Below are 114,218 nucleotides of genomic sequence, written 5' to 3'. Positions count from 1 at the left end.
GGCCGCTTCATCCGGCAAACCGTCGGCAGGACGGTGCGCTCGGGCGGCAGTTCGAGCACCGTCCGGAAACCGTAGCCCGAGCCTTCGTTGTCGTAGCGCACGCCGGGCGTGCCCGCCTTGTCCATCTGCATGACATAAAGGGGCTGGATCACCTGATGGTCGTCGGCGCGCATCCACATCGGATGGAAGCCATTGTCGAAGCGCAGCCCCTCCAGCGCCTTCGCCACCGCCGTAGGGTCGGCCGAACCGGCGTTCGTCATGGCCTGCGCGAGCATCTCGACGAGCATTTCCATGCGCAGCACCGGGTAGTCGTCCTGCGGCGCCGGATAGCGCGCGCGGAAGGCGGCGTACCAGGCATCGGAGGCCGCGCCGCCCGCGTTCGGATGCCAGTCCGCCACGGCAATCACGCGCTTCACGCCCGCATCGCCCAGCGCCGCCGGAGCGCCGAGGCTATTGCCGTAGAACGTGTAGAACTTCGTGTCGAGCCCCTGCTCGCGCGCGGCCTTCACGAGCAGCGTGAGATCGTTGCCCCAGTTGCCGGTGATGACGGCGTCGGCGCCCGAGGCGCGGATTTTCGCGATATACGGCGCGAAGTCCTTCACGCGGCCGATCGGGTGGAACTCGTCGCCCACCACCGCGATGTCCGGCCGCCGCTGCGCCAGCGCCGCGCGCGCGAGGGTGCTGACGTCGTGGCCGAAGCTGTAGTCCTGATTCAGCAGGTAGACCTTCTTCACCGACTTGTCCGCCGCGATCACGTCGGCGAGCGCGTCCATGCGCATGCCCGCGTGGGCGTCGAAGCGAAAATGCCAGAAACTGCAGTTCGCGTTCGTGAGCGCGGGATCGTCGGCGGAGTAGTTGAGGAACACCTCGCGGTTCTCCGGCTCGCGCGCATTCTGGCGCTCGATCGCCGTCACGAGCGCCGCCGCCACCGCCGAGCTGTTGCCCTGGAGAATGAAGCCGATATGCCGGTCGGCGGCTGCGCGCAGCTGCATCAGCGCCGATTCGGTGCTGCCCTTGCTGTCGAGCACGACGAGTTCCAGCGGATGCCGCCCGTCGCGCAGCAGCACGCCACCGCGCGCATTGACGCGCTCCACGCCAAAGCGCAGATTGCGCTCGACGGCCGCGCCCGCGTCGGCAAACGGCCCGGACATGCCTTCGATCAGCGCAAGCTGGATGGGCGCGCCCGCTGGCTTGCCGCCTGACGCCTCCGCGGCCTGCGTCGATGCGGCCCGGACGCCGGATATGCCGGCTATGCCCGTTACGGCCTGTGCGACGATCAACACCGCCGCCAGCGCGCCGAGCCTTGCCGCCACACGGCCCATTCGTGCCTTCATGTTCTCTCCCCTCTTTTTTCCCCAGCCCTGGCACGCGACCCGCCCGCGTGCGCCCGAAGCGCGGATCATAGGGCGCACCGCCCCCTCGCCGCAAGAGCGCCACCCCGCTCTCGCCCGCGCGGGATTGCGTGTCAAAATAGGACATCGACAACACAGGCGGCCATCGGCGCATCGCCCGGGGGACTTCATGCTCATTCGCTTTACCACTGCGATCACCAGCGCGCTCGCGCGCATGCCGCGCCGCGCGCTGGCCGCCGGCCTCGGGGCGCTCGCGCTCGCCGGGTGCGTGCAGCCATGGCAGCAGTTCCACGCGGGCGACGACGCGCAGGCCGTGATCGCCCGCTTCGGGCCGCCGCGCGAAAGCTACGACCTGCCCAACGGCGGCAAGCGCCTGATGTGGCCGACCCAGCCGATGGGCGAAACCACCGTGGCCGCCGACATCGACGCGAGCGGCAAGGTCGTGAACGTGCGCCAGGTGCTTCAGGTGAGCGAGTTCTACCGCGCCGAGATCGGCAAGTGGACGCGCGCCGACGTGCTCGTGAACTTCGGCCGCCCCGAGGAGACCGCCTACTTCCCGCTGATGAAGCGCGAGGTGTGGACCTATCGCTACTACGAGGACAACGTCTGGTACATGCTCTACAGCTTCTACTTCGACGACGACGGCATCCTGCGTCTCACGCAAAAAACGCCCGATCCGATGCACGATCCGGACCGCCGCGGCTGGTTCTAGCGCGCCCGCCCGAGCACCTCAAAACGAAAACCCCCGCGTTTGCGAGAACGCGGGGGTTTTGCTTTGCGTCGCTGAAGCGGGCGGGGCGCACGCCCCGCCTCGGCCCGGCGGCTTACGAGCGCTGCGGATTGAGCTTGTCGCTGTCCGACGAATAGAGCTTGTTGAGCGCCGAGATATACGCCTTGGCCGAGGCCGCGACGATATCCGGATCGGTGCCCACGCCGTTCACGATGCGGCCCGCCTTCGACAGACGCACCGTCACCTCGCCCTGCGCCTGGGTGCCGGTCGTGATCGCGTTCACCGAGTACAGCAGCAGTTCCGAACCGCTGCCCACTTCGGTTTCGATCGCATTGAGCGTCGCATCGACGGGGCCGTTGCCGGCCGCTTCGCCGGTCACTTCCTTGCCGTCGGCCGAGAACACGATGCGCGCGTGCGGACGCTCGCCGGTTTCCGAGTGCTGCGCGAGCGAGATGAACTTGTAGTGCTCGCGCTCCTGCGCTTCGGCCGACTCTTCGGTGACGATCGCGATGATGTCTTCGTCGAAGATTTCGGCCTTGCGGTCGGCCAGTTCCTTGAAGCGAGCGAACGCCTGGTTCAGTTCGGCTTCGCTGTCGAGCGCGATGCCCAGCTCCTGCAAACGCTGCTTGAACGCGTTGCGGCCCGACAGCTTGCCCAGCACGATCTTGTTGGCGGTCCAGCCCACGTCTTCGGCGCGCATGATTTCATACGTGTCGCGTGCCTTGAGCACGCCGTCCTGGTGGATGCCCGACGCGTGCGCGAAGGCATTCGCGCCCACCACGGCCTTGTTCGGCTGCACGACGAAACCCGTGATCTGCGAGACGAGCTTCGAAGCCGGCACGATCTGCGTGGTGTCGATGCCGAGGTCGAGACCGAAGTAGTCCTTGCGGGTCTTCACGGCCATGACGATTTCTTCGAGCGAGGTGTTGCCCGCGCGCTCGCCCAGACCGTTGATCGTGCATTCCACCTGGCGCGCGCCGCCGATCTGCACGCCCGCCAGCGAGTTGGCCACGGCCATGCCGAGGTCGTTGTGGCAGTGCACCGAGAACACGGCCTTGTCCGAGTTCGGAATGCGCTCGCGCAACGTCTTCACGAGGTTGCCGTACAGTTCCGGAATGCCGTAGCCCACCGTGTCGGCGATATTGATCGTGGTCGCGCCCTCGTTGATGACGGCTTCGAGCACGCGGCACAGGAAGTCCATGTCCGAGCGGCTGCCGTCTTCGGGCGAGAACTCCACGTCATTGGTGAACTTGCGGGCAAAGCGCACCGCCAGCTTCGCCTGTTCGAGCACCTGCTCCGGCGACATGCGCAGCTTCTTCTCCATGTGCAGCGCCGAAGTAGCGATGAACGTGTGGATGCGGAAGTGGTCGGCGGGCTTGAGCGCGTCGGCGGCGCGCTGGATGTCCTTGTCGTTGGCGCGGGCCAGCGAGCAGATCGTGCTGTCCTTGACCATGCCGGCGATCGTCTGGATCGCGTCGAAGTCGCCGTTCGAGCTGGCCGCGAAGCCCGCTTCGATGATGTCGACCTTCATCCGCTCGAGGTGCTTCGCGATGCGGATCTTCTCTTCCTTCGTCATCGACGCACCGGGCGACTGCTCGCCGTCACGCAACGTCGTATCGAAGATGATGAGCTTGTCTGCTGCCATTTCGGGTCTCCAGGGGGGACTTGTTCAGTGTCTAAAAACGGAATTCGGGTGTTCGCGCCACCGTTGGCGACGCTGACAATGAACGAAGCAGACGGAGGGCGAGCGAGATCAGCGCGGCAGGCGCGCTAGAGCTAGCGTGCTTAGGGGCGCGCCGGCTTGAAGAGAAAGGAGGGGGAACGAGATCGTTGCCATGCCGCCGACTATAGCGGGATTCCGCCGATAGCGCAATTGGCCGCATCCCGGGGTCTCCCACGGGCGCCAGGCCGCCTCGCGCAGGCCCCGAAAACAGGCGCCACAAGCGGCCACAAGCAACCACAAGCAATCAGGGCCGCACGAAGCGGCCCTGCGAGACTGCGCGCCAGCGTGCCCTTAGCGGTCGCGCGGCGAGGAGCGCGCCGGGTTGCTCCGGCCGCGGGCCGCCTGCCAGGCCCAGAACACATAGCCCGAAAGGCCGTACAGCACGAACAGGCCGAACAGCATGAGCGGCGGATCGGACGACACCAGCACGAACGCCACCACCACCAGCAGGATCGCGGCGAACGGCACCCGGTGCCGCACGTCCAGCGCCTTGCCGCTGTAGAACGGCGCGTTCGACACCATGGTCACACCCGCGTAGATCGTCAGCACGAACGCCACCCACGGCAGCCAGGCGAGCTTGACGGGCACGCGGTTATCCGTGGCGAGCCAGACGAAGCCCGCGATCAGCGCCGCGGCCGCCGGGCTCGGCAGGCCCTGGAAGAACCGTTTGTCCACCACGCCGATGTTCGTGTTGAAGCGCGCAAGCCGCAGCGCCGCCCCCGAGCAATAGACGAAGGCCGCGAGCCACCCCCAGCGGCCGAGATCCTTGAGCACCCACTCGTACATCACGAGCGCCGGCGCGACGCCGAACGAGACCATGTCGGAGAGGCTGTCGAACTGCTCGCCGAACGCGCTCTGCGAATGCGTCATGCGCGCGACGCGCCCGTCCATGCCGTCGAGCACCATTGCCACGAAGATCGCGATGGCCGCGACCTCGAAGCGCACGTTCATGGCCTGCACGACGGCGAAAAAGCCGCAGAAGAGCGCCGCCGTGGTGAACGCGTTGGGCAGCAGGTAGATGCCGCGCTTTTTCAGGAACTGCTGGCGCGCGGCGCGGCGGGTCGCGGCGACGCCCACGGGCGGGTCCTGCAAAGGCTTGTTGCGGCGGAACGGCCGCGGCAGCGGTCCGCCCGCTGCATTGCGGGGACGACGCGGTTTGAATCCGGCCATCGCAACCCTCCTTATGCCGATTGCGTTTGCAGTTCGGCGAGGATCGTCGAGGACGCGGACACCTTCTCGCCGATCGACACGCGCGGGCGGCTGCCCACGGGCAGGTACACATCCACGCGCGAGCCGAAGCGGATGAAGCCGTAGCGCTGGCCGCGCGAGAGCGGCTCGCCCGAGCGCACGTAGCACAGAATGCGGCGCGCGATGAGGCCCGCGATCTGCACCGAGGTCACCACGGTGCCATCGGCCATCGTGAGGACGACGGCGTTGCGCTCGTTCTCGGTCGAAGCCTTGTCGATGGCGGCGTTCAGGTAGGCGCCGGGGAAGTATTCGACCTTCGAGACCGCGCCATCCACCGGCGAACGCTGCGAGTGCACGTTGAACACGTTCATGAACACGCTGATCTTGAGCGCTTCGCGGTTCGCGTACGGGTCGTGCGCCGTTTCGACGGCGACGATGCGGCCGTCGGCCGGACACAGCACCGCGTTCGCCTGGGTCGGGATGGGCCGCGGCGGGTCGCGGAAGAACTGCACGACGAAGGCGAGGATGAGCCAGAACGGCCACGCGAGGCCGAACCCTGCGATTGCATGGATCACGAGCGCCACGACGGCAGCAAGGGCGATGAACGGCCAGCCTTCGCGGGCGATGATCGGATGAGGGTAATTCATGGTGGCTTCGGTGTTTTTTTAAAAACCGTAGGATAGCAAAAGCCGCCCAGGGTTCATCCCCCTGGGCGGCTTTTGTGTGAAGTACCGGCGATCCGGCGGCTTCCCGGCGCCGGTCCGGCGCAAAAACAAGCCGGCCGCCGCCGTTCGCGCAGCGTCAGATCAGTTCTTCGACTGGTCGACGAGCTTGTTCTTCGCGATCCACGGCATCATCGCGCGCAGCTTCGCACCGACCTGCTCGATCTGGTGCTCGGCCGTCAGGCGGCGGCGCGACTGCAGCGTCGGCGCGCCGGCCTTGTTCTCGAGAATGAAGCTCTTCGCGTACTCGCCGGTCTGGATGTCCTTCAGGACTTCCTTCATGACCTTCTTCGTTTCGGCCGTGATCACGCGCGGACCCGTCACGTACTCGCCGTACTCGGCGTTGTTCGAGATCGAGTAGTTCATGTTCGCGATGCCGCCTTCGTAGATCAGGTCCACGATCAGCTTCAGTTCGTGCAGGCACTCGAAGTACGCCATTTCCGGCGCGTAGCCCGCTTCCACGAGCGTTTCGAAGCCGGCCTTGATCAGGTCGACCGTACCGCCGCACAGCACGGCTTGTTCGCCGAACAGGTCGGTTTCGGTTTCTTCGCGGAAGTTCGTTTCGATGATGCCGGCACGGCCGCCGCCGTTCGCCGCGGCGTACGAAAGGGCGATGTCACGCGCCGCGCCCGACTTGTCCTGGGCCACCGCGATCAGGTGCGGCACGCCGCCGCCTTGCGAGTACGTGCCGCGCACGGTGTGGCCCGGGGCCTTCGGGGCGATCATGATGACGTCCAGATCGGCGCGCGGGATCACCTGGCCGTAGTGGACGTTGAAGCCGTGTGCGAACGCGAGCGCCGCGCCGTTCTTGATGTTCGCGTGCACTTCCTTCGCGTACACGTCGGCGATCTGCTCGTCGGGCAGCAGCATCATCACGACGTCGGCGTTCTTGACGGCTTCGCCCACTTCCTTGACGGCGAGACCGGCGTTCTCGGCCTTGCTCCACGAAGCGCCGCCCTTGCGCAGGCCGACGGTCACGTTCACGCCGCTGTCCTTCAGGTTCAGCGCGTGGGCGTGGCCCTGCGAGCCGTAACCGATGATGGTGACCTGCTTGCCTTTGATGAGGGAGAGGTCGGCGTCCTTGTCGTAGAAAACTTTCATGTCTGTTCCCTGGCGAGAAATACAAAAAATTGAGGAATTCGGTACTGCTGTCCGTGTGAATCTGACGAATGGCGAGGTGTCGTCACACCTTCAGAATGCGTTCTCCGCGCCCGATGCCCGAACCGCCCGTACGGACGGTTTCCAGAATCGCGGCGGCGTCGATCGCCTCGATGAACGCGTCGAGCTTGTCGCTCGCACCCGTCAGCTCGATCGTGTAGGTTTTCTCGGTGACGTCGATGATGCGGCCGCGGAAAATGTCCGCCATCCGCTTCATCTCCTCACGCTCCTTGCCGACCGCCCTTACCTTGATCAGCATCAGCTCGCGCTCGATGTGGGCGCCCTCGGTAAGGTCGACCACTTTCACCACCTCGATCAGGCGGTTCAGATGCTTCGTGATCTGTTCGATCACGTCGTCCGAGCCAATGGAAACGATGGTCATGCGCGACAGCGAACGGTCTTCGGTCGGCGCCACCGTCAAGGTTTCAATGTTGTAGCCGCGTGCGGAGAAGAGGCCGACCACGCGCGACAGTGCGCCCGGCTCGTTTTCCAGCAAAACGGAAATGATGTGTCTCATGATGGGTTCCGCGATTTATCCAGTTTGACGTATTGGGCCCATGCGGCCGCTGCCCTTCCCCGCGAACCCGCGCGCCCCTTGTGTGGACGCGTGCCGCGCGAGGTCGGAGCGGCGCCGTTCAGATGCCGTTACAGGTCTTCCGAACCGAGCAGCATCTCGGTAATCCCCTTGCCGGCCTGAACCATCGGCCAGACGTTTTCGGAAGGGTCGGTCTGGAAATCGAGGAACACGGTGCGGTCCTTCAGTCGCAGCGCTTCCTTCAGCGCGGGTTCCACGTCCGCGGTCTTCTCGACGCGGATGCCCACGTGGCCATAGGCCTCGGCCAGCTTCACGAAGTCCGGCAGCGCATCCATGTACGAATGCGAATAGCGCTTGCTGTATTCGATCTGCTGCCACTGGCGGACCATGCCGAGGTAGCGGTTGTTCAGCGAAATGATCTTCACGGGCGTGTCGTACTGCTTGCAGGTCGACAGCTCCTGAATGCACATCTGGATCGAGCCTTCGCCCGTGATGCACAGCACGTCGTCGTCGGGGTGGGCCATCTTCACGCCCATCGCCGCCGGCAGGCCGAAGCCCATCGTGCCGAGGCCGCCCGAGTTGATCCAGCGGCGCGGCTGGTTGAAGCGGTAGAACTGCGCGGCCCACATCTGGTGCTGGCCCACGTCCGAACAGACGAACGCGTTGCCGCCCGTGAGTTCCCACGCCTTCTCCACCACGAACTGCGGCTTGATGATGTCGCTCGAACGGTCGAACTTCAGGCAGTTCTTCTCGCGCCAGCCTTCGATGTCCTTCCACCAGGCGGCGAGCGCCTCGGTGTCGGGGCCGTGCTCGGCGTGCTGAAGCTGCTCGATGAGCTCCTTCAGCACTTCCTTCACGTCGCCCACGATGGGGATATCGACCTTCACGCGCTTGCTGATCGACGACGGGTCGATGTCGATGTGAATGATCTTGCGCGGACGCGAGGCAAAGTGCGCCGGGTCGCCGATCACGCGGTCGTCGAAGCGCGCGCCGATGGCGATCAGCACGTCGCAGTGCTGCATGGCCATGTTGGCTTCGTAGGTGCCGTGCATGCCGAGCATGCCGAGGAACTTGCGGTCGCTCGCGCGATAGCCGCCCAGCCCCATCAGCGTGTTCGTGACCGGGTAGCCGAGCAGGTCGGCGAACTGGTTCAGTTCGCGCGCCGCATCGGCGAGGATGATGCCGCCGCCGGTGTAGATGTACGGGCGCTTCGCCGTGAGCAGCAGCGAAACCGCCTTGCGGATCTGCCCCGAGTGGCCTTTCGTCACCGGGTTGTACGAGCGCAGCGCGACGTTCTTCACCGGTTCGTACGCGCACGGCGTCTTCGATACGTCCTTCGGAATGTCGATCAGCACGGGGCCGGGACGGCCGGTGCGCGCAATGTAGAACGCTTTCTTGACGGTGGCCGCGAGCTCGCGCACGTCCTTCACGAGGAAGTTGTGCTTCACGCACGGGCGCGTGATGCCCACGGTGTCGCATTCCTGGAAGGCGTCCTGGCCGATGGCGGCAGTCGGCACCTGGCCGCTGATGATCACCATCGGGATCGAGTCCATATAGGCCGTCGCGATGCCGGTCACCGCGTTGGTGACGCCCGGGCCCGAGGTCACGAGACACACGCCCACCCTGCCGGTGGAGCGGGAATAGGCATCGGCCGCGTGCACGGCTGCCTGTTCGTGGCGCACGAGCACGTGCTGAATCTTGTCCTGCTTGTACAGCTCGTCGTAGATGTAGAGCACCGAGCCGCCGGGATAACCCCAGACGAATTCGACCTGCTCGTCGGCGAGCGCCTTCATCAGCACGGTTGCGCCGATGGACTGGCCTTGATGGCCGTGAGGGTCAGATTCGTGTGAAGAAGGGGAAACCGACGTGGAGAATTCCGCGCTGGGCATATTCATCATTCACCTTTCGAATTTTCGGCAAAAAATTGATCGGGTGCTCTCTGCCGGGCTTGTGGCTCGGGTTCAAGCGGCGCGTCCAGTTGACAGGTGAGCTTCTTGGGCCACACCCGAATTGAGACAGGTCACTTATGTTGCGAACCGTCGAAGATAGCGGGTCATGCCCTGACGGTCAAGCGATTCTTGCCGCCGCGGGCACGCGCGTTGCGGATGACCCCACTTTTGTGCGCATCGCGTACGTGTCCGATGGATTTTTGGGGCGTTTCGTGAAGCGCGCCCGCAAGGCGCCGGCGCTCGATGCACACCCGCCGCTTTGCCCGCTCCGCCCGGCCCCGGCAGGCCCCAGCAGGCCCCGGCGGGTTCGGCCGGACGGGCGGGGACGATACAAACAGGGCATCCCGGATACGGCGCCTTACAGGTTGTCCCGGGGATATCCGGCCGCGCCATTACCCCGTCGGCACGAAAATTTGCTAGCATCCGCGAGTTTTACGACATTTTTCGAACGATTACGCGTACGCTCTGGTGGCGGCGCCCTGCACCGGATGGCATCAGACAAGGAACTCGCCGATTTTCTGGCGGGCGTCGAAAGACGCGCGTTCAAGCAGACGGTCTACGCCGTGAGGGACGACGACGCCTCGCTCGACATCGTGCAGGACGCGATGATCAAGCTCGCCGAAAAATACGGAGACCGCCCCGCCGCCGAACTGCCCCTCCTCTTCCAGCGCATCCTGCAAAACACGACGCATGATTATTTTCGTCGGCAAAAAGTACGCAATACTTGGGTGAGCCTGTTTTCGTCGCTCGGCAACGCCGACGACGACGATTTCGACCCCCTCGAGACCTTCGAGGCGCAGGAGGGCACGGTCGGCGCGGAGAGCAGCGAACAACGACTCGAACGAGAACAGGTCCTCAATCTGATCGACCAGGAAATCCAGAAATTACCGGCACGTCAACGGGAGGCGTTTCTGATGCGTTACTGGGAGGATATGGATGTCGCCGAGACTGCCGCCGCAATGGGCTGCTCCGAAGGCAGCGTGAAAACGCACTGCTCGCGGGCCACCCACACGCTGGCACAAGCACTCAAGGCAAAAGGAATCACGCTATGAGTTCCGCTCTCGAAAACAAAGAACTAGAGTTCGTGCGGGAACTGCGCCGTGCCCTCGACGAGAGTGCCGCCAGTCTGCCCGCCTCTGCTACTGACCGCCTCGCCACCGCCCGCCGGAGCGCACTTGCGCGCAAGAAAGCCGAGCCGGTGCTGGTGCGCGTGCCGTCGCTCGCCGCGGCGGGCCTGCCCGGAACGCTGGCTGCGCCGGCGGCACCGCGCCGCCGCTCGCCGCTCAAGCGCCTCGCGCTGGCCTGGCCGCTCGCCGCGCTGGTGGCGGGCCTCTTCGCCATCGCGTACTTCGAGGATCAGCAACACACGGCCGAGCTTGCCGATATCGACGCCGCCATGCTGAGCGACGATCTGCCGCTCACCGCGTATCTCGATCACGGTTTCAACGCGTACCTGTCGCGTTCGCACTAACCGGAGACTCGCGGGGTGAGTTACAAGCGCGGCCTGGCCGTAGTGATGGGATCGGTGGTCGCGGCAGTCGTGTCGTATGTGGCGACATATCCGCGCTTTCACCCCGAAGAGACGCCGGGCGCCGCGGCCGGCGCTCCGGCCAGCGGCACCTCCGTCGCCACCTCGATCGCCACGGCGTTCGCGCCGCTGCCCGGGCACCAGGATCCGCTCGCCTGGGCGCGCCTCACCGACGACCAACGCGCGGCGCTCGCGCCGTTCGCCACCGAATGGGACAAATTCAGCGACGAACGCAAGCGAAAATGGCTGAAGATCGCCGCACGTTATCCGAAAATGTCGCCGGATGCGCAAAAACGCCTGCACGACCGCATGATTGAATGGGTCCGCATGACGCCCGAGCAGCGCCGCGTTGCGCGCGAAAACTACCAGGCGTCCAAGGAGCTGCCGGCACAGGCCCGCCAGCGCGCGTGGAAGGACTACCAGGAGCTCTCCCCCGAGCAGAAGGCGAAGCTCGCCGCGACCGAGCGCAAGCGCCGCACGGTCGTCAGCGCGCCGCCGTCGGGCAGCAAGAGCGAGATCCGCGACATCGAGCGTCTCGTCGACGAGCGCGAGCGCCGCGGCCAGCCGCACAGCCCGGCTTCGGCGCCGGCCGCTTCGGGCACCGCTCCGGCTAGCGTCTCCACGCCCGGTGCGATGACCGAGCCCGCGCCGGCTATGGCGGGCATCCCCTCGGCGGCGAGCTTCGTGCCGGCCACGCCGATTCCGGTTTCGCCCGCCGAAGCGCCGGCACTGTTCAAGGGCTCGTAAGGCCGGCCGGTTTTCGTCCTGGTTTTCGTCCTGGTTTTCGTCCCTGCCGCAGCTTCCCGCGGGTATTCCCGCGCATTGGCCGTCTGCCGCTGCCCGGGCGTTCGCGGTTATGCTTGAGGCGTCCCGTCCCCTTTCCGACGCCGCCGTGACCGAGCCCGCCAGCGCCGTAGCTCAGCAAGCCCCTCAAGCTGCTCATGAAGCCACTCCGGAAGCCGCCGCCCAGGCCGGCACCGCCCCGCAGCGCGAAAACCCGCCGCCCGCCCCTCCCACGCCGGCGATCCGCCGTCGCCTCGCCGCGCTCCTCTACGAAGGCGTACTGCTGTTCGGCGTGATCTTCCTCGCGGGACTCGCATTCAGCCTCGTGCTCCAGCAGCGCAACGGCCTGACCTACCATCACCTGATGTCGGCATGGATCGCCGTGGTCGCCGGCGCGTACTTTGTCGGCTTCTGGCACCGCGGCGGACAAACGCTGCCCATGAAAACCTGGCGCATGCGCGTGGTCGGCCCCGACGGCGCGCCGCCCACGATCGCGCGCGCAGCGCTGCGCTACTTCGCCGCCTGGCTCTGGTTCCTGCCGCCCCTCGCGCTGCATCCGCTCTTCGGCCTCTCGATCCCGCGCACGCTGCTGCTCGAAGCCGTCTGGTTCGCGCTGTGGACCGCCGGCGCCCGCTTCGACGCACAGCGCCAGTTCCTGCACGACCGCATCGCCGGCACGCGCATCGTCGCTGTGCCGCGCGCGCCACAGTAGCGCGCCCTGCGGCTACCTCACCTGCCTCGCGTTCGCGCGGCCAAAGCCCGGCCATTTCCCCCTCGCAGCAAACGCCCGCGGGGCCTTGCGCCGCCCGCGCGCGAGCGCGCAGGACTGCGTAACAAGAACATCTTGTGACTGTCACGGCATCGTCACGCCCACATGGCGCAATGCGCCTATTGCAAACCCGCCGCGCGAGCCATGGCCCAGAACCCGACCGCGACACCACTCTTCCGGCAGACCACCGGACCGGCCACCGACCCTGGGGCATTCAGCCCGGGCCCCGGCGGCGCCACCTTTTCCTCTCCGCCGCTGCCGCTCTCCGATTCGACGGCCACCGGCCCCCACGACGACGATCACCCCGCCCCGCATCGCTACCGCACCATCTGGCTCTCCGACATCCACCTCGGCTCGAGCGGCTGCCAGGCCAACTACCTGCTCGATTTTCTGCGTCATAACGAGTCGGAGTACCTGTACCTCGTCGGCGACATCATCGACGGCTGGCAGCTGAAGAAGGGCTGGTACTGGCCGCAGGCCCACAACGACGTCGTGCAGAAGGTGCTGCGCAAGGCGCGCAAGGGCACCCAGGTCGTGTACATCCCGGGCAACCACGACGAAGCGGCGCGCCAGTTCTGCAACCTCGCGTTCGGCGACATCCACGTGCGCGAGGAAGCGTTCCACACGACGCTTGCCGGCAAGCGCCTGTGGATCGTGCACGGCGACCTGTTCGACGGCGTGATCCAGCATGCCAGGTGGCTCGCGTACCTCGGCGATTCGGCGTACACGGCGATCCTCGTGCTCAACCGCTGGTTCAACCGCGTCCGCGCGAAGCTCGGTTTCCAGTACTGGTCGCTCTCGCAGTACCTCAAGCACCAGGTGAAGAACGCCGTGAACTTCATCTCGTCGTTCGAGCGCGTGATGACCGACGAAGCGCGCCGCCGCGGCTGTGACGGCGTGGTCTGCGGCCACATCCACAAGGCCGAAATCCGCGACATCGACGGCGTGCTGTACTGCAACGACGGCGACTGGGTGGAAAGCCTCTCGGCGCTCGTCGAAACCTTCGAGGGCGAACTGCGCATCGTCTACTGGACGGTGATGCAGGCCCCGCAGGCGCAGGTTTCGACGCGCAAGGCACGCGTGAGCGCCTGAGCGCCCGGGCAAGTGACGCACCCGCGAGCCTCGCACTGTACGCGGCTCGCCCCACGCCCCTCGCGGGGCTCGAATAACCGCAGGATCAGAGGGCCGACGACCGATGAAAGTAATGATCGTGACCGATGCATGGGAGCCGCAGGTCAACGGCGTGGTACGTACGCTGAAGAACACCACGCGCGAACTGATTGCGCTCGGGCACCAGGTGGAGCTGCTCACCCCGCTCGAATTCCGCACGATCCCGTGCCCGACCTACCCGGAAATCCGGCTCTCGCTGCTCCCCAGGCGCCATCTGCGCCAGCGCATCGAAGCCTTCGGCCCCGATGCGCTGCACATCGCCACCGAAGGCCCGCTCGGCCTCGCCGCGCGCGCGTACGCGATCAAGCACGATCTGCCCTTCACGACCGCCTACCACACGCGCTTTCCCGAGTACGTGCAGGCGCGCTTCGGCATTCCGCTCCCGGCCACCTACCGGTTCCTGCGCTGGTTCCACAAGCCCTCGCTCGCGGTGATGGCGCCCACGCCCGTCGTGAAGGCCGACCTCGAAAAGTTCGGCTTCACGAACGTCGTGCTGTGGACGCGCGGCGTGGACCTCGACATCTTCCAGCCGATGGATTCGAAGGTGCTCAACACCGCGCGCCCGATCTTCCTCTACGTGGGCCGCGTGGCCGTGGAGAAGAACGTCGAGGCGTTCCTCAAGCTCGACCTGCCGGGCTCGAAATGGGTGTGCGGCGAAGGCCCCGCGCTCGCCGAACTGAAGTCGCGCTATCCCCAGGCGAACTACCTGGGTGTCCTGAGCCAGCCCGAACTGGCGAAGGTTTACGCGGCCGCCGATGTTTTCGTTTTCCCGAGCCGCACCGACACCTTCGGCCTCGTGCTGCTCGAAGCCCTCGCCTGCGGCACGCCGGTCGCCGCCTACCCGGTGACGGGCCCGATCGACGTGCTCGGCACAGGCCACGCGGGCGCGATGAACGAAGACCTGCGCGAGGCCTGCCTCGAAGCGCTCAAGATCGACCGCGCGACGGCGCGCGCCTGGGCCGAACGCTTCTCGTGGCGCGCGGCTTCCGAGCAGTTCGCCTCGCACCTGAAGCCGCGGGCGCGCGCGACGATGCAGGAATCGAGCGCCGCTGCCTGAGGCCGGGAGGCGTCCCATGACCCGGCCATCGATTGCGCGCGTACCCGCCGGCGACGACGCGCGGGACCCGCCCGTGCACGCGGCGAACCAAGCGGCGCACCATGCCGCCGCGCCCGGCCCGTCGCCGGACGCGGCGTGCGATACTGGCAGCTCTACCCGCACCGCCATGCCGTCACGCTCTACTTCCCCATCGAGTTCCGCTCAAGGCGCAGCCGCTGCCATGGTCCGCGCCGTGCCCCTGCGTGCCGGCGAGGCGCCGCAGCCGCCGCTCTCACACCACGACGCCGCGGAAAGCGCCGACGCGCACGAGCCCCACGAACCGCTCGGCCCCGACGATCCACTCGCGCCGCCGCCGTTCAATCCGTACAAGGGCAACCGCGGCCTCACGCGCGCCTGGCACGCGCTCAAGAATTCGATCGCGGGCTTTCGCGTGGCGATCCGCGAGGAAAGCGCCTTTCGCCAGGAACTCACGCTCGCAGCCATCCTCGTGCCGATCGCGCTTTTTGTGCCGGTCGAGCCTGTCGCGCGCGTGCTGCTGCTTGGCTCGGTCATGCTGGTGCTGATCGTCGAGCTCATCAATTCGAGCATCGAAAACGCCATCGACCGCATCGGCCTCGAGCGCAACGAGCTTTCGCGGCGCGCCAAGGACCTCGGCAGCGCGGCCGTGACGGTGGCGCTCGCGTTCTGCGTGATGACCTGGGGGCTGATCCTCGTCCCCCTCTTCGGGCCGCCGCTGCTCGCCTGGCTCGCCTCGCTGTAAACCCTGCCCTCGCCGCGCAGCACGCCTGCGCGGCGCACACCACGCCCGCCGCCCTCCCTCGCGGGCCATTCGCAGTCTCTTACCTGCCCTTACGGGTCGAATCGTCGGTTTATAATCGAACGATAGTCTTAGGGCCCGTCCACGCCGATTTCGCATAAACCGGCCCTAAAAAAAGACCAACCGCGTCCGGGCAATCCACGCAGCAGCGACCGTGCAGCAGCGCGCAAGCCCGGCACTTTCAGGGCCGGACGACATGGAAGCCAAAACTCCCCGCCGTACACGCGAACGGATTCTCGAACTCTCGTTGAAACTGTTCAACGAGATCGGCGAGCCGAACGTCACCACGACGACCATCGCCGAGGAAATGGAGATCAGTCCAGGCAACCTGTACTACCACTTCCGCAACAAAGACGACATCATCAACAGCATCTTCAGCCAGTTCGAGCAGGAGATCGAAAAGCGTCTGCGCTTCCCGGACGACCACCGCGCCACCATCGACGAAATGTGGGCCTATCTGCAGTACATGGTCGATTTCACGTGGCGCTACCGCTTTCTCTATCGCGACCTGAACGACCTGCTCGCGCGCAACCGCACGCTGGAGATGCACTTCAAGCAGATCATCAGCCACAAGGTTCACTTCGCGAAGCAGTTCTGCGAGCAACTCCAGGCCGACGGCGAAATGGTGGCCACCCCCGCCGAAATCGCCGTGATCGCGACCAACATCGGCGTGATCGCCACCTACTGGCTCTCGTACCAGTTCGTGATGAACCCGCGCAAGTACAACGACCAGGAAGCGATCCGCGACGAACTCCACCAGGTGAGCGTGCAGATCGTTTCGCTGATGGCGCCGTATCTGCGCGGGCGGGCCCGCCAGCTCTTCGACGACCTCGTCTCGGGCAAGCTCGCCAAGCGCGAGTTCTACGACTACCTCCCGCCGCGCGACGGCGCGGCCGGGGCCGCCGGAGCAGCCGGAGCAGCGCCGGGCGCGGCGCGCGGCGCCGGGCGCGAGAGCAAGGACGTGCGCGAATGAAGGCCGTCTGCGTTTATTGCGGTTCCTCGCATGGAGCCAGCCCCATCTATACGCAAGCGGCGCAGACCTTCGGCCGGGCGCTGGTCGCGGCCGATCTCGGCCTCGTCTACGGCGGCGGCAAGGTGGGCCTGATGGGCGTGATCGCCGACACCGTGATGGCCGGGGGCGGCCGTGCGATCGGCGTGATCCCCGAACTGCTCGTGAACAAGGAAGTGGGCCACGAGGGTCTCTCGGAACTGCATGTCGTGCCCGACATGCACCACCGCAAGAAGATGATGGCCGACCTCTCGGACGCGTTCGTCGCGCTGCCGGGCGGTGCGGGCACGCTCGAAGAGCTGTTCGAAGTCTATACGTGGGCGCAGCTCGGCTATCACCACAAGCCGGTCGCGGTGCTCAATATCGACGGCTTCTACGACCCGCTGATCGCGCTGCTGCGGCACACCGTGAGCGAAGGCTTCATGCGTCAGACCTACTTCGATCTGCTGCAGATCGAAAGCGATCCGGCCGCGCTGATCGACAAGCTCCAGCGCTACCGCGCGCCCGCACAGGACAAGTGGTCCAGCGCGCGCGACAATGTCTGAGCGCGCGAGCCGTTGATCGTCCGGCTGCGCGCGGCGCTTGAGCCTGCTTGAGCCTGCTTGAGCCTGCTTGAGCCTGCTTGGGCCTGCTTGGGCCTGCTTGGGCCTGCTTGAGCCTGCTTGAGCCCGCCCAGGCCCGCCTGGGTCGGAATGTAACCGGATTGAACCGTCAAACAACGGGGATGGACCGATGAGCAAGGTGGTTCTGATTACCGGCGCGAGCCGCGGCATCGGCCGTGCGACCGCGCGGCTTCTCGGCGCGCGCGGCTGGACCGTGGGCGTCAACTATCAGCATAACGAACCGGCTGCCGCGGAAACCGCGGCGCAAGTGGGCCGCGCAGGCGGCCACGCGCGCGTGCTGCACGGCGACGTCGCCAGCGAAGCCGACGTGATCGCGATGTTCGACGCGCTGGAGCACGCCTATGGCCGCGTCGACGCGCTCGTCAACAACGCGGGCATCGTCGCGCCGTCTTCCACGCTGGCCGAGATGAGCGCCGAGCGCCTCAAACGCATGTTCGACGTGAACGTCTACGGCGCGTTCCTGTGCGCGCGCGAAGCGGCGCGGCGCATGTCGAAGGACCGCGGCGGCGAAGGCGGCGCGATCGTCAATGTCTCGTCCGCGGCGTCGCGGCTCGGTTCGCCCGGCGAATACGTCGACTATGCGGCATCGAAGGGCGCCATCGACACGCTGACGATCGGCCTCGCCAAGGAGCTCGGTCCGCAGGGCGTGCGGGTGAATGCGGTGCGCCCGGGCCTCATCGACACGGAAATTCATGCGAGCGGCGGCCGCCCCGACCGCGCCGCCGTGCTCGGCGCGCAAACGCCGCTCGGGCGGCCGGGCAGCGCCGACGAAGTGGCCGAGGCCATCGTCTGGCTCCTGAGCGATGCCGCGTCGTACGTGACCGGCGCGCTCATCGACGTGAGCGGCGGCCGCTAGAACCCGGAGCCGGGCTCGCGCAGGAAGGCGAGTTCGGCTTCGCTCGACGGGCGCCCCAGTTGCGCGTTGCGATGCGGGAAGCGTCCGAAACGCTCGATCACCTTCGCGTGCCGCACGGCGAAATCGTAGTAGTCCTCGCCGTCCGGCTCGTGCCGCAGCGCGCCGAAAAGCCTCAACGATTCGCGTTGCGCGTCCATCGATTCGGCGTGCTCGAACGGCAAATACACGAACACACGGTGATAGAGCGTAGGGAGCCCGCGGTCCGCGCCGCTCGCCACCAGCCGCTGCGAGAACGCCAGCGCGCGAGCGTCGGCGGCGAACGCCCGCGGCGTGCCGCGATGGCAGTTGCGCGAGAACTGGTCGAGCACGATCACGAGCGCGAGCGTGCCTTCGGGCGTTGCGGCCCACGCGTCCCGTTCGCCCGCACAAGCCGCCTCCAGCAGGGCGCCAAAACGCTCGCGCAATCGCGCATCGAACGCGTCGTCCTTGCTGAACCACATCTTGCGCGGCCGACCGTACTCCGCCGAACCCGGCGTGCCGAACCAGAAGTCGAGCACCTCGCGCGCCCGCGGATCGAGAACCGCCGTCATGCGAGCTCCAGCACGAGGCGCCGCGTGCGGGCGCTTTTCTTCTCCAGCTTCGCCACGCGCAGCGCGCCGATCTCGCTCGTATTGCGCACGTGCGTGCCGCCGCAGGGCTGCAAATCGACGCTCTCGATACGCAACAGACGCACGCGCCCGAGGCCCATCGGCGGCTTCACGCTCATCGTGCGGACGAGTTCGGGGCGCGCGGCCATTTCCTCGTCGGTAATCCACTCGGTGGCTACCGGATGCGCCCCCGCCACCAGTTCCGCGAGCCGCGCCTCGACGCCTTCGCGCTCGATCGGCTCGACGGTCGCGAAGTCGAGCCGCGCGTAGTCGGTCGTGATGCTGCAGCCATCCACGGCATACGGCAGCACCGCGCACATCAGGTGGCTCGCCGTGTGCAGCCGCATGTGCCGATGGCGCCGCGCCCAGTCGATCTCCGCGCGCACCGGCTCGCCGGCCCGCAGGCTGGCAAGCAGCGCCTCCTGGCCCGGCGCGGGCACGTGCAGGGCGTCGTCGGGCGTGGCGCCTTCGAACTTCGCCTTGCGCGTGTCGGCAATCGCGATGCGCGTGCCGTCGGCGAGGATCAGCGCGCCGGTGTCGCCGGCCTGACCGCCGCCGAGCGGATAGAACACCGTTCGGTCCAGCAGCACGCCGTCCTCGCGCACCGCGACGAGCGTCGCGTCGCAGTGGGTGAGATAGGCATCTTCGCGAAACAACGCCCTGGTCGTCATACGTCGAGTCTCCTTCCTGTCCATGCCAGGCTGGCAATCGGCCTCTATTCGGCCCATTATGGGCGGCACTGGGCGTGTTCCCAAATGCACATGCCGGATGCCACGGCCGGACTGTACCGGCCCACTCGCCGGGCCAGTCGCATAGGCCCGGCCAAACTCAGATCAGCGCAGATCAACCTGGATCAAGCCCGATCAACCCGGGCGATTGCGCATCCAGTCGGCCGTATCGAAAAACGAGTGCAGCAGGCGCTCGCGAAGCGGCTCGGCCAGACCCACGTCCTCCATGGCCCACGCCATGCAGCGCAGCCACTGGTCGCGCTCGGACGACGCAATCGCAAACGGCAGATGGCGCGCACGCAGGCGCGGATGGCCAAACCGTTCGATGTAGTGATCGGGGCCGCCCAGCCAGCCGCTCAGGAACCAGAACAGCTTGTCGCGCGAGCCGTCGAGCGTGGGCGGATGCAGGGCGCGGATGCCCGCGAAATCGGCCTCGAGATCCATCAGGTCGTAGAAGCGGTCGACGAGTTCGCGCACGCGGGCCTCGCCGCCGACGAGTTCGAAGGCCGTGGGTTGCTGCGGCGCTTCGTCGGCTGAATCGGTCATACGGAAAGTTACGGAAAGTCGATGCAAAAAACGTTGGGGGCTGACCTCGCGCGCAAAACGCGCAGGGGGAAGGCCACGATTTTCGCATAGCGGCGCGCGACGGGCCGCGCGCCTCGCGAGGATCGCGCCCCGCGCCCCTCAGGCGTCGCGCAACGACTGCAGCGCGGGCCGCGCCAGCACGTGCCGCAGGCTGATCCAGCCGCCCACGCCCGCGCATGCCACGCCCGCCGCAATACCCGCGGGCACGAGCCACGGGTCGAACGGCAGATAGAACTGGAACACGCGCGTGGCGAGCACGTTGCCCACCACCTGCGCGCCGATGGCCGCCATGAGTCCGGAGAGCGCGCCGACGGCAACGAACTCCGCTACCTGCACCGCGCGCACCTGCCCATGCGACGCCCCGAGCGCCCGCAGCAGCGCGGACTCGCGCATGCGCTCGTCGCGCGTGCCCGCGAGCGCCGCGTAGAGCACGAGCACGCCCGCCGCGAGCGTGAACAGGAAGAGGAACTGCACCGCGCCGATGACCTGCTCCAGCATGCGCTGGATCTGCGCGAGAATCGGCGCGATATCGATGGCCGTGACGTTCGGATATTGCGCGACGAGACCGTCCACGACGCTGCGCTGCGCATCGGGCAAATGGAAACTCGTGATGTAGGTGGCCGGGAAGTCGCGCAGCAAGGGCGGCGGCATCAGCACGAAGAAGTTGACCTTGAACGAGCCCCAGTCGAGCTTGCGCACGCTCGTCACGGGCGCGCTCACTTCGAGGCCGGTCACGTCGAACTTGAGCACGTCGCCGGTCTTCACGCCGATCAGCTTCGCGAGCCCCTCTTCGATCGACAGTTGCGGCGCGCTGGAGTCGCCGTACCACGTGCCGGCGGCGATGCGATTGTCGTCGGGCAGTTGCGTCGTGTACGAGAGGTTGAACTCGCGGTCCACGAGGCGCCGCGCGTCCTCGCTCGGGTAATGCACGGGGTCCACCGGCTTGTCGTTGATCGCAATGAGGCGGCCGCGCACCATCGGCTCGAGCGCGACGTCCGCGAACCCGTGCGTGCGCAACCATCCCGCCACGGCGTCGCGCTGGTCGGGCTGGATGTCGATGAGGAATTCGTTGGGCGCGTCGGGCGGGGTCGATTTGCGCCAGCCGTCGATGAGGTCGTTGCGCGTCATCGCGATCAGCAGGAGGCACATGAGGCCGATGGAGAGCGCCGTGATCTGCAACGCGCTCGCGCCCGGGCGCCGCTCCAGCGACGCCAGCGCGTAGCGCCAGCCCACGCCCGCGCGCACCCCGCCGCCCAGCCGCTCGCTGCGCGCGAGGCGCGCCGCGCCCCAGAGCGCGAGTCGCGCCACACAGGCGAACACGAGCATGCCGATCGCAAAGCCGCCGGCCACGATGCCGCCGAGCTTCAACTCGCCCGCCGCAATCACGAGAAGTCCGGCGAAGAGCACGATGCCCACGCCATAGGCGGCCCAGGCGGTGCGCCCCGCTTCGCCCCATTCGCGGCGCAGCACGCGCACCGGCGGCACGCGCGTGAGCGGCAGGAGCGGCGGCAGCGCGAAACCGAGCAACAGCACGAGGCCGGCCGCGAGACCTTCGAGCGCGGCAAGCGGCCCCGGATACGGCAACTGCACCGAGATCAGGCTGCCGAGCCAGGCGAGCAGCGCGAAATGCCCCGCATAGCCGAGCGCCACGCCCACCGCGCCGCCCACAAGCCCCAGTCCGAGGAATTCGAGCACGAAGAGCGTGCGCAGCGTGCGCTGGCTCGCGCCGACGCAGCGCATGGTGGCGCAGCTATCGAGATGCCGCCGCGTGTAGCGATGCGCGGCCATGGCGATCGCCACCGCGGCGAGCAGCGCCGTGAGGAGCGAAACGAGCGTGAGGAAATGGCGCGCGCGGTCGAGCGTCTGCCGTACCTGCGGCTGGCCGTCGTGCAGCGATTCGAGACCGACGCCGCGCATCTGGCCGCCGTCCACGCGTGCATGCGCCCACTTCGCGAATTGCGCGACAGCGGGGTCGGCACCCGCGACGAGCAGCCGGTACGTCACGCGGCTGCCGTAGGTGACGAGCCCCGTGGACGCGAGCTCGTCGTCGCGCATCATGAGGCGCGGCGAGAAGTTCACGAACGAGAAGCCGCGGTCGAGCTCGCGCGTAATGACGGCGCCCACCGTGAAGCTGCGGTTGCCCACCTTCACGGCGCTGCCCACGTGCAGCTTGAGCGCGTCGAGCAACTCGTCGTCCACCCAGACCGTGCCGGGGGGCGGGATGCCCTGCGCCTCGCGATCGGGCGCGCCTGCGGCCGGCGCGATACGCAGCGCGCCGCGCAACGGATAGTCCGCCGACACCGCCTTGATGGCCGCCAGCCGCGAGAGCGGCTGGCCGTTGGCGGCATCGGCCGTCACCATGCTCGGAAAGATTGCCGTATTCGCGGTGCGCAGCGCGAGCGACTGCGCCTCGCGCAGGAACATCGGATCGACGGGGTGATCGGCGCGGACGATGAAATCGGCGGCGATCATGCGTCGGGCGTCGCGCTCGAGCCCCCGGTCGAGCCGGTCGGCGAGAAAACCCACGCTCGAAAGCGCCGCGACGGCGAGCACCAGCGCGAGCAGCAGCATCGTCAATTCGCCGGCGCGCCAGTCGCGCGCCGTCATGCGAACGGCAAGGCGCACGACGTCGAAAAAACCGGGAGAACGATGCACCGCCCCGGCGCCCGGCTGCGGGCGCGGCACACCGGGGCCGCCCTCGCTACGCGCGGGCTCTTGCGGGGACGAAGCGTGCGTAGAACGGGGAGGAACGCTCAATCGTGACGGCTCCGCAGCGAAAAGCGCGAGACCATGTGCGCGGCCATGCCGCGAAAACCGCCCTGCACGCCGCGCCACAAGCGCGGAAGCGCCCAGGCGGCAAGCACCAGAAAGGCCACGAGCATCAGCAGGAACAGCAGCGGCAAGAAGAACGCGAGCAGCAGGCCGACGAAGGTCAGGCCGTCTTCGGCGCTCGACGTGACGACGTTCGAGACAGGTTCGGGCGAGAGGTTGATCAGCGCGCGCGTGCCGGCCTTCGCGAGGTGCGCGGTGCCGGCGAGCGTGCCGCCCACCAGCGCCGCGACGGTCAGCACGGCCGGATCGGCGTGGCCCATCGCCCCGGCTGCGAGCACGGCGCCGGCCGGAATGCGGATGAAGGTGTGGAGCGCGTCCCAGAGCGAATCGAACGCGGGGACTTTGTCGGCGAGGAATTCGAGCACGGTGAGCGCCGCGGCGACGCCGATCACCCACGGCGAGGCCAGCACGGCCAGCGTGTCGGGCAGATGGATCAGGCCGAGGCGCTGCATCACGCCGGCCATGAACACCGTGAGGTAGAGGCGCAGGCCGCTGCCCCACGACAGGCCCGCTGCTAGCGAAAATGGTTCCAGCATGGCTGTCTCCTCGCGCGGTGCGGCCGGGCGCCGTGGCACCGCCAGGCGAGGACCGCGCATCGAGGGACCGGGGCCCTCCCGGTACCCTGCGGCGCCGACGCTCGCCGCGCCGGCGGCGCGGAGTGTGATCGGGTTATGACTGTTCCATTATAGCTACGCCTTTCGCAGCGCCGCAGTGCGCATTGCTGCGGATGCAACAGCAAAATGCGGCATCGGGCTCGAAAACGGGAAGGCGGAGCGCCCGATCAGGCCGCCGAGGTCAGCTTGAGGCCCACGAGCCCGAGCACGATGAGCGCCGCGCTCGCCACGCGGGCGACGGAAAGCGTCTCGCCCATGGCGACAATGCCGAAGATGAACGCGCCTACCGCGCCGATACCGGTCCACACGGCGTAAGCCGTGCCGAGCGGCAGTTGCCGCATGGCCATCGCCAGCAGACCGAAGCTGCCGAGCGCGGTGACGAGAGTGAAGACCGACGGCCACAGCCGCGTGAATCCGTCGGACATCTTGAGGCCGGCGGCCCACGCCACTTCGAGCAGACCGGCAATGAGGAGAAGAAACCAGGACATGAGACGCTCCCTGAAAATGGGGTCGTCCCCGGACTAAAAAACTGCAAGGCCGTCCTTACAGTTTTGTAATTATATCGCCGGATGCCTTTTCCTGCTCACTGCACGCCCACCAGCCGGTAGCCCACGCCCGTCTCGGTCACGATGTGCTCGGGCTGCGCGGGGTCGCGTTCGAGCTTCTGGCGCAGGTGCGCCATGTAGATCCGCAGGTAGTGGCTGCTCTCCACGTGCGACGGCCCCCACACCTCGCGCAGCAATTGCCGGTGCGTGAGCACGCGGCCCGCGTCGCGCACGAGCGTGGCGAGCAGCCGGTACTCGATGGGGGTCAGATGAACCGGCGCGCCCGCGCGCGTGACCTGGCGCAGCCCCAGATCGACCGTCACCTCGCCGAAACTCACCTGCGGCTCTTCGTTCGCGCCGCCGCGGTTGCGCCGGCGCAAGTGGGCACGGATGCGCGCGAGCAGTTCGGATACGCCGAACGGCTTGGTCAGGTAGTCGTCGGCGCCGGCGTCGAGCGCGGCCACCTTCTCGCTTTCCTGGGTGCGCGCCGAAAGCACGATCACCGGCAGATCGCTCCAGCCGCGCAGTTCGCGGATCACGTCGAGCCCGTCGGTGTCGGGCAGGCCGAGATCGACGATCACGAGATCGGGCTTGCGCGTGGCCGCCTCGACGAGGCCCTGCTTGCCCGTTTCGGCGTCGTGCACGACGATCCCTTCGCCTTCCAGCGACGCCCGCACGAAGCGGCGAATCTGCTTTTCGTCTTCGATCAGGACAACGGCAACGTTCGGATCACTCATGGGAAGGCTTCGAATCGGCAGGTTTCAGGTGGGGGGCGGCGGCGCCGTCGGCCACGGCGCCTTCGTCGACGAGCCGGGCGGCGGCGGCAAGACCGGCCACATCGGGGACGACATGGGGAACGTCTTCGGCGGCTTCGTCTTCGGCGGCGTCGGCGGGCAGCGGCGGCGGCGCCTCCACCGGCAGCGCGAACCAGAACGACGCGCCCAGCACGCGCCCCTCGTTATCGACGCGATTGCCCGCGCCGATTGTACCGCCGTGCGCCTCGACGATCGCGCGGCAGATGGCGAGCCCGAGGCCGATGCCGGGCTTGGCCGATTCCTTCTCGCCGCGCGTGAACTTCTCGAACACGCGCTCGCCCATGCCGGGCGGCAGGCCTGGCCCGCTGTCGTCGATCGTCACGCGCACGAACGGGTTGCCGCCCATCTCCACGCGCCGCGCGCCGATGACGAGCGGCGTATCGGAAGGCGTGTATTTCGCGGCGTTCTCCAGCAGGTTCGAGAAGAGCCGCTCCATCAGCACCGCGTCCAGATGCAGCAGCGGCAGTCCCGCTTCGAGCGCGACGCGCACCGGGTGCCGCGCGAGCACGCGCCGGCAGGCGGCCAGCGCCGCGCCCACGGTTTCTTCGAGCAGCGTCCACTGGCGGTTCAGCTTGAGGCTGCCGGCCTGCAGCCGCGCCATGTCGAGCAGGTTCGTGACGATGCCGGTCATGCGCAGCGCCTCGTCGTGGATCGATTCGATCAGTTCACCTGAACGCGGATCCTCGGGCGCGCCCGTCGCCTCCCACGTCTGCGCGAGCATCGACGAGAAGCCGACGATGGCCGTGAGCGGCGTGCGCAGGTCGTGCGAGATCGCCGAGAGCAGCGAGTTGCGCAGGCGCTCCGACTCCATGTTGACGAGCGCATCGCGCGCGATTTCCACGTAGTGCACGCGCTCCAGCGCGAGCGCGATCTGCGCCGCGAAGGCGTCGAACATGCGCTGCTGCTCGGGCACCTGCAGCTCGTGCGCATCGCGCGTGACCACTGCGAGCACGCCGCGCGTGCGCATGGGCGCCTTGAGCGGCAGATAGCGCGCGGTGGCCGCGGGCAGCGTGTCGGTGCCCTGCCCCGCGGGCTTTTGCTGGTCGTACACCCACTGGGCCACGTCGATGTCGAGGCTTGCGGCGTCGAGCATGATCTGCGGGTCGGGCTCCTCGACCTTCTGCTGGATCTTGTCGACGCTGTCCGGCAGCAGGATGGCCACGTGCGCGCCGAACACCTCGCTCACGTGGCGGCTGCCGATCGCGACGATCTGCTCGGTGGTGAGCGCCGCGGCGAGCTCGCGCGCCATCGCATACATCGCGCCCGTGCGCTGCTCGCGCCGCTGCGCGACGCTCGCCTCGCGGCGCAGGCTCGACGTGAGATGGCTGATGACGAGCGAGGTGAGCAGCATGCCCACGAAGGTCAGCAGATACTGCGTATCGCTCACCGAAAACGACATGCGCGGCGGCACGAAGAAAAAGTCGTAGGCGGCCACGCTCGCGAACGAGAGCAGGACGCCCGGGCCGCGCCCGAGTTTCGTCGCCGTGAAGATCACGCCGAGCAGGTACAGCATCACGAGGTTGGCGAGATCGATGCGGTCGATCAGCTGGCTCGCGATCAGCGTAATGCAGGCGCAGATCACGAGCGCGGCGGCATACGCGCGCGGCGGCGAGCGCTGGCCGCCGCCGGCGGCGAGCGCGTCGCGCCACGCATTCGCTGCGCGCGCGGCGGCGCCTGCGCCGGTGGGTTCGTGCGAAGCGGCGGGGTCGCCGGCCATGGCGCGCACGAGCGTGAGATCGACGTCGCCGGCCTGTTCCGCGAGACGCTCGCCGAACGGCCGGGGCCACCAGCGCGCGAAGCCCGTGCGCAGCGAGCCGCCCGCGACGAGCTTCGAGACGTTGCGCAGCCGCGCGTAGCCGACGAGCGTGGCGGCCGCGTCCTCGCCCGCGAGCGTGGCGGTCTCCGCGCCCATCTCCGAGGCGAGCTTGAGCGCGCCGAGCGTGCGCTCGCGGGTCGCATCGGGCAGGCGCTGGAGCTTCGGCGTTTCGACATAGACCGCGATCCAGTCGGCCTTCAGACTCGCCGCGAGGCGCGCCGCGGCGCGCACGAGCGCGTTCGCCTCGGGGCCGGGCCCCACGCACACCAGCAGCCGCTCGCGCGCCTGCCAGACGTGCTGGATCGAGCGGTCGGCGCGGTACTCGCGCATCTGCGCATCCACGCGGTCGGCCGTGCGGCGCAGCGCCAGTTCGCGCAGCGCGATCAGGTTGCCCTTGCGGAAGAAGTTGCGCACCGCGCGCTCCGCCTGCGCCGGCATGTACACCTTGCCGTCGCGCATGCGGTCGAGCAGTTCCTCGGCGGGCAGATCGACGAGCGTGACTTCGTCGGCGCGGTCGAACACGCGGTCGGGCACGGTCTCCCAGACGCGGATGCCCGTAATCTGGCCCACCACGTCGTTCAGGCTTTCGAGGTGCTGGACGTTGACGGTCGTATAGACGTCGATGCCGGCATCGAGCAGTTCGTACACGTCCTGCCAGCGCTTCATGTGGCGCGCGCCGGCCACGTTCGAATGCGCGAGCTCGTCGACGAGCACGAGCTGCGGCTTTCGCGCGAGCGCGGCGTCGAGATCGAACTCTTCGAGCGTGCGGCCGCGATAGGCGATCTGCGCGCGCGGCAGCACTTCGAGCCCCGCCGTGAGCGCGGCGGTCTCGCTGCGGCCGTGGGTTTCGACGATGCCCACCACCACGTCGGCGCCCTCCTCCGCGTGCCGGCGCGCGGCCTGCAGCATCGCGTAGGTCTTGCCGACGCCCGCCGATGCGCCGAAGAAAATCTTCAGCTTGCCGCGGCGGGCTTTTTCCTCGTCGCGCTGGAGGCGGTCTAGCAGTTCGTCGGGATCGGGACGGTTCATGCGGATCGGATTTCAGGTTGGGCGCTGCGTGGCTCGCGCGCCGGGACAACACGATGAGTCATGCTGATCGTCTCACCGCGGCACCGAAATGGCAAACCGCACGCCGCGCTGGCCGCGGCGTGCGGTTGGGGGTGCCGCAGCCAACGCCGCGGCCCGTTCAGCGGCCGCAGCAGTGACCTTCTGGCATCGATCAGCCGACCTGCTTGCCGTCGAGGGCAAGGTTCAGTTCGAGCACGTTCACGCGCGGCTCGCCGAGCACGCCGAACTGGCGGCCCTTCGTGTAGCGGTCTACGAGCGCCTGCACGTCGGAGGGGCTCAGGTGGCGCGCCTTCGCGACGCGCTCGACCTGGTAGGCCGCGGCGGCGGGCGAGATCTCCGGGTCGAGGCCGCTGCCCGAGGACGTCACGAGATCGACCGGGATCGGCTGCGAGACGTCGGTGCCCGCGGCCTTGAGCGCGGCGATCCGGCCTTTGGCCTCGTCGGCGAGCGCCGGGTTGGTCGGGCCGAGGTTCGAGCCGCCCGAGCTCGTCGCGTTGTACGGATTCGGCGAGGTGGCCGAGAGACGGCCCCAGAAGTACTGGGGCGCGTCGAACTGCTGGCCGATCAGCTCGGAGCCCACCACCTTGCCGTCGACTTCGACGAGACTGCCGTTGGCCTGGCGATGGAACACCGCCTGGCCGAACGCGGTCATCACGGCCGGATAGGCGAGACCCGTGAGCGCCGCGAGCACGGCGAAGATCACGATGAGAGGACGAAACAGCGATTTCATGTTCTTTCCCGAATGTGCGTGAGTGCAGTGAGACCCGGCATCAGGCCCAGCCGAGGGCGGCAATGACCATGTCGATCAGCTTGATGCACGGGAACGGCAGGATGATGCCGCCGAGGCCGTACACCAGCAGGTTGCGACGCAGCAGCGAGGCTGCGCCGAGCGGCCGGTACTTCACGCCCTTGAGCGCCAGCGGAATCAGCATCACGATGATGAGCGCGTTGAAGATCACCGCCGAGAGAATCGCCGACGAAGGCGAGCTCAGGTGCATGACGTCGAGCACGCGCAGTTGCGGATACGTGGTCGCGAACGCCGCCGGAATGATCGCGAAGTACTTCGCGACGTCGTTGGCGATCGAGAACGTGGTGAGCGAGCCGCGCGTCATGAGCATCTGCTTGCCGATCTCGACGATCTCGATGAGCTTGGTCGGGTTCGAATCCAGATCGACCATGTTGCCCGCTTCCTTCGCGGCCTGCGTGCCGGTGTTCATCGCCACCGCAACGTCGGCCTGCGCGAGCGCCGGGGCGTCGTTGGTGCCGTCGCCCGTCATCGCCACGAGCTTGCCCTGCGCCTGGTGTTCGCGGATGGTCGCGAGCTTGGTTTCCGGCGTGGCCTGGGCGAGGAAGTCGTCCACGCCCGCTTCGGCGGCGATCGCGGCGGCGGTCAGGCGGTTGTCGCCCGTCACCATCACGGTCTTGATGCCCATCTTGCGCAGTTCGGCAAAGCGCTCCTTGATGCCGCCCTTCACCACGTCCTTCAGTTCGATCACGCCGAGCACCTGCGCCGAACCGTCCTGGGTGCGCTGCGCCACCACGAGCGGCGTGCTGCCGCGGCGCGCCACGTCGTCCACCGCCGTTTCCACCTCGGCCGGGAAGCGGCCGCCGTACGATTCGACGTAGTTCTTCACGGCATCGGCCGCGCCCTTGCGAATCTCGCGGTCGGCGAGGTCCACGCCGCTCATGCGCGTCTGCGCGCTGAAGGCGAGGAACACCGGGTGCAGCGCGGCCATGTCGCGCTGGCGAATGTTGAAGCGCTGCTTGGCGAGCACGACGATGCTGCGGCCTTCCGGCGTTTCGTCCGAAAGCGAGGCCAGCTGCGCGGCATCCGCGAGCGCTTCTTCCTGAACGCCCGGCGCCGGGACAAACGCCGAAGCCTGGCGATTGCCGAGCGTGATCGTGCCGGTCTTGTCGAGCAGCAGCACGTCCACGTCGCCGGCGGCCTCCACGGCGCGGCCCGAGGTCGCGATCACGTTGGCCTGCATCATGCGGCTCATGCCCGCCACGCCGATGGCCGAAAGCAGCCCGCCAATCGTCGTCGGAATCAGGCACACGAGCAGCGCGACGAGCGCCGTGATCGTGACCACGTGGCCCATCTTCGCGGCCTCGACCGAGAACATCGAGAACGGCAGCAGCGTGGCGGTGGCGAGCAGCAGCACGATGGTGAGCGCGACCAGCAGGATCGTGAGCGCGATCTCGTTGGGCGTCTTCTGGCGCTTCGCGCCTTCCACCATCGCGATCATGCGGTCGAGGAAGGCTTCGCCCGGATTCGCCGTGACGCGCACGACGATCCAGTCGGAAAGCACGCGCGTGCCGCCCGTCACCGAGGAAAAGTCGCCGCCCGACTCGCGGATCACCGGCGCGGATTCCCCCGTGATCGCCGATTCGTCCACCGAGGCGACGCCTTCGATCACTTCGCCGTCGGCCGGAATCGTGTCGCCGGTCTCGACCAGCACCACGTCGCCGCGGCGCAGGTCCGAAGCGGTCATGATGCGGATCGGCGCCTTCGGATGCGGCTCGTTGAGCTTCTTCGCCATCACGTCGCGCTTGGCCTGGCGCAGCGACGCGGCCTGCGCCTTCGAGCGGCCTTCGGCCAGCGCTTCGGCGAAGTTCGCGAAGAGCACCGTGAACCACAACCACAGGGCGATGGCGAGGATGAAGCCCGAAGGCGCCTCGGCCTGGCCCATGAGCGCGGCGACCCAGAGGATCGTCGTGAGCACGCTGCCCACGTAGACGCAGAACATCACGGGGTTGCGCAACTGGGTGCGCGGCTTGAGCTTGCGGAACGAGTCCACGATGGCCGGACGCACGAGCGCCGGATCGAACATGGACCGTGTTGCACTATGCTGATTCATTTTTAAGTAGTCCTGTTCAGTGCACGCCCATCATGATCAGATGCTCGACGCCGGGGCCGAGGGCGAGCGCGGGCACGTAGGTCAGCGCGCCGACGAGCAGCACCGTGCCGAGCAGCAGCACGACGAAGAGCGGGCCGTGCGTGGGCAGCGTGCCGCCCGTCTCGGCGAGGCGCTTCTTGCCGGCGAGCGAGCCGGCAATGGCGAGCACCGGAACGATGGTGCCGAAGCGGCCGAACCACATGGCGATACCCGTCATCCAGTTATAGAAGGGCGTGCTCACCGTCAGGCCGGCGAAGGCGCTGCCGTTGTTGTTCGCGGCCGAGCTGAACGCATACAGAATTTCCGAGAAGCCGTGCGCGCCGGGGTTGGCGATACCGGCCTTGCCCGCGTCGGTGAGCACCGCGATCGAGGTGCCCACGAGCACGAGGAACGGCGTGAGCAGCACCACGATCGACACCATCTTCATCTCGAACGATTCGATCTTCTTGCCCACGTACTCGGGCGTGCGGCCGATCATGAGACCCGCCACGAACACCGCGAGCAACGCGAACACGAGCATGCCGTAAAGGCCCGAACCCACGCCCCCGAACACCACTTCGCCCAGTTGGATGAGCAGCATCGGGACGAGGCCGCCGACCGGCGTGAGCGAGTCGTGTGCCGCGTTCACCGCGCCGCAGGAGGCGGCCGTGGTCGCGACCACGAAGATGCCGGTCTGCGCAATGCCGAAGCGCGTTTCCTTGCCTTCCATGTTGCCGCCCGCCATCACCGCGCTCGCGTGTTGATCGACGTTGAGCGAGGTGAAGAGCGGATTGCCCGTCTGCTCCGCGCTGAGCTCGAAGCCCACCGCGACGGCGAACGCAATCGTCATGACCGCGAGCACCGCGATCCCCTGGCGCCGGTCGGCGATGATGTTGCCGAACACGAGACACAGCGACGCGGGAATGATCAGGATGGCGATCATTTCCACGAAGTTCGAGAACGGCGTGGGGTTCTCGTACGGGTGCGCCGAGTTCGCGTTGAAGAAGCCGCCGCCGTTGGTGCCGAGCATCTTGATCGCGACCTGCGAAGCCACGGGGCCCATGGCGAGCGTCTGCGTCGTCACCTTGGTGTCGACCGTCACGGCGTTGCCCTGGGCGTCCTTCACCGGGTTGCCCTGGGCATCGAGCTTAGGCGCCGCATAGGTCGTGGTCTGCAGAACCGGCACGTCCTGATAGGACTTGAAGTTCTGGATCATGCCCTGGCTCATGAGCAGCGCGGCGATGATGGCCGACATCGGCACGAGGATGTAGAGCGTCGTGCGCGTGAGATCGACCCAGAAGTTGCCGATGGTCTTCGTCGAGTGACGTGCGAAGCCGCGGATCAGCGCGATCACGACCACGATGCCGGTCGCCGCCGAAAGGAAGTTCTGCACGGTGAGGCCGAGCATCTGCGTGAGGTAGCTCACGGTCTGCTCGGGCGTGTAGTCCTGCCAGTTCGTGTTGGTGACGAAGGACACCGCCGTGTTGAACGCGCCGTCCACCGTCATCGCGCTGAACTGCTGCGGGTTGCCCGGCAGCCAGCCCTGGATGCGCAGCAGCAGGTAGAGGAACCCGACGCCCAGCACGTTGAACGAGATGGTGGCGAATGCGTAATGCTTCCAGTCCATCTCGGCGTCGCGATCGACCCCCGCCATGCGGTACAGGAGGTTCTCGAGCGGCGCGAAAAGACGCACGACGCGCGAACGCCCGTCGAGTACGCGCGTGATATAGCCGGCCACCGGCACGGCCAGCGCGAGCAGGACGACGACGAAAAGGCCGGTCTGCAGCAGATTATTGCCGTTCATTCGATATCCTCCGCGCGCAGCAGCGCATGGACCAGATAGACGAACAGCAGGAGCGTCGCCGCTCCCGACAACCAAAGAATCCAGGTCATGAACGAGCTCCTGTAGCGCCGCGATCCCCGCGCCGGTACTGCATGAGCTTCTCGCAGCCGGCGATTAACGCATATGTGAGCCCCGCGAATACCGCTAGCCCCCCGATATACAGCACATCCATTGTCGTGTTCTCCATTCACGGATGACGGATGGCGCAACAGTAAGGGTTTCCCCGTCAAGAACGGATTAAAGGTGGTGGGAGCGGTATAAAAAAAGCGTAAACACGCAGAGGGCGCCGGCGGTCAAAAGCCGGGACAGGCGAGAGAACCAGGGGAAGGGAAAACGGCGCAGGCGGGGCCGCCTGCGCGCGGGGAGGTTAGCGAACGCCCGGCAGCGCCGCACATGCCGCAATCGGGGAATCAGGGAATCAGAATGGTCGAGCCCGTGGTGCGGCGCGCTTCGAGGTCCGCATGAGCCTGCGCCACGTCGGCGAGCGCGTAGCGCTGGTTGATCGATGTCTTCACCTTGCCCGAGGCCACGACTTCGAAGAGCTCGGCGGCCATCGCCTCGTAGTCGCTGCGTTTGGCGATATAGGTAAAGAGCGTGGGGCGCGTAAAGAAAAGCGACCCGCGTCCGGCGAACTCGGACGAGTCGATGGGCGGCAGCGGCCCCGAGGCATTGCCGAAGCTCACGAAGAGCCCGAGCGGCGCGAGGCAGTCGAGCGACTTCTGAAACGTGTCCTTGCCGATCGAGTCGTACACCACGGGCACGCCCGCGCCGTGCGTGATCTCGCGCACGCGGGCCGTGAAGTCTTCGCGCGTGTAGACGATGGGATGGTCGCAGCCGTGCGCCTTCGCGACGGCGGCCTTTTCGTCGGAGCCCACGGTGCCGATCACCGTCGCGCCGAGCGCCTTGGCCCACTGGCACACCAGCAGCCCGACCCCGCCCGCGGCGGCCTGGATGAGAATGGTGTCGCCGGCCTTCACGCGGTAGGTGCGGCGCAGCAGGTATTGGGCGGTCAGGCCCTGCAGCATGATCGAGGCGGCGGCCTCGTCGCTGATCGCGTCGGGCAGGCGGATCACCTGGTCCGCGCGCAGCACGCGCTCCTCGGCGTAGGCGCCCGGCGGCCGCGCCACGTAGGCCACGCGGTCGCCCACTTCGAGCCCGCTCACGCCCGGGCCCACCGCGCTCACCTCGCCCGCCGCCTCCATGCCGAGTCCCGCGGGCAGCGGCTGCGGATAGAGGCCGGTACGAAAATACACGTCGATGTAGTTCAGCCCGCATGCCGTCTGCTTCAGGCGAATCTGGCCCTCGCCGGGCTCGCCCACTTCGACGTCCACCCACTTCATGACCTCCGGGCCGCCGGTCTTCTCGATACGGATAGCCTTGCTCATCGTGTCTCCTGTCGATTAGTTGCTTCGGTGTTCGGTGGCGCGGCCGCCCTTGCGTAACCGGTGGCCGGCAGCCCGCGGCCGGTGGCGGAGTGCGCCCGGCGGCGCCCGCTCAGATCGCGTCGGTGAGGCGCAGCCTCAGCACGTCGAGTATCATGCGCGCCGTCGAAATATTGGTCGCGCACGGCACGTTGTGCACGTCGCAGGCCCGCACGAGCGCGTTGATGTCGGGTTCGTGCGGCTGCGGCGTCATCGGGTCGCGCAGGAAGATGACCATGTCCACGCGGCCTTCGGCCAGTTGCGCCCCGATCTGCAGGTCGCCGCCATGCGGGCCGGAGAGCATGCGTTCGACGTTCAGGCCGTGCGCCGCCTCGATGCGCGAGCCGGTCGTGCCCGTGGCGATGATCTCGCAGCGGCGCAGGGCGTCGGCGTACTCGCCGGCCAGTTTGACGATGTCGTCCTTCTTGTGGTCGTGTGCGATCAGCGCGACGCGGGTTGACATGACTTCGATGCTCCTTCGTTTCGGTAAGTAGTGACGGTCGGTGCGCCCGGGCGCCGAAGCGGCGGGCACAGGCCCGAATGTACCCGGCTAGAACGTGCCCGGATAGGCGCCGCCGTCGATCAGCCAGTTCTGCCCGGTGATATACCCCGCGTGCACGCTGCACAGGAACGCGCAGGCGCGCCCGAATTCCTCGGGCGTACCGAAGCGGCGCGCCGGGATCGTCGCGATGCGGCGCTCGCGCACCTCATCGACCGGCCGGTGGGTCGCCTTCGCCTGGGCGACGATCGTGGCCTCGATGCGGTCGGTGTCGAACGCGCCCGGCAGCAGGTTGTTGATCGTGACGCCCGTGGCGGCCACCTGGCGCGCGACGCCGGCGACGAACCCCGTCAGCCCCGAACGCGCGCCGTTCGAGAGGCCCAGCACGTCGATGGGCGCCTTCACGGAAGAACTCGTGATGTTGACGATGCGCCCGAAGCCGCGCGCGATCATGCCGTCGATCGTCGCCTGGATCAGCGCGATGGGCGTGAGCATGTTGGCTTCGAGCGCCGCGCTCCATGCCTCGTGCGTGAAAGTGCGGAAGTCGCCCGGCGGCGGCCCGCCCGCGTTGGTCACGAGAATGTCCGGCTGGCCGCTCGCGGCGAGCGCGGCAGCGCGGCCTTCGGCCGTGGTGATGTCGCACGCCACGGTTTTCACCGCCACGCCCGTGCTCGTGCGGATCCGCGCGGCGGTTTCTTCCAGCGTCTGTTCGGTGCGCGCGACGATCGTGATGTTCGCGCCCTCGGCCGCCAGCGCCTCGGCGCAGCCGCGGCCCAAGCCCTTGCTTGCCGCGCAGACGAGCGCGTGGCGCCCTGCGATGCCCATGTCCATGTGTAGAGGTCCTGTTCCGGCTTGCATGACAGTTGCATGAAGGACGCGCCCATGGGGCCGCCCCGCCCTTCCGGATTCTAGAAGAATCGCGCGCGGCGCGCCCGCACCGGCCCGGGAAAGGCCGGTCCGGCCCACTCCGCCCGGCGCCGAACGCGCTCCCGGGCCGGCCCGAAACCGCTGCGCGAGCACGGCGGAACCACCCCGGAGCATGCCGGAACCGGGGGAGTTCCCGTATACTTGCGGCTGTAGCGCGGCGCCCACGCCCTCGCGCCGGCCCAGCCGATTCCCCGATTTTTCTTGCAGCCTCGTGCGCCCCGCCATGAAACAGGACAGCCGCTTTCCGAACCTCTTCATCCTCGACCACCCGCTGATCCAGCACAAGCTCACCCACATGCGCGACAAGGACACGTCCACCCGGACGTTCCGCGAGCTGCTGCGCGAGATCACGCTGCTGATGGGCTACGAAATCACGCGCGAGCTGCCGGTCACCACGCGCCGCGTGCAAACCCCGCTCGTGGAGGTGGACGCCCCCGTGATCGCGGGCAAGAAGCTCGCCATCGTGCCGGTGCTGCGCGCGGGCGTGGGCATGTCGGACGGCCTGCTCGAGCTGATCCCGTCGGCCCGTGTCGGCCATATCGGCGTGTATCGCGCCGACGACCACCGCCCCGTGGAATACCTCGTGCGCCTGCCCGATCTCGAAGACCGCAACTTCATCCTGTGCGACCCGATGGTCGCCACGGGCTACTCGGCCGCGCATGCCATCGACGTCCTCAAACGCCGCGGCGTGACGGGCGAGCGCATCTCGTTCCTCGCGCTCGTGGCCGCGCCCGAAGGCGTGGAGGTGTTCCAGAAGGCCCACCCGGACGTGAAGCTCTACGTCGCCTCGCTCGATTCGCACCTCGACGGGCACGCCTACATCGTGCCCGGCCTCGGCGACGCGGGCGACCGCCTGTTCGGCACGAAGAACTGACGCCGCAGGGCGGCCGGGCAGCGTGCCCGCCGCCCTGCAATCCGGCCTTTCCCGCACTCCGGGGCGGGGCCGGACGCCCCCGGCGTGATAAAATTCAGATCCACCTGACCCGGGCGAGCGCCGCGTTGCGCGCACGCATGGGCACGGGATGCACGAAGCCGTGCGCGGCCAGCATGCCCTGCGGCCCGGCGCCGGACGCGAGCGCGCGGCCGGACCGCGCCGCGCGGGTGGACAGAACCGGCGAACAAGACACTCATGGGCACCCCGGCCACGCGCCGCACCCGGCGCTCGAGCGCCAGGCATGCGCCGCGCGCCGCCGGCCGTGCCCGCGAACACGCATCGACAACTGCACATTGCACCATGCACGCATCGGCGTGCGACGGAGATAGGTATGGCGGGTCATTCGAAATGGGCCAACATCAAGCACAAGAAAGCCGCGGCTGACGCCAGGCGCGGCAAGGTCTGGACGCGGCTCATCAAGGAAATCCAGGTGGCGGCGCGCATGGGCGGAGGCGACGCCGACTCGAACCCGCGCCTGCGTCTGGCCGTGGACAAGGCCTACGACGCCAACATGCCCAAGGACAACATCAACCGCGCGATCCAGCGCGGCGTGGGCGGCGTCGACGGCGCGAGCTACGAGGAAATCCGCTACGAAGGCTACGGCATCGGCGGCGCGGCCGTCATCGTCGATACGATGACGGACAATCGCACCCGCACCGTCGCGGAAGTGCGCCACGCGTTCTCGAAGTTCGGCGGCAACATGGGCACCGACGGCTCGGTGGCGTTCATGTTCGATCACGTCGGCCAGTTCGTGTTCGCGCCGGGCACCGCCGAGGACCAGCTGATGGACGCCGCGCTCGAAGCCGGCGCCGACGACGTCGTGACCAACGACGACGGCAGCATCGAGGTGGTCTGCCCGCCGTTCGAGTTTCCGAAGGTGAAGGCCGCGCTCGAAGCCGCGGGCTTCAAGGCGGAAATGGCCGAAGTCACCATGAAGCCGCAGACGGAAGTCGAATTCGCGGGCGACGACGCCGTGAAGATGCAGAAGCTGCTCGACGCGCTCGAGAACCTGGACGACGTCCAGGAGGTGTACACCAACGCGTCGATCGCCGGGGAGTAAAGGCGCTCGCCAGCCCTGCCGGGGCTACCCGCCGGGGGCTGCCGGGGCCGCGCAGGCACCCACGCTTTCCACGGCCGGCGCATTGCGCGCCGGCCGCAACTGTTTCTGGTTCTGGTCTTTCGGGGATTCACATGAAGTTACTCGTCGTCGGTTCTGGCGGCCGCGAACATGCGCTGGCGTGGAAACTCGCCCAGGCGCCGCGCGTACAGCTCGTCTACGTCGCACCGGGCAACGGCGGCACCGCGCAGGACGAGCGGCTCGCCAATGTCGATATCACGGACATCGGCGCGCTCGCCGATTTCGCCGAGCGCGAGCAGGTCGCCTTCACCGTGGTCGGGCCGGAAACGCCGCTCGCGGCCGGCATCGTCAACGTGTTCCGCGCGCGCGGCCTGAAGATCTTCGGCCCGACGAAGGAAGCCGCGCAGCTCGAAAGCTCGAAGGACTTCGCCAAGGCGTTCATGAAGCGCCACCACATCCCCACGGCCGCCTACGAGACCTTCTCGGACGCCACGGCGGCGCACGCCTACGTCGAGAAGAACGGCGCGCCCATCGTGATCAAGGCCGACGGCCTCGCCGCGGGCAAGGGCGTGGTGGTGGCGATGTCGCTGGAAGAAGCCCATCAGGCCATCGACATGATGCTCGCCGACAACAAGCTCGGCGACGCCGGCGCGCGTGTCGTGATCGAGGAATTCCTCGCGGGCGAAGAAGCGAGCTTCATCGTCATGGTGGACGGCAAGCACGTGCTGGCGCTCGCTTCGAGCCAGGACCACAAGCGCCTGCAGGACGGCGACCAGGGCCCGAACACGGGCGGCATGGGCGCGTACTCGCCCGCGCCCGTCGTCACGCCGCAACTGCATGCGCGCGTGATGCGCGAGATCATCCTGCCGACCGTGGCGGGCATGGAGAAGGAAGGCATCCGCTTCACGGGCTTCCTCTACGCCGGCCTCATGATCGACGCGCAGGGCAACCCGAAGACGCTCGAATTCAACTGCCGCATGGGCGACCCGGAAACGCAGCCGATCATGGCGCGCCTGAAGGGCGACTTCTCGAAAGTCGTGGAGCACGCGATCGCGGGCACGCTCAACCAGGTCGAGCTCGAATGGGACCGCCGCACGGCGCTGGGCGTCGTGCTCGCCGCCCACAACTATCCGGATACGCCGCGCAACGGCGACCGCATCAGCGAGATCCCGGCTGAAACCGCCGATTCGGTCACGTTCCACGCGGGCACGCAGTTCGCGGACGGCAAGCTCGTCACCTCGGGTGGCCGCGTGCTGTGCGTGGTCGGCCTCGCGGATTCGGTGCGCAGCGCGCAGTCGGTCGCCTACGAGACCGTCAACCGCATCTCGTTCGACGGCATGCAGTATCGCCACGACATCGGCTACCGCGCAGCGGGCCGCAAGCAGTAAAACGCCGCGCGGCCGGTGCGTGCCGAGCCGCAAGGCGACGGCATGGCCCGGGCCGCCGTTTTTTGCGCCAGCCAGAGGGGTGCGCGGCATCACCCCGCCAGCCCGCGCAGGCGCGGCGGGCACGCCACACCCGGCGAGCGCAACACGCATCCGGCCCGACGCCAGGCCGATCGGCGCTACACTGCCGCTGTCGGCCGCCCCACGCGCGAAGCGTGCGCGCGCGGCAGGACACGGCTCCGAGAACGAACCCGCGACGCCGCCGGCACAAACCCGGCACGCCGCCCGCCTTTTCACCCATGACCGATTCGACCCGCCCCGGCGCTCAGGACGAGCGCGCAAGCTCCACCGGTGCAGACAGCACGGCCAGCGCAGTGACCCATGACGTCGCCGACAGCGCGGCCGTCCGCGCCTGGCTGGAAGGTTTGCAGACGCGCATTGCCGACGCGCTTGGCGCCTTCGACGGCACGCCGCTCGCCACTGACCGCTGGCAGCGCGCGCCCGGCGAGAAGCTGCGCGGCGGCGGCTGCACGCGCATCCTGGAAGGCGGCCAGTTCTTCGAGCGCGCGGGCATCGGCTTTTCCGACGTGGCGGGCGACGCCCTGCCGCCCTCGGCTACGGCCGCGCGCCCGGAACTGAACGGACGCGGCTTCGAGGCGATGGGCGTCTCGCTCGTGCTGCACCCGCGCAATCCGTACTGCCCGACCGTGCACATGAACGTGCGCATGCTGCTCGCCACGAAGGCCGACGAAACGCCGGTGTTCTGGTTCGGCGGCGGCATGGACCTCACGCCCTGCTACGGCTTCGAAGAAGACGCGCAGCACTTCCACCGCGTCTGCCGCGACGCGGTTTCGCCCTGGGGCGAGGGCCTCTACCCGCGCTTCAAGCGCTGGTGCGACGAGTACTTCTTCCTGAAGCACCGCAACGAAGCGCGCGGCGTGGGCGGGATCTTCTTCGACGACTACGCCGAGGGCGGCTTCGACGCGGCATTCGCGCTCATGCAAAGCGTGGGCGACAGCTTCCTCGCGGCCTACCTGCCGATCGTCGAAAAGCGCCGCGCCCTGCCCTTCGGCGAAGCCGAGCGCGATTTCCAGGCCTACCGTCGCGGCCGCTATGTCGAATTCAACCTGGTGTGGGACCGCGGCACGCACTTCGGCCTGCAAAGCGGCGGGCGCACCGAGTCGATCCTGATGTCGATGCCGCCCACGGCGAACTGGCGCTACGACTGGCAGCCGCAAGTGGGTTCGCCCGAAGCGCGCCTCTACACCGACTTCCTGCCGGTGCGCGACTGGATCTGACACCGTGACGCCCATACTGTGAAGCCCGCTCCCCAGTCCCAACCGCTCGCGCGCCGCGTGGGCCTCTTCGGCGGCACGTTCGATCCGGTTCACGAAGGCCATCTCGCGCTCGCACGGCGCTTTGCCGGCCTGCTCGATCTGACCGAGCTCGTCCTGCTGCCGGCCGGCCAGCCGTGGCAGAAGCCCGAAGTGAGCGCCGCCCGGCACCGCCTCGCGATGACGCGCGCGGCGGCCGGCTCGCTCGTGCTGCCCGGCGTAACGGTCTCGGTCGATACCGACGAGATCGAGCACGACGGCCCGACCTACACGGTCGAAACGCTGCGGCGCTTTCGCGCGCGCGCCGGCAACGGCCCCGCCGAATGCTCGCTCACGCTGCTGATGGGCGCCGATCAGTTGCTGCACCTCGACACCTGGCAGGCCTGGCGCGAACTGTTCGAACTCGCGCATCTGGGCGTGGCGAGCCGCCCCGGCTTCGACTTCGCGGCGCTGCCGCCGGCCGTGGCCGCCGAAGTCGCCGCGCGCCGCGCCGAGCCCGACGCGCTTGCCGCAACGCCGCACGGCCGCGTGGTGATCGACGAACAACTGGCCTACGACGTTTCGGCCACCGAAATCCGCAGCCGGATCCGCGCCTGCCGCGCCGCGCGCGAAACCCAAGCCTGCGCGCCCGAAGGCGCCGCGCCGCACACCGCGGCGCCGGTTCCCGCGGCCGTGTGGGACTATATTCTTCAACATCATCTGTACCACGGGTAAATATGGACATCCGCAAACTGCAACGCGTCATCATCGACGGCCTCGAAGACGTCAAGGCACAGGACATCAAGGTATTCAACACCAGCCACCTGACCGAACTCTTCGACCGCGTGATCGTCGCGAGCGGCACCTCGAACCGCCAGACCAAGGCGCTCGCCTCCAGCGTGCGCGAGAAAGTGAAGGAAGCCGGCGGCGACATCATCAGCACGGAAGGCGAGGACATCGGCGAATGGGTGCTCGTGGATTGCGGCGACGCGGTCGTGCACATCCTCCAGCCCGCGCTGCGCCAGTACTACAACCTCGAGGAAATCTGGGGCGACAAGCCGGTGCGCATCAAGCTCGCCGCCACCACCGGATTCGCGGGCGCACGCCCGAGCGAGCCGATGGACGAGGAAGACGAAATCGAGGACGAGGCCCCGGTCGCGGCGAAAAAGGCGCCGGTGAAGAAAGCCGCGAAACCGGCTGTGAAACCGGTTGCGAAGCCAGCCGCCGGGAAGCCCGCCAGGAAGCCCGCTGCGAAGTCCGGCGCGAAGCCGGCCGCGAAGAAGGTTGCGGCAAAGAAGCCCGCAACCCGATCTGCAGGCGCACCGGCGCGCAAGACCGCTGCACGCCGCAGCGCGGGCAAGTGAGCGGCGCCGCGCGGCATTCATTCCGATGAAACTGCATATCGTCGCCGTCGGCCACAAGATGCCGGACTGGATCGCCGAAGGCTTCGAGGAGTACACGAAGCGCATGCCGCCCGAGCTGCGCATCGAACTGCGCGAAGTGAAGCCCGAGCAGCGCTCGTCGGGCCGCTCCGCGGAAAGTGTGATGGCCGCCGAGCGCACCCGCATCGAGGCGGCGCTGCCCAAGGGCGCGCGCATCGTCGTGCTCGACGAACGCGGCCGCGACTGGACCACCATGCAGCTTGCCGAGGCGCTGCCAGGCTGGCAGCAGGACGGGCGCGACGTGGCGTTCCTGATCGGCGGTGCGGACGGGCTCGATCCGCAGCTCAAGTCGCGCGCCGATCTGCTGTTGCGCCTGTCGAGCCTCACGCTGCCCCACGCGATGGTGCGGGTGCTGCTGGCCGAGCAGCTTTACCGCGCCTGGACCATTACGCAGAATCACCCCTATCATCGCGTGTAAATTGACGCACTGCGGGTACGCTGCGGCATCAGCATGACGAACCCAGCGCGCAGGGCCGTCGCCGCAGCGGCGCCGTCCTGACGCATTGCGCGCGGCGGCCGGCGCGCGATGGCGAGATGGCGCGGTGCGGCACGCGCCGCAGCCCGTCGCGTCCCCCCCATTTCCGCCACGCCCGAGACATTCCGATGACCACCACCGCGACCTGGCCGTACGTTTATCTCGCCTCGCAAAGCCCCCGCCGCCAGGAGCTGCTCACGCAGCTCGGCGTGCGCTTCGAGCTCCTGCTGCCGCGCCCCGATGAGGACGCCGAAGCACTCGAAGCCGTGCTGCCCGGCGAAAGCGCCGCCGACTACGTGACGCGCGTGTGCGCCGCCAAGGCCGACGCGGCGCGCGCACGCCTCGTGGCCGGCTCCCATGCACACGCCCCCATACTCACGGCCGACACCACCGTGACGATCGACGGCCACATCCTCGGCAAGCCGCACGACGCCGCCGAAGCATTCGCGATGCTCGAACGCCTCGCGGGCCGCGACCACGAAGTGCTCACCGCCGTCGCGGTGGTCAATGCCGAAGGCATCTGCCTGCCCGTCGCGCTCTCGCGCTCGCACGTGCGCTTCGCCAACGCCGAGGCGGCCGCGATCGCGCGCTACGTCGCAAGCGGCGAGCCCTTCGGCAAGGCCGGCGCCTATGGCATCCAGGGCCGCGCGGCCGAGTTCGTCGAGCGGATCGACGGGTCCTATTCGGGTATCATGGGTTTGCCATTATTCGAAACAGCCGCGCTGCTGCGCACAGCGCGCATCGACTTCTAGAACTACACCATGAACGAAGAAATCCTGATCAACGTCACGCCCCAGGAGACGCGCGTCGCGCTGGTCCAGCAAGGCGCAGTGCAGGAGCTTCATGTCGAGCGCACGCTGTCGCGCGGGCGGGTCGGCAATGTCTATCTCGGCAAGGTCGTACGCGTGCTGCCGGGCATGCAGTCCGCCTTCATCGACATCGGCCTCGAACGCGCGGCGTTCCTCCATGTGGCCGACATCTGGCATCCGCGCATTGCGGGTGAAGCGCACCAGAGCGCGCATCATCAGCCCATCGAAAAGACCGTGTTCGAAGGACAGACGCTCATGGTGCAGGTCGTGAAAGACCCGATCGGCACGAAGGGCGCGCGGCTCTCCACCCAGGTGAGCATCGCGGGACGCACGCTCGTCTATCTGCCGCAGGAACCGCACATCGGCATCTCGCAGAAGATCGAGAGCGAGGCCGAGCGCGAAGCGGTGCGCGCGCGCCTCACGGCCGTGCTGCCGGCGGACGAGAAAGGCGGCTATATCGTGCGCACCATCGCCGAAGACGCCACGAGCGAAGAACTCGCCGCCGACGTGGCCTATCTGCGCAAGACCTGGGCGACCATCGTCGCATCGGGGCAGCGCCTGCCGGCCACGAGCCTGCTCTACGAAGACCTCAACCTCGCGCAGCGCGTATTGCGTGACTTCGTGAACGAAGAAACCACGCGCGTGCAGGTGGATTCGCGCGAGACCTTCCAGAGGCTCTCGGAATTCGCGAAAGAGTTCACGCCCGCCGTCACGCCGCGCCTGCACCACTACACCGGCGAGCGCCCGCTCTTCGACCTCTACAACATCGAAGCCGAGATCCAGCGCGCGCTGTCACGGCGCGTCGATCTGAAGTCGGGCGGCTATCTCGTGATCGACCAGACCGAGGCGATGACGACAATCGACGTGAACACGGGCGGCTACGTGGGCGCGCGCAATTTCGACGACACGATCTTCAAGACCAATCTCGAAGCGGCGCACACCATCGCGCGCCAGTTGCGCCTTCGCAACCTGGGCGGCGTGATCATCATCGACTTCATCGACATGGAAAACCTCGAGCACCGCGACCAGGTGCTGGGCGAGTTGAAGAAGGCGCTCGCGCGCGATCGCACGCGCGTGACGGTGAACGGGTTCTCGCAACTGGGGCTCGTGGAGATGACACGCAAGCGCACGCGCGAATCGCTCGCGCATGTGCTGTGCGAGCCGTGCCCGACCTGTCTTGGCAAGGGCCAGGTGAAAACCGCGCGCACGGTCTGCTACGACGTGCTGCGCGAAATCCTGCGCGAGTCGCGCCAGTTCAATCCGCGCGAGTTCCGCGTGGTGGCGTCGCAGCAGGTGATCGACCTGTTTCTCGAAGAGGAGTCGCAACACCTGGCCATGCTGATCGACTTCATCGGCAAGCCGGTGTCGTTGCAGGTGGAGTCGAATCTGAGCCAGGAGCAGTACGATATCGTGCTGATGTGAGCATCGCGCCGGCGGCACGGGTCCATGCGCCGGCGCGGTTCTAGCGGTATTCGTCGATCTCCACCGTGCCGCCCATCGCTTCCATCATGGCGCGAAGGTCGTCGGGTACATCGGGCACACGGTCGCCGCTTTCGTTGACCCAATAGCAGAAAAACCGCACCTTCGCCCCGGCGCTTTCGATGTGCGCCTTCAAGTCGGATCGCGGCAGTGCCAGCCGTTGAACCAGATAGCGCAGATGCGGTTCCAGCGTGTCGCTGCGCACCGCCTTCTCGCTGTCGATGCCCCATACGCCCGTTCGCCGCGCGAGCGGGCGGCCCTGCCCCGTCCAGTCCTTGAGCGGCGCCCCCTTGGTCCCCGCTACGTCCGGCGGTACGCCGAAATACTGTGTCCACCACTCGGGCGCGACACGGTCGCCCGTTATCGTAAAGCTCGCTGCGGCCAGTCTGTCCGTCATTGTCGCCCCTCGGTTGTCGTAGCCATGAAAGTTGTCAACGTAGTCCCCATTTCGCGAAAAGTGCAACTGTCGTAGCCGAAAATTTTCCGGGCGTATTTTTCGTTTGTTGTACCGGCTAGTTCTTCCTTGTCCACGGTGTCCACCCGCCACCACATGGAACCGCGCGTCGGGCAACAGGGCTAACAGGCGCTCGCCCACTGCGACCGGGCTATACGGATCGGCGTCGCCCCAGAGCAGCAGAACCGGCTGCGAAATGCGGCCAGGCTCGCTTTCCAGATCCGCCTTGAACGTCACGAACCAGTCAGGAAACGACGGATTCGACTGGACGAATGCTTCGCGCCAGTCCTCGGCGCCCAGCCCTTCCATATCGACGCCCCCGGACGTGACCGAAAGCACGAGATGGGTCAACGAGATCCGGCTTCTCCAGCGCCGCACGAATCGCGATCACGCCGCCCATCGACTGCCACGAGGGCGGTGGGCCGGTCGAGCTGCGCCACGACACGACGCACGAGATCGTCGAAGTTCCGAACGTCCGGCGCTGCCGGTTCCGCACCGAATCCGGGGTAACCCACCAACACGCGGGCGGCGCCCGAATTCAGCCGGTTCGCGAGGGGTTCCCAGAAGCCCGTGCTGCCCGAGGCGCCCGGCAGGAAAAGCAGTTGCGACGGTGTTGGTAAAGAGGGTTCTCCATAAGCGGTATCGACACTCGCAGTCGATTCAACGCTGCGCACGGCCACGATTTTCGATGACCGCGACGTATCGGAGCACGCCAGCCGGCGCGACGCGCCCGCCTCGGGTCAGCCCGGCTCCGGCCCGATACCCTGCGCGCTGGCGGCCGATTCGACGAGCCACACCAGCATCTCCATCTTCGACTGCCCCATGCGCTTCGAGGTCAGACGCGAATCGACCAGATTGACCACCACGAGGTCGAGCGACGGCACGACGATCGCATACTGCCCGAGGTATCCATCGGCCCAGAAGGTCGGCAGCAGCAACGACGCGCGCGGGCCGCGCGTTCCGCTCGCCGGCACGCTCGTCCACCACATGTAGCCGTAGCCGCCCGTCGGCGTATCGGAATACGGGCGCGTCGATTCGGCCACCCATTCGGCCGGCACGACCTGCCGGTCGCGCCAGCGGCCGTCGTGCAGATACAGGAGCGCGAAACGGGCGAGGTCCCGCGCGCTCATGTCGAACGGGTAAGCGGGATATCGCGTGGCCGTGCCACCGGAGACGTAGCGGCCATCGGATGGTCGGTAGTCCTGCATACCGATGGGATCGGCAATCTCCGTTTTCAGCGCCTTGTAGAAGTCTTCGCCGGTGGCCTGCCCGTAGATCGCGCCGACCGCGTTGAAGTCCCAGTTGTTGTAATACCAGAACGTCCCCGGCGGATGGCTGTAGCGCGGCGGCTTGCTCGCCTCCATTGCCGCCGTCTCGTAGACGGTGGGGTGATAAATGCCCGAGCGCGCCTCCAGCAGCATGCGCACGGTCGCCTGCTTTTCCTCGGCGGACAGCGCGGGTTCGTTGTCGTCAATGCCGAGTTGCGCCAGGGTGTCGTCGGGGTGCATCTGTCCGCGCGCCACGGCAATGCCGATCAGCGCGCTCATGAAGCTCTTGCGCGCCGAGTGCAGATTCGATTTCCTCGATACATCGCCCCATTCGGCCACGACGAGTCCGTTACGCACGATCATGCCGGAGGTCGAGCCCTCCCGCTTCGCGTAGGCAACGGCGCGCTCGATGCCTTCCTGCGAGAAGCCCTGAGTCTGCGGCGCAACGGTTTCCCACTCGGCGCCGGGGAATGGAGACTGCGGGCTATACGCGCCGGCCGAGGCAGCCGCTGTGGTTGCGGGTGGTTCGGAAGCGCATGCGCCAAGCAGCAGCGCGAGGCCGCCAGCGACGACCCATTGAACCTGAAGCCTGCGAACCCAGAACCGGATCATGCCGCTGTCCATCGCCTCGCCCCCCATTGCCCGTGTTGGTGTACCGCGCGCACTGTACCACTGCTTGCGTTGCCGTCTCGCCTGAGGACCTGCCGCGCCCGCTGCGGCAAGGGAGTGAGTCGCGCCGCCGTGTATCATCCGCTATCGGTCCGCCATTGGCCCGATAACCCCCACCCCGCCACACGGAGCCCGCAGTTTGAACCACCAGCGCGTTACCATCGAGCAGATCGGCGAGTTCGACGAGATCGTCGACGCGAGAACGCCGCTCGAATACGCCGAGGATCACATTCCCGGCGCGATCAACGCGCCAGTGTTGAGCAACGAGGAACGCGTGCGCGTGGGCACGCTCTACAAGAGTTCGCCCTTCGACGCCACGCGCATGGGCGCGGCCATCGCCGCGCGCAATATCGCTCACCACCTCGACACGCTCTTCGCCGACCGGCCGCGCAACTGGCGCCCGCTCATCTACTGCTGGCGCGGCGGCAAGCGTTCGGGCTCGATGACGGCGATGTTCAACATGATCGGCTGGCGTGCGCGTCAGCTGGAGGGCGGCTACAAGACCTACCGGCACACCGTGCTGGAGGCGCTCGGCACCCTGCCGGGGGCGTTCCGCTATATCGTGCTGGCCGGCCCCACGGGCAGCGGCAAGACGCGCCTGTTGCAGGCGCTAGGCGTGACGGGCGCGCAAACGCTCGATCTCGAAGAGCTCGCGGCGCATCGCGGCTCGCTGCTGGGCGCGTTGCCCGAACGCGGGCAGCCTTCGCAGAAGGCATTCGATACGGCGCTCGTGCAGCAGTTGCGCGCATTCGATACCGCACAGCCGGTGTTCGTCGAAGCGGAGAGCCGGCGCATCGGTGCGATTACGCTGCCGGTGGCGCTCGTCGAAGGCATCCATGCGGCGCCCTGCGTCGTCGTGGAAGCCACGCGCGAGGAACGCTGCGCGCTGCTGCTGGCCGAATACGGGCATCTGCTGCAAGAGCGGGACTACTTGCGCGAGCAGTTGCAAAAACTCGTGCCGCTGCACGGGCGCGAACGCGTGCAAGCATGGTGTGCGCTGCTGGACAGCGACGCGCGTGCGGCGTTGACCGAAGCGCTGATCGTCGAGCACTACGATCCGGCCTATACGCGCAGCAGCCGGCGCCACTTTGCGAAGCTGGAAAAGGCGCCGCGCTTCGCCTTTCATCCGATGCGCGACGATACCGCCGCACAGGCGAGCGCCTTGCTCGCCTCGCTGCGCGAGGCATAAGCGCCCCGCTACCCGAGGCTTGCCGAAAAAGCGCCCGGGCCTGCGAGGCCCGGGCGAAGCCACCGGATGTCCGATGGCGGAGGTATCGGCAATTCAACTCAGGACAACTGAGTATTGCGGCAGCTTAACGGCTGTACATCGCATTCCAGTCCTGCGGCGACACAGTTGCGCCGCCGCCCGCCTGCGACGAGCCGCTCGCCACGCCACCGTAGGCACTGTTGCCGTTCATCGCGGCCACGCGTGCCTCGGCGGCCTGGATCGCTTCGGGATAGTGGGCGTTGTCGCCGTCGCCCATGTGGTAGCCCACCCGCTGGAGCTGGACGATTTCGGCGCGCACCTGGGCGCGCGTGACGGGCGCATTCGACTGGGCGAACGATGCAGCGGGAACGATAAGGGCAGCGGCAACAGCAACGGCTTGAATCAGGGACTTCATGGTATTGACCTCCATTTGACTAGTGCGGTCCGGATGCGCAGGTATGTGCACTCGACCGATGTACGCAGTCTAGGGGGATCGAAGCCAAGGGTTAACCCCAGTCTCATCAGAAGATCTTTCCAATCCGTAGCAGAATCCCGCAAGCCCCGCCAGGCGGGCGTTTGCGGGATGCGCGAGCGCCGGTCGCCCGGCGGTTCCGGTGCTGATACGCAGCCCTTATTTCGTGCCGGCGATATCGGTTGCGAGCGCAAGGAGCGCATCCACATGCGCGTCAACCCTCGCGTCGTAGCGCACCGCCGGGCCGTCGGCAGGCGTCACGCGGCGCGGGCCGCCCTGCACGGCCGCTTCGATCAGGCGGCGCAGACTGGCGGCATCGTCGGGCGGGAAGACGTGCTTCGCCGCGTCGCCAATCGCATCGCAGCAGCCGATATTCGACGAGAAGATCACCGGCGTGCCGCACATGACCGACTCGATGCCCACGAGCCCGAACGGCTCGTACTTCGAGGCGAGGATCGTGTAATCGGCGGCGCGATAGGCGTTTTCGAGATCCTTCACGTAGCCGATATAGCGCACGCGCGCGCTCTCGCGCTCGGGCGCGCGTCCTGCCACGGCCACGACCACCGGCAGATCGAGTGCCTCGACCACGGCCTGGATGAGCGGCAGCCCTTTGCGGTCGTGGCTGCTGGAGGGGAACAGCAACACGGTTTCGTGCTCGCCGAAGCCATAGGACGCGCGCAGCGCGGCGCGGGCGGGCGCGTCCACGGGAGAAAAGCGCGCACCGTCCACGGGCGGATAGAGCACGCGAATCTTCGCGTCGTCCACGCCGTAGAGTTCGAGCAGTTCCGTGCGCATCAGGTCGGAGTGCGCGACCACCACGCGGGCGCGCTCGTACTGGCGGCTCTCCAGCGCGATCTGCCAGCGGTCGGAGCGGCGCATCCTGCGGCCCGTCGCACGCAAAAAGCCGCGGTGCGTGCCGCCGCAGATGGCGATCTCCGACGAATCGACCCGGTTGCAGCCGATCAGGACATCCACGCCGGCACGCCGGCGCAGGGCCGCGAGCCGCATGGAAAACCACGCATCGCGCAGCTTGCCGGGCAAAAACGAGACCGGAATGCGGTAGCGCTCGACCATCTGGCACTCGGGCACCGAAAGGTCGAACTTGCGCGCGAAGAACGCGGGCCGCTGCCCGCGGGCCGCAAAGCCGCGCACGAGGTCCATCGCGTAGCGTTCGAGGCCGCCGCTATGTTTGAGCGCGTTGCTGGAGAGGCCGATCTTCATGCCGGGGTTCGCCAATGCGCCGTGCTCAGGCCGCGTTCTGCTGGAACTGGATCTGATGCAGATGCGCGTACAGCCCGCGCTGTTCGAGCAACTGCTGGTGCGAGCCCCGCTCCACGATGCGCCCGGCTTCCATCACGAGAATGCGGTCCGCGCGCTCGATGGTCGAGAGCCGGTGCGCGATCACGAGTGTCGTGCGGCCCTTCATGAGCGTTTCGAGCGCGGCCTGCACATAGCGTTCGGACTCCGAATCGAGCGCCGAGGTCGCTTCGTCGAGAATCAGGATCGGCGCGTCCTTGTAGATCGCGCGCGCAATCGCGAGGCGCTGGCGCTGGCCGCCCGAGAGCTTCATGCCGTTGTCGCCCACGAGCGTCTCCACGCCCTCGGGCAGCGCAGCGACCGTGTCCCACAGGTTCGCCGCGCGCAACGCCTTCTCCACGCGCTCGAGGTCCGCGGTCTCGCCATACGCCACGTTGTTCGCCACGGTGTCGTTGAACAGCGTCACGTCCTGGCTCACCATCGCGATCTGGCTGCGCAGCGCGTGGATGTCGTAGTCGGGCAGCGCTACGCCATCGACGAGAATCTGCCCGCCGGTCGGATCGAAGAAGCGCGGCAGCAGGTTCACGAGCGTCGTCTTGCCGCTGCCCGAGGGACCCGCGAGCGCGATCATCTCGCCCGGCGCCGCGCTGAACGACACGCTTTCGAGAATCGGCCGCCCATTGCCGTATTCGAACGACACGCTGCGGAACTCGATTTCGCCGCGCGCCCGTTCGAGCGGCTTGCCGCCGCCGATGGGCTCGGCCGGTTCGTCGATCAGGCCGAAGATCAGCTCGGCGGCCGTCATGCCCCGCTGCAGCGGCTGGTTCACGTCGATCAGGTGCTTGAGCGGCGAGATCACGAGCAGCATCGCGGTCACGAAGGAGACGAAGCCGCCCACCGTGGTCTGGTCGTGCGCGGCCTGCACCACAGCGATCGTCACGACGATGGCGAGCGCAATCGAGGCGAGGAACTGCGTGATCGGCTGGGCCAGACCGCCGGAAACCGTCAGGCGCATCTGATAGCCGCGCAGCCGCTTGCTCAGCTCGCCGAAGCGATTCATTTCGTACTGCTCGCCGTTGTGCACCTTGACGACCTTGTAGCCGCCCACCGTCTCCTCGACGATGTAGGAGAGGTCGTTGGTCAGCAGCTGGTAGTCGCGGTTCAGGCGGCGCAGGCGCCGGTTGATCTTGCTGACGAGCCAGCCGATGGCCGGCAGCAGCACGGCCACGATCAGCGCGAGACGCCAGTTGATGATGAAGAGATAGCCGATCAGGCCGACCACGGTGAGCGAGTCGCGCACGGAGGTGACCAGCACGGCCAGCAGCACGTTCAGGATCTGGTTCACCTCGAAGACGATGGCGTTGATGATCGTACTCGCCGTCTCGCGCTGGAAGAACCCGACGCTCGCGTGAATCATGCGCTCGAACATCTTGAGGCGCAGCTCGAGCAGAATCCGGTTGGACACATACTGCAGCAGATAGCCCGACGCATACTGCGCGAGGCCGCGCACCACCGAAAGGCCGATCACGGCGACCGGCACGAGCCATCTGGCGACGGGGCTGCCCTTGGCGCCGAAACCGTGGTCGATCAGCGGCTTGAGCAGCGCGGGAATGCCGGCCTCGGTCGCGGCCACGATAGCCAGCGTCAGGATGGCGCCGATCAATACCCAGAATTGCGGCTTGACGTACGGCCACAAGCGGCGGCCAACCTGCGCGGGGTCGGACTTCTCGCCGCCGGCGCCGATCGGCTTGCTGAGGGTGGACTGGGTGGGCTTGTCGCTCAAGGAATCCTCTGGGAACGCATACGGAAACGGTTGCCCGGCGCGTGGGCGGACAACGGGGTATGGCATTGTAATCGCTCGGCGCGCCGGGACGCTCGGCCGGACCGGAACCACGGCCCCGGCGTGGGCGCCGCGCGACGGTAGACAGCCGACGCGTTTAGGGGACGGAGCAGGCGCAGCCGTCCCGCGGCGAGGCGGACCGGCGGGTAGACGCATGGTCTAGAATACGCACCTCGGCGCGGCGTGCCGCCCGCCGAAGGCACGCGTGCCTCCAGGTCATCCCCTCAGAACAGGCGTCATTTTCATGTCCGCAGGACTCTCCTCGACCCCGCAAGCCCAACGGACCCCGAACGGCCAGACCAACCAGACCGACCAGACCGACCAGACCGACCAGACCGACCAGACCGACGATACGCAGCGCGCAACGCTTTCGGTGATCGTCGTGGCGATGAACGAGGCGCACGACATTCGCGACTGCCTCGAATCGGTGCGCGGGCTTGCGACGGAAACGATCGTGTTCGACTCCGGCAGCACGGACGGCACACCCGACCTGTGCCGCGCGCTCGGCGCCCGCGTGTTCGAGACCGACTGGCCCGGCGACGGTCCGCAGAAGAACCGGGCGCTGGCCGAAGCACGCGGCGACTGGGTGATGTGCCTCGACGCCGACGAACGCCTGAGCCCCGAACTGCGCGCAGAACTGGACACGCTGCTCGCCGCGGGCACGCCGCACGCCGCCTTCTCGACGCCGCGCCGCTCCAGCTTCTGCGGCCGCTTCATGAAGCACTCGGGCTGGTGGCCGGACCGCATCGAGCGGATCTTCCGGCGCGGCAGCGCGCGCTTCACCGACGTGCGCACGCACACGCACCTGGAGATCGCGGGGACGACAGGCCGCTTCGACGGCCCGATCATTCACATTTCGATGCCCGACCTGCACGAGGCACTCGAGAAGACCAACGCCTATTCGAGCGCGGGCGCGCTGACGATGGCCGAGGCGGGCAAGCGCTCGTCGCTCGGCAAGGCGCTGTTCAAGGGTTTCTGGGCGTTCTTCCGGACCTGGGTGATCCGCGCGGGCTTCCTGGACGGTCCCGAGGGGCTGATGCTCGCGATCAACAATGCGGAGACGACGTACTACCGCTACGCGAAACTCGCCCTGCTCACGCGGGACGGGAAGGTCGCCAGGAAGGTCGCCAGAAAGCGCGGCGGGTGACAAGGCGAACGTGCAGGCGGCAGACGCCGCCCGCACGTTCAGCGCCCCGCCTCAGTAGACGATTTCGATTGCGCTGCCGGCGAACTCGCCGCGCAGCGCCGCAAGGAGGTCGTCGGTCGGCTTGACGCGCCAGGCGTCGCCCAGCCGCACTTCGCCTTCGGCGCGCTCGCCGCGATACACGATCTGCACGGCCAAGCCGTTCGGAATCACCGCCTGGCTGCGTTCGCGGTCGCGTCCGCCATAGCCGCCGCCGCCGCTATACCCACCTCCGCCCCCATCGCGCCCGCCACGCCCGCGTGCCTGCTCCACGGGCGCGGGCAGCGTATCGTCGGGCTTCGCGCGATGCGCTTCGAGCACGGCGCGCAGCGCGTGCGCGTCCGCATTGCCGTTCATCTGCACCTTCACGGCCTGCGCATAGCGGCTGCGCGCGCGCTCCAGATCCATGACCGTATCCACCGTGAAGCGGATGCCGCCCGTGAACGCGTCGTTGCGCGCGCCGCCCTGCACGACCAGCAGCTCGTCTTCCTTGAAGAGCGCCTTGTGCGCCTCGTACTGCTCGTTGAACACAGTCACTTCGCACTGGCCCGAGCCGTCGTCGAGCAACGCGATCAGCATCTTGCCGCGCTGGGTCATCTGCGTGCGCAGCGAAGCGATCACCCCGGCGATCAGCTTGTCGCGCCCTTCCTTCAGGTCGCCGATCTTCTGGCGCACGAAGCGGCGCACTTCGTCCTTGTACGCATCGAACAGGTGGCCCGAGAGATAGAACCCCAGCGCGCCCTTCTCCTCCTGGAGCTTGCGCTTTTCGGGCCACGCGGGTTCGTCCACGAGTTCGTGCCCGGCCAGCGGGGCGTCGCCCATGTCGAAGAGGCCCGCCTGCAGCGCGTTCGCGCTCGCCTGGTCGGCGGCTTCCATTGCGAGCGGCACCGAAGCCAGCAGTTGCGCGCGGTTGCCGTTGAGCGTGTCGAACGCGCCCGCGCGGATCATCGCTTCGATCGTGCGGCGGTTCACGAGGCGGCGGTCGATGCGCTCGCAGAAGTCGAACAGGTCCGTGAAGGGCCCGCCCTCTTCGCGCGCGCGCAGCACTTCCTCGATGGCGTTCTGGCCGCTGCCCTTGATCGCGCCGAGGCCGTAGCGGATGGTGCGCGAGCGCGAGCCATCGGCTTCGGCCACCGGTTCGAAGCGGTACGCCGACGCGTTGACGTCCGGCGGCAGCACCGCCATCTTGTTGGCGATGCAGTCCTCGAAGAGGATTTTCACCTTGTCGGTGTCGTCCATGGCGAGCGAGAGGTTGGCCGCCATGAATTCCGCCGGGTGGTGCGCCTTGAGCCACGCCGTGTGATAGGCGAGCAGCGCATACGCGGCCGCGTGCGACTTGTTGAAGCCGTAGCCCGCGAACTTCTCCATCAGGTCGAAGGTCTCGTCGGCCTTCTCGCGCGTGAGGCCGTTCTTCGCCGCGCCTTCCGCGAAAATCTCGCGGTGCTTGGCCATTTCCTCGGGCTTCTTCTTGCCCATCGCGCGGCGCAGCAAATCCGCGCCGCCAAGCGAATAGCCGCCGATGATCTGCGCCATCTGCATCACCTGCTCCTGGTAGACCATGATGCCGTAGGTCTCTTTCAGGACAGGTTCGACGCGCGGGTCCGGATAGTCCACCGTTTCGCGGCCGTGCTTGCGCGCGCAGAAGCTCGGGATCAGGTCCATCGGGCCCGGACGGTACAACGCCACGAGCGCGATGATGTCCTCGAAGCGGTCGGGCTGGGCGTCCTTGAGCATGCCCTGCATGCCGCGGCTTTCCAACTGGAACACGGCGACCGTGTTGGCCTTCTTGAGAATCTGGAACGACGCCGGGTCGTCGAGCGGCACCTGGGCGAGCGACCAGTCCTGCTTCGCCGGATCGAGCATGCGGATGTAGCGTTCGGCCCAGTCGAGAATCGTGAGCGTGGTGAGGCCCAGAAAGTCGAACTTCACGAGGCCGACGGCTTCCACGTCATCCTTGTCGTACTGGCTCACCACGCCGCTTTCGTCGCCTTGCGTGTAGAGCGGGCAGAAGTCGGTGAGCTTGCCCGGCGCGATCAGCACGCCGCCCGCGTGCATGCCCACGTTGCGCGTGAGGCCCTCCACGAGCTGCGCGAGGTCGAGCAGCTGGTGCACTTCGTCTTCGTTGTCGTAGCGCTCCTGCAGGAGCGGCTCTTCCTTCATCGCGTCGGCAATGGTGACGTGCTTGCCCGGCTTGAACGGAATGAGCTTCGCCACGCCGTCGGTGAAGTTGTAGCCGAGGTCGAGCACGCGGCCGATGTCGCGCACGGCCGCCTTCGCGGCCATGGTGCCGAAGGTGGCGATCTGCGAAACGGCATCGGCGCCGTACTTCTCCTTCACGTACTGGATCACGCGGTCGCGGCCGTGCTGGCAGAAGTCGATGTCGAAGTCGGGCATCGACACGCGTTCCGGGTTCAGGAAGCGCTCGAAGAGCAGGTTGTAGCGCAGCGGATCGAGGTCGGTAATGCCGAGCGCGTAGGCGACCAGCGAGCCCGCGCCCGAGCCGCGGCCCGGCCCCACCGGCACGCCGTTGTTCTTGGCCCAGTTGATGAAGTCCGCAACGATCAGGAAGTAGCCCGGGAAGCCCATCTTGATGATGGTTCCGCACTCGAAGTCGAGCCGTTCGTTGTAGCGCGCTCGCTCGGCCTCGCGCTCCGCTTCGTCCGGATAAAGCTGCACGAGGCGCTTTTCCAGCCCTTCGCGCGAGAGCTGCACTAGGTAGTCGTCGAGCGACATGCCATCGGGCGTGGGAAAGAGCGGCAGCCTCGGCTTGCCGAGTTCGAGCGTCAGGTTGCAGCGCCTCGCGATTTCGACGGTGTTCGCGAGCGCCGAGGGAATGTCCGCGAACAGCGCGGCCATTTCGTCCTGGGTGCGAAAACGCTGATCGGTCGTGAAGCGCTTCTGACGACGCGGATTCGCGAGAATGTCGCCTTCCGAAATACAGACGCGCGCTTCGTGCGCGGTGTATTCCTCGTCGGTCATGAACTGCATGGGGTGCGTCGCGACCACCGGCAGCTTGAGCTGCGCCGCGAGCGCGACCGCCTGCTGCACGTAGGGCTCGCCGCCCGGCTGGCCGCAGCGTTGCAGTTCGATGTAGAAGCCGTTCGGGAACAGCTTCGCCCAGCGCTGCGCATGACGTTTCGCGCTTTCGGCGTTGCCCGCCGCGAGCGCCATGCCGATGTCGCCCTGCTGCGCGCCCGAGAGCGCGAGGAGCCCTTCGGCCATGCCCGCTTCGAGCCACGCGACGTCGATTTCCGCACGGCCCCGGTACTGGTTCGTGAGCCACGCCTTCGAAAGCAGCTCGCACAGATTCAGGTAGCCGCGGTTGTTCTTCACGAGCAGGAGCAGCCGCGAGGGCTTGTCGCGGTCGTCGGGATTCGTGATCCAGACGTCGCAGCCGGCGATGGGTTTCACCCCTTTGCCGCGGGCTTCCCTGTAGAAACGGACGAGGCCGAATGCGTTGCCGAGGTCGGTGAGCGCGAGCGCGCCCTGGCCGTCCTTCGCCGCCGCCTTGACGAGGTCGTCGAGACGCACGATGCCGTCGGCAATCGAGAATTCGGAGTGGACGCGAAGATGAACGAAGCGGGGATCTGACATGGGCGTCATTGTACCTCTACGATCCGGCGATTTTTGCCGCGGCTTGCGTGCGCGCCGGCGCCGCTGCGCGCGTGCCGCGGCCTTGCGCGGCGTCGGCGCGGCGCAGCGCAAGGGGGGCGAGACAACGTGCGGCAGGCGCGCCGCCGCCCGGTTGAGGGATAATAGCGGATTGCGCCCGCCGCCCTGCCCGCGGGCCCGTCCGTTTCCGCTTTCAGTGTTTGGCCATGCGTATCCTCAATCTTTCCTCGTACCAGTTCGCGACGCTCGACAAGACCGCCGAATGGCGGCCGCTCGTGCTGGCGCGCTGCCATGAACTCGATTTGCGGGGTACGATCCTGCTCGCGCCGGAAGGCATCAACCTGTTCGTCGCGGGCGAAGAAGGCAACGTGCGTGCCTTCATGGACTACATCAACCACGACCCGCTCTTCGAAGGCAAGTTCGCCACCCTTCGCTTCAAGGAAAGCGTCTCCGAAACGCGCCCCTTCAATCGCATGCTCGTGCGCCTGAAGCGCGAGATCATCACGATGAAGAAGCCGGCGATCCGTCCCGAAGAAGGCCGTGCGCCCTCGGTCGCGCCCGCCACGCTCAAGGCCTGGCTCGACCGCGGCCACGACGACGCCGGCCGCCCGGTGGTGATGCTGGATACGCGCAACGCCTTCGAAATCGACGTCGGCACGTTCGAGCACGCGCTCGACTACCGCATCCACAAGTTCAGCGAATTCCCCGCCGTGATCGAAGCGAACCGCGCCGACCTCGAAGGCAAGACGGTCGTCTCGTTCTGCACGGGCGGCATTCGCTGCGAGAAGGCCGCGATCCACATGAAGGAAGTGGGGATCGAAAACGTCTATCAGCTCGAAGGCGGCATCCTCAAGTACTTCGAGGAAGTGGGCGGCGCGCACTACCACGGCGACTGCTTCGTGTTCGACCAGCGCACCGCGCTCAACCCCCATCTCGAGCCGACCGGCACCGTGCAGTGCTTTGCGTGCCGCGCCGTGGTGACGCCCGCCGAGCAGGCTTCGCCGCTCTACGTGGCCGGCACGAGCTGCCCGGCGTGCCATCCGGCGCGCGCGCAGGACGGCGCCGCCGCGGGCGAAGCCGCCGCAACGGCTTGAGCGCCCCGGGCGCCGGGTTAGCGTGAATTCGACAGCCGCGGCGCCCTACCGGGGCCGCTTCGCGCCTTCGCCTACCGGCCCGCTGCACTTCGGCTCGCTGGTTTCGGCGCTGGCAAGCTGGCTCGATGCGCGCGCCCACGGCGGCACGTGGCTCGTGCGCATCGAAGACATCGACGGTCCGCGCACGGTGCCCGGCGCGGCGCAGGACATCCTCGCCACGCTCGGACACTACGGCTTGCACGCCGACGAAACGCCCGTGTGGCAAAGCGCGCGCGTGGATCGCTACCGCGCGGCGCTGGACCGGCTGATCGCCGCGGGCCACGTGTATCCGTGCGGCTGCACGCGCAAGGAAATCGCCGATTCGCAGCTACGGCTGCATCAGCGCAACACCACGCTGATCTATCCGGGCACCTGCCGCGGCGGGCTGCACGGCAAGCCCGCGCGCGCGTGGCGCCTGCGCGTGCCCGACGATGACGATGAGCCCGGCCGCGCGGGTATCGGCGGCAATCCGGCGCTGATCCGCTTCGGCGACCGGTGGCAAGGCCCGCAGCAACAGGACCTCGCGACCGAAGTGGGCGACTTGGTGCTGCTGCGCGCGGACGGCCAGTGGGCCTACCAGCTCGCCGTGGTGGTGGACGACGCCGGGCAAGGCATCACGCACGTGGTGCGCGGCGCGGACCTGCTCGACTCCACGGCGCGCCAGATCTGGCTGCAACGCTGCCTGGGCGTGCCGACGCCCGCCTGGCTGCATGTGCCGGTCGTGACCAACGCCGAGGGCGAGAAGCTCTCGAAGCAAACCGGGGCGCAGGCACTCGATACGGCACGCCCGCTCGATGCACTGCTCGCCGCGGCGCGGCATCTGGGGCTCGATTTGCAGGACCCGGCGCCCGCTTCGCTCGCAGCGTTCCAGGCCGATGCGATCGATGCCTGGCGGCGCAAGCTCGCGCAACTGCCGGTTATCAATCAGAAGTCGTGAACTAAAACCCGCGGCCCAAAATGCAAAACGGCGTGCCCGAAAGCACGCCGTTTCTCTATGCGCCGCGAAAAACCCGCGCCATCAGCTCGACGAAGACGACGTAGGCTTGTTGCGCCACGACGACCCGAGTCCGCCCAGCAGCGCGGCCAGCGGCTGCTTCGACTGCGCCTTCTGCGGCGCGTTGGCGTTGGCCGCGGGCTTGTCTTCGGCGGCATTGTGCGCGCCCGGCGAGGGCTCGTAGGGCTTCAGGAAGAACTCGTCGACGGGCTGCGAGCGATGATGATGCGGCCGCTCGAACGACGCCGAACGGCGATGGCCGCCGCGCTCGCCACGGCCTTCGCGGCTCTCGCGCCCCTCGTGGCCGTCACGTTCGCGGCGCGGGCGGCTGCCGCCCTCGTGATGCGGCACGGGCGTATCGACGACGAGGCGCTCCACCGTGAGCGGACGCTTGATGAGCTTCTCGATATCGGCAAGCTGCTTCTTCTCGTTCGGGCTGCACAGCGAAAGCGCGTCGCCCGAGGCGCCCGCGCGGCCCGTGCGGCCGATGCGGTGCACGTAGTCTTCCGCGTTGAACGGCAGATCGAAGTTGATGACGGCCGGCAGTTCGGCGATGTCGAGGCCGCGCGCGGCCACGTCGGTCGCCACCAGCGCCTCGATCTCGCCGCGCTTGAACGCGTCGAGCGCCTGCATGCGCTCGCTCTGCGAGCGGTCGCCGTGAATCGCCGCCGCCACGATGCCCTGCTTCTCGATCAGGCGTGCCAGACGGCTCGCCCCGATCTTGCTGTTGCAGAACACGATCACCTGCTTGAGGCCGCGCTCGCGGATCAGTTGCACGACGGCGCCGGTCTTGTCGCCTTCGGCGACTTCGTAGACCAGTTGCGTGACGTTCGTGGCCGTGGAGTTGCTGCGCGCGACTTCGATGGTCTGCGGGTTGCGCAGGTAAGTGGCCGCCAGCTTCTTGATTTCGGGCGAGAACGTGGCCGAGAACAGCAGCGTCTGACGCTCCTTCGGCAGCAGGTTCAGGATGCGCTGCAGGTCCGGCAGGAAGCCCATGTCGAGCATGCGGTCGGCTTCGTCGAGCACGAGCATCTGCACCTGGCCCAGTTGCGTGGTCTTCTGCTGGACGTGGTCGAGCAGGCGGCCCGGCGTCGCGATCAGGATTTCGACGCCGCGGCGCAGTTCGTCGGACTGCGCGTTCATGTCCACGCCGCCGAACACCACGGCGCTGCGCAGCGCCGTATGCACGGCGTACGAGCGCACGTTGGCGGCAACCTGGTCGGCCAGTTCGCGCGTGGGCGTGAGGATCAGCGCGCGCACCGGGTGGCGCGCGGGCGAAGCGCTCGTGCTCGCGCCGGGCAGCAGGCGCTGGATGATCGGCAGCGAGAAGCTCGCGGTCTTGCCGGTGCCGGTCTGCGCGGCGCCCATCACGTCGCGGCCCGTGAGCACCACGGGGATCGCCTGCGCCTGAATGGGCGTGGGCGTCGTATAACCCTGGTCCTGGATGGCCTTGAGGATGTCTGGTGCAAGGCCAAACTGGTCGAAGGTCGCAGTGCTGGTCTTGACGTCGGTGTCGGACATGGTGGCTTCGCTATAAAGGCGCCGGGGCGCATGGCAGGGCGGCATGGGCGCCGCCCGCCTGGACGGATCGCGGGTCGCGGCTTGCGGCCCGGCGGGCCGCAAGGGGTACGCCCGGCGCAAGTCACCGGCGTACGGCCGGAGCGGCGTTTCTCGCACCGCCTGCCCGGCCCGGAGGCGGGAGGGCGCAAAAACGTGGACACGCACTCCCGGCTCGCCTTCGGCGGCGTGGCGACGCGCGAGGTTCCCAGGTGGTTCCCCGCACAGCCGGCGCACCCCGCCGAAAGCGCGGTATTGTAGCACCCTGGCATAAATCCCAGTGGTAGCACGCTGCGGCTTCTGCCTCAGGGCCTCCCGGGACACGCCCAGCGTTGTGGCCCCGAAATGTCCGCGAAGCTGCCGTGGAAGCGACCCGGGACATCGCCCAGAAAATCGTGCCGCAACACCAGCGCCCGCCCCGTCACCACGTCTCGCGCATCACCATGAGCCGCAGTTCGGTCATGTCCTCGATGGCGTAGCGCACGCCCTCGCGCCCGAGCCCCGAATCCTTCACGCCGCCGTACGGCATGTTATCGACGCGAAATGACGGAATATCGTTGATCACCACGCCGCCCACGTCGAGCGTGTCCCAGGCGCGGTGCGCATTGGCGAGCGAATCGGTGAACACGCCCGCCTGCAGGCCGAAATCGCTGTCGTTGACCACCTCCAGCGCCTCGCCGAAGTCCTCGAAGCGCTCCAGAATCGCCACGGGCCCGAACGCCTCGCGGCGGTACAGATCGGTGCCGCGGCCCACGTTTTCGAGCAGGGTCGCCTCGAACATCGCGCCCTCCACCTTGCCGCCCGCGATGATCTTCGCGCCGTCGAACACCGCGGCCTCCATCCAGAGCGCAAGGCGTCTTGCCTCCGATTCCGAGATCATCGGCCCGACGAAGGTCGTTTCGTCCTTCGGATCGCCCATCTTGAGCGACTTCGTCTTCGCGATCAGCTTCTCGCGCAGCGCCTCGTAGAGCGAAGCGTGCACGAGAATGCGCTGCACGCCGATGCAGCTCTGCCCCGACTGGTAGTAGGCCCCGAAAGCGAGGCGGTCCACCACGTAGTCGAGCTTGCCGCCCTGGTCCGCATCGACCACGGCCGCCGCGTTGCCGCCCAGCTCCAGCACCACTTTCTTCTTGCCCGCTTTGCGCTTGAGGTCCCAGCCCACCGCGGGCGAGCCCGTGAACGAAAGCAGCTTGAAACGCTCGTCGGTGGTGAAGAGATCGGCGCCGTCGCGGTGCGCGGGCAGGATCGAGAACGCGCCCTTGGGCAAGTCGGTTTCCGCAAGCACTTCGCCGATGATGAGCGCGCCCACCGGCGTGCGGCTCGCGGGCTTGAGCACGAACGGCACGCCCGCTGCGAGCGCGGGCGCCACCTTGTGGGCGGCAAGATTGAGCGGGAAGTTGAACGGCGAGATGAACGAGCACGGCCCGATCGGCACGCGCTTCACATAGCCGTGATAGCCCTTCGCCCGCGCCGAGATTTCGAGGTTGATGATCTCGCCGTCGATGCGCACCGACTCCTCGGCGGCCACGCGGAACGTATCGATGAGGCGCGTGACCTCGCCGCGCGAATCGTTGATCGGCTTGCCCGCCTCGATGCACAGCGCCATCGCGAGTTCGTCGAAGCGCTCGCGAAACCGCGCGACGCAGTGCTCGAGCACCGCCTGGCGCTTGTAGGGCGGGAACGCGCGCAGCGCGGGCATGGCCGCCTGCGCCGCGGCAATCGCCTCGTCGATCGCCTTCGCGTCGGCAAGCGCGACGCGCGTGGCCACTTCGCCGCTGTACTTGTCGGTCACTTCGAGGTCGGTGTTGGCGGCCACCGCGACGTTGGCGAGATAGTACGGGTAGGTCGGTTTCAGCATGGCGGGTTCTCCAGCGGTGTTTTCGGCAGTGTTGCCAGCGGTGTTTTCATTACGCGCTGCGGCTCGCCGCCGTGCGCCCTCAAAGCTGCGCGGAAAGCCGCTTGATCTCGCGGTTCAGCACGCGCTCGTTGTCGGTGTAGTCGATCGGCACGTCGATCACGTGCACGCCCGGCGTCGCGAAGCACTGCGCGAGGAGCGGTGCGAGTTCGTCCGCGGCATTCACGCGGTGGCCGTGCGCGCCATAGCTCTGCGCATACGCCACGAAGTCGGGGTTCTGCAGCGTCATGCCGTAGTCGGGGAAGTTCATGTTCTCCTGCTTCCAGCGGATCATGCCGAACGCGTCGTCGCGCAGCAGCAGCACCACGAGGTCCAGCTTCAGGCGCACCGCCGTCTCCAGTTCCTGCGAGTTCATCATGAAGCCGCCGTCGCCGCAGACGGCCATCACGCGCCGCTCGGGATGCACGATCTTCGTGGCGATCGCCGAAGGCAGCCCCGCGCCCATCGAGGCGAGCGCGTTGTCGAGCAGCAGCGAGTTCGGTTCGTGCGCGCGGTAGTAGCGCGCGAACCAGATCTTGTACATGCCGTTGTCGAGACACAGGATGCCGTCCGCGGGCATGGTCTGGTAGACGTCGTGCACGAGCCGCACCGGGTACAGCGGAAAGCGCGGATCGTGCTGCCCGCGGGCAAGATGCGCGTCGAAGTGGCGCTTGATCTCTTCGAAGCGCGCGAAGTCCCACGTGTGCTCGCGCGCCTTGAGGCTCGCCTTCAACTGCCAGACCGCGTTGGCGATGTCGCCCACCACTTCGATCTGCGGAAAGTACACGGGATCGACCTCGGCGCCGAGGAAGTTCACGTGGATCACGGTCTTCTCTTCGGCGCTGCGCATGAAGAACGGCGGTTTTTCGATGACGTCGTGGCCCACGTTGATGATGCAGTCGGCGTGCTCGATCGCGCGATGCACGAAATCGCCGTCGGAGAGCGTGGCGTTGCCGAGCCACAGCGGGTGCGATTCGTCGATCACGCCCTTGCCCATCTGCGTGGTGAAGAACGGAATGCCGGTTTCGTCCACGAATTCGCGCAGCACGTTGCGCGTGGTCTTGCGGTTGCCGCCCGCGCCGATCATGAGAAGCGGATGGCGCGCCGACGCAATCGCCGACGCGGCATGCGCCACGGCCTTTTCCTCGGCCACGGGACGGCGGCTGTAGCTCTTGGGGATGGGCTTGCCGTCGCCTTCTTCGTCGGCCACGTCCTCGGGCAGTTCGAGATGCACGGCGCCCGGCCGCTCCTGCTCGGCCTGGCGGAACGCCTCGCGCACGAGCGCGGGAATGTTGCCGATGGAGACGATCTGGCGCGCGTACTTGGTGAGCGGCTCCATCATGCGCACCACGTCGACGATCTGGAAGTGACCCTGCTTGCTGGATTTGATGGGCTTCTGGCCCGTGACCATCAGCATGGGCATGCCGCCGAGTTGCGCGTAGGCGGCGGCGGTGACGAAGTTGGTGGCGCCGGGGCCGAGCGTGGCGAGACACACGCCGGTGCGGCCCGTGAGGCGGCCGTAGGTGGCGGCCATGAAGCCCGCGGCCTGCTCGTGGCGCGTGACGATCAGGCGGATCTTCGAGCGCCGCAGCGATTCGAGCAGGTCGAGGTTTTCCTCGCCGGGAATGCCGAACACGTATTCGACGCCTTCGGCTTCGAGCGCCTTCACGAACAGATCCGATGCTTTCATCGACTACCTCGCAAGCGTGAGCGGGCAGCCGGTCGCGCACGCTTGCCTCGCGGCGGCGGCCGGCCTTCGCGGATGACCGACAGCGTACTACCGCAGCGGAATTCGCGCCGGGAAGCGGGCGCGGGAGGATGAGGCCGGGAAGGTGTATGGGCTTGCGGCGCGCCTTACCTCACCGGCGGATGCACCCCCGAACGCTCCCTCAGCGCATGATCGTGGCGCAGCCGGCGAGCACCGGTGCGGCGTTTTCGCCTGCCGTGGCGTCGTAGAGGTCGGCACGCGGGCCCTTGGTCCACCACGTATAGCGGTCGGCCTGGTAGCGCACGCCCGAAGCGGCGATCGTCGAGACGAACAGCAGGCTCTGCCCCGCCACCGGCAGGATCGCAAAGCTCTGGCCGTTCTTCGCGTTGAGGTAAGTCACCTTGAAGGTCTTACCGTCCGCGCAGGTGTAGCTGAACGTGTGGCGCGTCTGCGTCTGGATCTCGCTCACGGCGAGCGGCGCCGCGGCGGCAGCCCCCGCCGTCAGGCAGGCGGCCAGCGCCACGAGCGCCGCGCAGGCGGCACGCTTTGCGCTGCGCTTAGTGTTGCGCGCTGTATTGCGCGCTGTGTTGCGCTGTGTGCCGGTCACCGCGTTGCTCAGTGCGTTATTCATCGCGTTCTCCATCGGTGCATCCTTCGTTGCCCGCGTCGCGGCCCCGCGCTGCGCTCACGGGGAAGCGGCGATCAGGGGTCGATCGCGTCGGCGCAGGCGTCGGTCGGCGTGGCGGCCGCATGGCCCACCAGCGGCACGATCTTCAACCCCGCCGAAGCGATCCGGCACGGCGCCGCCGCCAGGCCGCAGCCCGACAGGGCGCTCACGCACGCGAGCGCCACGAGCACGCGCAGCCAGCGAAGCGACTTCGACCTGTGCATACTCACCGGCCAGCGTCGCCCGCCACGGGGCGCACGGCGGCGGCCGCCGCCCGGGCACGCGCGCGCGCCTCTTCGATATCGGCGCCCGTCGCGAGCGCCACGCCCATGCGGCGCTTCACGAAGCTCTCCGGCTTGCCGAACAGCCGCAGGTCCGCGCCCGGCACGGCCAGCGCCTCGGCCACGCCTTCAAACGCGATCCCTTGCGCCTCGAGGCCGCCGTAGATCACGGCCGATGCGCCCGGGCCGCGCGCCGTCGTATCGACAGGCAGCCCGAGAATCGCGCGCGCATGCAGCTCGAACTCCGAGAAGCGCTGCGAGGCGAGCGTCACGAGCCCCGTGTCGTGCGGGCGCGGGCTCACCTCGGAGAACCAGACCTCGTCGCCGCGCACGAACAGCTCGACGCCGAAGAGGCCGCGGCCGCCGAGCGACCCGGTCACCTTGTGCGCGATCTCGCGCGAACGTTCGAGCGCCTTCGGACTCATCGGCTGGGGCTGCCAGGACTCCACGTAGTCGCCGTCCACCTGCAGATGGCCGATCGGATCGCAGAAGTACGTCTGAACCTGGCCGCTCGCCGGATCGATCGCGCGCACGGTGAGCTGCGTGATCTCGTAGTCGAAGCGGATGAAGCCCTCGACGATCACGCGGCCGCGGTTCACGCGCCCGCCCGCGAGCGCGTACTCCCACGCGCGCTCGACGTCGGCTTCGCTCTTCACCACCGACTGCCCCTTGCCCGAAGACGACATCACCGGCTTCACCACGCACGGGTAGCCCACCTTGGCGACACCCGCCTTCAGTTCGTCGAGCGAATCGGCAAACGCATAGGGCGAAGTCGGCAGGCCGAGCTCCTCGGCGGCGAGGCGGCGGATGCCCTCGCGGTTCATGGTGAGTTGCGCGGCGCGCGCGGTGGGAATGACCTCGGCCACGCGTTCGGATTCCACGGCGGCGAGCGCGTCGGTGGCAATCGCCTCGATCTCGGGCACGACGAGATGCGGGCGCTCGGCATCGATCAGCGCGCGCAGCGCTTGCGGATCGGTCATGTCGATCACGTGGGCCCGGTGCGCGACCTGGTGGCCCGGCGCGTTCTCGTAGCGGTCCACGGCGATCACTTCGACGCCGAGCCGCTGCAGCGCAATGATCACTTCCTTGCCCAGCTCGCCGGCGCCCAGCAGCATGACGCGCGTGGCCGACGCGGACAGCGGCGTGCCGATGCGCCTGACCGATTGCATGATCTCCATGATGTCTCCGGAATGCGGTGTTGCACGATACGAAAGAGCGCCGATGTTAACACGCCGCCCCCGCGCCGCGCCGCTCGCCACATGAGTGGAAAGGCGCCGCGAAGCACGCTAATGCGGCCTTTGCGCTCGCGCGCAGACCCCGGACTGCGTTACGCTTACGCCTTTGCTGTTTTCTGCCGCTTTTTTGCTGTCTACGACGAGGACCGATGCGATGCCTAATCGTTCGAGCGCGCGTTTGAGCGCGCGCCCATCCGGGCGCCCTGCCCCGCGCCCGCCGCGCCTGCGCGCGGGACTGATCGCCTCGCGCCTGGCGCCCCTCGCCGCCGCGCTGATGCTCGCCGCCTGCAAGATGCCGGTGCACCACGATTCGTCCGCGCCGCCGCCCGACCCCTATACGCCCGCCGCCACGCAACTGCTCGACAACACCCAGTGGCAGCTCGTGCAATGGAAGCAGGCCGACGGCACGCTGCGCGCCGTGCCGGGCGCGGCCGATACCGCTGCCGCTACCGCCGGGACGGCCAGCAGCCCCACCGCCGCTGCGCCCGGCACGCCGCAGAACGCCCGCCCGATCACGCTCGATCTCTCGACCGCCACCGGCCTGCGCCGCGCGAGCGGCTTCTCGGGCTGCAACCGCTACACGGGCACCTATATGCTCAAGAACGGCCTGCTCTCGTTCGGACCGCTCGCGGGCACGCGCATGGCATGCGCCGGCGCGGGCGGCGAAATCGAAGGCGCCTATCTCGACGCCCTCGCGCACATTGCGCGCACCGGCGTGCAGATGGACGAGCCCCAGGCGCTCCTGCTCATTCTCGAAGACGGCGACCGCCTCACCTTCACGCATCCGCCCGCGGACAAGAATGCGGCCGAGCCGCGCCAGTGAGCGGCGTACGGTGGCGTTCGGCAACATGCGCCGGCTCCGTCTGCACCGGGCTTGTACCTTGAACTGCGCCCGCCGGCGCGAAGCCGGCGTGGCGTAGCCGCAACCCGCAGTTCGGCCCGAGCCGGCCGAACCGTTACACTCGACGCGTTGCACTTCTTCCCTACGTAGATTTATCGCATGCACACGGTAGTTCCTGGCTGGTTCGGCGTCTCGTCCGTCTGGTTCATCCCCCTCGTCTGGCGCCTCGTCAGGACCGTCCTGCCGGGCGGCGCGGGCCTGCGCGGACCGGGCACGATCCGGCTCTGGCTCGGCTTTTTCTGCGTGCTCGTCGCAAGCTGCACGCTCGAAGCGACGCTCATCGACATCGCCGGGTTCGATGCGCTAGGCCACGCGCTCGCGTCCGGGCTGGGCGGCCTCGCCGGCCGGGCGGTCACGGGGCTCGTCATGGCGGCCCTCTTCTTCGTGAGCCTGCCGTGGCTCGTCGATTTCCGCTGGCGCGACGTGCTGGCCTGGGCGGACGTGTCGCTCGGCCTCGGCCTCAATCTCCGGGCGCGCAGCGAAGACGGCAACAACATCGCGCCGCGCGGCCGCCGGGCGCTCGCCGAGGACGCGCTCGCGACGCATAGCCTCACGGGCGTGGGTACGCTCAATACGCCGACGACGCTCGACGGCTCGCGGCGCCGGCGCCCGACCGTGTGGCGACCGCCGGCCAGCGGCGCCCGCGCAGGGGCCGGTGCAGCGGGTGCCACTGCGGCGGCTGCAGCCGCTGCGACGACCAGGGCCAGTGCGGCCGCAATGCCAGCACCAGCGGCAGGCAAGGCCACTGCCGACAACGCGGCGGCACGCCCGGCGGCGCCCGGCTCGCGCGTCGAACCGAGCCTTTCCGGCGGTGCGGACACCCCGCCCGCCTGGGCGCGCACCGAACCCGTCGCGCCCGCGGGATGGCTGCGCGAGCCCTCGGGCAACCCGGTTCGTAACGCAGCCGCCGCGCCTGGCGACAACCGCCGTCCGATGGCGCCGGCCGTTGCGCCTGCTAACCCTGCGGCGCCCGCTGCCGCACAACCACCCGCGCAACCGTCCGCCGGACCGTCGCATTGGCGCACCGAAACGGCGAGACCCCCTGTGCCGGGCGCACGGCCCGTTGCGTCGTCGGCATCGGCGGCGTTGCAGCAGTCGCAGGCCGCCGCCGCAGCCAGTGCCGCCGTGCGCAGCTTCGCGGCCACGGCTGCCGCGCCGCTCGATCCGCTGACTTCGCCGTTCGCGACTCCCGCGCCGGTGCGTCGCAGCGCCCCGCCTCCTGTCGCCGGCAGCACGGCGGCGCGCGCGGCCGCCAGCATCCCGCCCGCGCCTCGGCCCAAGCCGCCACGCCCGTTCGTCTGGCCTACGCCCTCCGCACGCAATGCGATGCGCACGCAGGCGGCCACGCCTCGCGCGCAGACGCCGGCCCCGGCCGTTTCCCCGGCTTTCTCGCGGCCTTCGGCCTCGACGGCGCCCACTGCGCGCGAACCGCTCTCGACGAGCGTGCTCGAAACGCTGCGCTCCATCGAGGAAAACGCCGCGCGCTGGACGACGCTGGCCGGTGCCAGCCTCGCACGGCGCAATACGATCGAAGAGCACACTGCGCGCGCGGCAGAGGCTGCTGCGCCGACGGCAAACGAGACCGGGGCGCGCGAGTTGATGCCTGTGGCGACTGCACCCGTGTTGACACCGGTTGTTGCCGGGTCCGCGGTCGAGTTGCTGCCGGATGCGCGGACCACCGCCAGCGCGGCGCAGGCCGACGAGGCAACCCTGCCGGCGACCGTGCCGCATGACCCGAGCGAACCGCCAGCAACGGCGGCGCAGGCCATGGCCGCCTACGATGCGATGCCGGCTTTCGATCGACACTCGCTGACGCCTGCGCACGACGAGCCGGCAGATACGCCCCCGACAGCGCCGAACACGCCAATCCCGGGCACCCAGCCCGACAGCAACGACACCGCACAGCACACCTTCGCTGCGGCTGCGCCCGCGCCTGCCGTCGAGGCTCCGGCAGCGCTTGCCGTGCCTGACGCCGCATTGGCCGCAAGCACCGGCCTGGCGCCTGCTTTCGATATCGCCGCGACGCCTGAAGCCGTTGAGCCAGCCGAAGCGTCGCCTTGGGACATGCTCGATACGGCGGCGACCGCCTCACCGCAGTCCACCGCTGCCCCGCTGCACGCCGATCCCGTCACGCTGCCGCGCGCACCGGCGCCCGCCACGACATGGCTCGACGCAGCGCGCCTGAACACGCCTGCGGCATCCGCCGCGCCGCAACCCTTCCCTGCACGACCGGCATGGCCGGAAAGCGAACACGGTCTCGCGCCGTGGACCCTGCTCGACGACGAAGCCGCCGACGCAACGCCGTCCGAAACCGCTCCGGCTGATGAGCCGCCAGCGTATGACTTTACGTCCGTCGTGCTGACGCCCGAACCGGCTGCCGTGGAATTCGCAAGTGAGCCAGAAGCGCAAAGCGCACCGGACCCGGCGCCCGCGATTCCGCCAGCGCCGCCAGCCCAGCCCGCCATCGCGGACGGCTCGAATATCGTGCGCTTCCCGCGCGCAGTCCCTGACGCACCCCGCCCCCTCGCCGCAGAGCCCGCGAACGAAGCGTCGGCCGCCGATGTCCCCCCGGCCGCACTCGCGCATCCGCACGAAAACCTGGAGCCGTTGACCACCGCCCCCTGGCAGGCGGCCACCTCGAACGCGACCGGCGACATCGAACCCGCCATCGCCGATACCCACTTCGGCATCGCCGCGCAACCGGCAACGGCAACGGCTCCGTGGGCCCCCTCCCCCACCGTGGCGCCGCTCGCCCCGCCCATTGCCGCGACGCATCCCGCCCCGGCATTCGCCGCGCCCCTGGCGATTGCCCCGGACGCAACGCCCACGCCCACCCCCGAGCCCGCCCAGCGCCAGCCCGTGCGCGGCCACGCGCCGACCAGCTTCGAGTTCCAGCCGCTCCCGGCCTCGGCCGTCGAACTGCCGGGTCTCGATCTGCTCGAGCGCGCGTCGTCGGAAATCGAGCCTGTCTCCGAGCAAAAGCTCGCCGAAACCAGCCAGTTGATCGAGCAGCGCCTCCAGGAGTTCAAGGTGCCGGTGACCGTGGTCGGCGCCTCGGCGGGGCCGGTCATCACGCGCTTCGAAGTCGAGCCGGCGCTCGGCGTGCGCGGCAGCCAGATCGTCGGCCTCATGAAGGATCTTTCGCGGGGCCTCGGCCTCACGTCGATCCGCGTGGTCGAAACGATTCCCGGCAAGACCTGCATGGGGCTCGAGTTGCCCAATGCGCGCCGCCAGATGATCCGCCTCTCGGAAATCCTCGAATCGGCGCCCTACCACCGCTCGCAGTCGAAGCTCACCATCGCGATGGGCAAGGACATCGTCGGCCACCCGATCGTCACCGATCTCGCCCGCGCGCCGCACATGCTCGTCGCCGGCACGACCGGCTCGGGCAAGTCGGTCGCGATCAACGCGATGATCCTCTCGCTCCTCTACAAGGCCACGCCCGAGGACGTGCGGCTCATCATGATCGACCCGAAGATGCTGGAGCTTTCGGTGTACGAGGGCATCCCGCACCTGCTCGCGCCCGTGGTCACCGACATGAAGCTCGCCGCCAACGCGCTCAACTGGTGCGTGGGCGAGATGGAAAAGCGCTACCGGCTGATGTCGGCCGTGGGCGTGCGCAACCTCGCGGGCTTCAACCAGAAGATCCGCGACGCCGAAGCGCAGGAAAAGAAGATCGGCAATCCGTTCTCGCTCACGCCCGAGGCGCCGGAGCCGCTCTCGCCGCTGCCGATGATCGTGGTCGTGATCGACGAGCTGGCCGACCTCATGATGGTGGCGGGCAAGAAGATCGAAGAACTGATCGCGCGGCTCGCACAGAAAGCGCGCGCCGCGGGCATTCACCTGATCCTCGCCACGCAGCGCCCGTCGGTCGACGTCATCACCGGTCTCATCAAGGCCAACATTCCCACGCGCGTCGCGTTCCAGGTGTCCTCGAAGATCGACTCGCGCACGATTCTCGACCAGATGGGCGCCGAGTCGCTGCTCGGCCAGGGCGACATGCTGTTCCTGCCGCCCGGCACGGGCTATCCGCAACGCGTGCACGGCGCGTTCGTGGCCGACGAGGAAGTGCATGCCGTGGTGGAGTACCTGAAGCAGTTCGGCGAGCCGGAGTACGTGGAGGGCATTCTCGACGGCCCCGCCGCCGAAGGCGCACCGCAGGATCTCTTCGGCGACGCCCCCGAAGCCGAAGCGGACCCGCTCTACGACGAGGCCGTCGCTTTCGTCGTGCGCACGCGGCGCGCGTCGATTTCCTCGGTGCAGCGGCAACTGCGCATCGGCTATAACCGCGCGGCGCGGCTCGTCGAGCAGATGGAAACGGCGGGGCTCGTCTCGCCGATGGGCATCAACGGCAGCCGCGAAGTGCTCGTGCCCGGCGGCCAGCCCGAATGACAAGGGGGCGGCCTCTGCCGCCCCCCGCAGCGTCCCGCTTCATCCTTTTGCGTATCCTTTTGCGCGCGAGCGCGCAGCCCCCTCAAGGCGCCACGAACTTGAAATCGACGGGCGAGCCGATCTCGATCGGCTTCGGATCGGGCCCGAGCAGGCCCGTCTGCGGATCGCGGCGAAACACGTAGGCCGTGTCGCTGTTCTGGTTGCCGACGATCAGCCATTGCCCGGTGGGGTCGATGGCGAACTCGCGCGGCGACTTGCCGAGGCTCGCCTGGCGGCCCACGCGCTTGAGCTTGCCGGTCGATTCGTCGACGGCGAAGATCGAAATATCGTTGGCATCGCCGCGATTCGAGACATAGAGGAACTTGCCGTCCGGCGAAAGGTGGAGCGCCGCGGCGCCCACCGCGCCCTTGAAGTCCGGCTCGGCGAGTTTCTCGACCTGTTCGAGCGTCAGATGCCCGTCGCGATAGCGGAACACGCTGACCGTCCCCGCCAGTTCGCTCGTGAGGTACGCGTAGCGGCCGTCGTTGCCGAACACCAGGTGGCGCGGGCCCGTTCCCGCCTTCACGTCCGTGTAGCGCCACGCGGTCGGACCGAAGAGGCCGCGGCTGCCGTCCGGCGTGTAGCGGTAAGCGTAGAGCTTGTCGGTGCCGAGATCCTGGGTGAAGAGGTACTGGCCGTCCGGCGAGAACACCGTCGAATGCACGTGCGCGTTGTCCTGGCGGCCCTTCACCGGGCCGCTGCCGTCGTGATGCACGGTGAGCACGGCCGCGCCCAGTTGCCCGTCCTGCTCGACGGGCAGCACGGCGAAGCTGCCGCCCGGGTCGGCCGCCACCGAGTAGTTCGCGACGAGCAGGTACTTGCCGTCCGGCGAGAGGCTCAGATAGCACGGATCGTTGCCTTCGGACGACACCTTGTCGAGAAACGTGAGCTGCCCGCTCGCCGGATCGAATCCGAAGGCGCTCACGCTGCCGCGCTGCGAAGCAGGCCCGTTGTCGCCCGGCAACTCGTTCACCGCATAGACGAAGCGCCGGTCGCGGCTCACCACGAGATACGAGGGATTCACCGTCTTCGCCACGCTCACCGGCGTCGCCTCGCCGGTCTTCGTGTCGAAGCGATAGACGTAGAGCCCTTCGCTCTTGCCGCCCGTATAAGTCCCGACAATCAGGTCGTAGACGCCGTTTGCGGGCGCGGGTGCGGAGGAAGAAGTCTGTGCGAAAGCGTGGGTGGCGGCAACGCTGGCCATGATGAGGAGACTCCGGACCAGCGATCGGGTCAGCCCCGAGCGCCCGCGAGCCCGGGGAGGCCGGGTGGGCAAGAGGCCGGGCACGGCGTATGCGTAAGCAGGGCGCTGGAACATGTCCATCTCCTTGTTCTTGCAAACATCTGAAGGATGTGGACCCAGTATAAGAGAGGTTGCGAGCCCGCGCGCCGCGCGTGCCCAGCCCACCAAGGAAGCGAACATGAACGTCCATCTCGCCATCGGCCCGCTCGCCTCGCTGATCGCCGGCATCCTGATCCTGGCGGCTCCGCGTCTGCTCAACTACATCGTGGCGCTGTACCTCATCATCATCGGCATCGTGGGCCTGTTCGGCACCGGCGGCCACTTCTGACGCATCGCATCGCCGTCTTTCTGCCTCGTCACGCGTGCGCTTGTGCGTTGCTTGCACGTCGCCCGCACGTTGCTTTCATTTCGATTGCACGGCGGCGCCGGAGCGCGCCCTCCGCCCGCTCGAGGCGGCCTTTTGCATACGCCCGCGCGCCCATGCCCGTAAAACGCATTGCACGAGCGGCCCCGGAGCCACTAATCTTGTGCGTGCAATCTGCCGTTAAACCCGGTACCGGAGGCGCTTTCGATTCATCCGGCACCTGTCAAACTGCTTACCATGCCCGCACCCATTGAAGACTATGCCCTGATCGGCGACGGCCACACGGCCGCGCTCGTGTCCCGCGCCGGCTCCATCGACTGGCTCTGCTGGCCGCGCTTCGACTCCGGTGCGTGCTTCGCCGCGCTGCTCGGCACCGAGGCGAACGGACGCTGGCTGATCGCCCCCCATGCGGGCGAAGGCGTCGAGATCAAAACCACGCGCCGCTACCGCGGCGAAACGCTGATCCTCGAAACCGACTTCGAAACGCCCGAGGGCGCCGTCACGCTGATCGATTTCATGCCGCCCGGCAATGGCTGGTCCGAGCTCGTGCGCATCGTGGTGGGCCGGCGCGGCACCGTGCGCATGCAGTGCGAACTCGTGCTGCGCTTCGACTACGGCTTTTCGGTGCCGTGGGTGAGCCGGCTCGCCTACGAAAGCGGCATCAAGGCGATCGTCGGCCCCGACACGGTGGTGCTGCGCACGCCGGTCGATCTGCAAGGCGAGAACATGCGCACGGTCGCCCAGTTCGAGGTGAAGGAAGGCGAGCGCGTGCCGTTCTCGCTCGCCTACGCGGCCTCGCATCTGCGGCTGCCGCCGCCGCGCGATCCGTTCTCGGCGCTCGCCCGCACCGAGAACTTCTGGTCCGAATGGTCGGCGCGCAGCACGGTCGAGGGCCGCTGGGCCGCGCCCATCCGCCGCTCGCTCATCACGCTCAAGGCGCTCGCCTACGAACCCACGGGCGGCATCGTCGCGGCCCCCACCACCTCGCTGCCCGAGCAGCTGGGCGGCACGCGCAACTGGGACTACCGCTACTGCTGGCTGCGCGACGCCACGATCACCCTGCTCGCCATGATGCGCGGCGGCTACTACGACGAGGCGCGCGCCTGGCGCGCGTGGCTCGGCCGCGTGATGGCGGGCTCGCCCTCGCAGTTGCAGATCATGTACGGCCTTGCGGGCGAGCGGCGCCTGCCCGAATTCGAAGTGGACTGGCTGCCCGGCTACGAGAACTCGGCGCCGGTGCGCATCGGCAACAATGCGGTCGGGCAGTTGCAGCTCGACGTGTATGGCGAAGTGATGAACGCGCTGCATCTCGCGCGCGTGGGCGGCCTGCAGGCCGACGACACGGCCTGGTCGATCCAGTGCACCATGCTCGAACACCTCGAAACGATCTGGACCGCGCCCGACGAAGGCATCTGGGAAACGCGGGGCGGGCGTCAGCACTTCACGTTCTCGAAGGTGATGGCGTGGGTGGCGTTCGACCGCGCGGTGAAGTCGGCGGAGAAGTTCGATCTGCCGGGGCCGCTCGATCACTGGCGCGCGCTGCGCGACACGATCCACGCAACCATCTGCGAGCGCAGCTTCAACAAGACGCTCAACACGTTCACCCAGGTGTACGACGGCACCGAGCTCGACGCGAGCCTGCTGCTCATGCCGCTCGTCGGCTTCCTGCCGGCGTCGGACCCGCGCATTGCGGGCACGGTCGCGGCAATCGAGCGCGATCTCATGTGCGAAGGCTTCGTGATGCGCTACCGCACCACCGAATTCAACGACGGCCTGCCGCCCGGCGAAGGCACCTTCCTCGCCTGCAGCTTCTGGATGGTCGATAACCTCGCCCTGCTCGGCCGCATGGACGACGCGCGCAGGATGTACGAACGGCTCCTCTCGCTCGCGAACGACGTGGGGCTGCTCGCCGAGGAATACGATCCCGTTGCGGGCCGGCTGGTGGGCAATTTCCCGCAGGCGTTCTCGCACGTGGCGCTCGTGCACACGGGGCTGAACCTCATGCGCCACGAGCAGGAGATGGCGAAGGAGACGGGACATCCGCCGTGCGCGGGCGTGCCGGCCGAAGCCGAAACTGTTGCGGCGCAGTGACGCGGCGATCCGCTTTTGCCCAGGTGGGTTAAACTATGCTTGCTGCGCCGCACAACAATCTGGGGGTCGATGCCCGGCCCCGGCTCATGATGCCTGTGATGCTTACGATGCTTGTGACGCGCGCGGGTCCGCCCGGACCTTTTTTGACCATTTTTGACTGTCCGTCCAACCCCGTCCGCCCCGACCCCACGCCGTGCCCCAAACACGTGCGCCTTGGTGCGAACCGCCCCATGAAGCTGGAGCACCCATGCTCTACCAAATCCGTGAATTTCAGCGCGCATTGCTGAGCCCGCTGACCGCCTGGGCCCAGGCGGCCTCGAAGTCGTTCTCGAATCCGGCCAGTCCGTTTTCGCTGGTGCCGGGCGCCACGCGCCTCGCCGCCGGCTACGAACTGCTCTACCGGCTCGGCAAGGACTACGAGAAGCCCGAGTTCAACATCCGCCAGATCACGAAGGACGGGTTCAACATTCCGATCGTCGAGCAAACGATCGTCGAAAAGCCCTTCTGCCGCCTGCTGCGTTTCAAGCGTTACGCCGACGACAGCCACGCCGTCACCACGCTCAAGGACGAGCCCGTCGTGCTGCTGTGCGCCCCGCTCTCGGGCCACCACTCCACGCTGCTGCGCGACACGGTGCGCACCCTGCTGCAGGACCACAAGGTCTATATCACCGACTGGATCGACGCGCGCATGGTCCCGTTCGAAGCCGGCCCGTTCCACCTCGACGACTACATCGCGTACATCCAGGATTTCATCCGCCATATCGGCGCGCGCAACCTGCACGTGATCTCGGTGTGCCAGCCCACCGTGCCGGTGCTCGCGGCGATCTCGCTGATGGCGAGCCGCGGCGAGGAAACCCCGCTCACGATGACGATGATGGGCGGCCCGATCGACGCGCGCCGCAGCCCCACCTCGGTGAACTCGCTCGCCACCGAGCACTCGCTCGAATGGTTTGAGAACAACGTGATCCACACGGTGCCGGCCAACTATCCCGGCGAAGGGCGCGCGGTGTATCCGGGCTTCCTCCAGCACACGGGCTTCGTCGCGATGAATCCGGGACGCCACGCGGCTTCGCACTGGGACTTCTACAAGAGCCTCCTGCGCGGCGACGAGGAAGACGCCGAAGCGCACCGCCAGTTCTACGACGAATACAACGCCGTGCTCGACATGGCCGCCGAGTACTATCTCGAGACCATCCGCACCGTGTTCCAGGAGTTCGGCCTCGCCGAGGGCACGTGGGACGTGGCCGGCGAGCGCGTGCGCCCGCAGGACATCCGCAAGACGGCGCTGCTCACCATCGAAGGCGAACTGGACGACATCTCCGGCTCGGGTCAGACGCACGCCGCGCACGACCTCTGCACGGGCATCCCCGAAGCGCACAAGCATCATCTCACCGCGGAAAAGTGCGGCCACTACGGCATTTTCTCGGGCCGCCGCTGGCGCACCATCATCTATCCGCAGTTGCGCGACTTCATTCGCGAGCACGAGCTGGCCACGAGGCAACACGCCAGCGAAAGCGCAGTGGCCTGAGCGCCAGCCCAACGCCAGCCAACGCGAGTCAACGCAAGAAAGGCGCGCGCCGTCATGCACGGCGCGCGCCTTTCTCTTTTGCGGCAGCGTTACGCGCCCTTGCCCGCGTTACTTGCGCATCAGGAACGCGAGCAGCATCTCCGTGTTCAACTGGATCATCCCGGCGCGCTCGGCTGGGGTGCTGAAGTCACGCCCGAGCGTTGCGGCCAGCGTGAAGCGGTTCGACACGATGTAGTAGCCCATGCCGGAAAGCGTCACGTAAAGCCGCAGCGGATCGATGTTCGAGCGGAACAGCCCCGCCGATTCGCCGCGCGCGAGGATCGCGCCGAGCGTCGCCACAATGGGCGAAATCATCTCGCGGATGCGCGTGGACTTCTGCATGTAGCGGGCTTCATGCAGGTTCTCGTTGTTGATGAGGCGCAGGAACTCGGGGTGATCCCGGTAGTAGTCCCACACGAAATGCGCGAGCCGCGTAATGGCCTCCACGGGCGCCAGGTCGGCGAAGTCGAGCGTGCGCTCCGCTTCGGTGAGCGCGCAGAACGCGTGCTCGAGCACGGCTGTAAACAGCTGCTCCTTGCTGCCGAAGTAGTAATAGAGCATGCGCTCGTTGGTTTCCGCGCGACGCGCAATCTGGTCGACGCGGGCGCCGAACAGTCCGCCATTGGCAAACTCTTCCGCCGCGGCCAGCAGGATGCGGCGGCGCGTGCCTTCAGGATCTCTTTTGATTTTGGGTTGATTCATGGTGGCAGGATCGCTCGGTAAGCCGCGTGTTCCGGATCGCGCTGCCGGGCCTCTCCTAGCCCGTTTTTTCGCCTTTCGGCGGCAGCGTTGAACGGGGCGCGCCAGGTTAATGGACCGACACCCTTCATCCTACGGTCTTGCGTTCGCTGTTTTGTTGTATGCGGTTTTATGCCGTGTATCACGCCGCGAAGCAGCATGCCCTTCGATGCCCTCTGCTTCGATGCCCTCTTTCACAGCCTTTTCTTTCGCCGTCCTTCCTGCAGTGCCCGGCGTTGTTCTTGCACGCCCTTCCTCGATGCTGCGGTTCGACGCCGTACTCGATGCTGAACTTCGACGCCGTACTTCGAATTAAGCGCTTTGATTATGGCACATGGCCCGCCAATGGCAATGCGGGAAATCGGCGATAATGCAGGCTTTGGCGCCCTGCCCGCGCCGCCCGCCGCGATGGCCCCGCAGGCGCCGCGCAAGGCCCGCCCCCGACGCAGCAAACGTGAACGATTCCAGAACACTTGCAGATCGCATCGAAGATCTGCTGCCCCAGACGCAATGCACAAAGTGCGGCTACGACGGCTGCCGGCCCTATGCCGAAGCCGTCGCCGCCGGCACCGCCAGCTACAACCAGTGCCCGCCCGGCGGTGCCGAGGGCGTGGCGCGGCTTGCCGGCCTGCTCGGCAAGCCCGTCATTCCGATCAACCCGGTCAACGGCGTCGAGCGCCCGCGCCCGGTTGCCTTCATCGACGAAAGCCTCTGCATCGGCTGCACGCTATGCATGCAGGCGTGCCCGGTCGATGCCATCGTCGGCGCGCCCAAGCAGATGCACACGGTCGTCACGGCACTGTGCACGGGCTGCGACCTGTGCGTGCCGCCCTGCCCGGTCGATTGCATCGCAATGATCCCGGTGACGGGCAACGCAACCGGCTGGGACGCGTGGACCCAGCAGCAGGCCGACGCAGCGCGCGTGCGCCACGACCGGCGCCTCGCCCGGCTCGCCGGCGAGCGCGACGCAGCCGTTGCGCGCGCAGCGGCGCGACGGGCGGCAGCCGCCGAGGCAACGACGGCCGCCGCGGCAGGGCAGGCCGCCGGATCTGCTGCAGCCGCACAATCCGCGAGCCCCCCAACCGCCGACGACGCCGAAGCGAAGAAGAAAGCGATCATCCAGGCCGCGCTCGAACGTGCGCGCCGCAAGAAGGCGGAAATGGCCGAACGCGGCGAGGGCCCGCTCAACACCGATAACGTCAGCGCCGACGTGCAGTCGCAGATCGACGCGGCCGAGACGCGCCGCCGGCGCATGGGCATCGACGAGAACGCAAAGGACCCGGGCAGCACGCCGCCCGCGGACCAGGACGACGATACGCCGACGTAAGTGAACCGACTGCGCAGATTCCCCGCGCAGCGCCACTGAGCGGCCTCAACCAGCGACCCCCACCACGAGCATGAACGCGACCAAGCGCCGGGCCATCTACGAAACGCTGCAAAGCCTCAACCCGCATCCGACCACCGAGCTCGAATACAAGTCGCCGTTCGAACTCCTGATCGCCGTGATGCTCTCCGCGCAGGCCACCGACGTCTCGGTGAACAAGGCCACGCGCAAGATGTTCCCGGTGGCGAATACGCCCGAAAAACTGCTCGCGCTCGGCGAAGAACGCGTGGCCGACTTCATCAGGACCATCGGCCTCTATCGCACCAAGGCGAAGAACGTCATCTCGACCTGCGAGATCCTGCTCGCGCAGTACGGCGGCGAAGTCCCGCAAACGCGCGAAGCGCTCGAAAGCCTGCCCGGTGTCGGCCGCAAAACGGCGAACGTGGTGCTCAACACGGCGTTCGGCCAGCCGACCATCGCCGTCGATACGCATATCTTTCGGGTTGCGAACCGAACGGGCCTCGCGCCCGGCAAGGACGTGCGCGCCGTGGAAACCGCGCTCGAAAAGTTCACGCCGCCCGAGTTCCTGCAGGACGCGCACCACTGGCTGATCCTCCATGGCCGCTATGTCTGCAAGGCGCGCCGCCCCGAATGCTGGCAATGCGTGATCGAACCGCTCGCCGCCGCCCGACCTCTGAGCCTGGAGCGCCGCCCGCGCCCGCACGGCATGCGGCGTAAAATGAACGCTCGCAACACACGTATTCCCCACCGACGATGTTCAATCCCAGCCGCGACGAAGTCCGCCGCTTTTTCACCGAGACCTGGCGCAAGCAGCGCGCAGGCGAAATCCTGACGCCGCTCGAAGCGATTGCCGCCGACTGGATCGTCGAGCATCCCGAGTATCACAGCGAACTCGCCGATGCCGATGCAGCCGCCGCCCAGGACTACTCGCCCGAGCGCGGCCAGAGCAATCCCTTCCTGCATCTGTCGATGCACCTCGCGATCAGCGAACAGCTTTCGATCGACCAGCCGCCCGGCATCCGCGCGGCGCACGACCGGCTCGCGGCGCGCCTCGGCTCCACGCACGACGCCCAGCACGCCATCATGGAGTGCCTCGGCGAAACGATCTGGGAAGCGCAGCGCACCCAAACGCCGCCCGACACCGACGCCTACCTGGCACGCATCGAACGGCGCGCCTCGCGTGACTGATGCGCGGCTGATGCGCGGCTGATGTACGACTAATGCACGACCGAAGCGCGGCTGAACCCTGCCGCGCCGCGCATGAAAAAACCCCGCGGCCGCCCCGCCCTCAAGCTGATGGGCGAGACGCTCGCGGGGTTCTGCCCTCGTGTCGCGCACGGCAGGCGCCACGCACGCGTGAGGCGTCAGGACGTCACTTCTTGTCGACCAGATCGCCCTTGAGCGATTCGATATAGGCGGCCAGATCCTTCATGTCGCTCTGCGAGAGGCTCTGCACCTGCGCCTGCATGATCGGATTGTTGCGGCCCAGATGCGGATTGCCCGTGCCCATCTGGTACTGGCGCAGCGCCCAGTAGATGTAGTCGGCATGCTGGCCCGCGAGCTTCGGATATTCGGGGCTCACCGGGCTGTTCAGCCCGACGCCGTGGCAGGCGGCGCAGTTGTGGCTCTCGGCGAGCACCTTGCCGTTGGAGGCGTCGGCGGCGTGCGCGGGATTCAGCGCGACTGCCGCGGCCAGCGCGGCGGCGCAGGCCGCGCCGCGTGCGAGCGCGGCGAAAGCGCCGGCATTGCGGGATTGCGCGGCCTCATGGGGCTTGTTCATGAATTCTCCTGTGTCGCGATCGCAGCGGGTTCTGGTGCGATCCCATGTGCAGCTTGCCGGACAGAGTTGGCGCACGGGCAACACGGCATGCACTGCCCCTGGCCCCTGCCAATCGATTGCCGCCGGATGGCGCTTATTTATCGGGGTTGTTTTTCGATGCCGCCGTCTGCGACGAGTAATACGCCGCGATATCGGCGATATCCTGGTCGGAAAGCGAGGTGGCAATCGCGTGCATCGTCTCGAAGTGCCGGTCGCCCTTCTTGTAGCTGTGCAGCGCGTTGGCAATGTATTGGGCGTTCTGGCCGCCGAGGATCGGTACGTGGTAGACCTCGGGGTAGGCGGTGCGATAGTCGGGAATACCATGACAGCCGATACACATCGCCACCTTGGACTGGCCCGCCTTCGCGCTGCCCACGACATCCGCGTGAGCCGTGGCCGCGAAGCCCGCCAGCACCGTCAACGCTGCGCCCACGACGTGCCTGCCGACAATTTTTTTCATAGCACTCAACCTGGCTTGAGGGGATTCGAACGCCCGAACCGCAGGCGGCAGCCTGCGCCGTTTGTACTGCCGTTGTACTTGTGCGTCGCCGTGCTGGCCGAAAAAAATCGAACCGATTGTACCGCGCCGCCGCGCAGCCCGTCCATACAGCGCGCCACGCCTGGCGGGCTTCCCCGGGGCGCTGGCGGGCCTGCCTGACCCGCTTGCCGGCCGTCCAGCGCGTCTGCGCGCTCATCCAGGAGAGGCCATGGAATCCCGGGGACCCAGGGCAGCACCGGGGTCCCCGCGGCCCGGCCGGCCCCCGCACGGCTACGGGCGCCCGAACCCTCGCAGCCGCCCCGGCCTGACCGAACCTCCCCGGCCGGCGCCAACGATACGCGAGGCGCCTCCGACGCGACATCCCATCTGACTTATACTGGGATTTTTTTCAGTGAGCGGTTCACCATGTGCGCCACGCGTTTCGAAGGCTCATCGCAGTACGTCGCCACCGACGACCTCAAGCTCGCGGTCAATGCCGCGATCACGCTGAAGCGTCCCCTGCTGATCAAGGGCGAGCCGGGCACGGGCAAGACCATGCTGGCCGAAGAGGTAGCCGCGGCGCTGAACATGCCGCTCATGCAGTGGCACATCAAATCGACGACGAAGGCGCAGCAGGGCCTCTACGAATACGATGCGGTTTCGCGCCTGCGCGACTCGCAGCTCGGCGACGAGCGCGTGAAGGACATCCGCAACTACATCGTGAAAGGCGTGCTGTGGCAGGCGTTCGAGTCGGAGCAGCAAAGCGTGCTGCTGATCGACGAGATCGACAAGGCCGACATCGAATTCCCGAACGACCTGCTGCGCGAGCTCGACCGCATGGAGTTTTACGTGTACGAGACGCGCGAGCTCATCAAGGCGAAGCAGCGCCCGCTCGTGATCATCACGTCGAACAACGAGAAGGAGCTGCCCGACGCCTTCCTGCGCCGCTGCTTCTTCCACTACATCAGCTTCCCCGAGCCGGCCACGATGCAGCAGATCGTGGAGGTGCACTATCCGGGCATCCGCAAGGATCTGCTGAACGCGGCGCTCACGAGTTTCTTCGAACTGCGCGGCGTGGCGGGGCTCAAGAAGAAGCCGTCCACCTCGGAGCTGCTCGACTGGCTCAAGCTCCTGCTCGCCGAAGAGATCCCGCCCGAGGCGCTCTCCGCCGCCGGCGGCCAGAAGTCCATGCCGCCGCTCGCGGGCGCGCTGCTCAAGAACGAGCAGGACATGACGCTCTTCGAGCGCCTCATCTACATGAACCGCCACAACCGCTGAAGCGCCGCGCGCGCGACTCGTTCACGCTCGCGCGCCGTGCATGGCGCGAGCCCGGAGACCCCGCATGCTGATCGACTTTTTCTACACGCTGCGCGACGCGAAGCTGCCGGTTTCCGTGAAGGAGTACCTCACGCTCGTCGAAGCGCTCAAGGAGCGCGTGATCGCGCCGTCGCTCGACGAGTTCTACTACCTCGCGCGCATGACGCTCGTGAAGGACGAACAGTACTTCGACCGCTTCGACCAGGCCTTCGGCGCGTATTTCCGCGGCATGGAGAAGAAGTCGGAACTCGCCTTCGAGATCCCCGAGGCGTGGCTCAAGAAGCGGCTCGAACGCGACTTCACGCCCGGGCAGCGCGCGCAGATCGAGGCGATGGGCGGGCTCGACAAGCTCATGGAACGCCTGAAAGAGCTCTTCGAGGAGCAAAAGGAGCGCCACGAGGGCGGCAGCCGCTGGATCGGCACGGGCGGCACCTCGCCCTTCGGCAACGGCGGCTACAACCCCGAGGGCATCCGCATCGGCGGCGAAGGCGGCCAGCGCAGCGCCGTGAAGGTGTGGGACGCGCGCGCCTACCGCGACTACGACGACCAGGTCGAGATCGGCACGCGCAACATCAAGGTGGCCCTGCGGCGGCTGCGCCGCTTCGCGCGCGAAGGGGCGCACGAAGAACTCGATCTGCCGGGCACGATCCGCAGCACTGCCGCCAACGCGGGCTGGCTCGACATCAAGATGGTCCCGGAGCGGCACAACAACGTGAAGGTGCTGATGCTGCTCGACGTGGGCGGCTCGATGGACGATCACATCAAGCGCACCGAGGAACTCTTTTCGGCGGCGAAGGCCAAGTTCAAGCACCTCGAGTTCTACTACTTCCACAACTGCGTGTACGACTACCTGTGGAAGAACAATCGCCGCCGCCATGCCGAGCGCACGCCCACGTGGGACCTGCTGCACAAGTTCACGCCCGACTACAAGCTGATCTTCGTGGGCGACGCCACCATGAGCCCGTACGAAGTGCTGCAGCCGGGCGGCTCGGTCGAATACAACAACCCCGAAGCCGGCGCCGTCTGGCTGCGCCGCTTCGCCGATCACTTCCCGCACTTCGCCTGGCTCAACCCCGAACCCGAGCGGCTCTGGGAGTACCGGCAGTCGGTTTCCGTCATTCGCGAGATTCTTGGGCACCGCATGTATCCGCTCACGATCGCGGGGCTCGAAACGGCCATGCGCACGCTCAGCAAGTAACGCCCGCCGCACCCTGCGCAAGTGCTCCAGCGCCATTGCGCAAGCCGCGCAGGCACGAGGCGAGGCGCGCGAAGAAGCGCCATCAGAACCAGAACGCATCAAGAAGGAGACCCCCTGCATGACCGCCCCTCTATCGCCCGACCTCCGGACTTTACGCCCGGGGCCGCTGCGGCCCTTTGCCGACACCACCGTTTCGACGGTGGTCGCGGGCTTCGTCGCGATGATGACGGGCTATACGAGTTCGCTCGTGCTGATGTTCCAGGCCGGCCAGGCCGCGCACCTCACGGACGCGCAAATCTCGTCGTGGATCTGGGCGCTGTCGATCGGCATGGCCGTCTGCACCATCGGCCTCTCGCTCTGGTTCCGCGTGCCCATTGTCATCGCGTGGTCCACGCCGGGCGCCGCGCTCCTCATCAGCTCGCTGCCGCACGTGCCCTACGCCGAAGCCATCGGCGCCTATATCGTCTGCGCGCTGCTGCTCACGGCGGTCGGCCTCACCGGCTGGTTCGACACGCTCATGAAGCGCATTCCGGGCGGCATCGCGGCCGCGCTGCTCGCGGGCATCCTGTTCGAGATCGGCATCGAGATCTTTCACGCGGCCCAGTACCAGACGCCGCTCGTGCTCACCATGTTCCTCTCCTACCTCGCCTTCAAGCGCGCCGTGCCCCGCTATGCGATCGTCGCGACGCTCGGCGTAGGCATCCTTGCCGCCGCCGCGCTCGGGCTGCTCGATTTCAGCCACTTCCGCGTGGCCGTGGCGAAACCCGTCTTCACGATGCCCGCGTTCTCGGTTTCCGCCATCGTCAGCATCGGCATTCCGCTCTTCGTGGTCGCCATGGCCTCGCAGAACGTGCCCGGCATCGCCGTGCTGCGCGCCGACGGCTACGACCACACCGTCGCGCCCTCCTCGCCGCTCATCGCCACCACCGGCCTCGCCTCGCTCCTGCTCGCGCCGTTCGGCTCGCACGGCGTGAACCTCGCCGCGATTACGGCCGCCATCTGCACGGGCTCGCACGCGCACGAGGACCGCACGAAACGCTATATGGCGGCCGTCTGGTGCGGCGTGTTCTATCTGGTCGCCGGCATCTTCGGCGCGACCATCGCCGCGCTCTTTGCCGCGTTCCCGAAGGCGCTCGTCGTTTCGATCGCCGCGCTCGCGCTGTTCGGCTCGATCATGAGCGGCCTCACCAACGCGATGCAGGACCCGAAGCAGCGCGAGGCCGCGCTCGTCACCTTCATGGTGACCGCCTCCGGCCTCACCCTGCTCTCGATCGGCGCGGCCTTCTGGGGTCTCGTCGCCGGCGTGCTCACGCAGTTCGTGCTCAATGCCCGGCGCGCCTGAACCCGCGCCATCGCAACGCCCGCCGATCCGCCATAAAATGAGAGCCGAGCGCCGCGCCTCGTGCGCGGCCCCGCGCTGCCCGCCGGCGCCGTCCCGCTGCATCGCCCGATGGGCACGGCGGGGGAGCGCCTTCGTCGCATTCCGCCCTGGCGCCTTCGGGCGCCCGGCCGTTCCACTCCCAACCGTCACGGCGCCCGCGCGCCCTCAAGGCCAGACATGACTACCGCACTCGACCAGCTCAAGCAGTACACCACCGTCGTCGCCGATACGGGCGACTTCCAGCAGCTCGCCCAGTACAAGCCGCAGGACGCCACGACCAACCCGTCGCTGATCCTGAAGGCCGTGCAGAAGGCCGAATACCGTCCGCTGCTCGAAAAAACGGTGCGCGATCACGGGGGCGAATCGGTGGAATCGATCATCGACCACCTGCTGATCGCCTTCGGCACCGAAATCCTCAAGATCATTCCCGGCCGCGTGTCGACCGAAGTCGATGCGCGCCTCTCGTTCGACACGAAGCGCTCGATCGAGAAGGCCCACCACATCATCGAGCTCTACAAGGCGGCCGGCATCGGGCGCGAGCGCGTCCTCATCAAGCTCGCTTCGACGTGGGAAGGCATTCGCGCCGCCGAATCGCTGCAAAAGGAAGGCATCCACTGCAACATGACGCTGCTGTTCTCGCTCGCGCAGGCGGCCGCGTGCGCCGAGGCGGGCGCGCAACTGATTTCGCCGTTCGTCGGCCGCATCTACGACTGGTACAAGAAGGCCGCGGGCCCGAACTGGGACGAAGCGAAGGACGGCGGCGCGAACGATCCGGGCGTGCAGTCGGTGCGCGGCATCTACGCGTACTACAAGAAGTTCGGCTACAAGACCGAGGTGATGGGGGCGAGCTTCCGCACGACCAGCCAGATCGTCGAACTCGCGGGCTGCGACCTGCTCACGATCAGCCCGGACCTGCTGCAAAAGCTCCAGGACAGCAGCGAGAAGGTCGAGCGCAAGCTCTCGCCTGAAGCCTCCAAAGACACGCAGATCGAGCGCGTGCCGGTGGACGAGTCCTCGTTCCGCTTCCTCGTGAACGACGACGCCATGGCGACCGAAAAGCTGGCCGAAGGCATCCGCGCGTTCGCCGCCGACGCCGTGAAGCTCGAAAAGCTGATCGAGGAACTGCGGGCGCATTAACGCGGCCGCCTCGGGCCAAAACCCGAAACCCGAGCCTGCAAGGCTCGCGGGCCGCGCCAGGCTGCGCGGCCCGCACATCTCATTCCCGCCTCGCCACTCGCAAACCCTGGCCACGCAAATGCCGGTTGGCACGTTCCTGCGCGCCTAGAATCTGGGCAGCGGCACACACGAGGCCGCGCGATCCGGCCCTGGGTTCGGCCGGTTAGTCATCCCGTCCGCAAGGAAACCGACGATGCAAATCCAGCCCTACCTCTTCTACAACGGCGCCTGCGACGAGGCGATCGCGTTCTACCGCGAAGCGCTCGGTGCGCAGGAACTGTTCAAGATGCGCTTCAAGGACGCGCCGCCCGATCCGGCCCGGCCGCTCGCGCCCGAGCTCGCGGAGAAGGTCATGCACGCAACGCTCCAGATTGGCGACGCGCAGATCATGATGTCCGACGGCGGCTGCATGACGGAAAGCAACCGGTTCGCGGGTTTCGGCGTCTCGCTGACCGGCGCGGATACCGCTGCGGCAGAACGCTGCTTCAACGCGCTCGCCAAGGGCGGCCAGGTGACGATGCCGTTCCAGAAGACCTTCTGGTCGCCGGGCTTCGGCATGCTCACCGACCGCTTCGGCGTGCCGTGGATGGTGAGCGCGCCGCCGCAGGAAAGCGCCGCCGGCTGAGCGTCGCCTGTTGCGGTCTGTTGCGGTCTGTTACGGGTCGAGACCGGCAAGCGAGGCGCGTCACACCCGGGGATGCAGGGTCGCGCGCTCGATATTCCAGCGCGGCTCGGTTTCGAGCAGCAAGGCGCTCAGTTGCTCGACCTGCTCCTCTACCCGCTGGCCCAGCCAGTAAGGCCCCTGCAACTCGGGGGCAAGCAGGCTTGCGGCCGGCCGCGGCAGCCTTGCCGCGGGCGCGCCGTGCTGGACCTGTGTGGCCTCTTCGACCTTCGGGGCCGCCCCGCCGGCCGCCTCGTTGGCCACCTCATCGGCCGCAGCACTGCGCACCGCCTTGCGCAGCGCGCCCGCCGCAGCCTCAGGGTGGCGTCCGCCGCCAAAGCGCAGCGCCCGCGCCGTGCCGAGCAGCGCTTCGCGCACTCCCGCCCCGCCTTGCGCAAACGCCAACCGCACGGCTTCCTGCTCGCAGCGCTCGATGCCCGCGGACATCATCTCCAGCGCGCTCAGGAGCGCGCGGTGCAGCCGCTGGATCTGTTCGAGCCGCGCCAGCGGCACGTCGATCTCCTTGGACACCGAAGGCATCAACGCGCGCAGTTGCACGAGCCGGCCGTTCAGGCGCATGAAGGCGCGCACCTGCTCGTCGGCATCCACGCGCTCGCCGCGCACGATCCGCGCATAGAGGCGCGCGCACTCGCGCAGATTGTCGGCGAGGCTGTAGCGCCACGAATAGGTCGCGTGCAGCGGCAGCGCGAACGAAAACACCAGCGCGATCACGATGCCGATCATCACGTTCAGCGTGCGCCAGAGTCCCGTATCGATCAGGTTGTCGCCATGCCCCGCGACGATGCACATGGTGATCGCCGTGAGCAGCGCCACATAGGCGGGCTTGCCGATGGCATGCCAGGCGCACACGCCGGCGACGACCGACATCAACACGTAGGTGAGCCACAGGGAATGCGTGAACGCCTGCACGACGATGAGCGTGAGCCCGATACCCGCGCCGAGCAGCGTGCCGAGCGAGCGCTCGGCGGCCTTCTTGCGGATATTGCCCTGATGCTGGAGCCCGCCGATCACCACGAGCACCGTCACCGAGGACCAGATGCCGTGCGGAATGTCGATGCCCGTCGTCGCGACGATCGAGGCCAGCATCGCGAGCCCCACGCGCACGCTATGAATGAGCCGGGCGTTGCGATAGCGGTAGTACGGCGAAGCCAGCGCGCGCCACACGCGGGCGACCCGCGAGCGGCGGCGGCGCGGCCGGCCGGCCTGCGCAACCGGGGCGGCAGCGGCGGTATCGGGTTCGGAATGGGCCATGGTGCGGGCTAGAGCGAAAGCGGGAGCCGGTCGGGATCGGACGCCGTTTGGCGCGGCGTCGCAGCGATCATCGTGCACCAGAAAAACAAATGCCCGCAACTGGTGGTTGCGGGCATCGGCACAACGGGAAGGCTGAGGACAGCCTTGCCGTTCAGCCCTCCACGACGTCGAGATAGTCCTCGGGGCGCGTGCGGTCCTCGCCCTTTTGCATGCCGAGCACATGCACGAGCGCGGAAACGACCACCGCCACCACGATATTGACGATCAGCGACCACACCGCCGCGTAGCCGGGAATGGCCACGCCGAACAGATGCAGGACATAGATCGAGCCCTTGAGGTTCAGCGAGATCGCCATCCACGTGCCGGTCGCGATACCGGCGAGCCAGCCGAGCAGCAGGCCGCGATAGTCGAGCATGCGCGTGTAGAGACCGAACACGATGGCCGGCAGCGTCTGGATGATCCAGATGCCGCCCAGCAGTTGCAGCTGGATCGCGTAGGTAAGCGGCAGCCCGAGGATGAACGCTACCGCCCCCACCTTCACGATCAGCGACACCAGCTTGGCGACGTTGGTCTCCTGCTCGTGATTCATGTTGCGGTTGATGAACTCCTTGTGGATGTTGCGCGTGTACAGGTTCGCAGCGGCAATCGACATGATCGCGGCGGGCACGAGCGCGCCGATGCCGATGGCGGCAAACGCCACGCCCACGAACCACGGCGGGAAGAAGTGCAGGAACAGCGCCGGCACCGCGAAGTTCGGGCCGAAGGCCTTGAAGTACGGCGCGTACTCGGGCATGTCCTTCACCCCCGAGGCGAGCGCCATGAAGCCGAGCAGCGCGAGCAGGCCGAGCACGAGCGAGTACGCCGGCAGCATCGCCATATTGCGGCGGATGGTATTGCCCGACGAGGACGAGAGAATCGCCGTGACCGAGTGGGGGTACAGGAACAGCGCGAGCGCCGAGCCGACCGCGAGCGTCGCGTAGGCGCTATAGCCGTTCAGGCTGGTGGCGTCGGGAGCCTTGAGCAGCAGCTTCGCCGGCGGCACCGCGCTGAAGATATGGCCGAAGCCGCCCATCTGCGCGGGGATCACGATGATCGCGACGGCAATCGTGATGTAGATGAGCAGGTCCTTCACCACGGCGATCATGGCCGGCGCGCGCAGGCCCGACGTGTACGTGTAGGCCGCGAGAATCGCGAACGCGATGATGAGCGGCAGGTCGCCGACGAAGCCGGTCGTGTCGAAGCCGAGCGCGCCGATCACCACCTCGATCCCGACGAGCTGCAGCGCGATGTACGGCATGGTCGCGACGATGCCCGTCACGGCAACCGCGAGCGCCAGCGTGCGGCTGCCGTAGCGCGCGCTCACGAAGTCGGCCGAGGTCACGTAGCTATGGCGCTTCGCAATGGCCCAGAGCTTGGGGAACACCACGAACGCGAACGGATAGATCAGGATCGTGTAGGGCAGCGCGAAGAAACCCGTTGCGCCCGCGCCGAACACGAGCGCCGGCACCGCCACGAAGGTATAGGCGGTGTAGAGGTCGCCGCCCAGCAGGAACCAGGTGACGACCGTGCCGAAGCGGCGGCCGCCGAGGCCCCATTCGTCGAGATGGGCGAGGTCGCCCTTGCGCCAGTGCGCGGCGACGAAGCCGAGAATCGTGACGCCGATGAAGAACAGGACAAAGACAAAGGTCGCGGTGAGATTCATTGCGCGCCCCCTGCACTGCCTTTGTTGCGGTTCTTCGTCTTGTGATAGACGAGCGCGGTGATCACGGCGCTGATGAGAACCCAGGCCAGTTGATACCAGTAGAAGAACGGGAAATCCCACAGCGTGGGCTCGACCTTGTTGTACGACGGTACCCAGATCATCGCGATCCAGGGCAGCACCAGCAGCCAGAGCCAGTGCCTGCTTCCCTTGCCGGCGTCGGCGTCGTGAGCCATGACGTCTCCTCTTTCCTTATAGTGATGTGCGAGCCGCCCCGTGGGGCGTTCTTTGGCCGAGTGGGCGGATAGCCCGCAAGGTCCCCGAAAGCGTCAAAAAGAGTATCGAGCGCGCGCCGCCCGGTCAAGACGGGGCGACCCCAATCCCGGCGTCGCTGTCAAGGGGCGACGGCGTGCCCGTGCGCCTGTGCACCCGAAAGCGGCAGACGCAAAAAAGGCCGGCGATGGGCATGGCCGGCCCCGGATGTCTGCAAGCGGCCCGGCGCCGTCGCAGCGGCTGACCGGGCATGAAGCGCGCGCTCAGATCGCGAACATTTCGCCGCTCTGGCCGCTCTGGCCGCTCGATTCGCGCAGCGCCTTCACCCACTGATGCGCGGGCAGGCCGAGACGGGTTTCGATGAGGCGCGCACGCTTTTCCAGCGCTGCCCACGTGACCTCGAGCGCCGGCCCCGAAAACGCAAGCGCGATGCGATTGCCGTCGTGCACCTCGGGCAGCGCGATCACGCGGCCTTCGAAGGCTTCGTTCAGGCGCTTCATGTTGCGCACGAAGCTCGGATGATCGCCGAACAGGTTGATCGTCGCGATGCCGGCGTCGGTCAGGCAGGCGCGCGCCGCGCGATAGAACGCCACGCTGTCGAGCACCGGGCCGCGCGCGGTCGCGTCATAAACGTCGATCTGCAGCGCGCCGATCGTGCCGTGGTTCGCGCGCTCGTTCACGAAATCCCAGGCGTCGAGCTCGCGCACGGCGAGGCGCGCGTCGTCGTACGGCAGGTCGAACATCGTGCGCGCGGCCACCACGACGGCCGGATTCAGTTCGATGGCCTCGACCTTCGCGGGACGCAGGTACTGATGCGCAAACTTCGTGAGCGACGCGGCGCCGAGACCGAGCTGCACGATACGCCTGGGGGTGGCGAGGAACAGCAGCCAGGCCATCATCTGCTGCGCGTATTCGAGTTCGATGTGATGCGGCTTCTTCAGGCGCATCGCGCCTTGCACCCACTCGGTGCCGAAATGCAGATAGCGCACGCCGTCCTCCTCGGAGAACGTCACCGGCGCGAAACGCGGCTTGCGCGGGGCTTCGATGACCGGGGCTTCGTCGAGGTCGGCGGCGGCGCGGCGCGCACGGGCGGCGCGCTTCGCCTCGTGCGCCTCGCCGGCGGCCTTCGCGCGCGGCGCGGCAGCGGATTCTGCCTTGCGTGCAGCAGCATTTCGGGCGTTGGGGGCAGTGCGGAATGCGCGCGCCTCGGCCGAGGCGCGTTTGATCAAAGTCGTCATGTGGAGAATGTCGTACTGAAGAGGCGGTTTCCCGGGCGAACGCAAGCATAGCATTCGCGGCAGCCCGTACCCGTCCAGGACGCGCAGCGCCCGCTACCGCGACGTCAGTTGCAGGCGGTCGCGCCGCTTATCGTCGTGCAATGGTGCACGCTCCAGTGGCTCCCGCCCTGCAGCCCCACACCGGCATTCGTCCCGCCGATCGCCTCGACGCCCGGCTGCGGCGGCCCCGGCCTGAACCGCATCTCGACGCGCCCCACATGCAGCGTGAAGGGCGCCGGCGGAAACGGCCCGGCGGCCCCGATCGCGCGCTCGACGGCTGCGTCCCAGGCGGCGTCGCCGCTCGAGCGCGAGAGCCTCACCGTATCGGCCGCGCCGGATGCCGTCAGCGTCATCGAGACGACCGCCTCGGGATTGCCGCTCACGCTTGTGGTGGCCACAACCATGTTGCTGGCGAGCCGACAGCTCACGTAGCGCTCCCATTGCGTGCCGCTCAGGGTCGATTCGGTCGGCGGCGCGAAGCCCGGCGTGGCGACGCGCGCGAGACAGCGGCTCGTGACGGTTTGCGGCGGCGGCAGGTCAGGCGTATTGGCCGTGGGCGTGGGAGCGGGACCAGGCGGCGGCGGGCTGCTTGCGCATCCTGCCAATGCGGTGAGCGCGGCAAGTGCAACAGCCAGCGAAGTCGCGCCCGCAACCGCGAGCAAACGGCGCTTCTTGTTGCTCTCGTTGTTCTTGTTTTTCTTCATGGCAATGGCAGCTCCAGTGCGTTGGCGAGCCCTCTCCCGCCATCGGTCATGCTAGCGCGCCGGGTTTGCAGCGGGCTTACGCCGTTGCGGGAAGTCGTCGTGTGACTGGAGCCACTGCCTGCCAGGCCAAAAGACCGACTTTCCGCAAAGCTCGGGCGCACAAACCATACCGGGCGGACGCGATGTATGGCGATATCGCCTTGTCCACCCCGCAATCCGGCATCCGGCCAGGCAATCAGTACCGCTTACGATTTTCACACTCTCGATTCTGTGGCGCCTGCGAGTGGGCACTTCGCCCAGCCGTTCAAGCGGAAAAGGATCGCCAGTGGGCCGTCAAGTACGCCGGTTTTTCGAGGCCTATAACGAGAGGGTTGAGCGCGATAGCCTGCCGCTCGCCCAATACCGGGCATTCTGATAGCCCGGCTGGATACACCGACACTGGCTGCGATTCCACGAAACGAATTGACCCAATCCGTTACGTCGCGGCTTCACCGGCAGGACGAGATCATCTCGGCGCCGGACCGATTGTTTGGCGCCGGGTAAGCAGCCAGATACGCCAGAACGCTTGCTGACGCTCAAACGCGTCCGGATGCGTCATTCGATTGCCGCAGTTGCCGCCAAACGGCCAGTTTCTCTGCGTATGTGACTGAGGCATAGGCAGGACTGCTTGATGGCAGGCGGAGCAATCTGTATTGCCCGCCGCGCTCGCCAAGCGTATTCATTCCGATTTTGGCGGCGGTCCCGCCATTAAAGGCGATGGTGGCCAGATTCGGCAATGTGTCGACAAGCGCGATCAAGTCGTTGCTCGCATGGTCGCGTATGCGGCTGTCGAGACTCCCGATACGACGAGCCTCGGCAACGACGTCCCATAGACCGATACGGTATTCGAGCAACGTGTCAAGACGCGTTGCATAGTCCATCCCGACCAGATTCTGTTCTATGGCCTCCCCGACAAGCGCCCAGAACTTGTTCTGCTTATGCGCGTAATACTGCTGCTGCGCAAGCGACGCCTCCCCCGGCAGGCTGCCCAGGATCAGCACGCGCGTCCGGGCGTCGACAACCGGCGGAAAAGAGCGCTTGAACGTCATGGCCGAAGTCCAGGCACGCTCATCGCGGCGCGCCATGTTCGCGCTGCGCCCCATGCGCGCGCGAAGCCGTATGGTCGAGCGGCCCGCGCTCGCGCCCGGAGTGAACGGCACGCGAACCCGCCGCCGAAGCGGTCCCGTCGAGATGCGTCCACAGCGCGGGCAAAAAGCACTCGGTGACAAGCAGCGGCGCACCGTGCCGCTCGAACACGGAACGGCGCGCAACGAACGCATGCGGCGCCTGTCCCGCCGTCTGCCTCGCGGCGAGCGCATAAAGCGAATGCCGCGCACCCACGCGCCGGCTCACGAGCGCCGAGCGCGCCACGCCGCTGTCGCTATAGAGCAGTTCGGCGAGGGGCCGCGTGCGCAGGCTGCGCATCGCCTGCCAGATGCCGTGGCTCGCGCCGAGCGGCGTCGCACTGTGGGCGGCCACGAACGGCACGCCTTCGACGACAAGCGCGATCTCGCGCACCCACGCGCGCTCGCGCGGCGCGAGCGCGAGGGCCGCGCGCTCGTCGGGCCAGGGCAGGTCCACGGCCTCGCGCGTCACGCGTACCTCGACCTTGCCCAGCGCGCGCAGATGCGCAGTCAGCGAACCGCCGCGCGTGAGCCAGTCTTTCTGATCGGCACTGAAGGCCGGCAGGGGGGCGGCGCGCCAGTGCGCGTCGGCGGCATCGAATCGGATAGGCATGGCGCGCATTATAGGCTTCGCCCCCGCCGCGCCGCCTGCCCGCGCGCGCGAAAAAGAAACCCCTCACGGCACAGCATGCCGTGAGGGGTTTCGAGAGGCTTGCGACGCTCAGCCAAGCCCCGGATCTACGCCACCGATTGCCTCAACCGATCGACCCAACCGATCCACCCGACTTAGCGCGCCAGCAGCAGCGCGTTCGTGCGCTTGACGAAACTTGCCGGGTCCTCCAGCGCGCCGCCCTCGGCGAGCAGCGCCTGATCGAAGAGCAGGTGGCACCAGTCGGCGAAATCGGCGCGGTCGGCCGCGAGCCCCTTCACGAGCGGGTGCTCCGGGTTCACCTCGAGGATCGGATGGAACTCGGGCGCGTTCTGCCCGGCCGCCTTCAGCATGCGCTGCAGGTAGCCGCTCATCTCGCCATCGTCGGCCACGAGGCACGACGGCGAGTCGGTCAGGCGGAACGTGAGGCGCACGTCCTTCGCCTTGTCCTTGAGCGTTTCCTTCATCTTCTCGACGAGCGGCTTGAATGCTTCGCCCACCTTCTCCTGCTGCTGCTTTTCCTCGTCGTTGAGCGTGCCCAGATCGAGGTCGCCGCGCGCCACGCTCGCAAGCGGCTTGCCGTCGAACTCGGTCAAGAACGAGAGCACCCATTCGTCCACGCGATCCGTGAGGAGCAGCACTTCCACGCCCTTCTTGCGGAACACTTCGAGGTGCGGGCTGTTCTTCGCCGCCTGCCACGTATCCGCCGTGACGTAGTAGATCTTCGTCTGCTCGGGCTTCATGCGCGCCACGTAGTCGGCCAGCGAAACGCTCTGCTCGGCCGTGTCGTTGTGCGTGGACGCGAAGCGCGCGAGCTTCGCCACGCGCTCGCGATTGGCGTGATCCTCGCCGATGCCTTCCTTCAGCACCTGGCCGAACTCGGTCCAGAAGGTCTTGTACTTCGCCTTGTCCTCTTCCTTCGCCTCGGCGTCGGTCTGCGCGCCGGCGAGCTCTTCGAGCATCGACAGTACGCGCTTGGTCACGCCGTCGCGAATCGCCTTCACGTCGCGGCTTTCCTGCAGGATTTCGCGCGACACGTTGAGCGGCAGATCCGCCGAATCGACCACGCCCTTCACGAAGCGCAGGTAGTTCGGCAGCAGTTGATCGGCGTCGTCCATGATGAAGACGCGCTTCACATAGAGCTTCAGGCCGCTCTTGTGGTCGCGGTTCCACAGGTCGAACGGCGCGTGCGCCGGCACGTAGAGCAGTTGCGTGTATTCGCTGCGGCCTTCCACGCGGTTATGCGTCCAGGCGAGCGGATTCTCGTTGTCGTGCGCGAGATGCTGGTAGAACTGCTGGTACTGCTCGTCGCTGATGTCGCTCTTCGCGCGCGTCCACAGCGCGCTCGCCTGGTTGATGGTCTCGAATTCGTCCTTCGTGACCATCTCGCTCTTTTCGGCGTCCCACTCTTCCTTCTTCATTTCGATGGGCAGGCCGACGTGATCCGAATACTTCTGGATGATCGACTTGAGCTTCCACGCCGAAAGCAGGTCGTCCTCGCCTTCGCGCAGATGCAGCGTGATGGTCGTGCCGCGCTGCGCCCGCTCGACCGGCTCGACCGAGAACTCGCCCTCGCCCGCGCTTTCCCAGCGCACGCCCTGCGCCGCGGGCAGTCCCGCGCGGCGGGTTTCGACGCTGATCTTGTCCGCGACGATGAAGCCCGAGTAGAAGCCCACGCCGAACTGGCCGATCAGCGCCGCGTCCTTCTGCTGGTCGCCCGAGAGCTTGCCGAAGAATTCCTTCGTGCCCGAGCGGGCGATCGTGCCGAGGTTGGCGACCGCTTCGTCATGGCTCATGCCGATGCCGTTGTCCTCGATCGTGAGGGTGCGCGCCGCCTTGTCGTAGCCCACGCGGATGCGCAGGTTGGGATCGTTTTCATAGAGCGCGGCGTCGCCGATCGCCTCGAAGCGCAGCTTGTCTGCCGCGTCGGACGCGTTCGAAACGAGTTCGCGCAGGAAAATTTCCTTGTTGCTGTACAGCGAATGGATCATCAGGTGCAGAAGCTGTTTCACTTCCGCCTGGAAACTCATCGTTTCTTGAGCCATATTCGAGAGTCCTCTTTCGTTGTTCGGGAGTTTCGTTGCAAGGCGCATCGGAAGCCGCCTGCGCCGCGTGGCTTATGCCCGTTGCTCGATGCCGGTTGCGTCACACGCGATCTGCGCGCGTATGCGCGCGTGCACGCCGCGCGCATACCGCATAAGGCGCGCCGAGCGCCCAGATGGGGACGCCCCGCCGCTCTTTCAAGGGCCGGTGCCCGTGCCGCGCCGCGCGACGCCGTCCAGATAGTTCGCGAGGAACGCGGGCAGCGCCGGATCGCCGCAGTTCGCCACGTTAAAGCGCATCCAGGTCGTGGGCGACTGGTGGGGCGAAAAGAGGCTGCCCGGCGCGAGCAGGAAGCCGGCCTCATGCCCCGCGGCGGTGAGCGCGTCGGCATCCACGCCGGTGTCCGCCCACAGGAACATGCCGGCGCCGGGCGCCGCAAAGAGGCGCAGGCCCGCGCGCTCCAGCATGCGCGCGGCCTTGTCGCGCACGGTATCGAGCCGCCCGCGCAGGCGCTCGACGTGGCGCCGGTAATGGCCCTCGGTCAGCACGCGGTACAGCACGCGCTCGTTGAGCTCGGGGCTCGTCATGCCCACCAGCATCTTCTGGTCGCTCACCGCCTGGCTGACGCCGAGGCCCGACGCGATGAAGCCCACCCGCAGATTCGGCGCGAGCGTCTTCGAAAAACTGCCGAGGTAGATCACGCGGCGCAACTGGTCGAGGCTCGCGAGGCGCGTGGCCGGATAGCCCGCCGGGCACAGGTCGCCGTAAATGTCGTCTTCGACCACGATGAAGTCGTACTGCTCGGCGAGCCGCAGGATGCGAAACGCCTGGGCCGCCGTGAGCGAGGTGCCGGTGGGATTCTGCAGCACCGAGTTGATGACCAGCATCTTCGGCCGCCAGGTCTCCAGGAGCGATTCGAGCGCGTCCAGATCCGGCCCTTCGGGCGTGTACGGCATGCCCACGAGCCGCGCGCCCTGCGACGCGAAGCGCCCGAACATCTGGAACCACGCGGGGTCGCCCACCACGACCGTATCGCCGGGCTGCACGTAGAGGCGCGCGAGCAGGTCGATGGCCTGGGTGATGCCGGAAACGAGCACGATCTGCTCGGGCGAGGCGCCGATCTCGAGCTCGGCAAGCCGCGTCTGAAGCTGCTGGCGCAGCGGCAGAAAGCCCAGCGGCGAGCCGAAGCCGAGCAGCGGCGTGCCGCTCTGGCGCCCGAGCGAGCGCAGCGCGCCGGTAATCAGTTCGCCGTCCAGCCAGCGCGCGGGCAGATAGCCGAGGCCCGGGCCCTTCTCCGGATGCGTGGACGAGTGCAGCATGTTGCGCAGCAGCCAGACCACGTCGATGGTGGAAGGCGCGGGCGGTGCCTGGGCCTCGTCGGCGGCGCTGCCGGCCGCGGCGCCGCGCCGCTCGATGGGCGTGACGTTCGCCACGCGCTCGCGCACGTAGAAGCCCGAGCCGCGCCGCGAATCGAGATAGCCCTGGGCGACGAGACGCTCGTAGGCCTCGACCACCGTGAAACGCGACACGCCCTTGTCGAGCGCGAGCTTGCGGATCGACGGCATGCGCATGCCGGGGCGGAACACGCGTTCCTCGATGCGGCGGCGCCCCCACTGCACGAGCTGATCGACGAGCGTGAGCGTGGCCGCGTCGTGCGGCGCGGGAATCTGGTCGAGCGGGACGGAGGACATGGTGGCTCCCAACTGTACCGAACACTATCGGACCGATTGTACCGTTACTGTCTGTCTTCATACCGGTACATTTGACGTCACGCGTACCGGTAAGGATGCGCGGGTTTTACCCGCCCCCGTCCCCCCCACCGGTCACGCTAGCCCCGTTTCGGCAGCTTCGCCTGTGCCGGGCGACAGCGGCATGCCGCCGGCCCCTGTCGAAGAAGCTGCCGGGCGCGCTCGCCCGCGCCCACGTATTTCGCAACCGCAACCGGAACGCCCACCCATCGGGACCGCACCTGCCCGGCGGCCCCGCCAGACAGAAACGAACACGAAAAGATGAAAGCACGCGAAACCCAGGGCATGCTGCTCGGCCTCGTCGGGGTCATGATCTTCAGTCTCACGCTGCCGATGACGCGCATCGTCGTCGCCGAATTCCATCCGCTCCTCAACGGCCTCGGCCGGGCGCTGCTGGCCGCGGTCCCCGCCGCCGCGCTGCTCGCATGGCGCCGCGAAAAGCGTCCCAGCTGGCCGCAGGTGAAAGGCCTGGCGGTGGTGTCGCTCGGCGTGATCGTGGCGTACCCGGTGTTCTCCGCGTGGGCCATGAAGAGCGTGCCGGCCTCGCATGGCGCGATCGTCAACGGCCTGCAGCCGCTCGCCGTGGCGATCTACGCCGCCTGGCTCTCGCACGAGCGGCCCTCGAAGGCCTTCTGGGTCAGCGCCCTCTTCGGCAGCGCACTGGTTGTCGCGTTCGCCCTGCAGGCGGGCGGCGGCTCGCTGCATGCCGGCGACGCCTGGATGCTCGTGGCGGTGGGGATCGGCGCGCTCGGCTATGCCGAAGGCGCCCGGCTCGCACGGCAACTGGGCGGCTGGCAGGTGATCTGCTGGGCGCTCGTGCTCTCCGCGCCGTTTCTCGCGCTGCCGGTGGGCTGGCTCGCCTGGCAGCAGCATCTCGCGCATCCGGGCCCCGTCGCGCTCAAGACCTGGCTCGCGTTCGGCTACGTCACGCTTTTCTCGCAGTTCCTCGGCTTCTTCGCCTGGTACGCGGGCCTCGCCATGGGCGGCACCGCGCGCGTGGGCCAGGTGCAACTGCTGCAGATCTTCTTCACGATGGCGTTCTCGGCGCTGCTGTTCGGCGAGCACGTGGCGCCGTCCGCCTGGCTCTTCGCGGCGGCCGTGATCCTCACCGTGATGATCGGCCGGCGTGCCGCCATCCAGACCGCGCCGCAACGCGTGCGCACCGCCTGACGACGATGCGCCGATTCAGGTCATAATCGAATGCTTGACGCTTAAAGCTTCATTCGCTCACCCTCAATAAGGAGACCCTCATGGATCACAGCGACCTTCAAGCCGCCCGCACCTGGCAACTGTCAGAACGCGCCATCAAGCTCACCAGCTCGGCGATTCGCGAAATCCTGAAGGTCACCGAGCGTCCCGAGGTCATCTCCTTCGCGGGCGGCCTGCCTTCGCCCGCCACCTTCCCGGCCGAGGAAATGCGTGCCGCCGCCGATCGCATCCTGCGCGACAACCCGGCCGCCGCGCTCCAGTACAGCGCGACCGAAGGCTACCTGCCGCTGCGCGAATGGGTGGCCGCGCGCCACTCGCACGGCGGCGTGAAGATCCGCGCGTCGCAGGTGCTCATCACCACCGGCTCGCAGCAGGCGCTCGACCTGCTCGGCAAGGTGCTGATTTCGCCCGACAGCCCCGTGCTGGTGGAAACGCCTACCTACCTCGGCGCGCTGCAATCGTTCTCGCTCTACGAGCCGCGCTACGTGCAGATGCCCACGGACGACGAAGGCCTCGTGCCCGAAGGGCTCACGCCTCAGTTGACGGAGCGCGCGCGCCTGCTCTACGCAATCCCGAGCTTCCAGAACCCCACCGGCCGCCGCCTGCCGCTCGCGCGCCGCGAAGCGCTCGCCGCGTTCGCGAAGCGCGCGCCGTTCCCGGTGGTCGAAGACAATCCCTACGGCGAGCTCGACTACGCGGGCGAGCCGCTGCCCACGCTGCTCTCGATGGCGCCCGAGCACATCGTGCATCTGGGCTCGTTCTCGAAGGTGCTCGCGCCGGGCCTGCGCGTGGGCTACATCATCGCGCCCGAGGCGCTGCACCACAAACTGGTGCAGGCGAAGCAGGCCACCGACCTGCACACGCCGAGCTTCACGCAGCGCATCGTCCACGAAGTGGTGAAGGACGGCTTTCTCGACACGCACATCCCGAAGATCCGCGCGCTCTATCGCAGCCAGTGCGAGGCCATGCACGCGGCGCTGGCGCGCTTCATGCCCGAAGGCGTGAGCTGGAACCGTCCCGAAGGCGGCATGTTCATCTGGGTGAACCTGCCCGCGCACATCGACGCCATGAAGCTGCTCGAAGCGGCGATCGCGCAGAACGTGGCATTCGTGCCCGGCGCGCCGTTCTTCGCGGGCGAAGCGCGGCACAATACGCTGCGCCTGTCGTTCGTCACGGTCCCGCCCGCGAAGATCGACGAAGGCGTTGCGAAGCTCGGCGCGCTTATCCGCGCGCAAGCCGGTGCTCAAGCTGGCGCTTAGATTCGCGCGCACGGCTAACGCCCTGCAGGCCCGGAGCGCCCGCATAGACGCGCGCCCGGGCTCATCCGGTTTCCATTGTTTTCTCTCTCGCACGAGGACTTCTGATCATGGCTGACATCAACATCTACGACCGTCTCGAACAGCTCGGCATCGAACTGCCGCAGGCCGGCGCGCCCGCCGCCGCGTACGTGATGAGCGCCCAGAGCGGCAACACGGTCTACCTGTCCGGCCACATCGCCAAAAAAGACGGCAAGGTGTGGGCCGGCAAGCTGGGCGACACGCTCGGCACCGAAGAAGGCAAGGCCGCCGCGCGCAGCATCGCCATCGACCTGCTCGCCACGCTGCACACGCATACGGGCGACCTCAACAAGGTCAAGCGCATCGTCAAGCTGATGAGCCTCGTGAACTCGACGCTCACCTTCACCGAACAGCACCTCGTCACGAACGGCGCCTCGGAGCTGATCGCCGACGTGTTCGGCGAGAAGGGCAAGCATGCGCGCTCGGCGTTCGGCGTCGCGCAGATTCCGCTCGGCGCCTGCGTCGAGATCGAACTGATCGCCGAAGTCGAGTAAGCCTTCGGCGAAACCGGGCCGCCGCGCGGACCGGCGGCCCGGTTTCAAGCAGCAAGGCTGCCGGTCGTGTTCCCTCCCCTCACGACTTTCACGCCATGACTCAACACAGCGCCCAACCCGGCGTTCGCTTCAAACAGGTCGACGTCTTCACGTCGGTCCCCTTCAAGGGCAACCCGCTCGCCGTCGTGTTCGATGCCGACGGGCTCGACGCCGCGCAGATGCAGGCCATCGCGCGCTGGACCCATCTCTCCGAAACGACCTTCCTGCTCGCGCCCACCGACCCGCGCGCCGACTATCGCGTGCGCATCTTCACGACGCGCGGCGAGTTGCCGTTCGCGGGGCACCCCACGATCGGCACGGCCCATGCGCTGCGCGAAAGCGGCTACACGCCGAAGACCCCGGGCCGCCTCGTGCAGGAATGCGGCGCGGGCCTCGTCGACCTCGCCGCGCGCGGCGGCAGCGAGCACAGTTGGGCCTTCTCCGCGCCGCCCGCGCGCGTGACCCCGCTGCCCGCGTCCGGGTACGCCGCGCTGCGTGCCGCCTTGCGCTCCGATGCCGTCGACTTCGACGCCGCGCCCTGTGGGGTGGACAACGGCGCGCCCTGGCTCGTCGTGCGCTTCGCCTCGGCCGAGGCGGTGCTCGCCCTCGCCCCCGACATGCAGGCCATCGCAACGATCGCCGCGGGGGTGGGTGCGCAGGGCCTCGCGGCCTATGGCCCGCATGCGCCTGGCGGCCCGGCCACCTTCGAAGTCCGCTGCCTGATGACGGGACTCGGCAACGGCGAAGATCCGGTGACGGGCAGCGCCAATGCCGCAATCGCCTTGTTGCTCGACCAGCAGAATTGCCGCCCCGGCACGCAGTACACGGTGCGCCAGGGCACCGCGATGGGGCGCGACGGTCGCGTCGCCATCGACTACGACGACGCCACCGGCCGGATCTGGGTCGGCGGCCATGCCGTCACCGTCATCGACGGCACCTGCCGCCTCGTCTGACAGCGCGCGCGGGCACGCTGCCTGCGCGTAGCCGCATGCGCCGAACCACGGCCTTCCTGGCGGGCCGTCCCGCAAACCGGCTCCTCCTCCGCGCGCCATCTGCTTTGTTTATGCGCAGCCGCACACCTATGCACCGCGGATAGGCGTCGTGGGCGCGCGGCAACAGGACTGGCGTATACCCGAGGGGGTTGCGCTTCCTTAAACAATCTCCAACCATTAATATCGAAACATCGGGCGCCCGGAGGCCGACTCCGGGCGCCCGTATTCCCATTCCGCGCGTTCCTTGCGCACTACAACACTCAGCCGTCCCGCAGAGCATGCCGCCGATGAAACCGAGCGCCTCGTTGCCGTCCCGGCCGCCGCATCCGCGGCATGGCGAATCATGCGCGCGCCGGTCGCGATGAGCCCGAACCGCCGACCGTTCTCCCGCGAACCCGGCCCCCGCAGCGTGCCCGGCCCGGCCTTCGCGCGCCCCCGCACGCTGCTGGCGATCCCGCTCCTCGGCGTGCTCGTGCTCGTGCTGCTGTGGGCGGTGATCTTCACGCGGCTCTCGGTCGAAAAGGAAGCGACCCTGCGCGAGGCCACGGCCTCGGCCGCCATTCTCTCGGCCGCGCTCGAACAGCACACGGTCAAGGCCATCCACCAGGTGGACCAGATCACGCGCTTCGTGAAGTACGAGTTCGAGAAGTCGCCCAACAATTTCAATCTCGCGAGCACGGTCGAAAAAGGCGTCGTGCAAAGCGACTCGCTCGTGCAGGTCTCGCTCATCGACGAGCACGGCAAGCTGGTGGCCAATACCGCCGACCCGAACCCGAAGCCGATCGACCTCTCCGACCGCGAACACTTCCGCGTGCACGAGCACGAGAACGACGACCAGCTCTATATCAGCAAGCCCGTGCTCGGCCGCCTGTCGGGGCACTGGACGCTGCAGATGACGCGCCGCCTCAATCATCCGGACGGCTCGTTCGCGGGCGTGGTGGTGGTCTCCGAAGACCCGGGCTACTTCACGAGCGACTTCTACAACAACGCGGCCATCGGCCGGGACGGCGTGATCGCCGTGATCTCGGACACGGGCGCCGTGCTGGCGCGCCGCACCGGCAACGCCGAGCGGACGAGCGGCACGTTCTCGGCAAGCGGCGTGTACCCGATCTCCGAGCATGTTTCGGGCACCTACGTCGATCCGATCGACCACGTCACGCGCATCGTCTCGTACCGGCATATCGACGGCTATCCGCTGGGCGTGCTCGTGGGCCTTTCGCAGGCCGAAGAATTCGCCGACTACAACCACACGCGCGACGTCTACCTGATGATGGCGACGTTCATCTCGCTTGCCATGCTCTCGTTCTTCGCCGTGGCGACGGGGCTGATCGGCAAGCTGCTCGGGCGCGAGCGCGAGATGTCGCAGCTCGTGCAGTACGATCTGCTCACGGGCCTGCCCAACCGCTACGCCACGCTGCAGCGGCTGCGCTACGAGGTCTCGCAGCCGGCCAACCTCGGGCGCCTCGCGATCCTCTTCATCGACCTCGACAACTTCAAGACGGTGAACGACACGCTCGGCCACAACGCGGGCGACATCGTGCTGCAGATGAGCGCGGCGCGCCTTGCCGACGCGGTGGGCACGGGCGGCACGCTCGCGCGCATCGGCGGCGACGAGTTCGTGGTGATCGTGAAGGGCGACGACATCGAAAAACGCGCCATCGCGCTCGCGGAAGCGACCAACGCGGCGTTCACGCATCCGTTCGACGTGCGCGGCAGTGCGTTCGTGCTGCACGCGAGCACGGGCATCGCGCTCTATGCAGTCGCGCACGAGAGCGAGATCGACCTGCTCAAGAAGGCCGACCTCGCCATGTACGCGGCGAAGGAAGCGGGCCGCAACTGCTTCCGCTTCTACTCGCCGCAGCTCGCGCATCGCGCCGACCACCTGATGAAGTGGGAGCAGCAGTTGCGCGTGGCGCTCGCCGAAGGGCAGCTCTTTCTCGCCTATCAGCCGAAGATCGACCTGCGCCGCCGCTGCATCACGGGCTTCGAGGCGCTGGTGCGCTGGAACCATCCGCAGTACGGCCTGATTCCGGCCAGCGAATTCATTCCGGTGGCCGAATCGACGGGCCTCATCGTGCCGGTGGGCGACTTCGTGATCCGCACGGCCTGCGCGCAGCTCGCGCAATGGCAGCAGCAGGGCTACGAAACGCTCTCGCTCGCCATCAACATCTCCGCCGTGCAGTTCTGGCGCGGCGACCTCTACGAGACGGTGGCGCACGCGATCGAGGAAACCGGCATCGCGGCGCACCGGCTGGAGCTCGAGATCACCGAGACGGCGATGATGGAGTATCCCGAACTCGTGTCCGAGAAGATCTTCGCCTTGAAGCGCCTCGGCGTGCGCGTGGCGCTCGACGACTTCGGCACGGGCTATTCGTCGCTCTCGTACCTGAACCGCTTCGCCGTGGATACGCTCAAGGTGGACCGTTCGTTCGTGCAGGCCATCCCCGCCGACCGCAGCGTGTGCGTGATGGTCTCGGCCATCGTGAATCTCGCGCGCTCGCTCGGCCTCACGGTGGTCGTAGAAGGCACGGAGACCGAAGAGCAGATCGCGTGGCTTTCGGCGCTCGGACCGATCGAAGCGCAAGGCTTCCTGTTCTCGCGCCCCGTGCCCGTGGACGGCGTGCCCGCGCTGATCGAGCGCTTCGGCGTGTGCGGGATGGCGCATGCCGGCGGCACGGCCGAGCAGGGCGAGCGCGTGAGCGACGCGTCGCAGCCGCGCTAGGCCCGAGAGCCAGGAGGCTTGCGGGCCCCGGCTCGCGGCGGCCGGCCGCGCGCGTATCGCACGCCAACCTCGCGTGCGCCATCGACCTGATTGAACTCTGTGCGGGATGCCATGCCCGCGTCCCATGCCGCAATGGAGAATCGTTCCGACGACCTCACCGCCACGCTGCGCCACCCGCCGCTCGACGCATCGATCGAGCCGCCGCGCCACTCGCTCTGGTCGCTCTTTCGCGTGGTACTGAGCCGCTCCGCGGTTTCGTGGGGCGGCCTCGCGCTGATGGCGCAGCTCGAACAGCATTACGTCGAACGCGAAGCGCAGCTCACGCCGGCCGCCTTCTCCGACCTCGTGGCGCTCGCCTGGATGGTGCCGGGCCCGGTGGGCTGCAACGTCGCCGTGCAGCTGGGCCACGCCATACGCGGACGCTCGGGCGCGTGGGTGGCCGGCGTCGCCAGCGTGCTGCCCTTCTTCGCGCTGATGACGCTCTTCGCCATCTTCTACCGCACGCCGCTCGTGCACGCGGTGGCCTCGCGCACGCTGCTCAATCACTTCAGCGTCGTGCTGGGCATGCTGATCGGCGTGACCTGGTACCGGCAAACGCGCGCCCTCGTGCGCGGGCGTCTCGAATGGGCCGCCGCGCTTCTCGCCTGCATCGCGCTCGCTATCGCGACCAGCGGCGGCGCTTACGTCGCCATTCTCTGCGTGGCCTTCGGGGCGGGCTGGCTCGCGAGCCCCGCGCAGTCCATACCGCTCGCGATCGGCATGACGCGCAGCGATGTCTGGCTGCTCGCCGCCCTCGCGGCGCTGATCGCCGTCTTCGCGCTGCCGCTGCCCTATCCGCTCGAAAGCGTCTTGCTGTGGCCGCGCCTCGCGGGCGCCGGCATGACGCTCTTCGGCGGCGGTTTCTCCGCGCTGCCGGTGCTCAAGACGCTGTTCGTCACGCCCGCCATCGGCGTCACCAACGACGACTTCACGCTCGCCTTCTCGCTCTCCCCGCTCTCGCCGGGGCCGCTGCTCAACGTGGTGCCGTTCTTCGGCTATCTCGTGGATGGCTGGCTCGGCGCGCTCGTGGCCACGCTCGCGCTGTTCGTGCCGTCGGGCTGCCTTGTGGTGCTCGCCCAGCGGCACCTGCACCGCATGAAGGCGAATCCGCGCTTCGAGCACGCCATGCGCGTGCTGCGCGCGGGCACCACGGCCTTTCTCGCCATCGCCGTCTGGCATATCGCGGTACGCGTGCCCTTGCAGCCCGCGTACTTCGCCACGGCGACCTTCGCCGCCCTGTGCTTCGGCAAGTTCAAGCTGCCCGCGTATGCCGTCTATGCCGCGGTGGGCACCGCGTGCGGGCTGTGGCTCGCATACGGCTGAATCTGCGGCTGCGGCTGCAGCCACAGACTCAGCCGCGCGCGCTTCATCAGCGTGACTGAGCCTGCGTCAAGCCGCCGAAAAACGCCCGCGCATTGTCTTCGAGGCTCGCGAGGTGATAGCCGCCCTCCTGCACGATCACCGAAGGCAGATCGAGCGCGCCGATGGCGGCGCCCAGGCGCCCGAAGCCCTCGGTGCTCACCGCCACCTTCGACTGCGGATCGTCCTTGTAGATGTCGAAGCCGAGCGCGAGCACCAGCGCGTCCGGCTCGAAACGCCGGAGCACGCGCAGCGCGGCGTCCACGCGTTCGAAGAAGACCTCTTCGGACGCGCCGTGCGGCATCGGCAGATTGACGTTGTAGCCCTCGCCCGCGCCGTCGCCGCGCTCGTCCTCGTAGCCCGCCACCACCGGGTAGAAGTTCGTCGGGTCGCCGTGGATGGAGATGTAGAGCACGTCGTCGCGCCCGTAGAAGATCTCCTGCACGCCCTGGCCGTGGTGCATGTCGGTGTCGAGAATCGCCACGCGCGGGAACCGGCGCCTGAGCGACTGCGCGGCAATGGCTGCATTGTTGAGGTAGCAGAAGCCGCCTGCCGCGTCGGCGCGCGCATGATGGCCGGGCGGCCGGCACAGCGCGTAGCTCGCGCGCGCGCCCTCGTTCACGGTCGCGGCCGCCGCCAGCGCGCTTTGCGCCGACCAGTACGCCGAACGCCACGTATTCGCGCCCACCGGGCAACTGCCGTCGGCGAGATAGCGCGCGGCCTGCGCGAGCACGCCACGCAGCGGGTTGGGGTCGCGCACGTAGATGTTCGACATCACTTCGTCGCCCCAGTCCTCGGGCATGCGTTTCCACTGCGCATGCGCTTCTTCGAGAAAACGCAGATAGTTCATGTCGTGCACGGCCGCGATGGGCGCCGTGCCGAAGTCGGCGGGCTCGCGGACTTCGAAGCCGAGCGAATGGGCCGCCTTCACGAGGCGCGCCGCGCGTTCGGGCACTTCCTGCGGCTCGCGCATCTGGCCGCGCGACAGATAGGTGCGCGGATGGTGCAGCAGTTGTTCGGGATGAAACCAGGTCAACATCGTTAGCACTCCTTCTTCAATCGCTACGCTGCGGCCGCAATGCGGACGCCCGCGCGCGCAGCCACCGCGTTCAGCAATACGTTCGTGCCGGCCGTGACGTCTTCGGGCAGCGCGTCCTCGGCCTCGTTATGCGAGAGGCCGTCCACGCACGGAATGAACACCATCGCCGTGGGGCAATAGCGCGCGAGGTGAATCGCGTCGTGACCGGCCCCGCTCACGATACGCTCGTTCGAGTAGCCGAGCGCCGTCACCGCCTGGGCGACGAGGTCCACGCACTGCGCGTCGAACGGCGTGGCGGGGCTCGTCCAGCAAGGGGCGATGGCAACGCCCAGACCGCGCGACGCGGCCGCCCGTTCGCAGGCCGCGCGCACGTCGCGCTCCATGGCGTCGAGCTGGGCGTCGTCGGGATGGCGGATATCGACCGTGAACGTGAGGTTCGCCGCAATCGTGTTGCGCGAGGAATTCGCGACCTGCACCTGCCCGATCGTCACGAGGCCGAGCGGCGCGTAGCGGGCGATCACGCGCTCGATTTCCAGCGCCATCTGCGCGGCGCCGAAGAACGCGTCCTTGCGGTAGCGCATGGGGGTCGTGCCCGCATGCGCGGCCACGCCCGTCACCGTCACGTCGAACCAGCGGATCGCCTGGCCGCCCGTCACCACACCGATGGCCGTGCCGTTCGCTTCGAGAATCGGCCCCTGTTCGATATGCGCTTCGAAATACGCATCGACGGCAACGCCCGTCACCGGCCGCGTGCCGCGCGCACCGCACGCATCGAGCGCGGCGCCGAGCGTCACGCCTTCGGCATCTTCGCGAGCGAGCGCATCGGCGAGCGGCATCGCGCCCGCGAACACCGCCGAGCCGAGCATGGCCGGCGTGAAACGGGCGCCCTCCTCGTTGGTCCACGAACAGATTTCGATGGGCTTCTCCGTCACCGCCTGTGCATCGTTCAAGGCGCGCACCACTTCCAGCGCCGCCAGCACGCCATAGACGCCGTCGAAGCGGCCGCCCTCGGGCTGCGTATCGAGGTGACTGCCCATCAGCACGGGTGCCGCGTGCGAGTTCGCGCCTTCGCGGCGCGCAAACAGGTTGCCCACTTCGTCGGTAACGACGCTCATGCCCGCCTCGCGGCACCAGCGCGCGAACAATTCGCGCCCGCGCCGGTCCTCTTCGGTCAGCGCGAGACGGCGCACGCCGCCGCCCGCGGTCGCGCCGATTTGCGCCATTTCCATCAGGCTCGCCCAGAGGCGCGCCCCGTCAATCTGCAGCAGATCTTTCATCGTGACTTCCATCTTGTCGAACACAGAGCAATTTCAGCGCGAGCCCACGGCGCGGGCCGCGGCTTCGTCGGCTTCATCCACGGCATGCGCCGCACGGCGCGCGTCGAGCGCGGCGATGCACAGCAGCGACACGCCCGCGAGGCACGTATAGAACACGGCGAGCGGCCACCACTGCCCCGCATAGCGATGCGCGAGCCAGGTGCCGACGAGCGGCGTGAGCCCGCCCGCCACGGCCCCGCAAACCTGATAGGAGAGCGAAATCGCGGAGTAGCGCACGCGCGTGGGGAATATGCCGGAAACGAAGCCCGCGATCACCGAGTAGAAGCTCGCCATGCAGACCACGGCGAGCGCAATGCCGATCACCATCGACACGACCCGGCCGCTCTCGACGAGCGCGAACATGGGGTACGGCGAGAGCATCGCGGCGAGCGCGGCGCACTTGAGGAAGCGCGCGCCGCCCATGCGCTCGGCAAGCCATGCGGCCACGGGCTGGACGAGGAACTGGATGATCGCGACGACGAAGAGGCAGTCGAGGATCGTCGAGCGCGTGATGCCCACGTACTGCGTGGTGTAGGCAATCATGAAGGTGTTGGTGAAGTACACGCCGGCAATGCCGATGGTGTTTGCGCCGATGCACAGGAGCACGAGGCCCCACGCCGAGCGGAACACTTCGGCCACGGGCAGCTTGACGGTGCGGCGCTGCTCTTTCAGTTGCTCGAACTCGGGCGACTCGTTCACGCCCAGCCGGATCACGATGCCCACCACGAGCAGCACGGCCGAAATGAGGAACGGCAGGCGCCAGCCCCACGCGAGAAATTCGGCCTTGTCGAGCGAGGTGACGGCGCGGAACGCGAGCAGCGAGAGGATCAGCCCCGCGGGCGAACCCAGTTGCGCGAACGACGCGAAGAACGTGCGCCGCCCCTCCGGCGCGTGCTCGCCGGCCATCAGCACGGCGCCGCCCCACTCGCCGCCCACGGCGATGCCCTGCACCACGCGCAGCAGCACGAGCAGCACCGGCGCGAGCAGGCCGACGCTCGCGTACGACGGCAGCAAGCCGACGCACACCGTTGCGACGCCCATCATCATGAGCGTGGTCATGAGCGCCTTCTTGCGGCCGATGCGGTCGCCGAGATGCCCGAAGATCAGGCCGCCCAGCGGTCGCGCGAAAAAGCCGACGGCAAAGGTCGCGAACGAGGCCATCGTGCTCACGAAGCGGTCCGCGGAGGGGAAATAGAGTTCGCCGAACACGAGCGCGGCGGCGGTGGCATAGATGTAAAAGTCGTACCACTCGATCATCGTGCCGATGAAGGCCGCGGCGGCGGCGCGCACGGGCTGGCGGGTGGCCGCGGGTTGGGTGGGGGTCATGTCGGTGTCTCCAGATACGCCTGCATCCTGCGCGGTACGCGCATGCAAGGTTTATCGCCGTCCACAAAACATTAGTCAAATTTCGCGTTATTATTCAGCATATAAATTTGGCTAATACCTTGAATGGGGAGCCGCCGCCATGCGTGCCGAACCGACCCGCTTTCTCAACGACCGGCTCGACTGGAACCTGCTGCGCACCTACCTCGCGATCATGCAGGAGCGCAGCCTGAGCCGCGCCGCGGCACGCCTGTACGTCACGCAGCCCGCCGTGAGCCAGGCGCTCAGGCGCCTCGAAGACGCGCTCGGCCGCAAGCTGATCGAGCGGCGCGGCGCGCAGTTCGTGCCGACCCAGGCGGGCGAAGAGGTCTACCGGATCGCAAGCGACATCTACGGCAATATCTCGCGCCTCGAAACCGAACTGGACGAACGCACGACCGACATCACCGGCTCGATACGCCTGCTCACGGTCAGCCGCATCGAATCGCGCGTGTACGACGAATTCCTCGCGGAATTTCACGTGGCCTATCCGCGCATCGACCTGCAGATCGAGGTCATGCGCTCGTCGGACATCATTTCCTCGGTACTGCAAAAGACAGCCACGGCGGGCCTGAGCCTGTGCCGCACGCCCGCGGACAAGCTCGAAATGCGGCTATTCCTGCGCCAGCGCTATGCGATTTTCTGCGGGCGCCATCACCGGCTCTTCGGCCTTTCGCAGTTGACGATGGAGGACCTGCTCGCGGAGAACTTCGTTTCGTTCACGAGCGACCAGATCGGCGACAGCCTCTCGCCGCTCACGGTGTTTCGCGACCAGCGCGGCTTTACGGGGCGCATCGTGGCGTCTTCGCCGAGCCTCGACGAGGTGCGCCGGCTCATCTACGCGGGCTACGGCATCGGCTGCCTGCCCGAGCACACGGTGCGGGACGATCTGGCGCGGCAGCGCATGTGGCGGCTGCCGCCGGAGGAAGGGCTCGCCGATGTCGATATCCACCTGCTGTGGCATCGCGAGCGCAAGATGAATGCGGCCGAACGGGCGTTCTTCGATGCGATGGAGCGCTGCATGCAGCGCTACGCCCTGGCCGAGAGATTGTAAATGCGACTGCGAATGTCACCGTGAAACGAGGAAGCTTGCGGGCGTGGCCTAAAACCCGCGCGACATCACCGCCACGCCGATCGTCACGACACCGAGCACGAGATTGACCACCACGAGCCGGCGCACGGTGCCCACGGCGCGCGCGCCGTCGGGCCAGCGCTGCGCCTGCACCGCGCGGCGAATGCGCGGAAAGAGCGCGAAGCGGATGTGGCCGTAGATCAGCATCATCAGCACGCCGAGCCCCGCCATGGCGTGCAGTTGCCAGGTGGCGTGGCCGCCGCCGAACTGCATGAGCAGGAAGCCGCCGGTGAGCAGGATCACGAGCACCGCGACCGCCACCCAGTTGAAGAAGCGGCCGAACACCGACTCCCACAGCGGCAGCCGCAGTTGCGGCGAAAGATCTTCGAGCGCCGGACGCAGACAGAAGTGCGCGAACACCATGCCGCCCACCCAGACGGCGACAGCCAGCAAATGCAGAAAGAGCGCGACTTCGATCGCGTGACCCATGCTTCAGATTCCTGTGTGTAGGTGAGAGTGCGGGAACGGTTGCGGCGCAAGATGCCCGCAAGGCGTGTGCCCGCCTGCGCGCGATTATTCCATGCGGCGTGCCGTCGTGTGCCGGATATGTGCATCCGGCCGGCGCGCCGTTGCGGCGCGCACACATTGCGGCGCGGGTTGCAGCGTGCGGACAGCATGCATTGCAGCGGGTGGCGCAAACGAAGCCCGCGCCACCCGCTCCGCCGCTTATTGCGGCAGGACCGGGCGCAGCGCCACGACCTGCTTGAGCTTCGAGTCGGGCGCGCGGCCCTTGCGCGCGCGCTTGCCGATCTGCGGCGCGAGCACCGGACCCGCCATCAGGTCTTCGCCCGGCTTGCCGCCGCGGCCCACGCCGATCAGCACGACGCCCGCCGCGCTGATGGCCAGCGCCTGCGCGAGCTTCTCGTTGTCGTCGAGCTGCATGAGCGTCACGCCGCGGCCGCCGGCCGACAGCGTCTTCATCTCGTCGAGGCCGAACACCAGCAGACGCCCGCCCGACGAAAGACACGCCACCTGGATCGCGCCCGGCAGCATGGGCATCGGCGCGAGCGGCAACGCGCCCTCGTCGATGGTCATGAAGGCCTTGCCCGCCTTCACGCGGCTCACCATGTCGCCGATCTTGGCGATGAAGCCAAAGCCGTTGCTCGAGGCCAGCAGCAGTTGCTGCTCCGCATTCGCGGCAAAGTAATGCAGCAGATGCGTGCCCGCTTCGAGTTCGATGAGCGAGGTGACCGGCACGCCGTCGCCGCGCCCGCCCGGCAGTTGCGCAACCGCGACCGAATAGACCCGGCCCTTGCTGCCCCACGCGATCAGCGTGTCGGGCGTGCGGCACAGGAAGGTGGCGTAAAGGCCGTCGCCCGCCTTGAAGGTGAAGCTCTGCGGATCGAGCCCGTGGCCCTTGAGCGCGCGTACCCAGCCCTTTTGCGAAACCACCACGGTCACGGGCTCGTCCACCACGCGCGTTTCGAAGGTCGCGCGCTTTTCCTGCTGGATCAGCGTGCGGCGGTCGTCGCCATACTGCTTCGCGTCGCCCTCGATCTCCTTCACGATGAGCCGCTTCATCGACGATTCGTTCGCGAGCAGCTCTTCGAGCTTCGCCTTCTCGTCGCGCAGTTCTCCGAGTTCCTTTTCGATCTTGATCTTCTCGAGCCGCGCCAACTGCCGCAGCCGGATTTCGAGAATGTCCTCGGCCTGGCGCCCGGACAGCCCGAACGCGCTCATGAGCGCACCCTTGGGCTCGTCCGACTCGCGGATGATGCGGATGACCTCGTCAATATTGAGGAAGACGATCATCCGCCCTTCGAGGATATGGATGCGGTCGTCGACCTTCGTCAAACGATGCTGCGTGCGGCGCGTGACCGTCGCGAAGCGGAAGCCGATCCATTCGGCGAGGATCTCGCTGATGCCCTTCTGGCGCGGACGCCCGTCGGCGCCGATCATCACGAGATTGAGCGAGGCGTTCGATTCGAGACTCGTGTTGGCGAGCAGCGAATTGACGAACTCGGCCTGGTCGATGCGGCTCGTCTTCGGTTCGAACACGAGGCGCACGGGCGCGTCCTTGCCCGACTCGTCGCGCACGGCGTCGAGCAGCGCGAGCATCGACTGCTTGTTCTGCAACTGCTCCGGCGTGAGCGTTTTCTTGCCGAGCTTGAGCTTGGGGTTCGTCAGCTCCTCGATCTCTTCGAGCACCTTCTGGCACGAAGTATTCGGCGGCAGTTCCGTAACCACGAGCTGCCACTGGCCGCGCGCGAGATCCTCGATCTTCCAGCGCGCGCGCACCTTGAGGCTTCCACGGCCCGTTTCGTAGGCCGCCGCGATTTCCGCTTCGCTGGAGATGATCTGGCCGCCGCCCGGGAAGTCCGGCCCCGGGATCTTTTCCATCAGTTCCGCGTGCGAAATCTTCGGATTGCGGATCATCGCCACGGCGGCCGCCACCACTTCGCGCAGGTTGTGCGACGGAATTTCCGTGGCGAGACCCACCGCGATACCCGAAGCGCCGTTGAGCAGCAGCATGGGCAGGCGCGCGGGCAGCGTCTTCGGCTCCTGGAAGGAACCGTCGTAGTTCGGCATGAAATCGACGGTGCCCATGTCGATTTCGTCGAGCAGCAGCTTCGCGATCGGCGTGAGGCGCGCTTCGGTGTAGCGCATCGCCGCGGCGCCATCGCCGTCGCGCGAGCCGAAGTTGCCCTGGCCGTCGATGAGCGGATAGCGCATCGAGAAGTCCTGCGCGAGCCGCACGAGCGCGTCGTACGCCGACTGGTCGCCGTGCGGGTGGTACTTGCCGAGCACGTCGCCCACCACGCGCGCCGACTTCACCGGCTTGGCGTTGTCGCCCAGCCCCATCTCGTTCATCGCGTAGAGAATGCGGCGCTGCACCGGCTTCTGGCCGTCGCAGACGTCGGGCAGCGCGCGGCCCTTCACCACGCTCACGGCGTAGTCGAGGTACGCGCGCTCCGCGTAGTGGCCGAGCGTGAGCGTGTCGCCTTCGGCGCCGCCGGTCACTTCAGCAAAGAGATCGTCCATGTTCAATCAATCCGTATTCGTGTGCAGGGAGCCGTGTTGCGCGTCAGATGTCCGCTTCGACCTCATTGCCCTTCTCTTCGAGCCACGAGCGGCGCGACGCCGCTTCGCCCTTGCCCATGAGCATCGTCATGCGCGCGACGGTGGCCTCGTAGTCGAGGTCGCCGAGCACGATGGGCGAAAGACGGCGCGTGTCGGGGTTCATGGTCGTGTCCCAGAGCTGTTCGGCGCTCATTTCGCCGAGGCCCTTGAAGCGGCTGATGCTCCACTGCGTCTCGCGCACGCCGTCCTTGCGCAGCTTGTCGAGAATCGCCTCGAGTTCGCCTTCGTCGAGCGCATAGAGCTTCTGCGCGGGCTTTTTGCCGCGCGCGGGCGCATCCACGCGAAAGAGCGGCGGACGCGCCACGCACACGTGGCCGCGCTCGATCAGCTGCGGGAAGTGCTTGAAGAAGAGCGTGAGCAGGAGCACCTGGATGTGCGAGCCGTCCACGTCCGCGTCGGACAGAATGCAGATCTTGCCGTAGCGCAGGTTGGAGAGATCGACGCTTTCGTCCGGGCTGTGCGGATCGACGCCGATCGCCACCGAAATGTCGTGCACTTCGTTGTTGGCGAAAAGACGGTCGCGCTCGGTCTCCCACGTGTTGAGCACCTTGCCGCGCAGCGGCAGGATGGCCTGGTATTCCTTGTCGCGACCCATCTTCGCCGAACCGCCGGCCGAGTCGCCCTCCACGAGGAAGAGTTCGTTGCGCGCAATGTCGGTGGATTCGCAGTCGGTGAGCTTGCCCGGCAGCACGGCCACGCCCGAGCTCTTGCGCTTCTCCACCTTCTGCCCCGCGCGCGTGCGCGCCTGGGCCTGCTTGATGACGAGATCGGCGAGCTTCTTGCCGTGCTCCACGTGCTGGTTGAGCCACAGTTCGAGCGCCGGACGCGAGAACGACGAGACGAGCTTCACGGCGTCGCGGCTGTTCAGGCGCTCCTTGATCTGCCCCTGGAACTGCGGGTCCAGCACCTTCGCGGAGAGCACGAACGAGACGCGCGCAAACACGTCTTCGGGCAGGAGCTTCACGCCCTTGGGCTGCAGATTGTGCAGCTCCACAAAGCTCTTCACCGCCTGGAAGAGACCGTCGCGC

The 114,218-nt window shown here is 67.6% G+C and carries 97 protein-coding genes and 2 pseudogenes (2 of these 99 running past the window's edge); 44 read left to right on the top strand and 55 right to left on the bottom strand.

The annotated features are described in order from the left end of the window. Positions 1–1,334 carry the 5' portion of a branched-chain amino acid ABC transporter substrate-binding protein gene (locus BFE01S_RS15125; protein ID WP_245621105.1) on the bottom strand. 4 nt of this gene lie to the left of the window's left edge, so only the first 1,334 of its 1,338 coding nucleotides appear in the window; the start codon lies at positions 1,332–1,334; its stop codon lies off the left edge, out of view. Between the two features lie 232 nt (positions 1,335–1,566). Here BFE01S_RS15125 and BFE01S_RS15120 point away from each other — a divergent pair, with 232 nt between their 5' ends. Next, positions 1,567–2,064 (top strand): hypothetical protein, encoded by a 498-nt coding sequence (locus BFE01S_RS15120; protein ID WP_156967021.1) that lies wholly within the window; start codon positions 1,567–1,569, stop codon positions 2,062–2,064. 112 nt (positions 2,065–2,176) lie between these two features. Here the strand turns inward: BFE01S_RS15120 and BFE01S_RS15115 are convergent, their stop codons facing one another. The 6 genes from BFE01S_RS15115 to BFE01S_RS15090 form a co-directional block, all read right to left on the bottom strand. Beyond that, the gene (locus BFE01S_RS15115; protein WP_028226248.1) at positions 2,177–3,727 is read right to left on the bottom strand and encodes a 2-isopropylmalate synthase; all 1,551 of its coding nucleotides are present in this window, start codon (positions 3,725–3,727) and stop codon (positions 2,177–2,179) included. A gap of 369 nt (positions 3,728–4,096) precedes the next feature. Then, positions 4,097–4,975, bottom strand: coding sequence for a CDP-diacylglycerol--serine O-phosphatidyltransferase (pssA, locus tag BFE01S_RS15110; RefSeq protein WP_028226247.1), 879 nt, complete (start codon positions 4,973–4,975; stop codon positions 4,097–4,099). Positions 4,976–4,986: 11 nt separating this feature from the next. Next, complete coding sequence (locus BFE01S_RS15105; protein WP_028226246.1) at positions 4,987–5,640, bottom strand: phosphatidylserine decarboxylase; 654 nt, start codon at positions 5,638–5,640, stop codon at positions 4,987–4,989. A 159-nt stretch (positions 5,641–5,799) separates the two neighbouring features. Next, entirely contained in the window at positions 5,800–6,816 is a 1,017-nt protein-coding gene (ilvC, locus tag BFE01S_RS15100) for a ketol-acid reductoisomerase (protein WP_028226245.1), read from the bottom strand. A gap of 82 nt (positions 6,817–6,898) precedes the next feature. Further along, a complete protein-coding gene (gene ilvN, locus BFE01S_RS15095) occupies positions 6,899–7,390 on the bottom strand; it encodes an acetolactate synthase small subunit (RefSeq protein ID WP_028226244.1) in 492 nt (163 codons plus the stop codon). Between the two features lie 128 nt (positions 7,391–7,518). Beyond that, positions 7,519–9,303: an acetolactate synthase 3 catalytic subunit gene (locus tag BFE01S_RS15090; RefSeq protein WP_028226243.1), complete on the bottom strand. Its 1,785-nt coding sequence runs from the start codon at positions 9,301–9,303 to the stop codon at positions 7,519–7,521. Between the two features lie 542 nt (positions 9,304–9,845). Between BFE01S_RS15090 and BFE01S_RS15085 the strand changes: the two genes are divergently transcribed. From BFE01S_RS15085 to BFE01S_RS15040, 10 genes are all read left to right on the top strand, one after another. Then, entirely contained in the window at positions 9,846–10,409 is a 564-nt protein-coding gene (locus BFE01S_RS15085) for an RNA polymerase sigma factor (protein WP_028226242.1), read from the top strand. Then, positions 10,406–10,828 (top strand): DUF3619 family protein, encoded by a 423-nt coding sequence (locus BFE01S_RS15080; protein ID WP_028226241.1) that lies wholly within the window; start codon positions 10,406–10,408, stop codon positions 10,826–10,828. The genes BFE01S_RS15085 and BFE01S_RS15080 overlap by 4 nt, the downstream gene beginning before the upstream one ends. Before the next feature lie 15 nt (positions 10,829–10,843). After that, the gene (locus tag BFE01S_RS15075) at positions 10,844–11,632 is read left to right on the top strand and encodes a DUF3106 domain-containing protein (protein WP_028226240.1); all 789 of its coding nucleotides are present in this window, start codon (positions 10,844–10,846) and stop codon (positions 11,630–11,632) included. Between the two features lie 145 nt (positions 11,633–11,777). Next, complete coding sequence (locus BFE01S_RS38670) at positions 11,778–12,380, top strand: RDD family protein (protein WP_407668214.1); 603 nt, start codon at positions 11,778–11,780, stop codon at positions 12,378–12,380. Positions 12,381–12,581: 201 nt separating this feature from the next. Then, positions 12,582–13,529: a UDP-2,3-diacylglucosamine diphosphatase gene (locus tag BFE01S_RS15065; protein ID WP_028226239.1), complete on the top strand. Its 948-nt coding sequence runs from the start codon at positions 12,582–12,584 to the stop codon at positions 13,527–13,529. Between the two features lie 103 nt (positions 13,530–13,632). Next, positions 13,633–14,664: a glycosyltransferase family 4 protein gene (locus tag BFE01S_RS15060; RefSeq protein WP_028226238.1), complete on the top strand. Its 1,032-nt coding sequence runs from the start codon at positions 13,633–13,635 to the stop codon at positions 14,662–14,664. A gap of 220 nt (positions 14,665–14,884) precedes the next feature. Then, a complete protein-coding gene (locus BFE01S_RS38665; RefSeq protein WP_322787829.1) occupies positions 14,885–15,424 on the top strand; it encodes a diacylglycerol kinase in 540 nt (179 codons plus the stop codon). A gap of 253 nt (positions 15,425–15,677) precedes the next feature. Next, entirely contained in the window at positions 15,678–16,454 is a 777-nt protein-coding gene (locus BFE01S_RS38660; protein ID WP_042337674.1) for a TetR/AcrR family transcriptional regulator, read from the top strand. Next, positions 16,451–17,035: an LOG family protein gene (locus BFE01S_RS15045; RefSeq protein WP_028226237.1), complete on the top strand. Its 585-nt coding sequence runs from the start codon at positions 16,451–16,453 to the stop codon at positions 17,033–17,035. The genes BFE01S_RS38660 and BFE01S_RS15045 overlap by 4 nt, the downstream gene beginning before the upstream one ends. Positions 17,036–17,222: 187 nt before the next feature. Beyond that, positions 17,223–17,969, top strand: a complete 747-nt coding sequence (locus BFE01S_RS15040; RefSeq protein ID WP_028226236.1) for an SDR family oxidoreductase — start codon at positions 17,223–17,225, stop codon at positions 17,967–17,969. On the opposite strand, the gene BFE01S_RS15035 is transcribed toward BFE01S_RS15040, so the two are convergent. From BFE01S_RS15035 to BFE01S_RS14960, 16 genes are all read right to left on the bottom strand, one after another. Then, a complete protein-coding gene (locus BFE01S_RS15035; RefSeq protein WP_028226235.1) occupies positions 17,966–18,559 on the bottom strand; it encodes a DUF924 family protein in 594 nt (197 codons plus the stop codon). The genes BFE01S_RS15040 and BFE01S_RS15035 overlap by 4 nt on opposite strands. Then, positions 18,556–19,287 carry an alanyl-tRNA editing protein gene (locus BFE01S_RS15030; protein WP_028226234.1) on the bottom strand — a complete coding sequence of 244 codons (732 nt, stop codon included), beginning with the start codon at positions 19,285–19,287 and terminating at the stop codon, positions 18,556–18,558. The genes BFE01S_RS15035 and BFE01S_RS15030 overlap by 4 nt, the downstream gene beginning before the upstream one ends. A gap of 192 nt (positions 19,288–19,479) precedes the next feature. Then, positions 19,480–19,890 carry a group II truncated hemoglobin gene (locus BFE01S_RS15025; RefSeq protein WP_028226233.1) on the bottom strand — a complete coding sequence of 137 codons (411 nt, stop codon included), beginning with the start codon at positions 19,888–19,890 and terminating at the stop codon, positions 19,480–19,482. Between the two features lie 138 nt (positions 19,891–20,028). Next, positions 20,029–22,536 (bottom strand): ABC transporter permease, encoded by a 2,508-nt coding sequence (locus BFE01S_RS15020; protein WP_028226232.1) that lies wholly within the window; start codon positions 22,534–22,536, stop codon positions 20,029–20,031. 146 nt (positions 22,537–22,682) lie between these two features. Continuing rightward, positions 22,683–23,297 carry a DUF4126 domain-containing protein gene (locus BFE01S_RS15015; protein ID WP_028226231.1) on the bottom strand — a complete coding sequence of 205 codons (615 nt, stop codon included), beginning with the start codon at positions 23,295–23,297 and terminating at the stop codon, positions 22,683–22,685. A gap of 245 nt (positions 23,298–23,542) precedes the next feature. After that, positions 23,543–23,863 (bottom strand): quaternary ammonium compound efflux SMR transporter SugE, encoded by a 321-nt coding sequence (gene sugE, locus BFE01S_RS15010; protein WP_028226230.1) that lies wholly within the window; start codon positions 23,861–23,863, stop codon positions 23,543–23,545. A gap of 95 nt (positions 23,864–23,958) precedes the next feature. Further along, entirely contained in the window at positions 23,959–24,657 is a 699-nt protein-coding gene (gene kdpE / locus BFE01S_RS15005; RefSeq protein WP_028226229.1) for a two-component system response regulator KdpE, read from the bottom strand. After that, positions 24,650–27,580 carry a DUF4118 domain-containing protein gene (locus tag BFE01S_RS15000; RefSeq protein ID WP_028226228.1) on the bottom strand — a complete coding sequence of 977 codons (2,931 nt, stop codon included), beginning with the start codon at positions 27,578–27,580 and terminating at the stop codon, positions 24,650–24,652. Before BFE01S_RS15000 ends, kdpE begins: the two co-directional genes overlap by 8 nt. 190 nt (positions 27,581–27,770) lie before the next feature. Further along, positions 27,771–28,349, bottom strand: a complete 579-nt coding sequence (kdpC, locus tag BFE01S_RS14995) for a potassium-transporting ATPase subunit KdpC (protein WP_028226227.1) — start codon at positions 28,347–28,349, stop codon at positions 27,771–27,773. A gap of 40 nt (positions 28,350–28,389) precedes the next feature. Further along, positions 28,390–30,477, bottom strand: coding sequence for a potassium-transporting ATPase subunit KdpB (gene kdpB, locus BFE01S_RS14990; protein WP_028226226.1), 2,088 nt, complete (start codon positions 30,475–30,477; stop codon positions 28,390–28,392). Between the two features lie 16 nt (positions 30,478–30,493). After that, positions 30,494–32,299, bottom strand: a complete 1,806-nt coding sequence (gene kdpA, locus BFE01S_RS14985; protein ID WP_028226225.1) for a potassium-transporting ATPase subunit KdpA — start codon at positions 32,297–32,299, stop codon at positions 30,494–30,496. Further along, positions 32,296–32,388 carry a K(+)-transporting ATPase subunit F gene (gene kdpF / locus BFE01S_RS14980; protein ID WP_027795505.1) on the bottom strand — a complete coding sequence of 31 codons (93 nt, stop codon included), beginning with the start codon at positions 32,386–32,388 and terminating at the stop codon, positions 32,296–32,298. Before kdpF ends, kdpA begins: the two co-directional genes overlap by 4 nt. After that, on the bottom strand, positions 32,385–32,510 hold the full coding sequence (locus tag BFE01S_RS45810) for a hypothetical protein (protein ID WP_062871681.1): 126 nt from the start codon (positions 32,508–32,510) through the stop codon (positions 32,385–32,387). The genes kdpF and BFE01S_RS45810 overlap by 4 nt, the downstream gene beginning before the upstream one ends. Before the next feature lie 238 nt (positions 32,511–32,748). Next, entirely contained in the window at positions 32,749–33,723 is a 975-nt protein-coding gene (locus BFE01S_RS14970; RefSeq protein WP_028226224.1) for a quinone oxidoreductase family protein, read from the bottom strand. Between the two features lie 109 nt (positions 33,724–33,832). Further along, a complete protein-coding gene (locus BFE01S_RS14965; protein WP_028226223.1) occupies positions 33,833–34,222 on the bottom strand; it encodes a methylglyoxal synthase in 390 nt (129 codons plus the stop codon). A gap of 87 nt (positions 34,223–34,309) precedes the next feature. Continuing rightward, complete coding sequence (locus BFE01S_RS14960) at positions 34,310–35,089, bottom strand: SDR family oxidoreductase (protein ID WP_028226222.1); 780 nt, start codon at positions 35,087–35,089, stop codon at positions 34,310–34,312. A gap of 319 nt (positions 35,090–35,408) precedes the next feature. On the opposite strand from BFE01S_RS14960, the gene upp reads away from it, so the two are divergent. Then, a complete protein-coding gene (gene upp, locus BFE01S_RS14955; RefSeq protein ID WP_028226221.1) occupies positions 35,409–36,059 on the top strand; it encodes a uracil phosphoribosyltransferase in 651 nt (216 codons plus the stop codon). A 94-nt stretch (positions 36,060–36,153) separates the two neighbouring features. On the opposite strand, the gene BFE01S_RS44290 is transcribed toward upp, so the two are convergent. After that, positions 36,154–36,312 (bottom strand): hypothetical protein, encoded by a 159-nt coding sequence (locus BFE01S_RS44290; protein WP_156967016.1) that lies wholly within the window; start codon positions 36,310–36,312, stop codon positions 36,154–36,156. Positions 36,313–36,450: 138 nt separating this feature from the next. On the opposite strand from BFE01S_RS44290, the gene BFE01S_RS14945 reads away from it, so the two are divergent. The 8 genes from BFE01S_RS14945 (at position 36,451) to rng (ending at position 44,043) form a co-directional block, all read left to right on the top strand. Further along, positions 36,451–37,179: a YebC/PmpR family DNA-binding transcriptional regulator gene (locus tag BFE01S_RS14945; RefSeq protein WP_028226220.1), complete on the top strand. Its 729-nt coding sequence runs from the start codon at positions 36,451–36,453 to the stop codon at positions 37,177–37,179. Positions 37,180–37,310: 131 nt separating this feature from the next. Then, a complete protein-coding gene (gene purD / locus BFE01S_RS14940; RefSeq protein WP_028226219.1) occupies positions 37,311–38,585 on the top strand; it encodes a phosphoribosylamine--glycine ligase in 1,275 nt (424 codons plus the stop codon). Between the two features lie 296 nt (positions 38,586–38,881). Continuing rightward, positions 38,882–39,880, top strand: a complete 999-nt coding sequence (hemF, locus tag BFE01S_RS14935) for an oxygen-dependent coproporphyrinogen oxidase (RefSeq protein WP_084169861.1) — start codon at positions 38,882–38,884, stop codon at positions 39,878–39,880. An 18-nt stretch (positions 39,881–39,898) separates the two neighbouring features. After that, a complete protein-coding gene (locus BFE01S_RS14930; RefSeq protein ID WP_028226217.1) occupies positions 39,899–40,630 on the top strand; it encodes a nicotinate-nucleotide adenylyltransferase in 732 nt (243 codons plus the stop codon). A gap of 2 nt (positions 40,631–40,632) precedes the next feature. Beyond that, positions 40,633–41,259 carry a ribosome silencing factor gene (gene rsfS, locus BFE01S_RS14925; RefSeq protein ID WP_028226216.1) on the top strand — a complete coding sequence of 209 codons (627 nt, stop codon included), beginning with the start codon at positions 40,633–40,635 and terminating at the stop codon, positions 41,257–41,259. A 25-nt stretch (positions 41,260–41,284) separates the two neighbouring features. After that, positions 41,285–41,755: a 23S rRNA (pseudouridine(1915)-N(3))-methyltransferase RlmH gene (rlmH, locus tag BFE01S_RS14920; protein ID WP_028226215.1), complete on the top strand. Its 471-nt coding sequence runs from the start codon at positions 41,285–41,287 to the stop codon at positions 41,753–41,755. Between the two features lie 185 nt (positions 41,756–41,940). After that, a complete protein-coding gene (locus BFE01S_RS14915; protein WP_042337672.1) occupies positions 41,941–42,564 on the top strand; it encodes a Maf family protein in 624 nt (207 codons plus the stop codon). 9 nt (positions 42,565–42,573) lie between these two features. After that, positions 42,574–44,043: a ribonuclease G gene (rng, locus tag BFE01S_RS14910; RefSeq protein WP_028226213.1), complete on the top strand. Its 1,470-nt coding sequence runs from the start codon at positions 42,574–42,576 to the stop codon at positions 44,041–44,043. Positions 44,044–44,635: 592 nt separating this feature from the next. Here the strand turns inward: rng and BFE01S_RS45805 are convergent. Together BFE01S_RS45805 and BFE01S_RS38655 are read right to left on the bottom strand one after the other, a co-directional pair. After that, positions 44,636–45,228 (bottom strand): annotated as a pseudogene (locus tag BFE01S_RS45805) (alpha/beta fold hydrolase); the annotation flags it as partial. A 66-nt stretch (positions 45,229–45,294) separates the two neighbouring features. Then, complete coding sequence (locus tag BFE01S_RS38655) at positions 45,295–46,434, bottom strand: serine hydrolase domain-containing protein (RefSeq protein ID WP_169742632.1); 1,140 nt, start codon at positions 46,432–46,434, stop codon at positions 45,295–45,297. Positions 46,435–46,630: 196 nt separating this feature from the next. Between BFE01S_RS38655 and mnmH the strand changes: the two genes are divergently transcribed. Next, positions 46,631–47,680 carry a tRNA 2-selenouridine(34) synthase MnmH gene (gene mnmH, locus BFE01S_RS14895; RefSeq protein WP_028226211.1) on the top strand — a complete coding sequence of 350 codons (1,050 nt, stop codon included), beginning with the start codon at positions 46,631–46,633 and terminating at the stop codon, positions 47,678–47,680. Positions 47,681–47,804: 124 nt separating this feature from the next. Here mnmH and BFE01S_RS14890 read toward each other — a convergent pair whose 3' ends face one another. The 3 genes from BFE01S_RS14890 to msbA all read right to left on the bottom strand — a co-directional run bounded on the left by BFE01S_RS14890 (position 47,805) and on the right by msbA (position 51,210). Beyond that, entirely contained in the window at positions 47,805–48,113 is a 309-nt protein-coding gene (locus tag BFE01S_RS14890; RefSeq protein ID WP_028226210.1) for a DUF4148 domain-containing protein, read from the bottom strand. 216 nt (positions 48,114–48,329) lie between these two features. Next, positions 48,330–49,391 (bottom strand): glycosyltransferase family 4 protein, encoded by a 1,062-nt coding sequence (locus BFE01S_RS14885; protein ID WP_028226209.1) that lies wholly within the window; start codon positions 49,389–49,391, stop codon positions 48,330–48,332. A 25-nt stretch (positions 49,392–49,416) separates the two neighbouring features. After that, positions 49,417–51,210: a lipid A export permease/ATP-binding protein MsbA gene (gene msbA, locus BFE01S_RS14880; protein ID WP_028226208.1), complete on the bottom strand. Its 1,794-nt coding sequence runs from the start codon at positions 51,208–51,210 to the stop codon at positions 49,417–49,419. A 301-nt stretch (positions 51,211–51,511) separates the two neighbouring features. On the opposite strand from msbA, the gene BFE01S_RS14875 reads away from it, so the two are divergent. Then, positions 51,512–52,414 carry a glycosyltransferase family 2 protein gene (locus BFE01S_RS14875; RefSeq protein WP_084169855.1) on the top strand — a complete coding sequence of 301 codons (903 nt, stop codon included), beginning with the start codon at positions 51,512–51,514 and terminating at the stop codon, positions 52,412–52,414. A 51-nt stretch (positions 52,415–52,465) separates the two neighbouring features. Here the strand turns inward: BFE01S_RS14875 and dnaE are convergent, their stop codons facing one another. Further along, positions 52,466–56,053 carry a DNA polymerase III subunit alpha gene (gene dnaE, locus BFE01S_RS14870; RefSeq protein ID WP_028226206.1) on the bottom strand — a complete coding sequence of 1,196 codons (3,588 nt, stop codon included), beginning with the start codon at positions 56,051–56,053 and terminating at the stop codon, positions 52,466–52,468. 215 nt (positions 56,054–56,268) lie between these two features. Here dnaE and BFE01S_RS14865 point away from each other — a divergent pair, with 215 nt between their 5' ends. Together BFE01S_RS14865 and gluQRS are read left to right on the top strand one after the other, a co-directional pair. Beyond that, a complete protein-coding gene (locus BFE01S_RS14865) occupies positions 56,269–57,156 on the top strand; it encodes a sulfurtransferase (protein ID WP_028226205.1) in 888 nt (295 codons plus the stop codon). A 22-nt stretch (positions 57,157–57,178) separates the two neighbouring features. After that, the gene (gene gluQRS, locus BFE01S_RS14860; protein WP_028226204.1) at positions 57,179–58,132 is read left to right on the top strand and encodes a tRNA glutamyl-Q(34) synthetase GluQRS; all 954 of its coding nucleotides are present in this window, start codon (positions 57,179–57,181) and stop codon (positions 58,130–58,132) included. An 81-nt stretch (positions 58,133–58,213) separates the two neighbouring features. Here the strand turns inward: gluQRS and BFE01S_RS14855 are convergent, their stop codons facing one another. The 6 genes from BFE01S_RS14855 to purT form a co-directional block, all read right to left on the bottom strand. Continuing rightward, the gene (locus BFE01S_RS14855) at positions 58,214–59,710 is read right to left on the bottom strand and encodes a DEAD/DEAH box helicase (protein WP_028226203.1); all 1,497 of its coding nucleotides are present in this window, start codon (positions 59,708–59,710) and stop codon (positions 58,214–58,216) included. Positions 59,711–60,167: 457 nt separating this feature from the next. Further along, positions 60,168–61,604, bottom strand: coding sequence for an aldehyde dehydrogenase family protein (locus tag BFE01S_RS14850; protein ID WP_028226202.1), 1,437 nt, complete (start codon positions 61,602–61,604; stop codon positions 60,168–60,170). Between the two features lie 79 nt (positions 61,605–61,683). After that, positions 61,684–63,330, bottom strand: coding sequence for an acetolactate synthase large subunit (locus BFE01S_RS14845; protein WP_028226201.1), 1,647 nt, complete (start codon positions 63,328–63,330; stop codon positions 61,684–61,686). A 199-nt stretch (positions 63,331–63,529) separates the two neighbouring features. Beyond that, positions 63,530–63,871 (bottom strand): MliC family protein, encoded by a 342-nt coding sequence (locus BFE01S_RS14840; RefSeq protein WP_028226200.1) that lies wholly within the window; start codon positions 63,869–63,871, stop codon positions 63,530–63,532. Positions 63,872–64,050: 179 nt separating this feature from the next. After that, positions 64,051–64,239 (bottom strand): DUF6726 family protein, encoded by a 189-nt coding sequence (locus tag BFE01S_RS38650; RefSeq protein ID WP_042337671.1) that lies wholly within the window; start codon positions 64,237–64,239, stop codon positions 64,051–64,053. 2 nt (positions 64,240–64,241) lie between these two features. Next, on the bottom strand, positions 64,242–65,465 hold the full coding sequence (gene purT / locus BFE01S_RS14830; RefSeq protein WP_028226199.1) for a formate-dependent phosphoribosylglycinamide formyltransferase: 1,224 nt from the start codon (positions 65,463–65,465) through the stop codon (positions 64,242–64,244). Between the two features lie 220 nt (positions 65,466–65,685). Between purT and BFE01S_RS38645 the strand changes: the two genes are divergently transcribed. Together BFE01S_RS38645 and BFE01S_RS14820 are read left to right on the top strand one after the other, a co-directional pair. Then, positions 65,686–66,354: an META domain-containing protein gene (locus BFE01S_RS38645; protein WP_084169853.1), complete on the top strand. Its 669-nt coding sequence runs from the start codon at positions 65,686–65,688 to the stop codon at positions 66,352–66,354. A gap of 177 nt (positions 66,355–66,531) precedes the next feature. Beyond that, complete coding sequence (locus BFE01S_RS14820) at positions 66,532–70,824, top strand: DNA translocase FtsK (RefSeq protein ID WP_028226198.1); 4,293 nt, start codon at positions 66,532–66,534, stop codon at positions 70,822–70,824. Between the two features lie 82 nt (positions 70,825–70,906). On the opposite strand, the gene BFE01S_RS14815 is transcribed toward BFE01S_RS14820, so the two are convergent. Beyond that, complete coding sequence (locus tag BFE01S_RS14815) at positions 70,907–72,067, bottom strand: lactonase family protein (RefSeq protein ID WP_028226197.1); 1,161 nt, start codon at positions 72,065–72,067, stop codon at positions 70,907–70,909. 217 nt (positions 72,068–72,284) lie between these two features. On the opposite strand from BFE01S_RS14815, the gene BFE01S_RS43015 reads away from it, so the two are divergent. From BFE01S_RS43015 to BFE01S_RS14800, 3 genes are all read left to right on the top strand, one after another. After that, the gene (locus BFE01S_RS43015; protein ID WP_084169851.1) at positions 72,285–72,434 is read left to right on the top strand and encodes a DUF3096 domain-containing protein; all 150 of its coding nucleotides are present in this window, start codon (positions 72,285–72,287) and stop codon (positions 72,432–72,434) included. A 273-nt stretch (positions 72,435–72,707) separates the two neighbouring features. Further along, entirely contained in the window at positions 72,708–74,561 is a 1,854-nt protein-coding gene (locus BFE01S_RS14805) for a glycoside hydrolase family 15 protein (protein WP_028226196.1), read from the top strand. 247 nt (positions 74,562–74,808) lie between these two features. Continuing rightward, entirely contained in the window at positions 74,809–76,089 is a 1,281-nt protein-coding gene (locus BFE01S_RS14800) for a polyhydroxyalkanoate depolymerase (RefSeq protein WP_028226195.1), read from the top strand. A 108-nt stretch (positions 76,090–76,197) separates the two neighbouring features. On the opposite strand, the gene BFE01S_RS14795 is transcribed toward BFE01S_RS14800, so the two are convergent. Then, positions 76,198–76,830 carry a TetR family transcriptional regulator gene (locus BFE01S_RS14795; protein ID WP_028226194.1) on the bottom strand — a complete coding sequence of 211 codons (633 nt, stop codon included), beginning with the start codon at positions 76,828–76,830 and terminating at the stop codon, positions 76,198–76,200. A 490-nt stretch (positions 76,831–77,320) separates the two neighbouring features. On the opposite strand from BFE01S_RS14795, the gene rsxB reads away from it, so the two are divergent. The 3 genes and pseudogenes from rsxB to BFE01S_RS14780 all read left to right on the top strand — a co-directional run bounded on the left by rsxB (position 77,321) and on the right by BFE01S_RS14780 (position 79,399). Further along, positions 77,321–78,193, top strand: a complete 873-nt coding sequence (rsxB, locus tag BFE01S_RS14790) for an electron transport complex subunit RsxB (RefSeq protein ID WP_028226193.1) — start codon at positions 77,321–77,323, stop codon at positions 78,191–78,193. A gap of 70 nt (positions 78,194–78,263) precedes the next feature. Further along, positions 78,264–78,884, top strand: a pseudogene (nth, locus tag BFE01S_RS38640) (endonuclease III); the annotation flags it as partial. A gap of 80 nt (positions 78,885–78,964) precedes the next feature. Beyond that, positions 78,965–79,399 carry a DUF1841 family protein gene (locus tag BFE01S_RS14780; RefSeq protein WP_028226192.1) on the top strand — a complete coding sequence of 145 codons (435 nt, stop codon included), beginning with the start codon at positions 78,965–78,967 and terminating at the stop codon, positions 79,397–79,399. Positions 79,400–79,583: 184 nt separating this feature from the next. Here the strand turns inward: BFE01S_RS14780 and BFE01S_RS14775 are convergent, their stop codons facing one another. Both BFE01S_RS14775 and BFE01S_RS14770 read right to left on the bottom strand, forming a co-directional pair. Further along, positions 79,584–79,991, bottom strand: coding sequence for a c-type cytochrome (locus BFE01S_RS14775; protein WP_028226191.1), 408 nt, complete (start codon positions 79,989–79,991; stop codon positions 79,584–79,586). A 133-nt stretch (positions 79,992–80,124) separates the two neighbouring features. Continuing rightward, positions 80,125–80,490: a c-type cytochrome gene (locus BFE01S_RS14770; protein ID WP_028226190.1), complete on the bottom strand. Its 366-nt coding sequence runs from the start codon at positions 80,488–80,490 to the stop codon at positions 80,125–80,127. 444 nt (positions 80,491–80,934) lie between these two features. Between BFE01S_RS14770 and BFE01S_RS14765 the strand changes: the two genes are divergently transcribed. The 5 genes from BFE01S_RS14765 to BFE01S_RS14745 all read left to right on the top strand — a co-directional run bounded on the left by BFE01S_RS14765 (position 80,935) and on the right by BFE01S_RS14745 (position 86,205). Then, positions 80,935–81,786, top strand: a complete 852-nt coding sequence (locus BFE01S_RS14765; protein ID WP_028226189.1) for an AAA family ATPase — start codon at positions 80,935–80,937, stop codon at positions 81,784–81,786. 64 nt (positions 81,787–81,850) lie between these two features. Further along, on the top strand, positions 81,851–83,023 hold the full coding sequence (locus BFE01S_RS14760) for a vWA domain-containing protein (RefSeq protein WP_028226188.1): 1,173 nt from the start codon (positions 81,851–81,853) through the stop codon (positions 83,021–83,023). 118 nt (positions 83,024–83,141) lie between these two features. Further along, a complete protein-coding gene (locus tag BFE01S_RS14755) occupies positions 83,142–84,365 on the top strand; it encodes a benzoate/H(+) symporter BenE family transporter (RefSeq protein ID WP_028226187.1) in 1,224 nt (407 codons plus the stop codon). Positions 84,366–84,581: 216 nt separating this feature from the next. Further along, on the top strand, positions 84,582–85,541 hold the full coding sequence (tal, locus tag BFE01S_RS14750; RefSeq protein ID WP_028226186.1) for a transaldolase: 960 nt from the start codon (positions 84,582–84,584) through the stop codon (positions 85,539–85,541). Between the two features lie 232 nt (positions 85,542–85,773). Then, positions 85,774–86,205 (top strand): VOC family protein, encoded by a 432-nt coding sequence (locus BFE01S_RS14745; RefSeq protein ID WP_028226185.1) that lies wholly within the window; start codon positions 85,774–85,776, stop codon positions 86,203–86,205. 60 nt (positions 86,206–86,265) lie between these two features. Here BFE01S_RS14745 and BFE01S_RS38635 read toward each other — a convergent pair whose 3' ends face one another. The 9 genes from BFE01S_RS38635 to BFE01S_RS14700 all read right to left on the bottom strand — a co-directional run bounded on the left by BFE01S_RS38635 (position 86,266) and on the right by BFE01S_RS14700 (position 97,012). Continuing rightward, positions 86,266–87,513 (bottom strand): FUSC family protein, encoded by a 1,248-nt coding sequence (locus BFE01S_RS38635; RefSeq protein WP_084169847.1) that lies wholly within the window; start codon positions 87,511–87,513, stop codon positions 86,266–86,268. A 151-nt stretch (positions 87,514–87,664) separates the two neighbouring features. Beyond that, positions 87,665–89,215 carry a monocarboxylate uptake permease MctP gene (mctP, locus tag BFE01S_RS14735; protein ID WP_028226184.1) on the bottom strand — a complete coding sequence of 517 codons (1,551 nt, stop codon included), beginning with the start codon at positions 89,213–89,215 and terminating at the stop codon, positions 87,665–87,667. Next, positions 89,212–89,448, bottom strand: coding sequence for a DUF3311 domain-containing protein (locus BFE01S_RS14730; RefSeq protein WP_028226183.1), 237 nt, complete (start codon positions 89,446–89,448; stop codon positions 89,212–89,214). The genes mctP and BFE01S_RS14730 overlap by 4 nt, the downstream gene beginning before the upstream one ends. A 300-nt stretch (positions 89,449–89,748) precedes the next feature. Continuing rightward, on the bottom strand, positions 89,749–90,723 hold the full coding sequence (locus BFE01S_RS14725; protein ID WP_028226182.1) for a class I SAM-dependent methyltransferase: 975 nt from the start codon (positions 90,721–90,723) through the stop codon (positions 89,749–89,751). A gap of 104 nt (positions 90,724–90,827) precedes the next feature. Continuing rightward, a complete protein-coding gene (locus tag BFE01S_RS14720) occupies positions 90,828–91,466 on the bottom strand; it encodes an energy transducer TonB (RefSeq protein WP_028226181.1) in 639 nt (212 codons plus the stop codon). A 575-nt stretch (positions 91,467–92,041) separates the two neighbouring features. Further along, a complete protein-coding gene (locus tag BFE01S_RS14715; protein ID WP_028226180.1) occupies positions 92,042–92,554 on the bottom strand; it encodes a DNA-deoxyinosine glycosylase in 513 nt (170 codons plus the stop codon). 19 nt (positions 92,555–92,573) lie between these two features. Beyond that, a complete protein-coding gene (locus BFE01S_RS14710) occupies positions 92,574–93,242 on the bottom strand; it encodes a chorismate--pyruvate lyase family protein (RefSeq protein ID WP_028226179.1) in 669 nt (222 codons plus the stop codon). A gap of 173 nt (positions 93,243–93,415) precedes the next feature. Further along, positions 93,416–95,323, bottom strand: a complete 1,908-nt coding sequence (htpG, locus tag BFE01S_RS14705) for a molecular chaperone HtpG (RefSeq protein ID WP_028226178.1) — start codon at positions 95,321–95,323, stop codon at positions 93,416–93,418. Positions 95,324–95,518: 195 nt separating this feature from the next. Next, complete coding sequence (locus BFE01S_RS14700; protein WP_028226177.1) at positions 95,519–97,012, bottom strand: aminotransferase-like domain-containing protein; 1,494 nt, start codon at positions 97,010–97,012, stop codon at positions 95,519–95,521. Between the two features lie 318 nt (positions 97,013–97,330). Here BFE01S_RS14700 and BFE01S_RS14695 point away from each other — a divergent pair, with 318 nt between their 5' ends. From BFE01S_RS14695 to BFE01S_RS14670, 6 genes are all read left to right on the top strand, one after another. Continuing rightward, on the top strand, positions 97,331–98,239 hold the full coding sequence (locus BFE01S_RS14695) for a DMT family transporter (protein ID WP_028226176.1): 909 nt from the start codon (positions 97,331–97,333) through the stop codon (positions 98,237–98,239). Between the two features lie 80 nt (positions 98,240–98,319). Continuing rightward, positions 98,320–99,537, top strand: coding sequence for an aminotransferase-like domain-containing protein (locus BFE01S_RS14690; protein WP_028226175.1), 1,218 nt, complete (start codon positions 98,320–98,322; stop codon positions 99,535–99,537). Positions 99,538–99,644: 107 nt separating this feature from the next. Beyond that, entirely contained in the window at positions 99,645–100,109 is a 465-nt protein-coding gene (locus BFE01S_RS14685) for a RidA family protein (RefSeq protein ID WP_028226174.1), read from the top strand. A gap of 95 nt (positions 100,110–100,204) precedes the next feature. Further along, a complete protein-coding gene (locus BFE01S_RS14680) occupies positions 100,205–101,101 on the top strand; it encodes a PhzF family phenazine biosynthesis protein (protein ID WP_028226173.1) in 897 nt (298 codons plus the stop codon). A 400-nt stretch (positions 101,102–101,501) separates the two neighbouring features. Continuing rightward, positions 101,502–103,862: a bifunctional diguanylate cyclase/phosphodiesterase gene (locus BFE01S_RS14675; RefSeq protein ID WP_028226172.1), complete on the top strand. Its 2,361-nt coding sequence runs from the start codon at positions 101,502–101,504 to the stop codon at positions 103,860–103,862. Between the two features lie 132 nt (positions 103,863–103,994). Continuing rightward, positions 103,995–105,224, top strand: a complete 1,230-nt coding sequence (locus BFE01S_RS14670) for a chromate transporter (protein WP_042337669.1) — start codon at positions 103,995–103,997, stop codon at positions 105,222–105,224. A 46-nt stretch (positions 105,225–105,270) separates the two neighbouring features. Here BFE01S_RS14670 and BFE01S_RS14665 read toward each other — a convergent pair whose 3' ends face one another. The 3 genes from BFE01S_RS14665 to BFE01S_RS14655 are packed head-to-tail and all read right to left on the bottom strand — an operon-like array spanning position 105,271 to position 108,941. Continuing rightward, positions 105,271–106,299, bottom strand: a complete 1,029-nt coding sequence (locus BFE01S_RS14665; protein ID WP_028226170.1) for a histone deacetylase family protein — start codon at positions 106,297–106,299, stop codon at positions 105,271–105,273. 23 nt (positions 106,300–106,322) lie between these two features. Continuing rightward, positions 106,323–107,576, bottom strand: coding sequence for a Zn-dependent hydrolase (locus BFE01S_RS14660; protein ID WP_028226169.1), 1,254 nt, complete (start codon positions 107,574–107,576; stop codon positions 106,323–106,325). Positions 107,577–107,609: 33 nt separating this feature from the next. Continuing rightward, positions 107,610–108,941 carry an MFS transporter gene (locus tag BFE01S_RS14655; RefSeq protein WP_028226168.1) on the bottom strand — a complete coding sequence of 444 codons (1,332 nt, stop codon included), beginning with the start codon at positions 108,939–108,941 and terminating at the stop codon, positions 107,610–107,612. A gap of 139 nt (positions 108,942–109,080) precedes the next feature. Between BFE01S_RS14655 and BFE01S_RS14650 the strand changes: the two genes are divergently transcribed. Next, on the top strand, positions 109,081–110,031 hold the full coding sequence (locus BFE01S_RS14650; protein WP_028226167.1) for a LysR family transcriptional regulator: 951 nt from the start codon (positions 109,081–109,083) through the stop codon (positions 110,029–110,031). A gap of 48 nt (positions 110,032–110,079) precedes the next feature. Here BFE01S_RS14650 and BFE01S_RS14645 read toward each other — a convergent pair whose 3' ends face one another. From BFE01S_RS14645 to BFE01S_RS14635, 3 genes are all read right to left on the bottom strand, one after another. Beyond that, positions 110,080–110,538 (bottom strand): CopD family protein, encoded by a 459-nt coding sequence (locus BFE01S_RS14645; protein ID WP_028226166.1) that lies wholly within the window; start codon positions 110,536–110,538, stop codon positions 110,080–110,082. 237 nt (positions 110,539–110,775) lie between these two features. Then, positions 110,776–113,091, bottom strand: coding sequence for a DNA topoisomerase IV subunit A (gene parC, locus BFE01S_RS14640; RefSeq protein ID WP_028226165.1), 2,316 nt, complete (start codon positions 113,089–113,091; stop codon positions 110,776–110,778). 43 nt (positions 113,092–113,134) lie between these two features. After that, positions 113,135–114,218: the 3' portion of a DNA topoisomerase IV subunit B gene (locus BFE01S_RS14635; RefSeq protein WP_028226164.1), read on the bottom strand. The gene runs 899 nt beyond the window's last position; the window shows 1,084 of its 1,983 coding nt (coding positions 900–1,983); its start codon lies off the right edge, out of view; it ends in the stop codon at positions 113,135–113,137.

It is taken from the genome of Paraburkholderia ferrariae NBRC 106233 (genome assembly GCF_000685035.1).
Taxonomy (GTDB): domain Bacteria; phylum Pseudomonadota; class Gammaproteobacteria; order Burkholderiales; family Burkholderiaceae; genus Paraburkholderia; species Paraburkholderia ferrariae.
This window is presented reverse-complemented; position numbering and strand designations above follow the sequence as displayed.

Excerpts from the sequence above, each read along its gene's own strand:
- BFE01S_RS15120 (WP_156967021.1), top strand. The coding sequence starts at position 1,567 with ATGCCGCGCCGCGCGCTGGCCGCCGGCCTCGGGGCGCTCGCGCTCGCC.
- BFE01S_RS15115 (WP_028226248.1), bottom strand. The coding sequence starts at position 3,727 with ATGGCAGCAGACAAGCTCATCATCTTCGATACGACGTTGCGTGACGGC.
- pssA (WP_028226247.1), bottom strand. The coding sequence starts at position 4,975 with ATGGCCGGATTCAAACCGCGTCGTCCCCGCAATGCAGCGGGCGGACCG.
- BFE01S_RS15105 (WP_028226246.1), bottom strand. The coding sequence starts at position 5,640 with ATGAATTACCCTCATCCGATCATCGCCCGCGAAGGCTGGCCGTTCATC.
- ilvC (WP_028226245.1), bottom strand. The coding sequence starts at position 6,816 with ATGAAAGTTTTCTACGACAAGGACGCCGACCTCTCCCTCATCAAAGGC.
- ilvN (WP_028226244.1), bottom strand. The coding sequence starts at position 7,390 with ATGAGACACATCATTTCCGTTTTGCTGGAAAACGAGCCGGGCGCACTG.
- BFE01S_RS15090 (WP_028226243.1), bottom strand. The coding sequence starts at position 9,303 with ATGAATATGCCCAGCGCGGAATTCTCCACGTCGGTTTCCCCTTCTTCA.
- BFE01S_RS15085 (WP_028226242.1), top strand. The coding sequence starts at position 9,846 with ATGGCATCAGACAAGGAACTCGCCGATTTTCTGGCGGGCGTCGAAAGA.
- BFE01S_RS15080 (WP_028226241.1), top strand. The coding sequence starts at position 10,406 with ATGAGTTCCGCTCTCGAAAACAAAGAACTAGAGTTCGTGCGGGAACTG.
- BFE01S_RS15065 (WP_028226239.1), top strand. The coding sequence starts at position 12,582 with ATGGCCCAGAACCCGACCGCGACACCACTCTTCCGGCAGACCACCGGA.
- BFE01S_RS15060 (WP_028226238.1), top strand. The coding sequence starts at position 13,633 with ATGAAAGTAATGATCGTGACCGATGCATGGGAGCCGCAGGTCAACGGC.
- BFE01S_RS38665 (WP_322787829.1), top strand. The coding sequence starts at position 14,885 with ATGGTCCGCGCCGTGCCCCTGCGTGCCGGCGAGGCGCCGCAGCCGCCG.
- BFE01S_RS38660 (WP_042337674.1), top strand. The coding sequence starts at position 15,678 with ATGGAAGCCAAAACTCCCCGCCGTACACGCGAACGGATTCTCGAACTC.
- BFE01S_RS15045 (WP_028226237.1), top strand. The coding sequence starts at position 16,451 with ATGAAGGCCGTCTGCGTTTATTGCGGTTCCTCGCATGGAGCCAGCCCC.
- BFE01S_RS15040 (WP_028226236.1), top strand. The coding sequence starts at position 17,223 with ATGAGCAAGGTGGTTCTGATTACCGGCGCGAGCCGCGGCATCGGCCGT.
- BFE01S_RS15035 (WP_028226235.1), bottom strand. The coding sequence starts at position 18,559 with ATGACGGCGGTTCTCGATCCGCGGGCGCGCGAGGTGCTCGACTTCTGG.
- BFE01S_RS15030 (WP_028226234.1), bottom strand. The coding sequence starts at position 19,287 with ATGACGACCAGGGCGTTGTTTCGCGAAGATGCCTATCTCACCCACTGC.
- BFE01S_RS15025 (WP_028226233.1), bottom strand. The coding sequence starts at position 19,890 with ATGACCGATTCAGCCGACGAAGCGCCGCAGCAACCCACGGCCTTCGAA.
- BFE01S_RS15020 (WP_028226232.1), bottom strand. The coding sequence starts at position 22,536 with ATGACGGCGCGCGACTGGCGCGCCGGCGAATTGACGATGCTGCTGCTC.
- BFE01S_RS15015 (WP_028226231.1), bottom strand. The coding sequence starts at position 23,297 with ATGCTGGAACCATTTTCGCTAGCAGCGGGCCTGTCGTGGGGCAGCGGC.
- sugE (WP_028226230.1), bottom strand. The coding sequence starts at position 23,863 with ATGTCCTGGTTTCTTCTCCTCATTGCCGGTCTGCTCGAAGTGGCGTGG.
- kdpE (WP_028226229.1), bottom strand. The coding sequence starts at position 24,657 with ATGAGTGATCCGAACGTTGCCGTTGTCCTGATCGAAGACGAAAAGCAG.
- BFE01S_RS15000 (WP_028226228.1), bottom strand. The coding sequence starts at position 27,580 with ATGAACCGTCCCGATCCCGACGAACTGCTAGACCGCCTCCAGCGCGAC.
- kdpC (WP_028226227.1), bottom strand. The coding sequence starts at position 28,349 with ATGAAATCGCTGTTTCGTCCTCTCATCGTGATCTTCGCCGTGCTCGCG.
- kdpB (WP_028226226.1), bottom strand. The coding sequence starts at position 30,477 with ATGAATCAGCATAGTGCAACACGGTCCATGTTCGATCCGGCGCTCGTG.
- kdpA (WP_028226225.1), bottom strand. The coding sequence starts at position 32,299 with ATGAACGGCAATAATCTGCTGCAGACCGGCCTTTTCGTCGTCGTCCTG.
- kdpF (WP_027795505.1), bottom strand. The coding sequence starts at position 32,388 with ATGACCTGGATTCTTTGGTTGTCGGGAGCGGCGACGCTCCTGCTGTTC.
- BFE01S_RS45810 (WP_062871681.1), bottom strand. The coding sequence starts at position 32,510 with ATGGATGTGCTGTATATCGGGGGGCTAGCGGTATTCGCGGGGCTCACA.
- BFE01S_RS14970 (WP_028226224.1), bottom strand. The coding sequence starts at position 33,723 with ATGAGCAAGGCTATCCGTATCGAGAAGACCGGCGGCCCGGAGGTCATG.
- BFE01S_RS14965 (WP_028226223.1), bottom strand. The coding sequence starts at position 34,222 with ATGTCAACCCGCGTCGCGCTGATCGCACACGACCACAAGAAGGACGAC.
- BFE01S_RS14960 (WP_028226222.1), bottom strand. The coding sequence starts at position 35,089 with ATGGACATGGGCATCGCAGGGCGCCACGCGCTCGTCTGCGCGGCAAGC.
- upp (WP_028226221.1), top strand. The coding sequence starts at position 35,409 with ATGAAACAGGACAGCCGCTTTCCGAACCTCTTCATCCTCGACCACCCG.
- BFE01S_RS14945 (WP_028226220.1), top strand. The coding sequence starts at position 36,451 with ATGGCGGGTCATTCGAAATGGGCCAACATCAAGCACAAGAAAGCCGCG.
- purD (WP_028226219.1), top strand. The coding sequence starts at position 37,311 with ATGAAGTTACTCGTCGTCGGTTCTGGCGGCCGCGAACATGCGCTGGCG.
- hemF (WP_084169861.1), top strand. The coding sequence starts at position 38,882 with ATGACCGATTCGACCCGCCCCGGCGCTCAGGACGAGCGCGCAAGCTCC.
- rsfS (WP_028226216.1), top strand. The coding sequence starts at position 40,633 with ATGGACATCCGCAAACTGCAACGCGTCATCATCGACGGCCTCGAAGAC.
- rlmH (WP_028226215.1), top strand. The coding sequence starts at position 41,285 with ATGAAACTGCATATCGTCGCCGTCGGCCACAAGATGCCGGACTGGATC.
- BFE01S_RS14915 (WP_042337672.1), top strand. The coding sequence starts at position 41,941 with ATGACCACCACCGCGACCTGGCCGTACGTTTATCTCGCCTCGCAAAGC.
- rng (WP_028226213.1), top strand. The coding sequence starts at position 42,574 with ATGAACGAAGAAATCCTGATCAACGTCACGCCCCAGGAGACGCGCGTC.
- BFE01S_RS38655 (WP_169742632.1), bottom strand. The coding sequence starts at position 46,434 with ATGATCCGGTTCTGGGTTCGCAGGCTTCAGGTTCAATGGGTCGTCGCT.
- BFE01S_RS14890 (WP_028226210.1), bottom strand. The coding sequence starts at position 48,113 with ATGAAGTCCCTGATTCAAGCCGTTGCTGTTGCCGCTGCCCTTATCGTT.
- BFE01S_RS14885 (WP_028226209.1), bottom strand. The coding sequence starts at position 49,391 with ATGAAGATCGGCCTCTCCAGCAACGCGCTCAAACATAGCGGCGGCCTC.
- BFE01S_RS14875 (WP_084169855.1), top strand. The coding sequence starts at position 51,512 with ATGTCCGCAGGACTCTCCTCGACCCCGCAAGCCCAACGGACCCCGAAC.
- dnaE (WP_028226206.1), bottom strand. The coding sequence starts at position 56,053 with ATGACGCCCATGTCAGATCCCCGCTTCGTTCATCTTCGCGTCCACTCC.
- BFE01S_RS14865 (WP_028226205.1), top strand. The coding sequence starts at position 56,269 with ATGCGTATCCTCAATCTTTCCTCGTACCAGTTCGCGACGCTCGACAAG.
- BFE01S_RS14855 (WP_028226203.1), bottom strand. The coding sequence starts at position 59,710 with ATGTCCGACACCGACGTCAAGACCAGCACTGCGACCTTCGACCAGTTT.
- BFE01S_RS14850 (WP_028226202.1), bottom strand. The coding sequence starts at position 61,604 with ATGCTGAAACCGACCTACCCGTACTATCTCGCCAACGTCGCGGTGGCC.
- BFE01S_RS14845 (WP_028226201.1), bottom strand. The coding sequence starts at position 63,330 with ATGAAAGCATCGGATCTGTTCGTGAAGGCGCTCGAAGCCGAAGGCGTC.
- BFE01S_RS38650 (WP_042337671.1), bottom strand. The coding sequence starts at position 64,239 with ATGCACAGGTCGAAGTCGCTTCGCTGGCTGCGCGTGCTCGTGGCGCTC.
- purT (WP_028226199.1), bottom strand. The coding sequence starts at position 65,465 with ATGCAATCGGTCAGGCGCATCGGCACGCCGCTGTCCGCGTCGGCCACG.
- BFE01S_RS38645 (WP_084169853.1), top strand. The coding sequence starts at position 65,686 with ATGCCTAATCGTTCGAGCGCGCGTTTGAGCGCGCGCCCATCCGGGCGC.
- BFE01S_RS14820 (WP_028226198.1), top strand. The coding sequence starts at position 66,532 with ATGCACACGGTAGTTCCTGGCTGGTTCGGCGTCTCGTCCGTCTGGTTC.
- BFE01S_RS14815 (WP_028226197.1), bottom strand. The coding sequence starts at position 72,067 with ATGGCCAGCGTTGCCGCCACCCACGCTTTCGCACAGACTTCTTCCTCC.
- BFE01S_RS43015 (WP_084169851.1), top strand. The coding sequence starts at position 72,285 with ATGAACGTCCATCTCGCCATCGGCCCGCTCGCCTCGCTGATCGCCGGC.
- BFE01S_RS14805 (WP_028226196.1), top strand. The coding sequence starts at position 72,708 with ATGCCCGCACCCATTGAAGACTATGCCCTGATCGGCGACGGCCACACG.
- BFE01S_RS14800 (WP_028226195.1), top strand. The coding sequence starts at position 74,809 with ATGCTCTACCAAATCCGTGAATTTCAGCGCGCATTGCTGAGCCCGCTG.
- BFE01S_RS14795 (WP_028226194.1), bottom strand. The coding sequence starts at position 76,830 with ATGAATCAACCCAAAATCAAAAGAGATCCTGAAGGCACGCGCCGCCGC.
- BFE01S_RS14780 (WP_028226192.1), top strand. The coding sequence starts at position 78,965 with ATGTTCAATCCCAGCCGCGACGAAGTCCGCCGCTTTTTCACCGAGACC.
- BFE01S_RS14775 (WP_028226191.1), bottom strand. The coding sequence starts at position 79,991 with ATGAACAAGCCCCATGAGGCCGCGCAATCCCGCAATGCCGGCGCTTTC.
- BFE01S_RS14770 (WP_028226190.1), bottom strand. The coding sequence starts at position 80,490 with ATGAAAAAAATTGTCGGCAGGCACGTCGTGGGCGCAGCGTTGACGGTG.
- BFE01S_RS14765 (WP_028226189.1), top strand. The coding sequence starts at position 80,935 with ATGTGCGCCACGCGTTTCGAAGGCTCATCGCAGTACGTCGCCACCGAC.
- BFE01S_RS14760 (WP_028226188.1), top strand. The coding sequence starts at position 81,851 with ATGCTGATCGACTTTTTCTACACGCTGCGCGACGCGAAGCTGCCGGTT.
- BFE01S_RS14755 (WP_028226187.1), top strand. The coding sequence starts at position 83,142 with ATGACCGCCCCTCTATCGCCCGACCTCCGGACTTTACGCCCGGGGCCG.
- tal (WP_028226186.1), top strand. The coding sequence starts at position 84,582 with ATGACTACCGCACTCGACCAGCTCAAGCAGTACACCACCGTCGTCGCC.
- BFE01S_RS14745 (WP_028226185.1), top strand. The coding sequence starts at position 85,774 with ATGCAAATCCAGCCCTACCTCTTCTACAACGGCGCCTGCGACGAGGCG.
- BFE01S_RS38635 (WP_084169847.1), bottom strand. The coding sequence starts at position 87,513 with ATGGCCCATTCCGAACCCGATACCGCCGCTGCCGCCCCGGTTGCGCAG.
- mctP (WP_028226184.1), bottom strand. The coding sequence starts at position 89,215 with ATGAATCTCACCGCGACCTTTGTCTTTGTCCTGTTCTTCATCGGCGTC.
- BFE01S_RS14730 (WP_028226183.1), bottom strand. The coding sequence starts at position 89,448 with ATGGCTCACGACGCCGACGCCGGCAAGGGAAGCAGGCACTGGCTCTGG.
- BFE01S_RS14725 (WP_028226182.1), bottom strand. The coding sequence starts at position 90,723 with ATGACGACTTTGATCAAACGCGCCTCGGCCGAGGCGCGCGCATTCCGC.
- BFE01S_RS14720 (WP_028226181.1), bottom strand. The coding sequence starts at position 91,466 with ATGAAGAAAAACAAGAACAACGAGAGCAACAAGAAGCGCCGTTTGCTC.
- BFE01S_RS14715 (WP_028226180.1), bottom strand. The coding sequence starts at position 92,554 with ATGACGTTCAAGCGCTCTTTTCCGCCGGTTGTCGACGCCCGGACGCGC.
- BFE01S_RS14710 (WP_028226179.1), bottom strand. The coding sequence starts at position 93,242 with ATGCCTATCCGATTCGATGCCGCCGACGCGCACTGGCGCGCCGCCCCC.
- htpG (WP_028226178.1), bottom strand. The coding sequence starts at position 95,323 with ATGGCTCAAGAAACGATGAGTTTCCAGGCGGAAGTGAAACAGCTTCTG.
- BFE01S_RS14700 (WP_028226177.1), bottom strand. The coding sequence starts at position 97,012 with ATGTCCTCCGTCCCGCTCGACCAGATTCCCGCGCCGCACGACGCGGCC.
- BFE01S_RS14695 (WP_028226176.1), top strand. The coding sequence starts at position 97,331 with ATGAAAGCACGCGAAACCCAGGGCATGCTGCTCGGCCTCGTCGGGGTC.
- BFE01S_RS14690 (WP_028226175.1), top strand. The coding sequence starts at position 98,320 with ATGGATCACAGCGACCTTCAAGCCGCCCGCACCTGGCAACTGTCAGAA.
- BFE01S_RS14685 (WP_028226174.1), top strand. The coding sequence starts at position 99,645 with ATGGCTGACATCAACATCTACGACCGTCTCGAACAGCTCGGCATCGAA.
- BFE01S_RS14680 (WP_028226173.1), top strand. The coding sequence starts at position 100,205 with ATGACTCAACACAGCGCCCAACCCGGCGTTCGCTTCAAACAGGTCGAC.
- BFE01S_RS14675 (WP_028226172.1), top strand. The coding sequence starts at position 101,502 with ATGAGCCCGAACCGCCGACCGTTCTCCCGCGAACCCGGCCCCCGCAGC.
- BFE01S_RS14670 (WP_042337669.1), top strand. The coding sequence starts at position 103,995 with ATGGAGAATCGTTCCGACGACCTCACCGCCACGCTGCGCCACCCGCCG.
- BFE01S_RS14665 (WP_028226170.1), bottom strand. The coding sequence starts at position 106,299 with ATGTTGACCTGGTTTCATCCCGAACAACTGCTGCACCATCCGCGCACC.
- BFE01S_RS14660 (WP_028226169.1), bottom strand. The coding sequence starts at position 107,576 with ATGAAAGATCTGCTGCAGATTGACGGGGCGCGCCTCTGGGCGAGCCTG.
- BFE01S_RS14655 (WP_028226168.1), bottom strand. The coding sequence starts at position 108,941 with ATGACCCCCACCCAACCCGCGGCCACCCGCCAGCCCGTGCGCGCCGCC.
- BFE01S_RS14650 (WP_028226167.1), top strand. The coding sequence starts at position 109,081 with ATGCGTGCCGAACCGACCCGCTTTCTCAACGACCGGCTCGACTGGAAC.
- BFE01S_RS14645 (WP_028226166.1), bottom strand. The coding sequence starts at position 110,538 with ATGGGTCACGCGATCGAAGTCGCGCTCTTTCTGCATTTGCTGGCTGTC.
- parC (WP_028226165.1), bottom strand. The coding sequence starts at position 113,091 with ATGGACGATCTCTTTGCTGAAGTGACCGGCGGCGCCGAAGGCGACACG.